Here is a 115,343-nt window from a genome sequence, read left to right on the forward strand (position 1 = left end):
GGATCGCGCTAGATTCCAGAAATTGAGCAAGCCAGTTGTTTCCCCAGGTACTGCATCAGCCTCGAGCCTCCGGGGGGGGGCTGTGGGAGCGGGCTTGTCCCGCGAAGCATCCAACACGGTGCATGGCACGGGCTTCGCCCGTGTTCGCGGGACAAGCCCACTCCCACAGGGGTCGCACTAGATTCTAGAAACTGAGCAAAACAGTTGTTTCCTCAGGTACTGCATCAGCCTCAAGCCTGCGGGGGGTACCTGTGGGAGCGGGCTTGTCCCGCGAAGAATCCAATACGGTGCATGGCACGGGCTTCGCCCGTGTTCGCGGGGCAAGCCCGCTCCCACACTGCGCAAGCCATAGGGTTGTGTCGCCAAAGGGCTGCGCAGCAGCCCCCAAGGCTCTAGCGGACCACGGCCATCCGCCCGACCAGCGGTAACCTGGCCAGCAGGTCGAACAAGGGCGCCGTCCAGCGCATCAACGCCTCGCTTCCCTTGGCCGCCAGCGGTGTGTAGTAGCTCCAGCCCAACGCCAGCACTGCCATCAGCAACCCGCCGATGTAGTCATCCTGCCCCCAATGGGCACCGGCCACCAGGCGCGGCAGCATGAACAGCAGCGCCAGCCCCCAGACCACCAGGTACTGCACCAGGCGCCGGCTGAACACGCTCATGAACAGTGCCCAGATCAAAAGCACCGAGGCGTGATCCCCCGGGAAGCTCTTGCTGGAACGGTCCTTAAGCTCCCAGGCCGCTTCCAGGTTCGGGTAGTAATCACTGAGGTGGACGACGTCGTCGAACATCATCGACGGGCTCTTGTGCTGCCAGCCGGCTGCATCCACCCACTTGGAAAACAGCGCGCGAATCACCACTAAGAGGAGTAGCGTGACCAGAAAGCCGAAAAAGGCCTGACGAACCTGGGCTGCCTTGAACACCCAGTCACCCCGGATGAGTACGGCCAGCAGGATCAGGCCGACGATAATGTCGAACGGGCGCAGGCTGCCCACAGTCCATATGTAACGCCAGATGGTGTTGTCGGCCAGCGGGGCATTCAGGCCGTGGAATAGCCACTCGTCGAAAGTCAGGCACAAGATCTGGCCAATGGGCCATAACCAGAAACACAGTAGAGCGATAGGCAGCAGCGTACAGGCTGCCAATGGCCCCAAGGACCACCTTGCTTGGAACAGTGGTCGATTGTCCATAAAATACCTCTATTGCAAACAGGAACCGGAGCGCCTCGTGAGCGCTTTTTCATTGGGTTGTCGCGTGTAGTCCGACAACCCTTGTAATCATTTTGTCATCATTTTCAGATAGCCAAAACCTATGAGCGACTTGCCTGATACCGATTTCACCCAACGTTTCATCTTCGACGAGCGCGATGTGCGCGGCGAGTGGGTGTCTCTCGATGACAGTTACGCCGCGGTGTTGGCGCGTCATGAGTACCCCCAGCCGGTCAAGGCGCTGCTTGGCGAGCTGATGGCTGCCACCGCCTTGCTGGTTGGCGCGATGAAGTTCGATGGTTTGCTGATTTTGCAGGCCCGCTCGGCTGGGCCGATTCCGTTGCTGATGGTGGAGTGTTCCGGCGACCGTGAGATCCGCGGCATGGCCCGCTACGAAGCGGACCAGATCCCTGCGGATGCCACACTCTCGCAGCTGATGCCCGACGGCCACCTGACCCTGACCATCGACCCGGTCAAGGGCCAGCGTTACCAGGGTACCGTTGACCTCGATGGCGCCAACCTCTCGGAGTGTTTCACCAACTACTTCGTCCAGTCCCAGCAGCTGAACACGCGCTTCTGGCTCAATGCCGAAGGTGGCAAGGCGCGTGGCCTGCTGCTTCAGCAACTGCCGCGCGATCGCCAGCCGGATGATGAAGAGCGCGAGGACAGCTGGCAGCACGTGGTCGCTCTGGCCAAGACCCTCAAGCCTGAAGAGTGGGCTGAAAACAACGAAACGCTACTTCACCGCCTGTACCACGAAGATGCAGTACGCCTGTTCGATATCCAGCCGCTGCGCTTCAATTGCAGCTGTTCGCGGGAACGCTCTGGCAATGCGCTGGTCAGTCTGGGCGAGCACGACGCCAAGGCGTTGGTGGAAGAATGTGGCGGGACGGTAGAAATCGATTGCCAGTTCTGCAACGAGCGCTACTTCTTCGATGCCAGCGACGTGGCACAACTGTTTGCGGGTGGCGGCACTGACGTAGCCTCAGAAACTCGTCACTGAAACGTTTAACCACAGGACAATCTCCTGTCGAATTGCGCAAAAGAGCAGTTCTGACAGGAGGGGCCTACTTTTTTTGGGCGTTTCTGGCATAATCCGGCCACTTTTTTCGCTGTAGTAGTTTTTTCAAGACAACTACAAAACGTTTGGAGCACTCGGCCTCGGGCCGGATGGGGTATCTCATGACGCAAGCCAACAACACCGTGTACACCGACCTGAGCGTCGATGAGCTGGTAAAAGAAGCGCTGCAACGCGGTGAAGGCGTATTAGCCGATACTGGCGCACTGGTCGTGGAGACCGGTCACCGTACTGGCCGTTCGCCGGCTGACCGTTTCATCGTCGAAGAACCTTCCACCCAGGACGCCATCTCCTGGGGCCCGATCAACCGCAAGTTCCCGGCCGACAAGTTCGATGCCCTGTGGGCTCGCGTCGAGGCGTTCAACAACGCCCAGGATCACTTCGTCTCCTACGTTCACGTAGGGGCTGCAGCCGAGCACTACCTGCCCGTCAAGATGACCACCCAGACTGCCTGGCAGAACCTGTTCGGCCGTTGCCTGTTCATCAACCCGGAGCAATTCAACCCGGCTGGTCGCGACCAGTGGCAGATCCTCAACGTTGCCAACTTCGTCTGCGAACCTGAGCGTGACGGCACCAATTCCGACGGTTGCGTGATCATCAACTTCGCCCAGAAGAAGGTGCTGATCGCTGGCATGCGCTACGCCGGCGAAATGAAGAAAGCCATGTTCTCGGTGCAGAACTTCCTGCTGCCGGCCGCCGACGTACTGCCAATGCACTGCGCGGCCAACATCGGCGAAGAAGGCGATGTAACCCTGTTCTTCGGCCTGTCCGGCACCGGCAAGACCACCCTGTCGGCTGACGAAAGCCGTTACCTCATCGGTGACGACGAGCACGGTTGGGGCGAAGGCGTTGTCTTCAACATGGAAGGTGGTTGCTACGCCAAGTGCATCGACCTGTCCGAGAAGAACGAGCCGGTCATCTGGAAAGCCATCAAGCACGGTGCGGTGCTGGAAAACGTCGTGCTCGACGCCAACAAGCACGCCGATTACACCGACGTCAGCCTGACCCAGAACAGCCGTGCGGCCTACCCGCTGGAGCACGTTGCCAAGCGTTCCGAAGCGAACCTGGGCGGCGAGCCTAATGCCGTAATCTTCCTGACCTGCGACCTGACCGGTGTTCTGCCTCCGGTGTCGATCCTCAACAATGAGCAGGCGGCTTACCACTTCCTGTCCGGTTACACCGCGCTGGTCGGTTCCACCGAAATGGGCTCGGGCGGCGGCATCAAGTCGACCTTCTCCACCTGCTTCGGCGCACCGTTCTTCCCGCGCCCGGCTGGCGAGTACGCCGAGCTGCTGATCAAGCGTATCAACGGCTTCAACTCCAAGGTCTACCTGGTAAACACCGGCTGGACCGGCGGTGGCTACGGTGTTGGCAAGCGCTTCAGCATCCCGACCACCCGCGCGGTGATCGCTGCAATCCAGAGCGGCGCGCTGGTCGGTGCCGAAACCGAGCACTTGGACATCATCAACCTGGATGTGCCGAAGGCCGTTCCGGGCGTTGAGACCGACCTGCTCAACCCGCGCACCAACTGGGCTGACAAAGCTGCCTACGACGAGGCCGCCAAAGGTCTGGCCAAGCTGTTCATCGAAAACTTCAAGAAGTTCGAAGTTTCCGACGCCATCAAGGCCGCTGGTCCACAGCTGTAAGCTGAACCTGGCTGCAACAAGACAGCCGCCCTCAGGGGCGGCTTTTTTGTTCCTGCAAATCGGTGCGTTCCCACAAGGGATTGCAGGCAGCGGAAATCTGCAATTTCTGTTTCACTGTCAGCATCCATTGCGAAGACAAGAGCCAGACAGATGACCGAATCCCCTCAGCGCACTGCCTTCTCCCACTTCCACCCCATTCTCACCCGCCCTTCGGACAACGACGTCAACGGCCATATCGCCGGTGCTACCGTGCACGGCTTTTTTGAAACAGCTATCCAGGCCTTCCTTGTCGAACAGGCCGAGGTCGACCTGCGTGACGGTGAACTGGCGGCATTCGTGGTCAGTTCGGCGGCGGATTTCTACGCATTACCGGGCTTTCCGGACTTGCTGGAGGTGGGGTTGGGCGTGACGCGCCTGGCGGGCAGCACGGTAGAGTACCGCCTGGCGTTGTTCCGTCCGGGCGAGCCGGAGGCGTGTGCGGCAGGCACGGTGGTGCAGGTGTTCATCGACCGTGCCAGTGGTCGTCCTGTGGTGTTGCCTGAGCCGCTGCAAGTGATCCTTTCTGGCCTCGTACTCGCCCAGCAGGCATAAAAAAGCCCCGCCGGCAGGGGCGGGGCTTTTGCTGCCGGGGCGAGGCCCTCGGCATCAGTCGCGCCAGTGGCGCTTGTGCTTGCGGTGGCCGTAGTGATGGCCACGGTCGTAGTGACGACGGTCGTCGTAGCCGCGACGGTAGCGACGGTCGTCATCGCGGTCGTCTTCGTCGGCCTTGTTGCCCATGTAGTTACCCAGTGCGCCACCGGCACCACCGCCGGCTGCCGCGCCAATGTAGCTACCGGTAGTGCCGCCCACCGAGCGACCGACCACGTTACCGCCCGCAGCACCCAGTGCGCCACCGATAGCGGCCTCACCGCGCTGGCGCTTATCGGCACCCAGGGCACCGCCTGCGGCACCGCCCAGGCCGGCACCAATGGCGCCGCCAGTGCTACCACCGATGGAGTTGCCCACCACGGAGCCCAGTACCCCACCCAATGCGCCGCCGATGCCGGCCTCGGTGGTGCCGCCTGCCATGGCAACGCCGCTGAGCAAGCTGAAAGACAACAACAAAATCGAGGAGTACTTCTTCATCAAGAGAGCCTCATAGGGATGACGAGGCGAATTTGAGGCTAAGCGGCGTGGCTGGCAACGGAAATCCGACGAGTAACACGAGTTGTACACAATTCTCTAAGTTACTGTATTTGCTGTGAAACTTTATCGATTTTCGGCTGTCTGAGACCTTTATGACAAAGCCCTGAACCGCCATGGAACAGGGCTTTTTCGTGTCTACAGGATACGCCCGTCGTCCCGAGCGCGCTCCAGTTTGATGGCAATGAACTTCGATGTCGGCGTATGGCTGCCATCGCCAATGCTCTCCAGCGGCACCAGCGGGTTCACCTCAGGGTAGTAAGCCGCGGCCTGGCCTGCCGGGATATCGAACGCCAGCAGCGTGAAGCCATGTACCCGGCGCACATGCTCATCCCCCCACAACGACACGATGTCGACCTTTTGCCCGGGTTGGAAGCCCAGGCGGATGATGTCGGCTTCGTTGGCAAAAATCACTTCGCGCTGGCCACGCACGCCGCGGTAGCGGTCGTCCAGGCCGTAGATGGTGGTGTTGTACTGATCGTGCGAGCGCATCGACTGCATGATCAGGTCCGGTAATTGGCCGCTGGCGCGCACGCGCTCGTCCAGCAGGGTGTCGGGCAGCAGGTTGGCCTTGAAGTTGGCGCGGCCCGTGCTGGTCTTCCATTCCCGGCTGGCGGCGCTGTTGCCCAGGTAGAATCCCCCTGGGTGTTGCAAGCGCTGGTTGAAGCCGCTGAAGCCGGCGATGGTGTCGCCGATCAGGTCGCGGATGCGGTCGTAATCGGCAACCAGCCAGTGCCAGTCCACCGGTTTCTTGCCCAGGGTGGCGGCGGCAATGCCGGCAATGACCGCAGGCTCCGAGCGCATCTGTGCCGACAGCGGCTTGAGCTGGCCATTGGAGGCATGCACCATGCTGAACGAGTCTTCCACCGTGACTGCTTGCGGCCCGTCAGCCTGCAGGTCGATGTCGGTGCGGCCCAGGCACGGCAGGATCAGCGCCTGCTTGCCGTGGACCAGGTGGCTGCGGTTGAGCTTGGTGCTGATGTGCACGGTCAGCTCGCAGTTGCGCAATGCTGTGGCAGTACGCTCGGTATCTGGCGTGGCCTGGGCGAAGTTGCCACCCAAGCCGATGAATACCTTCGCCCGGCCGTCGAGCATGGCGTGGATCGCTTCAACGGTATTGTGGCCGTTGTGCCGCGGCACGGGGAAGCCAAAGCGGTTCTCGATGGCGTCCAGCAGCGCCACTGGAGGGCGTTCGTTGATGCCCATGGTGCGATCGCCCTGCACATTGCTGTGGCCACGCACCGGGCAGAGGCCAGCGCCCGGCGCGCCGATGTTGCCGCGCAGCATTTGCAGGTTGACGATTTCCTGGATGGTCGGCACCGAATGGCGGTGCTGGGTGATGCCCATTGCCCAGCACATGATTACCCGTTTGCCACGGCAGTACATGCGCGCGGCCAGCTCGATGTCGGCCAGGCTCAGGCCGGACTGCATCTGGATGTGCTGCCACGGCGTGGCATCGACCACGGCCAGGTATTCGTCAACGCCATGGCCATGTTCGGCAATGAAAGCATGATCGAACACAGCCGGTTCGCCGCTGGCCTGGGCCTCACGCTCCCACTGCAGAACGAACTTGGCCATGCCGCGCAGCATCGCCATGTCGCCGCCCAGCGCTGGGCGGAAGAACGCAGTGTTGGTCGGCCGGTCGCTGTTGGTCAACATTTCCAGTGGGTTCTGCGGGTGCTGGAAGCGTTCGAGGCCGCGCTCCTTGAGCGGGTTGATGCACACCACCTGAGCGCCACGCTTCACCGCGTCACGCAGCGGGTCGAGCATGCGCGGGTGGTTCGTGCCGGGGTTCTGGCCCCACACAAAAATGGCATCGGCATGCTCGAAGTCGTCGAAGGTGACCGTGCCCTTGCCCACCCCCACACTTTGGCCCAACGCCACGCCGCTGGCCTCGTGGCACATGTTCGAGCAGTCGGGGAAGTTGTTGGTGCCATAGGCCCGCACGAACAGCTGGTAAAGATAGGCCGCTTCGTTGCTGGCGCGCCCCGAGGTATAGAATTCGGCCTGGTCAGGGCTGGCCAGCTTGTTCAGCTCGCGGGCGATCAGGGCGAAGGCGGCGTCCCAGCTGATCGGCTGGTAGCGGTCGCTGGTTGGGTCGTAGACCATTGGCTCGGTCAGGCGCCCCTGGTACTCCAGCCAGTAATCGCTCTGCTGCAGCAGGGCTGTAACGCTGTAGCGGGCGAAGAAGGACGCGTCGACGCGACGCTTGGTGGCCTCCCAGTTCACCGCCTTGGCGCCGTTCTCGCAGAACTTGACCATGCCGCTTTCCGGCGAGTCGCCCCAAGCACAGCCAGGGCAGTCGAACCCACCGTTCTGGTTGGTCTTGAGCAGGGCGCGGATGTTCTTCAGCGCGTTGTCGCTGCCGACCCACGCTTTGGCCACGCTGCGCAGTGCACCCCAGCCACCGGCGGGGCCGTGGTAGGGCTTGTAGCGAGGAGGGGAGGCTGGGGTGTTGTCCGGAAGGTGCTGGTACGAGGTCACGGCTGTTACGACTCCGCCGCTGGGCTGTAGACCCGCGGTGCGCTGTGCTTGGGCAAATGGATAAGGTTGAGGTTGTGCTTGCGCGCCCATTGCAGGGCAAGCCCGGTGGGGGCTGAAAGGCTTACCAGTGTCTGGATACCGGCACGCAGTACCTTCTGGATCAGCTCCAGGCTGCAGCGGCTGGTGACGATGGCAAGGCCGCCCTGGCTGTCGATGCCTTGGCGCAGCAGGGCGCCGATCAGCTTGTCGAGGGCGTTGTGCCGGCCAATGTCTTCACGCCCGAGCAACAGCTCGCCATGACGGTCCATGAACAGTGCCGCATGCACCGCGCCGCAGTGCTGGCCCAACGGCTGGAAAGCATCGATGCGCTCGCGCAGCCCGACCAGCCACTGCGCCGGGGGCAGGGGTGCACCCGGCAGCACGGTCAGCTCTGGCAATGCCTGTTCCAGTGCTTCGACTCCACACAGGCCACACCCACTGGTGCCGGCCAGCTGGCGACGCTGGTTTTTCAGGTTCCAGAACGCCCGGCTGGATATTTCCAGGTCGGCGTACATCGCCGATCCGCTGCCGGAGAGCTTGAGGTCGTAGATTTCCGCGGTGCCTTCGACAATGCCGCTGCCAACGCTAAACCCGACGGCGAAGTCTTCCAGGTCGGTGGGGCTGACCAGCATCACCGCCTGGTTGAGGCCGTTGTAGACAATGGCCAGCGCCACCTCTTCGGCCAGCGGCGTGCTGTCACGTTTGCTGTCGTTGAGCTGGACGTAATCGTAGGTGTTGCTGGCGGCGGGCATGGCCAAGGGCGATGAGGCCGCGCAGACCGGTGGTTTGCTGTTCATCGGGGCAGGCTGTTCATTCGGCGGCTTGGTGATAGCACAAGCCTAGGCGTGCGGGCCGGCGGCGTCTAATTGCTAGGGTCTATGCCTTGATAGAGCGCGTCGATTGGTCGCAGGGGGCGGCGGGAGGAAAGGTGGCCTAGACTGCTGAGTCCGAGGTTTCGTCAACAAGGAGAGCGCTATGAGCTTGTTCAGTTTCGTGAAGGAAGCGGGCGAGAAGTTGATCGACCTGCTGACCCCAGGCAATGCCAATGCCGAGGAGCAGCTGAAAAAACACGTGGAAAGTGTCGGCCTGGGCAATCCGAACATTACCGCCACTGTAGAGGGCGACAAGATCATCCTCAAGGGTGAGGTGGCCAGCCAGGAGGAGAAGGAAAAGATCATTCTCGCCGCCGGCAACATCAATGGTGTGGCCAGCGTGGATGACCAGATCACCGTGACGGGGCCAGTGGTGAAGGCGGCCAGGTTCGTTACAGTGAAAAAGGGTGACACGTTGTCGGCCATTTCAATCGTGGTTTATGGCAACGCCAACCAGTACAACAAGATCTTCGAGGCCAACAAGCCGATGCTCTCGCACCCGGACAAGATCTATCCGGGGCAGGTGCTGCGTATTCCTGATTGATCTCTGAAGTCTGTACCGGCCCTTCGCGGGCATGCCCGCGAAGGCGGCCTCACAGGCCTATCACTAATTCCCGGTAATCCTCGACCGCTGGAAACTCTTCGGTATCCCGCGGCCCTGCCTTGCTATCCGGCTGTCGCACCGCCAGCAGGTGGCCAACGCCAAACCGCCGCGCACTGCGCAATATCGCCAGGGTGTCATCGATGAACAGGCTACGCCCCGGCTCGAAACCAATATCCGCCTGCAAGGCATCCCAGAACTGCGGGCTCTCTTTTGGGTAACCGTAGTCATGCGAGCTGATCAGCCGCTCGAAATACGGCGCCAGTTCCACCCGCTCCAGCTTCAGCGACAGCGAATCCCGGTGTGCATTGGTGATCATCACAACCCGTTTGCCGGCCTTGCGAATCGCCGCCAAGAAGGTATCGGCATCTGGGCGCAGGGCGATGAGGTCGGCAATTTCCCGCTTCAGCTCGCGGATCGGCAGGTCTAGCTCACGGCTCCAGAAATCCAGGCAATACCAGTTGAGTGTGCCGGCATTGCGCTCGAATAGCGGTTGCAACTCCATTTCAGCCATGGCCCGGCTTACCCCGTGCAGCTCGGCATAGCGCTGGGGCAGGTGGTGCAGCCAGAAGCGGTTGTCGTAATGCAGGTCGAGCAGGGTGCCGTCCATATCCAGCAGAACGGTATCGATGGCAGACCAGGGAAGAACAGGCATGGGAAACTCTCGATCAGTCGGCAAGCCACGGTATAGTAACCCGTTCACGCCAAGGAGCCGCCCCATGCGCCAGAAACCCACCGTCCTCAGCCGCGAAATCGTCGCCAGTAGCCGCCTGTTTCGCGTCGAAGCCGTGCAATTGCGCTTCAGCAATGGCAACGAGCGTACCTACGAGCGCCTGGTAGGCCGGGGTAACGGGTACGGCGCGGTGATGATCGTGGCCATGCTCGACGCCGAGCACGCTGTGTTGGTCGAGGAATACTGCGGTGGCACCGACGAGTACGAACTGTCGTTGCCCAAGGGCCTGATCGAGCCGGGCGAAGACGTGCTGGCGGCAGCCGACCGGGAGCTCAAGGAAGAAGCCGGTTTTGGTGCGCGCCAGCTGGAGCACCTGACCGAGTTGTCGCTGTCGCCGGGCTACATGAGCCAGAAAATCCAGGTGGTACTGGCCAGCGACCTGTACGAAGCGCATCTGGAAGGCGATGAGCCGGAGCCGATGCGGGTCGACAAGGTCAACCTGCGCGAGCTGTCGGCGCTGGCCATGCACCCGCAGTTCACCGAGGGCCGCGCGCTGGCAGCGTTGTACCTGACGCGTGACCTGCTGACCCAGCGGGGGCTGCTAGAGCTATGAACGACCTGCAACTGATGCATGAGGCGGTCAAGCTGGCGCTGGCCGCAGGCGAGGCGACCCTGCCGTTCTGGCGCGCCGATGTGGCGGTGACCAACAAGGCCGATGATTCGCCGGTGACCGCTGCCGACTTGGCAGCGCACCGGGTGATTGCCGATGGGCTGTTGGCCCTGGCGCCGCAGGTTCCTGTGCTGTCCGAAGAGGACTGCAACATTCCGTTGGCCGAGCGTGAGAGCTGGAGCCGCTGGTGGCTGGTAGACCCGCTCGATGGCACCAAGGAGTTCATTGCCGGCAGCGAGGAGTTCACGGTCAACATCGCCCTGATCGAGAACGGCGAGGTGGTGTTCGGCGTAGTGTCGATGCCCACCAATGGGCGCTGCTATTTCGGTGGGCGCGGTTTGGGGGCCTGGCGTGCAGATGCCGATGAGGCAGCCCAACCGATCCAGGTCCGCAACGCACCCGCGCCAGGCGAGCGTTTTACCGTGGTTGCCAGCCGTCGACACTCCAGCCCGGAACAGGAAGCGCTGTTGGCCGGCCTGGGGGCTGCGGTGGGTGAGCTGGAACTGGCCAATATTGGCAGCTCGTTGAAGTTTTGCCTGTTGGCTGAGGGCAGTGCCGATTGTTATCCGCGCCTGGCGCCGACTTCTCAGTGGGACACTGCTGCGGCGCAGGGTGTGGTGGAGGGCGCCGGTGGCGAGGTGATCGGGCTGGATGGTTTACCGTTCCGGTATCCGCCGCGTGAGTCGCTGCTCAATCCGTATTTCCTGGCATTGCCCGCCAATGCGGCATGGCGCCAGGCCTTCCTGAACCTGATCTAACTGGCTTCCACAGGTACACCCTATTCCCTCCACCTTTCCCATACCTGTGGGATTGTGACAGCCTCCAGGCTTCAGCGGTGCAGCACGTACTGGCCGCTGAATTTCACCGCGGGTTCGTCACTATCGGCATTGCTCACCGTGGTCTGCAGCGTCAGCCGCGCCCGGCCACGCCGCTGGTACAGGTTCAGGAACCGCTCCCAGACCTTCTCGTCCGGCGCCGCACAGCGCGCCAGCGCGGCGCCGGTTACCGGCAACGGATAACTGATCTGCCCTTCCTGAATGACGATATGCCCGTCGTCTATCCCCAGTTCGCGCAGCCGCAGGTGCAGCCAGCCCCAACCTGCCAGCACTGCCGCGCAGTACAGGCTGCCGCCGAACATGGTGCTCTTGTGGTTGACGTTGGGCGCCAGTGGCAGCTGCAATTGCAGGGTGTGCTGCTGCCAACCGATTACTTCCAGGCCCATTTCACGGGTCAGGGGGATGTCGCTGTGCAGTACGGACTGCAGGTACTGGCTATCGGTGCTCATCAACGGTGGTCCTCTTGGTCGTCATGCCCGCCGCTACCGCCGTCAAAGCTCAGGCCATGCTTGCGCAGCTTGTCGTGCAGGGTCTTGCGGGGTATGCCCAGCGCCTCGGCCAGGCTGCGCATGGAGCTGTGTGGCTGGGCCAGTTCGGCCGCGATCAGCGAGCGCTCGAATTGCTCTACCTGCTCACTGAGGTTGCCGCTCGGCATTGGCTGTGTCGGTGCGGCCGCTGGCGGTGCCTGGCCGTCCAGGGCCAGTTCCAGGCCAAGGGCGAAACGCTCGGCGGCGTTCTGCAACTCGCGCACATTGCCTGGCCAGCCGTGGCGTAGCAGCAGGGCACGTTGTGCCGGTTGCAGGGTGTGCGGCGCCAGGCCATGGCGCTGGCTGGCGGCGTCGGCAAAGTGCTGGAACAACACCAGGATGTCATCGCCGCGTTCACGCAGCGGTGGGATACGCAGCGGTGCCACGTTCAGGCGGTAATACAGGTCGGCGCGAAAGCGCCCTTGGTCGGCGGACTGGCGCAGGTCTTCCTTGGTCGCGGCGATGATGCGGATATCCAGTGGGATCAGCTGGTTGCCGCCGAGTCGCTCGACCACTCGTTCCTGCAACATGCGCAGCAGTTTTACCTGTACATCCAGGCTCATGCTCTCGATTTCGTCGAGGAACAGCGTGCCGCCATTGGCGAATTCGAACTTGCCGATACGGCGTTTTTGCGCGCCAGTAAACGCACCGGGTTCATGGCCGAACAGCTCGCTTTCGACCACCGACTCGGCCAGTGCTCCGGCGTTGATCGCCACGAAGGGCCCGTCGCGGCGGCTGGACAGGTCGTGCAGGGCGCGGGCCACCACCTCTTTGCCCGCGCCGGTCTCACCAAGGATCAGCACATCGGCGCGGGTGCCGGCCAAGGCGCCGATCTGCTCGCGCAGGCGCAGCATGGATGGCGAATGACCGACCAGGCGGGTGGCCAGTTGCTGGCGGTCGCTCAGTGCCAGGCGCAGGCTGCGGTTGTCCAGCACCAGCCGCCGCAGGGCCAGGGCCCGGCGCACGCTGTCGAGCAGGGCGTCCGTAGCGAAGGGTTTTTCCAGAAAGTCATAAGCCCCGGCACGCATTGCCTGCACCGCTAGCGGCACGTCGCCATGGCCGGTTATCAACAGTACCGGCAGCTCGCTGTCACGGCCGTGCAATTGTTCCAGCAACTGCAGGCCATCGATGCCGGGCATGCGGATGTCGGTGACCACCACACCGGGCCAGTCGGCCTCGATACGGTCAGCCAAGCCTTGGGCATCGGCCAGGGCGACCACTTTGAGCCCCGCCAGGTCCAGGGTCTGGCTCAGCGCCTGGCGCAGGTGCGGGTCATCGTCCACCAGGATGACCTGGGCTTGGCTGTCTATCAGTGTCTCGGTGGTCATGCCGAGGGGTCCTCCGAATTGGGCAAGGTAGCGCCAGGCGCGGCCACACGCAGCTGCAAGGTCAGCAGGGCGCCACCTTCCGGGTGGTTGGCCAGCAGCAGTTCACCACCCAGGGCGCGCATCAGGCTTTCGCAGATGGCCAACCCCAGGCCCAGGCCCTGAGTGCGGGTCTTGGTGGTGAAGAACGGCTCCTTGGCGTGCTCCAGGGCCTGGCGGCTGAAACCGGGGCCATTGTCGCGGATGTACAGGTAGACGCAGTCATCCCGCTGCTCGGCACTCAGCCACAGGCGCCTCGGGTTGGCTTTTTCGGTCAAGGCGTCGAGTGCATTGGCCAGCAGGTTGCCCAGCACCTGGCGCAGGCGGGTTTCGCCGGCCTGTACCCACAATGTTGCTTCCGGCAGGTCGCGAATCAGCTCCACGGCCATCGCCCGGCGGCGCTTGGCCAGCAGTGCCAGGGCATCGTCCAGGGCTGGCTGCAGGGCCACGCTCTCCGGGGCATGGCGGTCGCGGCGGGCGAACGCGCGCAGGTGGGCGATGATCGAGGCCATGCGGCCGGTCAGCTCTCCGATCAGCTTGAGGTTGCCGCGGGCGTCTTCGGTGCGCTGGTGATCGAGCAGGATTTCGGCGTTCTCCGCATAGCTGCGAATAGCCGCCAGCGGCTGGTTGAGCTCATGGCTGATGCTGGCCGACATGGTGCCGAGTACCGATAGCTTGCCGGCCTGAACCAGTTCGTCCTGGGCGCGCACGGCCTCCTGCTGGGCGTTCTCGCGTTCCAGCACGGCAAGCTTGAGGCGGGTGTTGAGGCCTTCGAGGTCGGCCGTGCGTTCGGCTACGCGCTTTTCCAGTTCCTGGCGGCCACGGGCCTCGAAGTCGATGCGGTCGATGTAGTGGCGGCGCCGCTGCATCACCAGCCCGGCCAGCAGCATTACCACCAGCAAGGTACCGGCACCGATGGCCGTCACTGTCTGTACAGAACGGTCGACCAGTATGCGCGGGGCGAGGATGCTCACCTGCCAGCCGGTTTCCTTGATATCACGGGTCTGGGTGAGCCACGCGTCCGGGTTGAGTACAAGCGGTTGCGGGGCCTGGGTAGGGTAGGGCTGGATAGCGATGATCGCCTGGCGTTCGGCCTCGCTCAGCACGCGGGTGGCGCGGAAGCGCCAGTCAGGACGCGAAGTGAGGATGACCACGCCATTGTGATCGGTCAGCAACAACTGCTCGGGGGTACGGCCCCAGAGGGTTTCGGTGTGATCGAGATCGACCTTGACTACCAGCACGCCAACGATGCGCTCGCGGTCGCGCACGGCGGCGGCAAAGAAGTAGCCACGTTTGGCCGAAGTGGTGCCCTGGCCAAAAAAACGCCCCAGATGGCCGGCCATGGCTTCGTTGAAGTAAGGGCGGAAGGCGAAATTGCGGCCGACGAAGCTGTCGTGCTTGTCCCAATTGGAGGCCGCCAGCGTGTTGCCGCTGACGTCCATCAGGTACATCACCTCGGCACCGGTCTGCTGCACGATGTTCTTGAGCAGGCGGTTGGCGTTGGTCACCGCTTCCAGGCGGAAAGGGTCGGCCAGTACGCCACGCAACGCCGGCAGGTCGCCGAGGATCTGCGGCAGGGTTTCGTAGCGGTGCAGGGTGCCGAGCAGGTTGGCGACGTACAGGTCGAGGGTCTGGCGGTTCTGCGAGGCCAGCTCGTCCTGATAATAGCGTTCGGCAAGGTGGTGCAGCGGCCAGAGTAACGGGGCCAGGCACAGGGCCAACAGGGCCAGGCTGCGCCAGCGGGGACGGCGTGGGGGCGTGGGTTTTGCAATCATCACGTAAATGCGCCAGAAAAGTCTGACGCAATTATGCGCTAGTTACGGCAGCAGTTCCGCCTCCGCCAGTGGCAGGCCGACCTTGTCCTTGTCTGACAGCACCGGTGGCTGCTGCAGCCCCCAGTCGATGGCCAGTTGCGCATCGTCCCAGCGAATGCAGCGGTCTGCGCCAGGGTTGTAGTAATCGGTGGTCTTGTACAGGAACTCGGCGGATTCGCTCATGACGGCAAACCCGTGGGCGAAGCCCGGTGGTATCCATAGTTGCCGATGGTTGTCGGCCGACAGGTTCACTGCGACCCATTGGCCGAAGGTTGGCGAGCTTTTGCGCACATCCACGGCGACATCGCGGATTTCCCCCTGCACCACGCGCACCAGCTTGCCCTGGGTGTTTTCTACCTGGTAATGCAACCCACGCAGCACGCCTTGGATGGAGCGCGAGTGGTTGTCCTGGACGAACTCGAGATTCACCCCGGTCTGCCGGGCGAACTCGCGAGCGTTGAATGCCTCGAAGAAAAAACCACGGCTGTCACCGAATACTTTCGGCTCGATGATCAGTACTTCCGGGATGGCGGTAGGGATGATGTTCATAGCGGCTTACTGGCCCGTTGCTCAAGTATTGACCCTAGCCGGCTTGCACGATTTTTGCGCAAGCCGCTTTAAAAGGATGCACGTGGTGTGGTTATGGTAGACGTCAGACGGGTCTGCGCGCCAGATGAAACCAGTGAGGATCCGATTCATATCGGCTTTATAGCGAGTTTTATCCTGCAAATTCCCGATTATCGGGCTTTAAACATCGATATATATCGGTTATAAATGGGCAAACGCCCCAGCACACTCCGGCTCAGGGCCATCACAGAGGTCACCCATGAAAACCCTCAACTCCACGCCCCGTGCCGATGGTTTCCACATGCCCGCCGAGTGGGCCCCGCAAACCCAGGTGTGGATGGTCTGGCCGGAACGCCCCGACAACTGGCGTTTGGGCGGCAAGCCGGCGCAGGCAGCCCACGTAACCCTGGCCAAGGCGATCGCCCGCTTTGAACCGGTAACCGTTGCGGCGTCTGCTGGCCAGTACGAAAACGCCCGCCGCCAGCTCGACCAGCCGAACATCCGTGTGGTCGAAATCAGCAATGACGACGCTTGGGTGCGTGACACCGGCCCGACCTTCGTCATCAATGACCAGGGTGAAGTGCGCGGCGTGGACTGGGGCTTCAACGCGTGGGGCGGCTTCGACGGTGGCCTGTATGCTCCTTGGAACCGCGACGAGGAACTGGCCGCCAAGGTGCTGGAAATGGAGCGCTGCCAGCGCTACCACACCGAAGGCTTCGTGCTGGAGGGCGGCTCGATCCACGTGGACGGTGAAGGCACCGTGATCACTACCGAGGAATGCTTGCTCAACCGTAACCGCAACCCGCACCTGAAGCGTGAGCAGATTGAAGCGGTGCTGCGTGAACAGTTGTCAGTAGACACCGTGGTGTGGCTGCCCGATGGCCTGTACAACGACGAAACCGATGGCCACGTCGACAACTTCTGCTGTTACGTGCGCCCGGGCGAAGTGTTACTGGCCTGGACCGATGATTCCAACGACCCCAACTATGCGCGCTGCCACGCGGCCATGGAGGTGTTGCAGAACACCCGTGATGCCAAGGGCCGGGAGTTCATCGTGCACAAGATGCCGATTCCGGGCCCGCTGTTCGCCACCGCTGAAGAGTGTGCCGGCGTCGATCAAGTGGCCGGTAGCCAGGAGCGTGACCCATCGGTGCGCCTGGCCGGGTCGTACGTGAACTTCCTGATCGTCAACGGCGGCATTATTGCGCCTAGCTTTGACGACCCGGCAGATGCCGAAGCCAGAGCGATTCTGACGAAGATTTTCCCTGACCACGAAGTAGTGATGATCCCTGGCCGCGAGTTGTTGCTCGGTGGTGGCAACATTCACTGCCTGACTCAGCAGCAGCCGGCGCCAGTGAAGCGTTGAGCGCTGTGTGAATAACAAAGGGCCCGTCTTCTGACGGGCCTTTTTTTTGGGCGACACCCGGCCTCCAGGCTGGCATACGTTTTGTATTGTTTTTCAAGTAGATAGCCCGGCCGTGCTGGGCTCTCGGATCTGTAACATTACCTACGTAAATTAGCCGCTCACGGGCCAGGGAGTACGTGTAGACATGAACGCAGCAAGTGAGTCGGCTTTGCGCCCATTGGCAGTGGATCACCAGTCGCTCAAGGTTGTGGCGAAGTGGTTGAAACACCATGGAAGCATCAGGGTCAGGACGACCGACCCACGACGTCTGCTTGCCGGACGGTATCCCCAAGGGTTGATCAGCGAAGCAGAAATGCAGGCGCTGATAGCGGTGTGGCACTGATCGAAGAACACCCGTGACTGTGGGAGCGGGCTTGTCCCGCGAAGGGCGCCGCGCGCTGCATGGCACCGGCTTTGCCGGTGTTCGCGGGGCAAGCCCGCTCCCACAGCGTCCCTGATGGTCAGGCGCTGCTTGAGCCAGTCAATCTCAATCCCCGACTTCCTTCTGCCCATCGCCGGGAAGGCATAAGCGTCTGCACAGGAAAATTGTCCGATCGATCAAAAGGTCATTTCCTACACAAGATAAATTGCCCGCTGATTGCGCACACCAGCATGGAAATGCACCAGACACGCCGGTAATTTTGGTTATATCAACCTGCATTTCACGATTTTTTGACATTTGTAATCGCACACGGCTAGGATTCGGCCAACGCCTGCTGGCCATAACCTTGGCCATGCTGTTGCCAGAGGCCGCCGTGCACTTACCGGCAGGCCTTCAAGTGTGGATCCGCATAGCGTCGAACCTACGAAGGGGCGTTGGTTCCTGGCGTCGTATTGCAGCGCGTTCTTGATTAAGAAATAAGGAAAACAACATGTTCAAAACCAGGATCAGCCTGGTCGCCTTGGCGATGATCGCCGCGACCCAGGCACAGGCCAATGACCAGGCCGACAGCAAGGGCTTCATCGAGGACAGCCACGCCAACGTCCTTCTGCGCAACGCCTACATCAACCGCGACAAGAAGCACGGCACCGACGACCAGATCGAATGGGGCCAGGCGTTCATCGCCAACTTCTCCTCCGGCTTCACTCAGGGCACCGTAGGTGTAGGTGTCGACGCATTCGGCCTGTACGCCGTGCGTCTCGATGGTGGCAAAGGCCACAACGGTGGCGCGGGCGTCGACTTCTTCAAGCCGAGTGATACCGACCCGGCCAACTCCCCGCACAACTTGGCCCGTGGCGGTGCTGCGATCAAGTTCCGAATCTCCAACACCGTGCTCAAGTACGGTGACCAGATGCCGGCACTGCCAGTGCTGCAGTATGACGATGCGCGCCTGCTGCCAGAGAGCTTCACCGGTACCCTGATTACCTCCAAGGAAATCGAGGGCCTGGAACTGAACGCTGGTCGCTTCACGCAGGAAGCCCGCAAGAGCGCTGAAGGTCGTGACAGTGGCCACCTGAAGTCCATCAACGTGTTCGGCGGCAGCTACAAGTTCACCGACAACTTCACCGCTTCGCTGTACACGGCCGACAACGAAGATGTGATGAAGAAGCACTACCTGGGCTTGAACTACGTCTTCCCGATCGCCAGCGACCAGTCCCTGACCCTGGATTTCAACGGCTACAAGACTGATATCGACAAGAAATTCGTCGAGAAAGCCAGCCTGACCGGTGACGACAACACAATCTGGAGCCTGGCGGCCACCTACGCCTTTGGCCCGCACTCGATCACCTTGGCCCACCAGCGCAGCACCGGCAGCACCGGCTACAACTACGGTGGCTACCAGAGCCAGCCTTGGGGAACCAGCGATGGTGGATCGACCATCTACCTGGCCAACTCCTACTGGTCTGACTTCAACGCCGAAGACGAGCGCTCCTGGCAGTTGGGTTATGGTCTGGACTTTGGTGCCTTCGGTCTGCCAGGCCTGACGTACAAGGTTGCGTACGTTGTGGGTGACAACATCAATACCCACGGCTTCGGCGAAGGTAAAGAGCGCGAGATCTTCAACCAGGTTCGTTACGTCGTTCAGGACGGCCCGGCCAAGGACCTGTCGATCAAACTGCGTAGCTCGTTCCTGCGTACCAACAATGCTGTGCAGCAGAACGGTTACAACGACGACGGCAACGAAGTCCGCGTATTCGTCGAGTACCCGATCAGCATCTTCTGATCCGCAGTTGTTTGCATGAAAGCTGGGGCCGCGCTGCGCCCCTTCGCGGGCTTGCCCGCTCCCACAGGTACAGCGCCGCCTTCAAGTCTGGCGCTGCAGGTGTGGGAGCGGGCAAGCCCGCGAAGGGCTGCAGGGCAGCCCCAGTCTTGTTTTTCATGCAGGCTCAGTCTCTTCGTGGCGCAGTCTTGATGCCACACCTCGTGTTGCAGCCCCCCCAGTCTCCGGCGCAAAACTGTCGCTACGCGCCATCTGCCACATCCGCGCATAAAACTCGCTTTCTATCGAGCCACTGAGCAGTTCGCCTGGCTTGAGGAACGTGTGCAGGTCCGAAAACAACCCGATCTCGCTAGGGCTGATGCGCCGGGCCAGGTGCTTGGGCTTCAGCTCCGAAGGGTGCTCCAGGCCCGCAGCCGCCAGCATTTCAGCCAGTGCGTGCAGTGTGTTGCGATGGAAGCTGGCGACCCGCTCGGCCTTGTCTGGCACCACCAGGGCGCGCTGGCGCAGTGGGTCTTGGGTGGCCACGCCGGTCGGGCACTTGTTGGTGTGGCAGCTTTGCGACTGGATGCAGCCAATCGCGAACATGAAGCCGCGTGCCGAGTTGACCCAGTCAGCGCCGATGGCCAACACACTGGCAATGTCGAAGGCGCTGACGATCTTGCCCGCCGCGCCAATCCGAATGCTGGAGCGCAGGTTCAGGCCGACCAAGGTGTTGTGCACGAACATCAGGCCTTCGCGCATGGGTACGCCCATGTTGTCGCTGAATTCGCGTGGTGCCGCTCCGGTGCCGCCTTCCTTGCCATCGACAACGATGAAGTCCGGCGTAATGCCGGTGGCCAGCATGGCTTTGGCGATGCCCATGAACTCCCACGGGTGGCCCAGGCAGAACTTGAAGCCCACGGGTTTACCCCCCGACAGCTCGCGCAGGCTCGCCACGAACTGTAGCAACTCGACCGGTGTGCGGAAGGCACTGTGTGCGGCCGGTGAGATACAGTCCTCGCCCACGCGCACGCCACGGGTCTCGGCGATTTCAGGGCTGACCTTATGCCCCGGCAAGATGCCGCCGTGCCCCGGCTTGGCGCCTTGGCTGAGCTTGATCTCGATCATCTTCACCTGTGGCGAGCGGGCCTGTTCGGCGAAACGGTGCGGGTCGAAACGACCGTCCGCCGTACGGCAGCCGAAGTAGCCGCTGCCAATTTCCCAGATCAGGTCACCGCCGTGTTCACGGTGGTACGGGCTGATGCTGCCTTCGCCAGTGTCGTGGGCAAACCGGCCCATCCGCGCACCGCGGTTGAGGGCGGAGATAGCGTTGGCGCTGAGCGCACCAAAGCTCATGGCAGATATGTTGAAGATCGAGGCCGAGTAGGGCAGGCGGCATTGTGGCCCGCCAATGGCGATACGAAACGATGCCGGGTCTGGCGTGGCCACTGGCAGCATCGAATGGCTAATGAACTCGAACCCGGGCTTGTAGGCATCGTTGAGCGTGCCGAAAGCTTTCTCGGCGCTTTCGTTCTTGGCGCGGGCGTAGACCAGCGAGCGCTGCGAGCGGGAGAACGGCAGCTTGTCGTCGTCGCCTTCGATCAGGTACTGGCGGATTTCCGGGCGGATGGTTTCGATCAGGTAGCGGATGTTACCCAGGATCGGGTAGTTGCGGCGCACGGCGTGGTGGCTTTGGCGCAGGTCGTTGAGCCCGATCAGGCTGAGCAGGGCAGTGATCAGTGTTATTGGCCAGAGCCAGGCGTGTTGGGGTAGCAGCGGCAAGCTGGCAAACGTGAACAACAGGCAGATGGCGAGGCAGGCATAGCGGCTGGGCAGAGAGTGATTCATGGGTCCATCGCAGGCAGGATGACCGGGCATAGGATAGGCAAAGGCGGGGGAGGGAAAACCTGGGTAATCGGTAAAAGACTGTTACCTGATTGCGTAGTCCCAGCACCTCGCGACACAAGGCCGCTCCCACAGAAAATCGCGTTAGCCAGGCAGCAATATGCTGACCCGCAACCCACCGCTCTCTCGGTTCGACAGCAGCAGTTCACCCCCATGGCTGGCAGCGATCCGCTGGGCGATGCTCAACCCCAACCCATATCCGCCGTATGCCTGGTTACGCGACCCGTCACCGCGCACGAAGGGGTCGGTAATGGTCGCCAGCAGGTCCGGTGCAATGCCCGGCCCGCAGTCGTCGATATGGATCAACACCCCTTTTGTGGGCCGTTCCAGCGTGACCGAAATGTGCTGGGCATAGCGCAGCGCATTCACCAGCAAGTTTTGCAGGCAGCGCTGCAACAGCAAGGCATCTACCCGCAAACTGCCCGCCTGGCCGTGCACCGGAAGTGGTTCTTCAGCAGTGGCCAAGTCCGCACACTGGCGCGCAACCAATCGGTCCAGGTCCACCTGCTGCAAATTCTGCTGCTCCCCCGCACGCAGGTAGTCCAGAACCTGGCCGATCATATCGTCCATCTGCGTAATGTTCTGCCGCAAGCGCTGGCGGTGTTCGTCATCTGGCAGGCGCTCCAGGCGCAGGCGCATACGGGTCAGCGGGGTGCGCAGGTCGTGAGACACGGCGGCCAGGAAGTAGGCCTTGTCGTTGACCATGGCAATCAGCCGCTGCTGCATGGCATTGAAGGCCTGGGCCGCCTGGCGCACTTCCTCCGGGCCATCCAGTGCCAGCGGTGGCTGTTCAAGGTTGCTGCCCAGGCCACGTGCGGCATCGGCCAGGCGCCGCAGTGGGCGCAGGCACAGGCGCACGGCAAGCAGGCATACCAGCAGTACCGCGACGATGCGCAGCGCATACACCCGCAGCAGGTAATCGCTGATCAGCACCCAGGCTGACTCGCCGCTCCAGCCCTGCAACTCCTGGCCATCGATGGTCAGCCAGTGGCCATCGGCCAACGGCACCGCGAACTGGATATGCGCTTGCGCCGTGCGCAGGCCGAACAGGCTGCGCCAGACAATCGGCTGGCCAAGTTCGTCGGTCAGTTGCACCTTCATCAGGCGCAGGTCCTGGGCATGCCCCAGTTCGTACTTGAGGGCCTGCTGCAGCAACAGCTCGATGCGCCTGCGCCCGCGACGCTCGTCATGCTCCGCCGTGGGCAGGTGCTCGGCGCAGCGCAGCTGGTAATGGGCTGGCGCCTGCAACGTGCCACCGTGGCAGTCGGCCTGGGCAATCAGCGGTGCACTGCGTGCAGCGATCAGCCGCACCGGGGCTTCGAGCACCTGGGCAAAGCGCACATCGAACCAGATGCTGCTCGACATCAACTGGATCAACAACGTGCCGCTGACCATGATCAGCAGCAACTGGCCAAACAAGGTGCGCGGCCACAGACGGCGAAGCCAGCGCATGTCAGGCGTCGGCCGCGAGGTTGGCGATACTCAGCAGATAGCCTTCGTTGCGGATCGTGAGAATTTGCGCGGCCCCCGCCGGTGCACGGCGCAGTTGCTGGCGCAGGCGGCTGACGCACATGTCCACCGAACGGTCGTCGGGCAGGTGGTCGCGGCCAAACGCGCTACGCGTCAGCTGGTCGCGGGAGACCACGCGGTTGTTGGCATCCAGCAATTCGCGCAGCACGCGGTAGTCGGAGCGGGGCAGGGTCAGCGTCTCGCCATCGGGGCGGGTGAGCAGACGCTTGACGTGTTCAAGGCGAAAGCCTGCGAACTGCTGGGCATCCACCACGGCGGGCTCTTCGGCGGGGGTGTCCAGACGTTGCGGGCGACGCAGCACGGCCTTGATCCGGGCGATCAGCTCGCGTGGTTCGAAAGGCTTGGCCAGGTAGTCGTCGGCACCCACTTCCAGGCCGATGATGCGGTCCAGCGTGCTGCCCTTGGCCGACAGCATGATCACGGCCAGCCCCGGCGTCGCTTGCAACTGGCGGCACAGGCTAAGGCCATCTTCACCCGGCAGCATGAGGTCGAGCACCACCAGGTCCACCTTGTGCCGGGCCAGTTGTTCGCGCATCTGTTCACCGTCGGCTGCGGCTAGCACGTTGTAGCCGGCATCGGTCAGGTAGTCACAAAGAAGTTCGCGGATCTCGTCGTCATCGTCGACAACCAGCAAGGTCGTGCTCATGCGGAAAAAACCTGTTCGGTGAGGGCCGGTGGCGCTCGTTACGTTCAATTACATCCCCGTACATGTCGGGTCTGGAGCCGGGAGGGCCGATCCCTAGAATCCTAACAAAAAATCATCTGCAAATACGAAGCCTTCCCAAATGAATCCCAAGAGCATCCCGCAACTGTTCACCCCTATCAGCCAAGGCGGCCCTCGCCTCAACCCGCTGGCCTTCTTCGTGGCCGTCGCCATCAGTGGCGGGGCCGTAGCTGCCGACGGCAAACCTCTGGAACTGGACGCCACGCAGATCGAAGACAGCGCGCTGCTGCCCGCCGATGATGCCGGCCAATTGGGTTACACGGTCGAGAGCACCCGCAGCTCTACCGGCCTGGCGCTGACGCCACGGCAAACGCCGCAATCGGTCACCACCATCACCCGTCAGCAGATGGATGACCGTGGCATCCACACCATCGAGCAGGCGCTGGAAACCACGCCGGGCGTCACGGCCAACAAGTCCGAGGTGGGCGGGCGTACCGACTATCGGGCCCGTGGCTACTCGATCAGCAACTGGAAGGTCGATGGCCTGCAGACCCAGGGCGGCTCTGATTTCAGTGGCAGCGGCAATGCGTTGAACATGGACCTGTACGAACGCATCGACATCGTGCGCGGCGCCAACGGCCTGCTCGGTGGCACTGGCGACCCTTCGGCCACCGTCAACCTGATCCGCAAGGCACCGACCAAAACCTTCGGCGGCAGCGCCTACGCCACTTATGGCAGCTGGGACAAACGTCGCCTGGGTGCTGACCTGAATCTGCCGCTGTCCGAAGATGGCCGCCTGCGTTCGCGCTTCGTGATGACCCAGCAGGACGCCAACTCGTTCCGCGACAACCAGTCCGAACGCTCCCGCGCCGCGCTGGCCAATTTCGAGTTCGACCTGGACGACGCCACCACCCTGGGCGCCGGTTACCAGTATGAGTACAACAAGGTCGTGGGTGGTGGCTGGGGTGCGAACATCCCCATCTGGTACCGCGACGGCAGCAAGACCGACTTGCCGCGCAGCACCAACGTAGTGCCCAGCTGGAGCTTTGGCGAGTACACCACGCGTACTGCGTTTGGCTCGCTGGAGCATCGCTTCGACAACGACTGGACCCTGGACCTGAAAGCCGCCCAAGCCACCACCGAAGCCCTGAACCATCGCGGCCTTGCCAAGGTGAACTCGGCTGGGCGCGGCACCTATGGCGGTTACTGGGACCAGGATGGCAGCGGCGCCGTGTTGAACGGTTTGCACAGCTCCAGCGACACCACCCAGCAGTCCGCGCAGATCGACCTGTCCGGCCCGTTCCAGCTGTTTGGCCGCACCCACCAGGCCATGGTCGGCTACAACGACAGCCGCACCGTCGGCTGGTCGCCTCAGTACACCTGCACCATGGTCGGCGACGGCATGACCAGCGCGCCTGCACTGGGTTGCCAGTTCCGCGCCAACAACGGCTTCCCGGTGACCGACTGGCACAATGGCGTGGATGACGACTACGACCTCATCGCCTCGCGCACCGGCCTTCACAGCAAGACCACCACTCGCCTGCAGGGCATGTACGCCGCCACCCGCCTGAGCATCACCGACCCGCTGTCGGTAATCGTTGGCGTGCGCACCAGCAACTATTCCTCGGTCACCCGCAGCGTGGCCGGCGAGCGCAGCAGCCAGGAAGAAAATGGCATCGTCACCCCCTACCTGGGCACGGTGTATGACCTCAACGACAACTACTCGGTATACGCCAGCTACACCGACATCTTCACCCCGCAAACCTCTGAAACCAGCAGCGGCAGCAAGGTCGAGCCGATTCGTGGGCAAAGCTACGAAACAGGTATCAAGGGTGAGTGGTTCGATGGCCGCCTGAACGCCTCGGCGGCGTACTTCCGCACCAAGCAGGAAAACAAAGCCGTGCTGGACGGCGACCTGACCACCCCGACTGGCGGCAACGCGTACAAGGCCGGTTCCGGCCAGGAAACCGACGGTATCGACCTGGAAGTTGCGGGCGCCCTGACCCCCAACTGGAACGTTTACGCCGGCTACACCTACCTGCACTTCCGCCGCGTCGACAGCGACGGCCGCAGCGACCCATCGCACCTGTTCAAGGCCTCCACCACCTACCGCCTGAGCGGCCCGCTCGACCGCCTGACCTTGGGCGCCGGCGTGACTGCGCAGACCAACATCCGCGCCATTTCCAGCCCGGCTGGCCAGCCCACGAACGGTGTGAGCAATGGGGCCACTGACGTGAACTGGTCCGGTTATGCCATCTGGAATGCCATGGCCAAGTACCAGCTCACCGACAACACCAGTGTCAGCCTCAACGCCAACAACCTGTTCGACAAGCACTACTACAGCCAGTACGGGTTCTATGCCGGGGCGATCTACGGCGACCCGCGTAACCTGTCGTTGACGGTAAGCACCGCGTTCTGATCAAGCCCTTCCACAAGGCCTGGCGCTGTACCTGTAGGAGCGGGTTCACCCGCGAACACCGGCGCAGCCGGTGCCTGCACGCGCATCGCCAGCTTCGCGGGCAAGCCCGGTCCCATAGAGCCAGCGCTGGGTTCAAGGCCTGCGCTGGGCCGCCAAGCGGCCCTTTCTTACCTGGGCTCTACCGCTTGCCCTGGATCAACCGGCTTCTCCAACTGGCCCTCGAAGCTATCCCAATCCTCGCCAAACAGCTCCACCGGATGCATGGTCCGGTCTGCGCCATTGCCACAGGCTAGCGCCTTGGCAGGGCAGTACAGGTCGCAACCCCAGCAGATTCGCTCGGGGTGGCGAGGGTTTGTGGGGAATCTCTTGGCCATGCTCATCCTTCCTCAGGGCTGCCTGTTCTGAACGTAAACCCCTCGCCCAGCCCGCCGTTTGACCGCCATCAATCCATTGGCGATCCACTGAGGTGAATGTCTTACAATCTAGCGAGCTTCGCCTTGGCGGGGTATCGCAGGGTCGATGATGCACATTGCTGTATCGCAAAAGGAGTTGCTTTGGTGCCCCATTCAACCGGCAAGCGCGGCGTGAGTTACGATCCGTCGCAACGGCGACAACGCAGGGACATTCCATCCATCGTGCGCCGGGTGACGCTAGGCGTTGTGGTCGTCTGGTTGGCACTTGTGGCAAGCCTGAGCGGGTGGGTAGCGCAGCGCCTTACGGCAGAAGAACTCGACAACCTGGCGGCAGGCGCCGAATACGAAGCCCAGATCACGGGGCGAGTCGTAGACCGCCTGTTCACCGAGATGGCCAGCGTGGCCAACATGGTGGCCCGTCAAAGCGAGGTGATCCAACTCGCTGCCCGATATCGCCATGATCCGCCCGGTTTCGCGGCACTCACACGTGAGGAGCGCGCTTCGAAGTTCACCCGTGACCCGCTGGTGCGAAGCGTGGGTGATTTCATGGATAGATTGGCCAGTGATCTTCACTATGCCCGTATCTACATGAACAACCTCTCAGACGATACGGTGACGGCCAGCAACTGGGCGGAGTCATTCAGCATCGTTGGCCAGATCTATACGGGCAGGGCCTACCTCCTCGACGCATTGCGCACCGGCAGTGGTGAAATGTTCGGCATTGCCCGCCTGAACAAAACCCCCTCCTATTTCGTAGCCAGCCGCATCGACGATGCTGACGGCCAGCCACTCGGCTCTGTCACGGTCAAGTTCGATGCCCCGGACATAGCCCTCTACCTGACAGGGCGTCACATTGCCTTGATAGTGAACCGTCAGGGCCGTGTGACCACCGCGTCCAGCGAACCCTTCATGCTGCGTAACGTGGCGGCACTGCTCCCGCCCGATATTCGCAGGCCTCTGGATGGCGACGAAGAGCCGGGCGAGCCCATGGATATCCGCGCAGTGGCTGCCGCGGCTCAGGCCGATCAATGGCTGATTGGCGGGCACCCTTATCTGGTGCATCGCCAGCCCCTGAACGACGCGCAATATCAGCTGCTGACGCTGGCAAAGCTTGATCACCTGCAGCCGATGCGTCAGCAGTACTACTGGACCGGAGCCTCTGTGGCAGCGCTCGGGTTGATCTTGATCTTGCTCTCCAGCCGTGTGGCCGGGCAGATGCTATTGCGCCGCCAGGAAGAACGCTATGCGGCAAACTATGACGCGCTGACCGGGTTGAAGAATCGGCGGGCAATCCTGGCTGCCTTGCATCGGCATTTCGCATTGGCGAAGCGAACGGGGCAGGGGGTGCTGGTGGCGTTTATCGACCTCGATGAATTCAAGGCGATCAACGACACGTACGGGCACGAGGTGGGGGACAAGTTCCTGATCGAAAGCAGCCGGCGCTTGCAGGGCGGGTTGCGGGCAACGGATGAACTTGGGCGCTGGGGTGGTGACGAGTTCGTTGTGATCGGCTTGACCGCTTCGATCCATCCGGACGAAATGGCCAAAACTGCCGCAGCGATGCGCAGACGGCTGGTGCCGCTGCTGATTGGTAGCTACGAGTTTGACAACTGCCGGTTCGATTACGCGGGTGCGAGTTTTGGTATTACGAGTGTTGATCCCGCTGCGACTTCGCTGCAGGCCGCGCTTAAAGCGGCGGATCAGTTGATGTATGCCGATAAAGAGGTGCGGCGGGGGTTGCGGAGGGTTTGAGAGGGGGGAGGGCGAGGGGGCATAACGACACTGAAAACAAAAAAGGCCCACCTTTCGGTGAGCCTTTCTTGATACTGCGTATGGGGCACCAGGAGTCGAATTTATATATAGTCACTTGATAAGCATAGGCTTTTCCTGGTGCCTAATTCAACTCTATCTCAATATCTACCCTTTCACTGCCTAGAAAAGAGCTATGCAAAATTTGCTAGTCGTAAACCTATTACCATGTCGATGCATTCAGCGAGGCTTTTAAATTTTCCAACATAGTCTATTAGATCAGCTCCAGAAGGAGGTGTGTGATGACGACCTGTATGGGCACACACGTTACGCATCTCTATGAAAGACGTGAGAAATAGGTCTAGTCGGCCATGAGACTTGTTTAGGTCATCAATCGAATTCCAAGCCTTTTCGATTTCAAGACCAGACAATAGTGTTGTAACAGTCTCTGTGCCAGGATTCGATTTTGTATTGGCAAATGACTCCCAGGCGAGATAGTATTTCGGTTGATCTAAAGATCCTAATCGTCTGGCTAGGTCTTCTGATATATTTGTTGATTTGAGTTTTTTGTCTTTTTTACTAGCGTTTACTAAGGCGTCCGCACCGCCAGAGTAATGCTTGAGCCGCATAGTTACCGGAATTTGGTGTATAGGTTTGTTTAAGTTGTTGATGGCGTCTATATAGTCTTTTACTATATTCTTGAGGTAGCTTTCAAAGTACCCGCTAAGTAGTACTATAACTGAGCAGCTTATTGCATTTGTGCAGGCGAGTTGGTTAGGTTTTAGCGCTGCAGGAGTTGATAGCGATAGCGCTACTTCTTCAATAGTTTCAAGAGAGCTTAAAAAGTCATCCGTAGCTATAAAATTGTTGTCCATAACTCAAGGTTTCTTTTTGAGGTGCGAGCTAAACATATCCCTCGCTTTGTTTATCCTGGTTTTAATGGCGCCTTTTCCATTAGTGCCGCTTGATACAGACTTGAGGAAGTCTGGGTCGCTACAAAGTGTCGCGAAATCAGCCTTTATTTGTGTTGCAATTTCTTCTGTTATTAACGCTGGGTCGTACTCCGACAAGCCGATCATAATTGCTTCAGCAATTGGGAGTGACGGTGGACCCTTCATCATCTTTGAAGGGTTTCTGAAAGAATTTGTACCAAATACAGTAAGGCTATTTACTACTGCGCGCTCAAAGCGTTCTGCATCCATTTTTTCAAGATTTGGATCTGCGATATATAGCTTGTTACGCTCCTCCATGAACTCTCCGAGAAAGTCTTTGAAAGTGGTATCAATTTTTTCCGGATCAGAAAGAGCAAAAAAGCGCAAAACAATAGATAGGTCGATCATCTTCTGGTAGATCGGATTGGATTGAGCCTCAATCGGGTCTACAGGTATTTCCCATGCTTTACAAAAATCTGGGTGGCGTGACAGTTTATGCAATGCATCCGTAAAAGGCCCTCGGAAGACAGCATTGCGAACTTCCATTTCATTAGCTTTGACGCCGCCTGTGTTGAGGCGATCAAAAACATCATATTTAATGGCCGGGGAAGATTCTTTAAGTAGAGCAATTGCTGAAAGGAAACGTCTAGTTAGGTGCTTATCCAGACCTCTTTTGACAAGGTCATTGAATCTAAGACCATTCAAGTCGTCCCAAACTACTAGCCCCTTCAAGGCTAAAGTGTTATTTAGGAAGTTCTGGATTGCGGTGAGGCGTTGTCTGCCATCTAAGACAACATAAAATCCGTAATCATCCTCGCCTAAAAATACTGGTGGGACCGGGACGTTCATCAAAAGAGATTCGATTAAACGTGATTGCCTTTCTTCATCCCAGCGATCACGACGTTGAAACTCAGGATTGATTTTAATGTTATCATCGAGCATTGCAGGAAGTGTGGAGATCGGGATGTCAAGCTTCTGTGTAACAATTTGGCGCATTTGCGCCTTGTACTTCTTCTCGAAACCAGATAGTCCTTCTCCCTCTGGTTCCATTTCGACAATATCGACGTCCGCAGTATTTGAATCGTTCATCTACTTACTCCCTGTCACGATATTCGACGGATAATCTTCTTGTAAAAAATAACAGTATATTTCTAGTTTTTTTGAAAACATAGAACACTCTCAGTAGTGTTCCTGGTATTGAGATATTTCTTGGACTTAAGGTTTACATCAACCATTGATCTTGAAGCCTTAAAATCATCTCTCCGCACAATTGCTAGTCCTGAATGGCTTGCCATTTCGGTAACTATTGTGGGTACATCGTTATGGACTTCTTTATAGTGAGAGTCTTGCACCACTAAAAAGCAGGGGCTTCCAGGCTTCAAGATTCTAGAAATTTCTTCGACTGATCGAGATAATGAGGAAAAATATTGCAAATGATTTTTGAAGTAGTAGCCTTTCGAGGCATGCGACTGGTGGTTGTACAGTCTTTCTAAGAATAGAGCGCAAGTAGAACCCCATTTGCTCTCAAGGGTTGGTGCAATACGTTGCACTGTAGATGTTCCAGTAAGCCCTCTGCGGAGTGTGTCAAATTCGGACTGTTCGCATCGGATAACCGCAAGTTCTATGGCGGTAGATACTGCGTAATCTATTCGAGTGCAGTATGGCGGGGACGATATAATTGCATCGACTGATTCATTATTGAGTGCAATGTTTTCTGCGTTTCCAATTTTTAAGCATGCAGTTGAATCAGATTCGCGAGACTTAAAGCCGTTAAGTCCATCGAGCAAACTCAAGCTTCTGATTTCGTCTAAAAATACCGTATAAATAGTGCTTTGTGATGGGCGCTTGCGGTTCAACTTTGTTTTAGGTTGTTTTACCCAGGTTGGGTTTGAAGGTATAAAATCTAGAAGCAGCTTTCGCGTGGTTCGGAACAGTGCTACGTAAAAAAAAGCGGCTAGCGACGAGACTTGATCCATGGCCTTATTGTTGTTTAGCTGGATATATGTTTCGTTCGATATTAATAGATTGTTAATTCTAGTTTCTAAGTTTCGGAGCGCAACAGTGCTTCCGGTGTTAAACCATTTTAGTAGAGGCTCGTCATCGTTTATCGTGAGCGCCTCTATGCTTAGTTGCGACTGATCAATTAATGATTTAGCAATTGAAATCAGGCTGGGGCGCTCTAATGGCGATAGTAGGCGTGCCTTGGCGACTAGAACCATTGCAGGGTTTAAGTCAAAGCCAATGCAGTCGAAACCCTGCGAATACGCAGAGGTTGTAGTTGTTCCACTACCATTCCATGGGTCGAATACCAAAGCGTTTCGAGTCGGCTTCAGTGTAGACAATATATTGCTAGAGAACTCGCTGGAGTAACCGGCGTAGTAAGGAAAAACTCTAGACTCTTGCGATGCCTTAGGGGCTTTGTAAAGCTTTGGATTAGAAATCGCTATATTATCGAAAAAGGTCGAATGAGGCTTCATTGGGTACGACTCTTCATGTCATGTGCAAAGAAAGGTAAAGACCAGAGTTCGTAGCAGTAATGAGCCGTTGTCTGGGGGCCGCAAGGTTGAATTTTACGCCACGTAGTACCAGATTTCCACGTTAGGCGAGAACTGATCTGATAACGTTTTTTTCAGCAGGAGGATCGACGCTCACAGCCTGCCTAGTCTTTGGGCTACCAGAGAAGCCGCAGGGCCGGGAGAATGTGATGGGTGCCAAGAGATTTTCAAGAACAAGGTGAGATTTTTCACTCTAGGTCAAGAGGTCAGATTTCTGCCATCACTAGGAATCATTGATACTAATCCGTTCGTAGGGCTTCTCCGTTGCGCAAACGCCGGTGCCTTGCAGAACTCAATTGTCGAGGTGCCGTTTTCCTCTCGATCAATCCGCTGATCAAAACCCTCCCGAATCTCATTTTGGATCGTCCCCATGTCATCCCGCCAAGAATGTTGAGTGTTATCAGGGATCAAGGCCCCTGCGACCTGTGGGGATGTCCTCTAACGCGGGACTGGCGGCTCATTACGACCAAGAGCAAGGGCATCTCATGATCTGGCCTCCTGAGCACCGTTACCGGTGGGCGGGTGGAGGCTGCATTGGCTGACGAGACCAGTGCCGCGAGATCCTGACCCAGGTGCAAGCAGCAATGCGATGACCGGGGCATGCCTGACTGTATGTGGCCAAATTTGCAGACATGGTCGTCGTGTTGCATTCGTTCGTAAAAACGACCAACAGGCCCGACCGGCACGCGATGCAGTCGCCGAAGAGCGGATGAAGGAGTTGAAGCAAGAACTGAGAAAAATGGGATACAGGGTTTAGCTGCCAGGCGTTTGGGTGATCACGATCTGGGGAGGTGAACCGGCATCGTTCGAGGGCAGGGTCAGGCTGGTGCGAAAGCCGAGCTTGTCCAGCATGTCCATCATGGCGTCCAAGGTGAATTTCTCGATCTTGCCATTTGCAAGCTCGGATATGCGGGATTGGGTCACGTTCAACTTGGCCGCGGCATCATGCTGCTTGAGGCCCATTTTTTTGATGCAGTCAGTGATGAAAATGGACAAGTCCATTTTCAAGGCCATTTTGCTGGCGGTATCTGCGTCGTGGGTGGCGTGGAAAGGGCTTTCGTGGAATTGAAGCGCCATTGGCTTGCCTCGGCAGAAATATCTAAAATTTGCGATAAATCGTAGTGGGGATTGGTTGGCGAGTCAAAGCGTTTGTGTTGGAGGGTTTGTCTGCTTTGGAACTGTGCTGATGATCAGAGAATTGCATCAGCCTGGGGTGGGTGGGTCTGCTGCGCAGCCCATCGCAGGCAAGCCAGCTCCCACACTGATCGTGGTGGCTTCAGTGGATTTGTAAGAACAAGACGCTGGCAGGGGCAAGAGTGGAGGGCGGTACTGCGGGGGTTGAAAACAAAAAAGGCCCACCTTTCGGTGAGCCTTTCTTGATACTGCGTATGGTGCCGGCACCAGGAATCGAACCCGGGACCTACTGATTACAAGTCAGTTGCTCTACCATCTGAGCTATACCGGCAATGGGGCGTCATTATAACGATCGTTTGGCGCCTGTAAACCACTTCCTTGCGAATGTTCGCAAAAGACCTAAGTCACCGGCCCAAAAGGAGAATTTTCCTACCAGCCGCGGTGGATGGTATTGACGTTTGGCTCGCTTTTACCCGGGTTGAAGAACAGCTTGTCGTTGTCGCAGCCGCGCTTGCGGCAGGGGCTTTCGGTGCGCAGGGGCAGGCCGTTGTCGCCGCCTAGTTGCATACCGGGGTGGTTCCAGCCCAGGTTGCTGTTGGGGTGGGGCGAGGTGCCGCCGGCGCAGCCGGTAAGGGCCAGGGCGAGGGTCAACAGGGCGAGGGGTTTGGCTCGGGTCACGATGGTCAGGTCCGTTGGTCCATTGTCGGTTCTGGCGCAACGCCAGAAGGCCGCGGGGCTGGCGGGCAGCGCGCGACGTCACTTTTTAATGATTTGGGGGGCGGATGATACACCGTTACGGTGGGTGAGCATTAGCCTTGTGTTGCCTGGTGTGGCCTCTTCGCGGGTGAACCCGCTCCCACAGGGGGCCGCGTAAGCGCGGCTATCTGTGTAAGGCAATTCTGAATCATGGGGCTAAAAGCTTCAGAAGTGGGATGCTTCGGAAGTATCCTACGCGCGCTGCCGAAGTATCGCTGTTGTCGGGGAAATGGCTCACAGATACCGTTTTCGGGTCGCTTTGACGACCGGGTGTGAGAACCCGACCTGAACGTATCGGCTGCGTAATGGCGACCGTGCGCGGGCAGACCTTGGTCTGGCCGGGCTTCCTATGTTCACTCGGTTTCTCACCTCGTGCACGGTTGCCGCCTTTGTTCCGTGAGAAAGAATGAACACGGCAACTCCTTTTGAACTAGGAGTTTGAAAAGTGAAAACGATCAATTCTGATCCCAACAGCCCCCAACCTGTCACCACCGCAGGCGTGGAAACCTTCCTCGCTGCCGGTAACCCATCCCTAAATCTGCTTCGCGTTCAACCCGGCGTCCCGGTGGATGCTGCCTACGAGCATGTCTCGATCCTGATGGGCTACATCAAGCACTTGGTGCGTGAGGGGGATATGGAGGATGACCATAAATTCCTGGGGGCTGCCGATTACCTGTGCGACATGGCCAAGGCGTTGATGAACGATATCGAGATCGCCAAGGGTAAGGCGCATTGAGACTGGGAGAGGGGCTGCTTTGCAGCCCTTTCGCGGCGCAAGGCCGCTCCCACAAATAACCGCGCCAACAGCGCTTGCGCTAACCACAAGAAATGTTTATGCACAAGTGGCATCGGCGACTTGCGCGAAAGGCATGCCGCATCGCTACGCCGCTGGTCTTTGCGCAAACGCCTGTTTTTACTGGCCTGCAGCAGCAAGTGGGAATAAGCCAAGCGTTTGAAATAGCCCTTGGATCCAACAGGTAATCACAAGCTTGTTCACAGACTTATCCACAGGTTGTGCTGCGGCTAACGGTCACGTTCCGCGAGTATCAACAGGTTGCGCGGGGTCAGCGGGTAATCGCAAAACAGGCCCAGGCGCACGTCATAGCCTTGTTCTTCGAGGAACAGGGCGCGATCGAGTACCAGCCACAGCTCCAGTGGCCGACGGAACAGGTTGCGCACGCGCTCCAGGTTCCGAACCTCGGCCAGGCGTTGCCAGCCCGCAGCTTCCAGCATTGCCCAGTCCGGGTCGCCGCTCACTGGCAATTGCTTCAGTTCAGCCAAGTCGCGGCAGTATTGCTCGAAGGGCTTCTCCAGCCAGGCCACCGGCAGGGAAGGCGTCGGCATGTATTCATCGCTCTGGCGCTGCTGGCGTTGCAGCAGGTCGAAGCCCAGGCGGCGGGCCATCGAGGTGTCGCGCTGGCGCCGCACGCGGGCGCCGGCAGTGACAGTTTCGCTCAGGGGCAGGCCCAGATCGTCCAGCGACAGCTGCAGGCTGGACGCCTGCGCGGCTGTGGATAACGCCTGGTAGTGCGGCGCGGCGATGCGGTTGTAGCAGCAGGGGGCTACGGCGAGTTGCCGGCAACCTTGCTGGCTGGCCAGTTGCATCAGGCGGACATGCAGGTCGCCACAGGCATGCAGGGCAACCACGCTTTTGTCACCCGCCAGGTGGCGGGCGCTGTCGCTGGCCATCACATCCTGATGTACGTGCTGTGCGGGCAAGTGGTGGTGTGCGCTCAGGGCCTGACCGGCACCGACCAGTTCGGCGTCGTACTCCAGGCAGGTCAGGTGTTGCCCGGGTTGCAGCAGGCGACGGCCGAGGTGGCCTTTGCCAGAGCACCAGTCCAGCCAGTGGTGGGGCGGCTCGCGGAAGGCCAGGTGGCTGGCGAAGGCTTCGATCTGCTGCCATTTGCGGCCGGGCACAGCGACGTCCAGGCGGTGGGCGGCAGGTGGTAGGTCGGTTTGCGGAAGGCTGCCGAGCGTGGCGAGCTGTCGGGCTTGCTCGGCCAATTGCGGGAATGGGGCTGGCAAGCGGTCAGTGGCGCTGTCGGCTTCGGCGTCTGCCAGTGAACATTGGCGCAGGTGGGCAGCCAGCTCTGGGTGGGTGGCCTCCCAGGCCAGTTGCAGGGTGGTGAAGGGGCGGGGTTTCCACAGCGGTTGGTGCTCGATCAGGAACTGGTCGAGGGCCTTGAAGCGGGTGCTTAGGTGGTGGCTGTGGAGGTGGTTGGGCATGGGAAGAAGTGTGTTGGGTTTAAGGGCCTCTTCGCGGGTGAACCCGCTCCCACAGGATTAGCACAGGTTTCAAGGCCTGTGATTTACCTGTGGGAGCGGGTTTACCCGCGAAATGGCGAGTAAGGTCTCAGCGACCCTGGCAGGCATCCACGCGCAGCCAGCGCTCCAGCAGCTTGAAGCCCTGCACCAGCAAGAAGGAGATCACCAGGTAGAACACGCCTGCGGCAAAGAAGATTTCCACCGGCAGGTAGGTCCGGGCAATGATGGTACGGGCCATGCCGGTCAGTTCCAGCAGGGTCACGGTACTGGCCAGGGCACTGGCCTTGAGCATCAGGATCACTTCGTTGCTGTAGGCCGGCAGGCCGATGCGCGCAGCACGGGGCAGCATGATGTAGAACAGCGCCTTGCCACGCGACATGCCCAGCGCCCGCGCCGCTTCGATCTCACCTTTGGGGATCGACTGCAGTGCGCCGCGCAGGATCTCGGCAATGTATGCGGCGGTGTGCAGGGTCATGGTCAGCACCGTGCACCAGAACGGGTCGCGCAGGTACGGCCACAGCGAGCTGGAGCGCACCGCATCGAACTGCGCCAGGCCGTAATAGACCAGGAACAACTGCACCAGCAGCGGCGTGCCACGGAAGAAGAAGATGTAGCTGAACGGCACGGCGCGCACGTACCAGTGGCGCGAGGAGCGGGCGATGCCCAGCGGGATGGCCAGGATCAACCCGGCCACCACGGCAATGGCCACCAGCTCCAGGGTCAGCACCGCACCCTCGGCCAGGCGTGGCAGCCATTTGAAGATGACTTCCCAATTCATTGTTCAGCCCTCGCAAAGCCGCGAGCGGCGCGTTTTTCCATGAAGTACATGCCGGTCATGGCGATGACGGTCAGGCCCAGGTAGATGCAGGCCGCAACCATGTAGAAGGTGAACGGCTCTTTGGTCACGGTCACGCCGATTTGCGCGTGTCGCATGATTTCTTCCAGGCCGATCACCGACACCAGGGCGGTGTCCTTCATCAGGATCATGAACAGGTTGCCAAGGCCGGGCAGAGCGATGCGCCACATCTGCGGCAGGATGATCCGTGAGAGGATGCGGCCCTTGGACAGGCCCAGCGCCAGGCCAGCTTCACGGTGGCCCTTGGGGATCGCCAGGATGGCGCCACGGAACACTTCGGTGGCGTAGGCGCCAAAGCACAGGCCCAGGGCGATGACGCCCGCAGCGAAGGCGCTGAGTTCCAGGCCGGGCATGTTCAGGGCTTCGCCGAGGCTGTTCATCAGCCCGACGGTGCCGAAATAAATAAGCAGTACCCACAGCAGTTCGGGCACGCCGCGAACCAGGGTCGAGTAGAAGCCGCCAAGCCATTGCAGGGGCTTGAGCGGTGAGGTTTTGGCCAGGGCGCCGAGCAGGCCCAGCACCAGCCCCAGCAGCAAGGCGCAAAGCGCCAGTTTTACGGTCATCAGGGTGCCGGCCATCATGGCCGGACCGAATCCGTGCAGGTCGATATTCATGGGCAGGTCATTTTAGGGACTGGCGCGCCACTTGGGCGCGCCGGTCAGGGCGGGTCATTCGATACTGAACGGGAAGTACTTGTCGTTGATCTTCTTGTACGTGCCGTCGGCTTTGATTTCTGCCAGGGCTTTGTTCAGGTCGTCGCGCAGCTTGGTGTCACCTTTGCGCACGGCAATGCCGATCTTGTCGCTGTCCATCACTGGCTCGCCCTTGAACTCGAAGTTCGAGCCATCTTTGCTTTTCAGCCACTCGTACTGCACGTACTTGTCAGCCAGGATGCCGTCGATGCGGCCGGAGACCAGGTCCAGGTAGGCATTTTCCTGGGTGTCGTAAAGTTTGACGTCGACATCCGGGTAGTTGTCTTCAAGGTAGGTGCCGGCCAAGGTGGCGCGCTGGGTGCCGATGACCTTGCCTTTCAGCGACGCTTTGTCAGTCTTGAAATCGACGTTTTTCGGCGCGATGAACTGCAGCTTGTTGGAGTAGTACGGCTCGGTGAAGTCCACAGCCTGCTTGCGCTCGTCGGTGATCGACAGCGAAGACACCAGGAAGTCGAACTTCTTGGCGTTCAGGGCCGGGATGATGCCGTCCCAGTCGGAGGTAACGACCGAGCACTCGACTTTCATCTTGGCGCACAGGGCGTCGCCGATGTCTTTATCGAAGCCAACCACGTTACCGCTGGCATCCTTGTTGTTGAACGGTGGGTAGGCGGCTTCGATGCCCATGCGCAGTTTTTCTGCGGCCATGGCGTTTGCCGACATCACCAGCGTGGCAGCAGCTGCCAGGAGAAACTTCTTGTAGGTGTGCATGTATTGCTCCGTTAGCGGTGGCTTGACATGAATTGCTTGCAACGCGCCGAGGTCGGGTTCTCGAAGACCTGCTGCGGCGACCCCTGCTCTTCGACCAGCCCCTGGTGCAGGAAGACGACTTCACTGGACACATGGCGGGCAAAGCTCATCTCGTGCGTGACCAAAAGCATGGTACGGCCTTCTTCGGCCAATGCGCGGATAACGTTAAGCACTTCCTGGACCATTTCCGGATCGAGGGCCGAAGTGGGCTCGTCGAACAGAATGACTTTTGGTTTCATGGCCAGGGTACGGGCAATGGCGGCACGCTGTTGCTGGCCACCGGAAAGCTGGGCAGGGTAGCTGTGGCGTTTGTCGTAGATGCCAACCTTGTTCAGCAGCGCTTCGGCGGCTTCGATGGCCTCGGCCTTGCTCTGGCCGAGCACGCGGCGTGGCGCCTCGATAATGTTGTCGAGGATCGACATGTGTGGCCACAGGTTGAAGTTCTGGAAGACAAAGCCGATTTCGCTGCGCAGGCGATTGATCTGGCGGTTGTCGGCGGCGATCAGGTCGCCGTTTTTGGCAGCTTTGAGCTTGAGGGCTTCGCCGGCAACCAGGATTTCGCCCTGGTGCGGGTTCTCGAGCAGGTTGATGCAACGCAGCAGGGTGGACTTGCCGGAGCCGGAAGACCCCAGGATGGAGATCACGTCACCGTCGCGTGCGGTCAGCGAAATGCCCTTGAGAATTTCCTGCTCGCCGTAGCGTTTGTGCAGGTTGCGGATTTCCAGCGCGGGCGTGGCCTGAGCCATGTGCGGTCCTCATGTGTTCGGTGCGTTCCCAGCTGTTGGCGGCCTTCCTGGCGTGCGCCAAGCTAGCATAGCGGCATTAGGCGGCCAACAGGGTCGCTAGGGACTGTGGGCACTGGTGGGGCAGTTTGTCGCATCGCTACAGCGTAACGTCGCGCGGATGTCCGCGAAGGTCTCGCCCAGCACCAGAGCCTTGATGAAAAAAGGCGCGATGGTGCCAGCTTTAGCCCGCTCATGGAAGCGGTTTTGGCCCATTCGGGCGGTAAACCCGACCTTTAGGTCAAACGTGTTCGCAGAGGGCAGGTTGATCTGTGGACGCGTCAACAGGCTATAGGGTTGTACCTAAGGGTTGCACTTTTCGGCATTGCAGTGGTGCATGGGTGTTACCGAGGAGCACCTTTGGTGCGTTTGTAAGTGGGTATTTCAGTAATTAAACGATTTGGTGCCCTTTCGGTCAGGGTGTGGCCGAAAGCCCTCCAAACCGCGCCCTTAAAGGCCCGCAGATTTTTCTGACGAATGCATTCAGCAGGTGGCGCGCTTATTGCCAGTAGGAAACCGCCGATTGCAGCGATGCCTAGGTCAACCCCAGGCGCGCTCCGTACCCGCAGTCGGAGTGGTCCACTCCTTACAAAGGTAGTTTTATGAGCGGTAACAATTCCAATGACCTCGCTCAGGGGCTCAAACAACGGCATGTAACCATGCTGTCCATCGCTGGCGTCATCGGTGCCGGCTTGTTCGTAGGTTCCGGCCACGCCATCGCAGCTGCCGGCCCGGCCGTGCTGCTGGCTTATGCCGCCGCCGGTACGCTGGTGGTGCTGGTAATGCGCATGCTGGGTGAAATGGCCGTTGCGTCGCCAGACACCGGTTCTTTCTCTACCTATGCCGACCGCGCTATCGGGCGCTGGGCCGGCTTCACCATTGGTTGGCTGTACTGGTGGTTCTGGGTGCTGGTGATTCCGCTGGAGGCCAACGCCGCCGCCGCCATCCTGCATGCATGGTTCCCTGCGGTTGACCTGTGGGCCTTCTCCCTCATCATTACCCTGGCGCTGACCCTGACCAACCTGTGCAGCGTCAAGAACTACGGCGAGTTCGAGTTCTGGTTCGCCCTGCTCAAGGTACTGGCGATCATCGGTTTCATCGTTGTGGGTTGTGCGGCAATGTTCGGCTTTGTATTGGGCAGCCAGGTGAGTGGTGCCAGCCACCTGTTCGACACCCAGGGCTTCATGCCTAATGGCCTGGGCGCAGTGCTGGCCGCGATGCTGACCACCATGTTCTCGTTCATGGGTACCGAAATTGTCACCATTGCTGCTGCCGAGTCGAAGGACCCTGGCAAGCAGATCAGCCGCGCCACCAACTCGGTGATCTGGCGTATCTGCCTGTTCTATCTGGTGTCGATCTTCCTGGTCGTGGCCCTGGTGCCGTGGAACGATCCGGCTCTGGCCGAAACCGGTTCCTACCAGACGGTGCTTAGCCGTATCGGCGTGCCGAATGCCAAGCTGATCGTCGACATCGTCGTGCTGATTGCCGTGACCAGCTGCTTGAACTCGGCGCTGTACACGTCGTCGCGCATGCTGTTCTCGCTGAGCAAGCGTGGCGACGCGCCGGCCATCGCCCAGCGCACCACCAAGGCGGCGACCCCGCATGTGGCGGTACTGCTGTCTACCGCAGCGGCGTTCCTTTGCGTGTTCGCCAACTTCGTGGCCCCGGCCCAGGTGTTCGAGTTCCTGCTGGCCAGCTCCGGCGCCATTGCCCTGCTGGTGTACCTGGTGATTGCCGTATCGCAACTGCGCATGCGCGCCCAGCGTGAGGCGCGTGGCGAGAAGATCACCTTCAAGATGTGGCTGTTCCCAGGCCTGACCTGGGCGACGATTGCCTTCATCGTTGCCATTCTGGTGGTGATGGCGCTGCGTGAGGATCACCGTGCGGAGATCATCGCGACTGCGTTGCTGAGCATTGGTGTGGTAGCGGCCGGCTTGCTGGTGCACCGCAAGCGCGAAGCTGCCGGGCGGGTGGCGCTGGACAACTGATCCACGCTAGCTGAAATGAAAAGGCCGCGCCCTGTGAAGGGTGCGGCCTTTTTTGTTGCCTGTGCTGGCCCTGTGGGGCCTGCGAGAGGCCGGTACAGGTTACATGGCCCTGTTAGCCAAACTGCTTCTGTTGTTGCTGCTGCTTGGCCACCAGCTCGGAAGCGGCGATATAGGCATTTTGGAACTCATCGCTTTCCAGCCAGGCCATGGTGGCCTCTTCGTCGGCGCCGTCCAGCCATTTGCGGTAGGCGTTGAACACCAGCACGATGTAGTCGGTAGCGTGCTCTTCCTTGTGCCCCTTGAGCACCAAGGCCAGCAGCGGGTCCACCAGGAACACCGAAATCATCGGTACCAGCCCGCCGCTTTCCTGGGCTTCCTTCATTTTGTTGAACATCGCGTCGTAGCTGCCCGACTCCATGGCTTTGTTGTACACCTGGTCGACGCTGGCGCTGTCGCCGGCACTGGCCTTGACCGCTTGGCCGCTGCGTACCATGCGGTTCTGCTTGGCCTTGCTGGCGGCGCGCTTGGCGCGTTTCTGTTGCTTGGTAGGGGTGGCCATGGGGAATCCTTGGGTGTGTCTGAAAGTGCGCGTATTGAAGCGCAATTGCCCGATAAACCCAAGCAGGGCGCCTGTGCGCTGTAGCTGGGTTAGAGGTCTGTGGGATAGATATCCCGATTATGCTGACCGTAGGCCCTGCGTAGCTTGTCTCCCGCTGCCCGCCATGTTGGCAGGCAGTTTGTCACTGCGCCAATTCGGCGTTTGTGAAGGGTGCGCACGTTTGCGCTACAAAGGAGCAGCCATGAAGTACTTTTACCTGATAACCCTTTACGGCTATAGGGCCGACGGCAATGTTTACTACCCAACCGGTTTCGCCGGTTGCGACGAGCAGCGGATCACCAAGGCTGACATCGCCGCAATTATCGAAAAAAGCAAGGCGCACGGCGAGTTCCAGCTACACAGCGTTTCTTACCTGGGGCACATGACCGAGGACGCATTCGAGCATCTTCGTTCCATGTCGGACGAGTAAGGCTCGACCCGCAGTCTGCGTATGGCTGCGGGTTTCTCGATTTCGTTCTTCCAAACCGCCTCAGGTCAAAAATCACAGACAACGAAAAACCCGCACTAGGCGGGTTTCTTGTTGTCGCTTCGGGTAACTTTGCAACCACCAGAAGCTTGAAGGTGGTGCCCAGAGACGGAGTCGAACCGCCGACACGAGGATTTTCAATCCTCTGCTCTACCGACTGAGCTATCTGGGCGACGAGGTGAATTAAATAGATTTTCTGACGGTCCGTCAACGACTTTTTGAAAAAATTTTAAATTAATTCCGTCGCTTACGTTCCGTAGGGTCATTCCGACGGTGGAACGTAGCCTTCCGCCTGCGCGTACTCTTCGCCAGCGAAGAACTTGTCCATCTCGGCCTGCAGGAATTTGCGGTCCTCTGCATTCATCATGTTCAGGCGCTTTTCGTTGATCAGCATGGTCTGGTGCTTCTGCCAGTCGGCCCAGGCCTTCTGCGAGATGTGGTCGAAGATGTCCTGGCCCTTGGCGCCGGGGTAGGGCGGGCGCTCCAGGCCTGGCAGTTCTTCTTTGTATTTGCGGCACATCACGGTGCGGGTCATCGGGCGTCTCCTGCGGTCAGTTCGTCGGCCGCGCGTTTGAGCAGCTTTTTCACCGGGGCAGCAAGGCCCAGGCGCGGCGGGGTGGCGAGGTTATACCAGAGCCAGTCGGCCTCGGTCACGTGCTCGCCAAGGGGGTCGACGCGCACCAGCCAGGGCTCGATCGCCAGCTGGAAGTGGCTGAAGGTATGGGTCAGGCCGTCCATGGCGCGGCTGCCAGCCAGGCGCAGGCCGTGCTGGTAGGCCAAGTCGTCGAGCTGGGCGATGTCGTCCAGTTCCGGCAGGCTCCACAAGCCCCCCCAAAGGCCGCTGGAAGGGCGTCGATAAAGCAAGATGGCACCGTCGTGGTTGGCCAGCAGTGGCATCAATGTGCGCCGTTGCGGCAGAGCCTTGCGCGGCTTGGGCTCGGGGTAGCGGGTTTCTTCGCCGTGCAGGTGGGCCTCGCAGCCACGCTGCAATGGGCAGATCAGGCAACTGGGCTTGCTGCGGGTGCACAGCGTGGCACCCATGTCCATCATGGCCTGGGTGTAGTGGTTGGCGCGCTGTTGCGGGGTAAAACGCTCGGCCGTAGCCCACAGCTGGTTGGCCACCTTGGGCTCGCCGGGGTAGCCGGCCTGGGCCGTGTAGCGAGCCAACACGCGCTTGACGTTGCCGTCCAGGATCGGTGCGCGGATGCCCATGCTGATGCTGGCGATGGCGCCGGCGGTGGAGCGGCCAATGCCAGGCAGCTCGGTGAGCTGCTCGACACTGCGGGGGAACTCGCCGCCATGTTGTGCGACCACGATCTTGGCGGCCTTTTGCAGGTTGCGGGCGCGGGTGTAGTAGCCCAGGCCCGTCCACAGGTGCAGCACTTCGTCCTCCGGCGCTTCGGCCAGCGCCTGCACGGTCGGCAGGGCCTGCATGAAACGGTCGAAGTAATTGAGCACAGTGCTGACCTGGGTCTGCTGCAACATGATTTCCGACACCCATACCCGGTACGGGGTGATGCCCTGTTGCCAGGGCAGGTCGTGTCGGCCGTGCTCGTCATACCAATCCAGCACAGCGCTGGAGAACTGCTCGGGGCTCATCGCTTGAACAGCCCCTTGAGTGCGTCTTTTACTTCCGGGCTCACTTTGTCTCCCAGTTTTTCATCGAGCTTTTCGTCGATCTTGTCTTTCAGGCGGTTGCCGGCCAGTTTCGCTGCTACCTTGCCCATGCCGCTCTGGTCCAGGCGGCAGGCCTTGGCGCCCAGCTCCAGTGGGCCGCGGCAGCGCAGTGGCACTTCGACGCCGGCGAAGCGTTCGTTGACCTGGCAGGCCGGATCCGGCATGGCGCGCTGGTCGCCTTCGACGATTACGCCGATGTTGTAGTCCATGCCCAGCACACGCAGGTCGAGGTCGCCATGGCCGTTGACGGTCAGGCCCGGGATACGCACCTTGAGGTCCGGGTTGCTGGCGACGCCGTTGCGTACCACCAGGCTGCCGCGCAGCTCCTGGAACGGTGTGTCCTTGCCGCGTGGTTCGCCGCTCAGGGCCTTGCGGTTGAGTGTGGCAATGGCCTGGCAAAGCTGTTGCTCGAGGTTGGCGTTGACCAGCACGCCATCGTTGATGGTGAAGTTTGCGCTGCCGTTCAGGGTGTCGACCAGTGCCTTCTGGCTGTTGCCGGTGGCTGTCAGATCACTGGTCAGGGTCAGCAGGCCCTTGACCGGTGGTGTCTGCTCCTTGCCTTCGGTCTTGATGAAGTGCTCAACCGGCACGCGCTGGATGTTGGTGTTCACCCCCAGTTGCGGCACGGCAGGGCGCACGTCGACGGTGCCCTTGGCTTCGAAGGTGCCGTTGTACAGCTCGCCGCGCAGGGTTTGCAGGGTCAACAGGCCGCCCTGGCCCACGGCCTTGAGCTGGGCACCTTCGATAGGCAATTTGTCCACGGTCAACGCGCCGAAGGCCAGGTCGGCCTGCAGGTCGAGGGCGCGCAGGCGGTCGACCGGCAGCAGCTTGTCGTCGCTCCAGGCCACTTGGGTCGGGGCGTTGGGCAGCGGCGAGTTGCCGGCACCGGCCACCGCACTGGCTTCCTGTTGCTGGACCTCGGCCTGGCGCGCAGCTGTGGCGCCCTTGGCCTCTTCGCTCTTGGCCGGCAGATAGCGGTCGGCGTCGAAGGTGTCGCCTTTAAGCTGCAGGCGCAAGGCCTGCTTGGCAACGTCTTCGACCGCCACGCGACCACTGAAGGTGCTGTCGTCCAGCTTCACCGCCAGGTCCTCAAGTGCCAGGCTGTTCGGCGTACCTTGCAGGCGGGTGACCAGCTCCAATCTGGCGAAGGCCGCCGGGTCGTTGGTGGCCGGCAGTGGGCGCCCGATGCTGTCGAGGAAGGTGCGCAGGTTGAACTGGGCGATGGACAGGCCGCCGCTGAGCTGGGGCGCCTTGTCCAGGTCACGCAGGTTCAGCTCGCCGAGCGCGCGCAACTGGTTGGCCGAGACTTTCAGGCCGTTCCACGAGGCGACATTGGCGCCCAGGTCGACCAGCAACTGGCCTTGGGCAGCGAAGGTCACGGTCTTGCCGCCGGTTGGCTCACCCGAAGTTTCGCCCGACAGGCGCATGTCTTCGAAGTTGTAGCGCTTGAGCTTGCGGTCGAAGCGCAGTTCGCCGGCCAGCTCGGTGCGGGCCTTGATATTCGGCTGGCTGGCGCTGATGAAGGCGCTGGCCTTGAGCGGGATGTTGGCGCCTTCGTGAACCGGGCCGGTGCTGAGCTGGATGCTTTCGGCGCTGTAGCTCTGGCCAGTCTTGGCATCGGTGTACTGCACGCGTGCGTTGTTCACGGTCAGGCTGTCGATGTCCAGCTTGACGGCGCGGTCGCTGCCATCGGCGCTGGCTGGCTTCTGCTCGGCAGGTGCCTGGGCTGGTGCGTCGGCGGTGCCAGCGTTCTGCGCGGGCAGCGGCTTGCCGATGTCTTCCCAGTTGCCATGGCCCTGTTCGTCACGTGCCAGGGTCAGGTTCAGGCCCTCGACGCGCACGTCGCTCATCTGCACTTCGCGGCGCAGCAGCGGCAGTACGCGTACCGAAAGGCCGAGCATCTGCAGGTCGGCGAACGGCTCCTTGGGTTTGTTCAAGGTGGCGATGCTGGCTTCGTGCAGCTCCAGGCCCAGCCACGGGAACAGGCTCCAGCCGATGTCGCCGTTGAGGGTCAGCTCGACGTGTGCCTTGTCGCGCGCCAACTGGCGAATCTCGTCTTTATAGTCGTTGGGATCGAAGAGGTGGGTCAGGGCGAAGCCCAGCGCCACGATGATCAGCAGCAACCCGAGAAGCCCCAGCCCCAGGATTTTGCCGAACGCTTTCATGGGCGAGTCCTTGTAGTCCGTTAGTGAATTCAGGCGGCAGAGTATAACGCCGCAGCGGCTGTGCCTGCTTATACGACTAGAGATACAGGCCATTTCCTACGTTTGAAACAGATGCTACGGCTTTCGACAGCCATGATTTGGCTTGTTCCGAATGTTTTGGTGTATTGGCGATAGGGGCCAGTACAGGCAACAGGACCGTTTCAGCGAAGCCAAAATTAACGATATCAGATTGCTTTCACGCCACATGATGCTGCTACCCTTGCGCCGCTTTGCCTGCACCTCCCTATAAAAAGGATCACACCCATGAGCAGTACCGTCGCGACGGGCACCCTGGCCAGTGCGCCAGGCTTCCTGTCGAAGGAGCGCATCATCGCCCGTCCGGGCTTCAATCGCTGGCTGGTCCCGCCAGCCGCCCTGGCCATTCACCTGTGCATCGGCATGGCCTATGGTTTTTCGGTGTTCTGGCTACCTTTGTCGCAAGCCCTGGGCATCACCGCCCCGGTCGCATGCGCCGCAGACATGGGCTTCATGGCCCGTATGTTCAGCGCCGAGTGCGACTGGCCGATCTCCATGCTGAGCTGGATCTACACCTTGTTCTTCGTCTTCCTTGGCTGCTCGGCAGCCGTGCTGGGCGGCTGGCTGGAGCACGCCGGCCCGCGCAAGGCCGGCCTGGTGTCGGCCCTGTGCTGGTGTGGTGGCATGCTGATTTCCGCGGTTGGCGTCAAAACCCACCAGCTGTGGCTGATGTGGCTGGGCTCTGGGGTGATCGGCGGTATCGGGCTGGGCCTGGGCTATATCTCGCCAGTGTCGACCCTGATCAAGTGGTTCCCGGACAAACGTGGCATGGCCACCGGCATGGCGATCATGGGCTTCGGTGGCGGCGCCATGGTGGGTGCACCGCTGGCGACCGCGCTCATGGGGCACTTTGGCAACGCGCACGAAGTCGGCGTGTGGCAGAGCTTCGTCGTCATGGCGGCGATTTACTTCGTGTTCATGACTGCTGGCGCTCTGGCCTACCGCGTGCCGCCGACTGGTTGGAAGCCAGAAGGCTGGACTGCCCCGCTGAAAAAAGCCGGCAACACCATGGTCACCGACCGCCATGTGCACGTCAGCGTGGCGTGGAAAACCCCGCAGTTTGCGCTGATCTGGTTGGTGCTGTGCCTGAACGTGTCGGCCGGCATCGGCATTCTCGGCATGGCGTCGCCGCTGCTGCAGGAGGTGTTTGCCGGCAAGCTACTGGGCAACGAACTGACCTTCAGCCAGCTGAATGCTGCCCAGCTGGCGCAGATTGCCGCGATCGCCGCCGGCTTCACCGGCCTGCTGAGCCTGTTCAACATCGGTGGGCGGTTCTTCTGGGCGTCGTTCTCGGACTACATCGGCCGCAAGAACACCTACTTCGCCTTCTTCGCCTTGGGCGTTGGCCTTTACAGCCTGGTGCCGAACATGGGGCACCTGGGTAACGTGGCACTGTTCGTGGCGGCGTTCTGCATCATTCTGTCGATGTATGGCGGCGGTTTCGCGACCGTGCCGGCGTATCTGGCTGACCTGTTCGGCACGCAGATGGTCGGTGCCATTCACGGTCGCCTGCTGACTGCCTGGGCAGCGGCGGGGGTGCTGGGGCCGGTGTTGATCACTTACCTGCGCGAGTCTCAGTTGGCAGCAGGGGTGGAGCGGGCAGCGGCTTACGACATGACCCTGTACATCCTTGCTGGCCTGCTGGTGCTGGGCTTTATCTGCAACATGCTGGTGCGGCCGGTGGCCGACAAGCACTTCATGAGCGATGCCGAACTGGCGGCCGAGCGGGCGCTGAGCCATGACAAGGGCGCCGATGGGGCGCGCTCGCTGGAATGGAAAGCCGCGCCGGGCAGCCTGCCGCTGGTGCTGCTGGCCTGGGCGGTGGTGGTCGTGCCGTTGGCCTGGGGTGTGTGGGTGACACTGCAGAAGACTGCTGTCCTGTTCCATTGATGTAACTGCATGGGGGCGCTTTGCGCCCCTTTCGCGACGCAAGGCCGCTCCCACAGGGGCCGCGTAAGCTTCAGGGTTGCGCGGTCCCTGTGGGAGCGGCCTTATGTCGCGATGGGCTGCAAAGCAGCCCCCATTACGCAGTTGTATAGACCTGTAGCAGCATCCAGCCCGCGTAATTCCTCGCTTTGCCATATGTCATCCGCGTTTCAAGCTGGCGCGTTCTGGGCCTATAATGGAACCCTTTTCGCCCAATGATTTTGCGGAGCTGGTGATGGTCGAACGTAAGGCTTCCGTCGAGCGCAATACCCTGGAAACCCAGGTCAAGTGCTCGATCAACCTCGATGGCAGTGGCAAGGCCCGATTCGATATCGGCGTGCCTTTCCTTGAACACATGCTGGACCAGATCGCCCGCCATGGCCTGATCGATCTGGATATCGAGTGCAAGGGTGACACGCATATCGACGATCACCATACCGTCGAAGACGTCGGTATCACCCTGGGCATGGCTTTCGCCCAGGCCATCGGTGACAAGAAAGGCATCTTCCGCTACGGCCACGCCTATGTGCCGCTGGACGAAGCGCTGTCGCGCGTGGTCATCGACTTCTCCGGCCGCCCAGGCCTGCAGATGCATGTGCCGTACACCCGTGCCAGCGTCGGCGGCTTCGATGTCGACCTGTTCCAGGAGTTTTTCCAGGGCTTCGTCAACCACGCCCTGGTCACCCTGCACATCGACAACCTGCGTGGCCACAACACCCACCACCAGATCGAAACCGTGTTCAAGGCTTTCGGCCGCGCTTTGCGCATGGCGGTAACCCTCGACGAGCGTATGGCCGGCCAGATGCCGTCCACCAAAGGGTGCCTGTAAATGCAGACGGTAGCCGTAATCGACTATGGCATGGGCAACCTGCACTCGGTGGCCAAGGCGCTTGAGCACGTAGGTGCCGGCAAGGTGCTGGTCACCAGTGATGCCGCAGTCATTCGCGAGGCCGACCGTGTGGTGTTCCCGGGTGTGGGCGCGATCCGCGACTGCATGGCTGAAATCCGCCGCCTGGGCTTCGACAGCCTGGTGCGCGAAGTCAGCCAGGACCGCCCGTTCCTCGGCATCTGCGTGGGTATGCAGGCGCTGCTCGAACACAGCGAAGAAAACACCGGTGTCGACTGCATCGGCCTGTTCCCGGGCCAGGTGCGCTTCTTTGGCAAAGACCTGCAAGAAGACGGCGAGCACCTGAAGGTGCCGCACATGGGCTGGAACGAAGTCAGCCAGACCATCGACCACCCGCTGTGGCATGACATCCCTGACCGCGCACGTTTCTATTTCGTGCACAGCTACTACATCAATGCCGGCAAGCCGGGCCAGGTGGTCGGCCGCGGCCACTATGGCGTCGACTTCGCCGCGGCGCTGGCCGATGGCTCGCGCTTTGCCGTGCAGTTCCACCCGGAGAAGAGCCATACCCATGGCCTGCAGCTGCTGCAGAACTTCGTCGCCTGGGACGGGCGCTGGTAAATGAGCAGGTCGAAGACCAAGGCCCCGGTCATCACCCTGGCCCCCGAGCAGGAGCGCGAAGCGCTGCACACGCTCAAGCGCTTTCTCGAAGACCGTTTCGAGCTGGAGCTGGGGTCGTTCGAGGTCGCCGAGGTCCTTGACCTGTTCAGCAAAGAAATTGCACCCCTTTACTACAACAGGGCGATTGCCGATGTTCAGCTGCACCTCAAGGAGCGGTTCGAGAGCATCGAAAGCGATCTGTGGGCGCTCGAAAAGCCCTGAACCCCCAAGAACAGACAGGTTCCCAAGATGCTGATTATCCCCGCTATCGATCTGAAGGACGGTGCCTGCGTGCGCCTGCGCCAGGGCCGCATGGAAGACTCCACGGTATTTTCCGACGACCCGGTGAGCATGGCCGCCAAGTGGGTCGAGGGTGGCTGCCGCCGCCTGCACCTGGTCGACCTCAACGGCGCCTTCGAAGGCCAGCCGGTCAATGGTGAGGTGGTTACCGCCATCGCCAAGCGTTACCCGACCCTGCCGATCCAGATCGGCGGTGGCATCCGCTCGCTGGAAACCATCGAACACTACGTCAAGGCCGGCGTCAGCTACGTGATCATCGGCACCAAGGCAGTCAAGCAGCCAGAGTTCGTCGCCGAGGCGTGCAAGGCCTTCCCGGGCAAGGTCATCGTTGGCCTGGACGCCAAGGACGGCTTCGTCGCCACCGACGGCTGGGCCGAAGTCAGCTCGGTGCAGGTCATCGACCTGGCCAAGCGTTTCGAGGCCGATGGCGTCTCGGCGATCGTCTATACCGACATCGCCAAGGACGGCATGATGCAGGGCTGCAACGTACCGTTCACCAAGGCGCTGGCCGAAGCCACGCGCATTCCGGTGATCGCCTCGGGCGGCATCCACAACCTGGGCGACATCAAGGCCCTGCTGGACGCCAAGGCCCCGGGCATTGTCGGCGCCATCACCGGCCGTGCCATCTACGAAGGCACCCTGGATGTCGCCGAGGCCCAGGCCTTCTGCGACAACTACCAAGGCTGAGGACTGAACCATGGCACTGGCCAAGCGCATCATCCCTTGCCTGGACGTGGACAACGGCCGGGTGGTCAAGGGCGTCAAGTTCGAGAACATCCGTGATGCCGGCGACCCGGTGGAAATCGCTCGTCGCTACAACGAGCAGGGTGCCGACGAAATCACCTTCCTCGACATCACCGCCAGCGTCGATGGCCGCGACACCACCCTGCATACCGTCGAGCGCATGGCCAGCCAGGTGTTCATCCCACTGACCGTGGGCGGTGGCGTGCGCACCGTGCAGGATATTCGCAACCTGCTCAATGCCGGTGCCGACAAGGTGTCGATCAACACGGCTGCGGTGTTCAACCCGGAGTTTGTCGGCGAGGCGGCGGACCGTTTCGGCTCGCAGTGCATCGTCGTCGCCATCGATGCCAAGAAGGTGTCGGGGCCTGGTGAAGAACCGCGCTGGGAAATCTTCACCCACGGTGGGCGCAAGCCGACCGGGCTGGATGCAGTCGAGTGGGCGAAAAAGATGGAAGGACTGGGCGCTGGCGAGATCCTGCTGACCAGCATGGACCAGGACGGCATGAAGAACGGCTTCGACCTGGGCGTTACCCGCGCCATCAGTGATGCGCTGGGGATTCCGGTGATTGCCTCGGGGGGTGTTGGTAACCTGCAGCACCTGGCTGACGGCATTCTGGAAGGGCATGCCAGCGCGGTGCTGGCGGCCAGTATCTTCCACTTTGGCGAGTACACGGTGCCGGAGGCCAAGGCCTACATGGCATCGCGCGGTATCGTCGTTCGCTGATCCATTGATTGGGGCTGCTTAGCAGCCCTTCGCGGGCACGCCCGCTCCCACAGGGGGCTCTCCAAACCTGTGGGAGCGGGCGTGCCCGCGAAGGGCCGCAACGCGGCCCCAATTGCCTCAACCGTGGTTCTTGCCGAGCAACGCGTGATAAAGCTCGGTATCCCCAAGAATCCCCACCACCCTGTCGTTATCCTGCAGCACCAGCTTGTTGCCGGTCTGATAACGAATCTGCAGCGCCTCGCGCATGCCGATGTCGGCGTGCACCACGGTCGGCCTGCGCTCCAGCAGCTCCACATCCTGCCCCGGTGCCCAGTTCTGCATGTCCAGCCCGTTCTGGCCCTGGCGCGCCCGCTTGAGCGCGCCACCTTCGCCCAGGTCCAGCCACGAATCGATACCCGGGTCCAGGCACACCGAGCCATTGACCCGCTTGCAGTTGTCCAGGCTGCGCATCAGGCTGCGGCCGCACAGCACGTTCAACGGGTTGGTGTGGGCGACGAAGGTGCGCACGTACTCGTCGGCCGGGTTCAGCACGATTTCTTCTGGCTTGCTGTATTGAATGATCCGCCCGTCTTTCATGATCGCGATGCGGCTACCCAACTTCAGTGCCTCGTCGAGGTCGTGGCTGACGAACACGATGGTCTTGCTCAGCTTGGCCTGCAGGCCCAGCAACTCGTCTTGCAAGCCCTGGCGGATCAGCGGGTCGAGGGCCGAGAACGGTTCGTCCATCAGCAGGATGTCGGCATCCATCGCCAGTGCCCGAGCCAGGCCCACGCGCTGCTGCATGCCCCCCGACAGTTCGTCGGGCTTCTTGTTGCGCCACTGGGTCAGGCCCACCAGCTCAAGCTTCTCGTCCACCAGCTTGCGCCGTTCCTTTTCTGGGCGGCCCTGCATTTCCAGGCCAAAGCTGATGTTCTCGCGTACCGTCAGCCAGGGCATCAGGGCAAACTTCTGGAACACCATGGCAATGCGCTTGGTGCGCATCATCTTCAGTTCTGCCGGGGTGCAGTGGGCAATGTCGATGTGCTTGCCTTCATGCTCGACGAACAACTTGCCGCGGCTGACGGTGTTGAGGCCGTTGATGCAGCGCAGCAGGCTCGACTTGCCCGAGCCGGACAGGCCCATCAGCACGCAGATCTCGCCCTTCTGGATATCCAGGTTGGCCTTCTCGACGCCGACCACCAGGCCGGTCTGCTTGAGGATCTGCTCGCGGGTCTGGCCTTTGTCCAGCAGTGCCAGCGCCTCGCGCGGCTTGTTGGAAAAGATGACGTCGACGTCTTCGAAACGAATGATGCTCATGCTTCACCCCTTGCCGGAAGCTCCGGTTGCTTGCAGATACGGTCGAGCATGATCGCCAGCAGCACGATCGCCAGGCCCGCTTCGAAGCCCAGGGAAATATCGGCGGTGTTCAGTGCGTTGACCACAGGTTTGCCCAGGCCGTCAGCGCCAACCAGGGCGGCGATCACCACCATCGACAGCGACAGCATGATGCACTGGGTTACGCCAGCAGCGATGCTCGGCATCGCGTGCGGCAGTTCGATACGGGTCAGCAATTGGCGCCGCGAGCAGCCAAACGCTTTGCCGGCGTCCATCAGCTCTTGCGGCACGTCGCAGATACCCAGGTAGGTAAGGCGGATCGGCGCGGCGATGGCGAATACCACGGTGGAAATCAGCCCCGGTACCACACCCAGGCCAAACAAGGTCAGGGTGGGGATCAGGTAGACGAAGGTGGGGACCGTCTGCATCAGGTCGAGTACCGGGCGCATGGCGGTGTAGAACATCGGCTTGTGCGCGGCGACGATGCCCAACGGCACGCCGATGGCCACGCAGACCACGGTGGCGAAGGTCACCTGGGCCAGGGTTTCCATGGTTTCCTGCCAGTAACCCAGGTTGAGGATCAGCAGGAACGACAGGGCGACGAATGCGGTCAGGGCCCACTTGCGCTGGATGAAATGCGCCAGGGCGGCGAACAGGGCGATAAGCACGAACGGGTTGAAGAAAGTCAGGGCGCTGGTGACGCCATGGATCATGAACTCCAGGCCTTGCGCGATGGCGTCGAAGTAATTCGCGCCGTTCTGGGTCAGCCACTCGACGAACGACGCGATGTACTGGCCCAGGGGTATTTTCTGATCGATAAGCATGATAGCGAGCTTCCACCTGCATAGATTGAAATCAACCCGGGGCAGGCACGGTCCTGCCCCGAGGTAGCGCTATTACGAATTTCGTTATTGCGTGAGCTTGGCCTTGGCCGCCTCAAGGCCGGGTTTGCCATCCACGGTGGTAACGCCGGCCAGCCAGGCGTCCAGCTTGCCTGGGTTGTCCTTGAGCCATTTCTTGGCGGCGGCCTCTGGTTTCATCTTGTCGTCCAGGACATAGCCCATCATGGTGCTTTCATCCTTGAGCTCGAACGACAGGTTTTTCAGGAGCTGGCCAACGTTGCTGCACTCCTGCGCATAGCCCTTGCGGGTGTTGGTCAGTACGGTCGCCTTGCCGAAGTCGGGGCCGAAGAACTCGTCCCCGCCGGTCAGGTACTGCATCTTGAAGCGGGTGTTCATCGGGTGCGGTTCCCAGCCGAGGAACACCAGTGCTTCACCACGCTTTTGCGCGCGGTCGACCTGCGACAGCATGCCGGCCTCGCTGGACTGGACAATCTTGAAGCCGGCGTCCTTCAGGCCGAAGGCGTTCTTGTCGATCATGCTCTGGATGGTGCGGTTGCCATCGTTGCCTGGCTCGATGCCGTAGATCTTGCTGCCGAGCTCTTTCTTGAACTTGGCAATGTCGCTGAAATCCTTCAGGCCCTTGTCATACAGCGCCTGGGGCACGGCCAGGGTGTACTTGGCGTTTTCCAGGTTGGCGCGCACGGTCTCGACAGTGCCGGCGTCGCGGTACTGCTTGATGTCGTTCTCCATGGTCGGCATCCAGTTGCCGAGAAACACGTCCAGGTCCTTGCCGGTGGCCAGCGACTTGTAGGTCACCGGTACCGAGATCATGGTGGTGTGGGTTTTGTAACCCAGTGCTTCAAGCACAACGCTGGTGGTCGCTGTTGTCACGGTGATGTCGGTCCAGCCGACATCCGAGAAGCGAACCGTCTGGCATTGCTCGGGTTCAGCTGCCTGGGCCAACAAAGGCGCGGACAGTAACGCAACCAGCAACAGCGAGGGTGAACCTTTCATGGATGGACTCCTGTGATTTTTTCTTCGGGTTCGCGTGGGTCGCCGGGCTTTCTGAAGGTCCGGTCGACCAGGCCTGCAGAGGGCAGGATGCGTGGCCGTGCTTTACGAGTCGCTTTCGATAATCCTCCAGCGCCGGGCAATCGCCTACTGGTGGGGTCGTATCCAGTACGGAACGGGTCGTATCCAGTATGGGCGATGTCGCTTATGGATTTTTCCACCCCCTCGTCCGCATTTTTGCGTCACCAGGCCGCTGGAAAACGGCCTGGCGGGCCCGCTCCCTTAGGTAGCTCGCTTGGCAAAATCGCGCGGCGCTGCTGGACAAAATGGCGTCGGTTGCAGACGGCGAGGGGGCCGGCAAAAGCCCGATGATGCAGGCAATTGAAGGCGGCCCTGCTTGAGCCTAGCAGCTACCCCGCCGTGCGCATGGCGCGCACTGACAAGCCCAGCAAGAGGTGATGCGACAATGGCCATCAGCGTGTTCGACCTGTTCAAGATCGGTGTCGGGCCTTCCAGCTCCCACACCGTCGGCCCCATGCGTGCCGGCGCCCTGTTTGTTCAGGGGCTGCGCGAGCGCGGCGAACTGGAGCAGGTAACCCGGGTTGAGGTGCGCCTGTATGGCTCGCTGTCGGCCACCGGTGTCGGCCACGGCACTGACAACGCCACCATCATGGGCTTGATGGGCGATTGGCCAGACGCCATCGACCCGACCCAGATCGTGCCGCGCATCGCCGACCTGCGCGAAACCAATACCCTGAAGCTGGACGGGCGCCTGCCCATCGAGTTCGTTTGGGCCCGCGACATGCTGTTGTTGGACGAGAACCTGCCGTACCACCCCAACGCCATGACCCTGATTGCCGAAGGCGAGCAGGGCGAGCTGCACCGCGATACCTACTACTCGGTGGGTGGCGGCTTCGTGGTCGATGCTGCACAGGCGGCCAGCGGTGTGCTGGACGCTGACCAGACGGTGCTGCCGTATGACTTCAACAGCGCCGCCGAGCTGCTGCAGCTGTGCAAGCAAAACGACCTCAGCGTGTCGCAATTGATGATGGCCAACGAAAAGGTCTGGCGCAGCGAGGCAGAGATTCATGCCGGCCTGCGCAAGCTTTGGGAAGCCATGCAGGAATGCGTCAACAATGGCCTGAAGTACGAGGGCACATTGCCCGGCGGGCTGAACGTGCGCCGCCGCGCCGCTAAGCTGCACCGCAGCCTGCAAGAGATCGGCAAGCCCAATGTGATCGGTTCGACCATGAGCGCCATGGAGTGGGTCAACCTGTTCGCGCTGGCGGTCAACGAAGAGAACGCCGCTGGCGGACGCATGGTGACCGCGCCTACCAACGGCGCGGCGGGCATCATCCCGGCGGTGCTGCACTACTACATGCGTTTCAGCGATGCCGTGGACGAGTCAAGCGTGACCGACTTCTTCCTGGGGGCTGCGGCGGTCGGCATCCTGTGCAAGAAGAACGCGTCCATCTCCGGTGCTGAAGTGGGCTGCCAAGGTGAGGTGGGTTCGGCCTGTGCCATGGCCGCTGCTGGCCTTGCGCAAGTGCTGGGGGCGACCCCGCCGCAGCTGGAAAACGCTGCGGAAATTGCGCTGGAGCACAACCTTGGCCTGACCTGCGACCCGGTTGGCGGGTTGGTGCAGGTGCCGTGCATCGAGCGCAACGCGATTGCAGCGGTAAAAGCCATCAACGCGGTGCAGATGGCGTTGCGCGGTGACGGCGAACACTTCATCTCCCTGGACCAGGTGATCCGCACCATGCGTGATACCGGCGCCGACATGCACGACAAGTACAAAGAGACCTCACGCGGTGGCCTGGCGGTCAGCGCTATCGAGTGCTGATCTCTGCCATGTTTGCTGGCCTTTTCGCGGGCAAGCCCGCTCCCACAGGCATTGCGCAGTACCTGTGGGAGCGGGTTCACCCGCGAAGAGGCCTTTGAAGGTTGATGCAGGTGCAACACATCCACCAATGCCTCTTTATGGTGCGGCGCGGCGCCTACCGATCGTCGGGTGTCGTTATCAGTGTTGGCGTTGTCGGTGACACTCAAGAGTGTCGTTTCTGGGCAACCTACACTGCGCGTGTCACCAAATTGCTCAGCCGTTACTCGCAAGGCGCCTAGTACGCCTGTTTTACGACTATCCGCCAGCTCGGCCCAAGCCCCTGATTTGCCTGATGAAGGTGTCGTTTTCAGGTTTTTTTGGATAGCCGTTCAATTTCAGGCACGGCGTTTGCGTTGAGATTGGCAAACCTGCCCTCGGAAAATGACCGATGGGTCATAACAAGAAATCAGTGCCCGCCTGAGGCACACCCTGCATTTGTGTGAGGAGAAATCGCGATGACGTCGTACACCTCCGGGACCCCAACCCAGAACCGCACAGCACCCCAGTCCATCGGGTTTCTTCTTCTGGACAACTTCACCCTCATTTCCCTGGCATCGGCCGTCGAGCCGCTGCGTATGGCCAACCAGCTGTCCGGTCGCGAGCTTTACCGCTGGCACACCCTGACTGTCGATGGTGGCCAAGTGTGGGCCAGCGATGGTTTGCAGATCACCCCAGATGCGGCCATGCACAGCGCCCCGCCAATCGACACGGTGATCGTCTGCGGAGGCGTCGGCATCCAGCGCACCGTTACCCGTGAACATGTCACCTGGCTGCAGGCGCAGGCCCGCCAGTCACGCCGCCTGGGTGCAGTGTGCACCGGCAGCTGGGCCCTGGCCTGCGCAGGCCTGCTCGATGGCTTCGATTGCAGCGTGCACTGGGAATGCCTGGCAGCCATGCAGGAAGCCTACCCACGGGTGAACATGAGCACCCGGCTGTTCACCCTCGACCGTAACCGCTTCACCAGCTCCGGTGGCACCGCGCCGCTGGACATGATGCTGCACCTGATCAGCCGCGACCATGGCCGCGAGCTGTCGGCGGCGATCTCCGAGATGTTCGTCTACGAGCGTATTCGTAACGAGCAAGATCACCAGCGTGTGCCGCTCAAGCACATGCTTGGCACCAACCAGCCAAAGTTGCAGGAAATCGTTGCACTGATGGAGGCCAATCTGGAGGAACCGATCGACCTGGACGAACTGGCGGTCTACGTATCGGTTTCGCGGCGCCAGCTCGAGCGCCTGTTCCAGAAGTACCTGCACTGCTCGCCTTCGCGTTATTACCTGAAGCTGCGCCTGATCCGCGCGCGGCAGCTGCTCAAGCAGACACCGATGTCGATCATCGAAGTGGCGTCGGTGTGCGGCTTCGTTTCCACGCCGCACTTCTCCAAGTGTTACCGCGAGTACTTCGGCATTCCGCCGCGGGATGAGCGCGTAGGCTCCAATACTGCGCAGCAGGTGGCAATGATGCCGATTCCACAGGCCATGACTCTGTCGCCGCACAGTGGGCCGATGGCGGCCCTTAGCCAGGCGCGTAACGAATCGACATTTGCCAGTGTAAGGCTCTGATACCGAGTCGACTTTTTCGCGGGACAAGCCCGCTCCCACAGGCCACCCGCTGAAGCTGAGGGTGATCCTGTGGGAGCGGGCTTGTCCCGCGAAGGGGCCGGTCCTGGATAAATGAGTTACGCGCGTTTGTTGAACTGCGCCAACGCCGGCAACAGCTGCTTGTCGATGGCCTGGCGCACTGCCGGCAGGATCGTCGCACTACCGGTGTACATCTGCTCCACCATCCCCTTCAGCGCCCGCGCATTGGGCTCGGTCAGCCCACGTACCACCGCTTCACAAGCCTGTTCGGCACTGGCCCCGACAGGAATATCGAAACCGCGGGCGCGCAGGTGGCCGGCGAGGTCGTCCTGGTCAATCAAATCCGCATGCATCATGGCTGTTGTCCCTTTTATCGCTAAGAGAGTGCTGCTGTGATTTACGACCGATTCTGTGTCTGCAGCGACAGGCCCGCAAGGCCTGAATGTCGCGATGGCTGGTTTGGCTAAGAACAGGTCGTTCCCGGCTAATTGCCGCTTCCGGGAAGCCAGCAGACTGCAGTCATTCACGGTCCACGAGGGTTTGGTCACCCTCACTCATGCACAGTGGATGTTGCTCGCTCTTGGCCCCGGTAGCTCACGGCTTCCCGGGGTTATTTTTTGAGCGCTCAGTGGGGTAATTGCAGGACGCGGCCGACCCATTCCGCCGCAGGCAAGTCGCGTTGGCTATCTGCCAGGCTTTGCAGCAATGCCGCACTCTGTTCACTAAAAGCCGCTGACTTCGGCCCCGCCAGGTCCACATGCAACAGCATCTGCTCACTTGCCGCCAGCACCTCGCCGAACCCGGCCCGGTGCAGGCTGTGGTAGACGTGCAGGCGCTTGCGGTCGAAGCCGATGATCTGCGTCTGCACCCACACCTCGGTACCCAGCTTCACCTCATGCAGGTAGTTGATGTGCGCCTCCAGGGTGAACAAGGAGTGCCCGCTCTGCCCGCGGCTGTCGGCATCCAGGCCGATGCGCTCCATCAGCGCATCGGTGGCGTAGCTGAAAATCAGCAGGTAGAAGGCATCGCGCAGATGCCCGTTGTAATCGACCCAGTCTTCCTGGACCGGGGTGCGGTAGGTGATCAGTGCGGGCATCGTCAGCTCCTCAGTCGCCAAAAGCCATGCCGTGGCTGGCCTTGCTGGTCTTCACCGCTTCCAGTACCGCCAGCAGGGTGTCGTCACGGTAGCGCTCCAGTGCAGCGATACTGCGCTCGCCCTGTTGCTCAGAGGTACCGTTCACCACATCGTCGATCAGCTTGTCGGTCAGTTCCGGTGCTGGCAGATACGTCCAGGGCAGCTTCAGGGCCGGGCCGAACTGCGACATGAAGTGGCGCATGCCGGCATCGCCACCGGCCAGGGTGTAGGTAAGGAATGTGCCCATGAACGACCAGCGCAAGCCTGCGCCGAAGCGAATTGCGTCGTCGATTTCGCCCGTGGTGGCAACGCCGTCGTTGACCAGGTGCAAGGCCTCGCGCCAGAGGGCTTCTAGCAGGCGGTCGGCGATGAAGCCTGGCACTTCCTTGCGCACATGCAGCGGGCGCATGCCGAGTGCGGTGTAGATGGTTTTGGCAGCTTCAATGGCCTCGGGTGAGGTGCGGCTACCGCCAACGATCTCCACCAGCGGCAGCAGGTACACCGGATTGAACGGGTGGCCGACAACGCAGCGTTCAGGGTGAGTCGACGACTCGTAGAACTCGCTGGGCAACAGGCCCGAAGTGCTTGAGCCGATGATTGCGTCAGGCTTGGCTGCGGCGCTGATTTTGGCGTGCAGGTCGAGCTTGAGGTCCAGGCGCTCTGGTGCGCTTTCCTGGATGAAATCGGCGTTGCGCACGCATTCCTCGATGGTCGCCACGAACTTCAGGCGGTCTTGCGATGCGCCGGGTGCCAGGCCCTGTTTTTCCAGCGCCGGCCAGGCGTTGGCGATCCGTTTACGCAGTGCCTGTTCGGCGCCGGGCGCCGGATCCCAGGCCACCACGTCCAGGCCATGGGCCAGGGCGCGGGCGACCCAGCCGCTGCCGATCACGCCGCTACCCAGGGCGGCGAAGGTCTTGATCTCGGTAATGAAGGGCATATCGGTCTCCAGGAAGGATCAGCGGCGTTTGAGGTTCATTTTTTCCCGGCCTTCTGCCGGGCTGAGTACACGGCCACCCATGCGGGTGATGATCTCGCTCGCGCGTTCCACCAGTTGGCCATTGCTGGCCAGCACGCCACGGTCCAGATACAGGTTATCTTCCAGGCCCACCCGCACATTGCCGCCGAGCAGCACGGCCTGCGCGGCCATAGGCATCTGCATGCGGCCGATGCCGAAGCCGGCCCAAGTGACGTTGGCAGGCAAGTTGTCGACCATGGCCTTCATGGTGGTGGTATCGGCCGGTGCGCCCCACGGGATGCCCAGGCACAGCTGGAACAACGGGTCCTCGAGCAGGCCTTCCTTCATCATTTGCTTGGCGAACCACAGGTGGCCGGTGTCGAAGATTTCCAGCTCGGCCTTCACCCCCAGTTCGGTAATGCGCTTGGCGCCGACACGCAGTTGGGCCGGGGTGGACACGTAGATCGAGTTGCCGTCACCGAAGTTGAGGGTGCCGCAATCGAGGGTGCAGATTTCCGGCAACAGCGCTTCGACATGGGCCAGGCGCTCCAGCGGGCCGATCAGGTCGGTGCCTGGGCCGAACTCCATGGGCGATTCGCCCGGGCCGATTTCCAGGTCGCCGCCCATGCCGGCAGTGAGGTTGACGATGATGTCCACGTCGGCTTCGCGGATGCGTTCCATGACTTCGCGGTACAGCGCCACATCGCGGCTGAAGCGGCCGGTCTGCGGGTCGCGGACGTGGCAGTGGACCACGGTGGCGCCGGCTTTGGCGGCTTCAACGGCGGATTCGGCGATTTGCTTCGGGGTGACAGGGACCAGGTGGCTCTTGGCGACCGTGTCGCCGGCGCCGGTGAGGGCGCAGGTGATGATGACGTCGTGGTTCATGGCGGTTCCTTGTGGTGTCGGTGCTGGCCCTTTCGCGGGGCGAGCCCGCTCCCACAGGATCAGCGAGATCCTGAGTTTTACGCTGTACCTGTGGGAGCGGGCTTGCCCCGCGAAGAGGGCGGATCAGTTGGCTGTGAGCTTGAGGTTCTCGGCCGCAGGCTTGCCGTCGAAGGTGGTCACCCCTTCGAGCCAGCGGGCCTTGTCGTCGGGGTGGTCCTTGAGCCACTGGCGGGCCGATTCCAGCGCATCCTTGTGGTCGAGCAGCGGTTGCATCATGCGGCTCTCGTCCTCGGCGCTGAATTTCAGGTTGGCCAGCAGGCGGTGCGCGTTGGGGCAGCGGTCGGCGTAGTCCGGCGCGGTTACCGTCCACACCGTGGCGCGGCCTTCGTCCGGGCCAAGCGCGTCCTGGCTGTCGCCCAGGTAGGCCATGTCGATGTTGACGTTCATCGGGTGCGGCGCCCAACCGAAGAACACCACCGCCTCCTTGCGTCGCACGGCGCGGTCGACGGCGGCCAGCATGCCGGCCTCGCTGGACTCGACCAGCTGGAACTTGCCCAGGCCGAACTGGTTCTTGGCGATCATCGCCTTGATCTGGGTATTGGCGCCGGAGCCCGGCTCGATGCCGTAGATTTTCCCGCCCAGCTCCTTCTCGAACTTGTGGATATCGGCGAAGGTCTTCAAACCCTTGTCGGCCAGGTATTTGGGCACGGCCAAGGTCGCCCGGGCGTCTTCCAGGCTCGGCTTGTCGAGCACCTTGACCTGCTGGGCGTCAACGAACGGGGTGATGGTCTGGGTCATGATCGGGTTCCAGTAACCCAGGAACATATCCAGGCGCTTGTCGCGGATGCCGGCAAAGATGATCTGCTGCGAGGCACTTGTCTGTTTGGTCTGGTAACCCAGGCCGTCGAGCAGCACCTGGGCCATGGCGCTGGTGGCGATGACGTCGGTCCAGTTGACCACGCCAAGGCGCACATTCTTGCAGGCCGCAGGCTCGGCGGCGAAAAGCGGGGTTGCAACGATGCTGCTCAGGGCAAGGGACAACAGGCTGCGGCGGATCAAGCTGTGCATGGTGGCTCTCCATCGGCAGTGCATATTGTTATTGAGGGCGGCCTCTGCGGACCGTGTGAATACGCTACGCTGGCGGCAGGGTGGGAAATCGCACCCTGGCGACCAACACTTGCACGGAAGCGACCACCTTTGCCGTGGAGCAAGCAATGCCGCAACTGATTCATTTCCTGCTGCTGCCGGGGTTCTCGGCCATGGGCTTCATCAGCGCCCTGGAGCCGTTGCGCGTGGCCAACCGGTTCAAGGGGCCTTCGTACCGTTGGCGGGTGCTGAGCCTGGATGGCGGTGCGGTGGAGGCCAGCAATGGCATGTCGGTGAATGCCGATGGCGCGCTGGGGGAGGGTGAGCCGGGAGGGATACTGTTGATCGTCGCCGGCTTCGAGCCGCTGGCATGTTACGGCCCGGGGCTGCAGCAGGCGCTGCGCCGCCTCGATCACGAAGGGGTGATCCTTGGCGGCATCGACACGGGCCCTGTGGTGCTCGCCGAGGCGGGCCTGCTCGACGGCCATCGCGCGACCTTGCACTGGGAAGCGCTGGACGCATTCAAGGAGCGCTATCCGCGCCTGCAGGCGACCCAGGAGCTGTTCGAGATCGACCGACGGCGCATCACCTGCGCCGGTGGCACGGCGTCGATCGACCTGATGCTCGACCTGATTGCGCAAGCGCATGGCAGTGAGCTGGCGGTGCAGGTGTCGGAGCAGTTCGTGCTCGGGCGTATCCGCCCGCGACAGGACCACCAGCGCATGCAGATCGCCAGCCGTTACGGCATCAGCAACAAGAAGCTGGTGAAGGTGATTGGGGAGATGGAGCGCAATACCGAGCAGCCGCTCAATACCCAGGTGCTGGCTGATGCGGTGCAGGTGACGCGTAGGCAGCTGGAGCGGTTGTTCCGGTTGCATCTGGACGATACGCCCAGTGGTTTCTACCTGCGATTGCGGCTGGACAAGGCGCGGCAGTTGCTGCGCCAGACCGACATGAGCGTGCTGGAGGTGGGCGTGGCGTGTGGGTTTGAGTCGGCTTCGTATTTTACCCGGTGTTATCGGGCCCGATACCAGCGTTGCCCGCGGGAGGATAGATTGGCCAGGGCATGATCAGGTACCTCCTGATCATGTTTTAGCCTGTAAACCATGTCCCCGGTTTGTACACCTGTCCGGCGCGGTCCCTGTGGGAGCGGGCGTGCCCGCGAAGAGGCCAGTACAGGCTTACTGCTGACCAATGGACTGCAAGTACTCCGACCGGTCATCACTGCGCTGCGCCACGCAGGTATCCCACGCCGCCTGGAACGCCTTGCTTCCCGGCTTCTCGGCATAGGTCTCGACCTTGCAGTCGGCGTCACGCAGCTGCGTCCACAGCTTCTCGGCTGCATCCATACGCCCCACCAGCGCGGTAGCCTGGTCGCCCTCGTCGGCATACTGGTCGCGAATACGCTGGATCAAGTCATCGTAAGCCGCTTTCAGCTCGCGTTCGGCAGTCTGCTTGTTGAACGCAGCGCAGGCGTAGGTCTGTTGGTCGGTCTCGACGTTGTCGCACGGGGTGCTCTCTTCCTCGCCGGCCTGCGCGCCTGATACGACGGCCAGCAGTACCAGCCATGCCAATGATTTCATCCTTTTCTCCTTAACAGGCTGACGAATCGCAGGATTCTCGCTCAGCCGAGGGCAAGGCGGTAGCTCTCTGACGAAATGTTCATAAAGCGGCCAGAAACGTCGGTAACGAGACTGTCTCTCATCCCCAGGCAGCGTGCCAGAGGCCGTGTTGTCGCGCGTTGACGCTTTCGGCAAACCCCCTGTCGTTTTTGCATCGGGGCGCCTTTGGGCACAGGCATATGCTGGCCCCAAAGCGCCGGCACAAGGTTTGGCGCCAACCATTCGATAAAAGGGGACAGCCTGATGAGCCCAGCCGAACTTCACGCCGACAGCATCGTCATCGACGGCCTGATCATTGCCAAATGGAACCGCGAGCTGTTCGAGGACATGCGCAAAGGCGGGCTGACTGCGGCCAACTGCACGGTGTCGGTCTGGGAAGGCTTCAAGGCAACTGTCGACCAGATCGCCGCCAGCCAGAAGCTGATCCGCGACAACAGCGACCTGGTCATGCCGGTGCGTACCACTGCCGACATCCGCAAAGCCAAGGAACTGGGCAAGACCGGCATCCTGTTCGGCTTTCAGAACGCCCATGCGTTCGAAGACCAGATCGCTTACGTGGATGTGTTCAAGCAGCTGGGCGTAGGCATTGTGCAGATGTGCTACAACACCCAGAACCTGGTGGGCACCGGCTGCTACGAGCGTGACGGCGGGCTGTCGGGCTTTGGCCGCGAAATTGTCGCGGAAATGAACCGCGTCGGCATCATGTGCGACCTGTCCCACGTCGGCTCCAAGACCTCCGAAGAAGTCATCCTCGAATCGAAAAAGCCGGTGTGCTACTCGCACTGCCTGCCATCTGGCCTGAAAGAGCACCCGCGCAACAAGTCGGACGAAGAGCTGAAATTCATCGCCGACCACGGCGGCTTCGTTGGCGTGACCATGTTCGCGCCGTTCCTGGCCAAGGGCATCGACTCGACCATCGACGATTACGCCGAAGCCATCGAGTACACCATGAACATCGTCGGTGAAGACGCCATCGGGATCGGTACCGACTTCACCCAGGGCCACGGCCAGGACTTCTTCGAGTACCTGACCCACGACAAGGGCTACGCCCGCCGTCTGACCAACTTCGGCAAGATCATCAACCCGCTGGGCATCCGCACCGTGGGCGAATTCCCCAACCTCACCGAAACCTTGCTCAAGCGCGGCCATTCCGAGCGCGTGGTGCGCAAGATCATGGGCGAGAACTGGGTCAACGTCCTCAAGGACGTGTGGGGCGAATAAGCCGCTCTCCAAGCCTGAAAGCCCCTGCCAGCAACGCCGGGGCACCTAAATAAAATTTTTATGGAGTTGAGTTTCCATGGCCAAGATCGCCCCGCAATTGCCAATCGAAGTCGACAGCGAGACCGGTGTCTGGACCAGCGACGCCTTGCCGATGCTGTATGTGCCGCGCCATTTCTTCGTCAACAACCACATGGGCATCGAGGAAGTGCTGGGCGCCGATGCCTACGCCGAGATTCTCTACAAGGCCGGCTACAAGTCCGCCTGGCACTGGTGTGAAAAAGAAGCGGAGTGCCATGGCCTGGAGGGCGTGGCGGTGTTCGAGCACTACATGAAGCGCCTGAGCCAGCGTGGCTGGGGCCTGTTCGAAATCCAGGACATCGACCTGGACAAAGGTACTTGCAGCGTCAAGCTCAAGCACTCGGCGTTCGTGTACGTGTATGGCAAGTGCGGCCGCAAGGTCGACTACATGTTCACTGGCTGGTTTGCCGGCGCCATGGACCAGATTCTCGCTGCCCGCGGCAGCTCGATCCGCACCGTGGCCGAACAGGTCTACGGCGGTTCGGAAGAAGGCCACGAAGATGGCCTGTTCGTTACAAAGCCGTTGTAAGCCGGAGATAGCGTCATGGCATTCGAAGCAATGTTCCAGCCGATTCAGATCGGCAAGCTGACCATCCGCAACCGTGTGCTCAGCACCGCGCACGCCGAGGTCTACGCCACTGACGGCGGCATGACGACCGACCGCTACGTGAAGTACTACGAAGAAAAGGCCAAGGGTGGCATCGGCCTGGCGATCTGCGGCGGCTCGTCGGTGGTAGCCATCGACAGCCCGCAGGAGTGGTGGGCATCGGTCAACCTGTCGACCGACCGCATCATCCCGCACTTCCAGAACCTGGCCGACGCCATGCACAAGCATGGCGCCAAGATCATGATCCAGATTACCCACATGGGCCGTCGCTCGCGCTGGGACGGCTTCAACTGGCCGACCCTGATGTCGCCGTCGGGTATCCGTGAACCCGTGCACCGCGCCACCTGCAAAACCATCGAGGTGGAAGAGATCTGGCGGGTGATCGGCAACTACGCGCAGGCTGCGCGGCGTGCCAAAGAGGGCGGCCTGGACGGCGTGGAGCTGTCGGCAGTGCACCAGCACATGATCGACCAGTTCTGGAGCCCACGGGTCAACAAGCGTACCGACGAGTGGGGCGGCACCTTCGAGGGCCGCATGAAGTTCGGCCTGGAAGTGTTGAAAGCCGTGCGCGCCGAAGTCGGTGACGACTTCTGCGTGGGCATGCGTATCTGTGGCGACGAGTTCCACCCAGATGGCCTCAGCCACGAGGACATGAAGCAGATCGCCGCGTATTACGACGGTACCGGCATGCTCGACTTCATTGGCGTGGTGGGCTCGGGGTGTGACACCCACAACACCCTGGCCAACGTCATTCCGAACATGAGCTACCCGCCGGAGCCGTTCCTGCACCTGGCAGCCGGCATCAAGGAGGTGGTCAAGGTCCCGGTACTGCATGCGCAGAACATCAAGGACCCGAACCAGGCTACGCGCATCCTTGAAGGCGGCTACGTGGACATGGTCGGCATGACCCGTGCGCACATGGCCGACCCGCACCTGATCGCCAAGATCAAGATGGGCCAGATCGACCAGATCAAGCAGTGCGTCGGTGCCAACTACTGCATCGACCGCCAGTACCAGGGCCTGGATGTGCTGTGCATCCAGAACGCCGCGACCTCCCGTGAATACTTGGGTGTGCCGCACATCATCGAGAAGACTACCGGCGTCAAGCGCAAGGTGGTGGTGGTTGGCGCAGGCCCGGCCGGCATGGAAGCGGCCCGCGTGGCCGCCGAACGTGGCCACGACGTCACCCTGTTCGAGAAGAAAGACCAGATCGGCGGGCAGATCACCATTGCCGCCAAGGCGCCGCAGCGTGATCAGATTGCCGGTATCACCCGCTGGTACCAGCTGGAGCTGGCGCGTTTGAAGGTTGACCTGCGCCTGGGTACCGCTGCCGACGTAGCGACCATTCAGGACCTGCGCCCGGATGTGATCGTGCTGGCGGTGGGTGGGCATTCCTTCCTCGAGCAGAACGAGCATTGGGGCGCTGCGGAAGGCCTGGTGGTCAGCAGCTGGGACGTGCTCGACGGCAAGGTTGCGCCTGGCAAGAACGTGCTGGTGTACGACACCATCTGCGAATTCACCGGCATGTCGGTGGCGGACTTCATCGCCGACAAGGGCAGCCAGGTCGAGATCGTCACCGACGATATCAAGCCGGGCGTGGCCATGGGCGGCACCACCTTCCCGACCTACTACCGCAGCATGTACCCGAAAGAAGTGATCATGACCGGCGACATGATGCTGGAAAAGGTCTACCGCGAAGGCGACAAGTTGGTGGCGGTGCTGGAGAACGAGTACACCGGCGCCAAGGAAGAACGCGTGGTCGATCAGGTAGTGGTGGAGAACGGCGTGCGGCCTGACGAAGAGCTGTACTACGCGCTCAAGGAAGGTTCGCGCAACAAGGGCCAGATCGACGTGGAGGCGCTGTTCGCCATCAAGCCACAGCCGATCCTCAGCCAGCCGGGCGAAGGCTACCTGCTGTACCGCATCGGCGACTGTGTGGCCCAGCGCAACGTGCATGCGGCGATCTACGACGCCTTGCGCCTGTGCAAGGACTTCTGATCGATCCAAATTTTCGCCACAGGGCATGGTCCCTGTGGGAGCGGGTTCACCCGCGAATGCGTCAGCACAAGCAACAGAGTTGTCTGATCGGACGCATTCGCGGGTAAACCCGCTCCCACAGGGGCCAATCCCAGCTTCAGAGTGGCGCAAGAATCCAGCTGTTGTGGGAGCCTCCCATGTTGAACACCCTTCTACCCATCTTGCTGTTCGCTGCCCTTGGCCTGGCAGTGCTCGGCGCCCTGCGCCGGGTGCGCATGTGGCGGCGTGGCCGGGCCTCCAAGGTCGACCTGATCGGCGGCCTGCTGGCCATGCCGCGTCGTTACCTGGTGGACCTGCACCACGTGGTCGAGCGTGACAAGTACATGTCCAAGACCCACGTGGCCACTGCCGGCGGCTTCGTGCTGTCGGCGGCGCTGGCGATCCTGGTGCATGGCTTTGGCCTGCAGAGCAAGATTCTCGGTTATGCGCTGCTGGTGGCCACTGTGATCATGTTCACTGGGGCCATCTTCGTCTTCAAACGCCGCCTCAACCCGCCCGCGCGCCTGTCCAAGGGCCCGTGGATGCGCCTTCCGAAAAGCTTGCTGGTGTTCGCCACGAGCTTCTTCATCGCCACCCTGCCGGTTGCCGGCATCCTGCCGGCCAACGCCGGTGGTTGGGTGATGGTGGCCGTGCTTGGCCTGGGCGTGCTGTGGGGCGTGTCGGAACTGTTCTTCGGCATGACCTGGGGCGGGCCGATGAAGCATGCCTTCGCCGGTGCCTTGCACCTGGCCTGGCACCGCCGTGCCGAGCGCTTCGGCGGCGGCCGCTCCACTGGTCTCAAGCCGCTGGACCTGGAAGACCCGAATGCGCCGCTGGGCGTGGAAAAGCCGGTGGACTTCACCTGGAACCAGCTGCTCGGCTTCGACGCCTGCGTACAGTGCGGTAAATGTGAAGCCATGTGCCCGGCGTTTGCTGCCGGCCAGCCACTGAACCCGAAAAAACTCATCCAGGACATGGTCATCGGCCTGGCCGGCGGCACTGATGCCCAGTTCGCCGGCAGCCCTTACCCCGGCAAGCCAATCGGCGAGCACGGCGGCAATCCGCACCAGCCGATCGTCAATGGCCTGGTCGATGCCGAAACGCTGTGGTCGTGCACCACCTGCCGTGCCTGCGTAGAGGAATGCCCGATGATGATCGAGCATGTCGATGCCATCGTCGACATGCGCCGCCACCTCACCCTGGAAAAGGGCGCCACCCCGAACAAGGGCGCCGAGGTGCTGGACAACCTCATCGCTACCGACAACCCTGGCGGCTTCGCCCCTGGCGGGCGCATGAACTGGGCCGCCGACCTCAACCTGCAACTGCTGTCGGAGGTGAAAACCACCGAGGTGCTGTTCTGGGTCGGTGATGGTGCATTCGACATGCGTAACCAGCGCACCCTGCGCTCGTTCGTCAAGGTGCTGAAGGCCTCGGGCGTGGACTTCGCCGTGCTCGGCCTGGAAGAACGCGACAGCGGCGACGTGGCGCGCCGCCTGGGTGATGAAGCGACATTCCAGCAACTGGCCAAGCGCAACATCCAGACCCTGGCCAAGTACAAGTTCCAGCGCATCGTCACCTGCGACCCGCACAGCTTCCATGTGCTGAAGAACGAGTACGGCGCCCTGGGCGGCGACTACCAGGTGCAGCACCACAGCACCTACATCGCCGAGCTTATCGCGGCCAGGAAACTGAACCTGGGCCAGCACAAGGGCGGTAGCGTCACCTATCACGACCCGTGCTATCTGGGCCGTTACAACGGCGAGTATGAAGCACCGCGTGCAGTGCTCAAGGCGCTGGGTATCGAAGTGCGCGAGATGCAGCGTTCGGGCTTCCGTTCCCGTTGCTGCGGCGGTGGCGGCGGCGCGCCGATCACCGACATCCCAGGCAAGCAGCGTATCCCCGACATGCGCATGGACGACATCCGCGAAACCGAAGCCGAGCTGGTGGCCGTGGGTTGCCCACAGTGCACCGCCATGCTCGAAGGCGTGGTCGAACCACGCCCGCAGATCAAGGACCTGGCCGAGCTGGTGGCCGATGTGCTGATCGAAGAGGACACGCCCGCCGTCCCAAAGCCGCAAACGGCTAAACGTGAACCTGCGGAGGTGCACTGATGAGCGATATTATCCGCCGCGACCCACGCGCCGAGTGGATCGCCCGTAATCGCCTGCATCCGCTACATGCGGCCCTGCAGACGCAACAGACCCGCTGGATGGGGCCCAACGGCCTCGTCCGCAAGAATCCTCATGCGATCGCCGCAGGCTTCATCGGCCCGGCCGGCATCAAGCGCATCGACCGCAGCGGTGCCCAGCAGGGTACCGGTGTCGGCGGGCGGCGCACGGCGGCGGCCGAGGTCAAGCTGCCGCTGCACCAGGTGCCGGCCCCGGCGTTCTACATTGCCGTGGTACCAGATATGGTCGGTGGCCGCCTGAGCAGCCACGACCGCGACCTGCTCGGCCTGGCCCATAGCCTGGCTGGCAGCGACGGTGCAGTGCTGGCGGTGGTATTTGGCGAGCACAAGGAAAGTAACTTTTCCACAGCCGGCGTCGACCGCCTGCTGGTCATCGAAGGCGAGGCGTTCGACGGTTACGCACCCGAGCAGTTGGTGCAAGGCCTGCGGGCTGTGGATAACCAGTTCACGCCGCGCCACTGGCTGCTGCCCGACAGCCGCAGCGGTGGCGGCGAACTGGGCCGGCGCCTGGGCGCAGCGCTGGGCGAACGCCCGGCGACGCGGGTCTGGCAGGTCAAGGACGGCCAGTGCATTGGCCGTGCCGGTGCTGGCCAGCAGGACCTGCAGCGCGCTGTGCCGCGCTTGATCCTGGCAGCGGCGGAGTGTGCCGAACCGGTCAGCGAGACCCGCCACGAAGCGCTGCCGGTGGAGTTGTCCACAAGCGTGGCGCGCAGCCTGACACGTATCGAGGACCTGGGCTCGGTGGCCGTCGACCCAGCCACCATTGCCATGGCCGAGGCCGAATTCATCGTCTCGGGCGGCAACGGGGTCAAGGACTGGGACCTGTACCACCAGGCCACCGCAGCCCTGGGCGCTACCGAAGGTGCCTCGCGGGTGGCAGTGGACGACGGCTTCATGCCCCGCAACCGCCAAGTGGGGGCTACCGGCACCTGGGTTACCGCGCGTGTCTACGTGGCTGTGGGTATCTCGGGGGCGATCCAGCACCTGCAGGGTATCGGTGCCTGCGACAAGGTGGTGGCGATCAACATGGACCCGGGCTGCGACATGATCAAACGGGCTGACCTGTCGGTGATTGGCGACAGCTCGGCGATTCTCAAGGCGCTGATCGAGGCTGTGGACAACTACCGCAGCGGCGGCCAGCGCGACGCGGCATAAGGGCACGAGCATGAGTACGAAAGTGATCAGCCTGGTTTCCATCGGTGCCCACCCAAGCTCCGGTCGCGCCCGCCGCGCCGAGCAAGATGCCCGCGCCGTGGAACTGGGTTTGCAGCTGGCTGGGGATAACTTGCAGGTGGTGCATGCCGGTGACCCGCGCGAAGAGGCGCTGCGCGCCTACCTGGGTATGGGCCTGGACCACCTGGACGTGCTGGAGCAACCGGCCGGTGCGGATGTGCTGGGCGTGCTGGGCGATTATTTGCGCGACGCCGGGGCCCAGCTGGTGCTGACCGGCAGCCAGGCCGAGACTGGCGAGGGGTCGGGCATGTTGCCCTTCTTGCTGGCCGAAAAGCTGGGCTGGCCACTGATTGTGGGGTTGGCCGAAGTTGAGTCGATCGACAACGGCACTGCCCAGGTACTGCAGGCTTTGCCACGTGGCCAGCGACGTCGCTTGAAGGTGCGCCTGCCGTTGCTGGCGACTGTGGATAACGCGGCGCCCAAGCCGCGCCAGAGTGCCTTCGGGCCAGCGCGCCGGGGGGTACTGGCGGCGCGTAACGTGGCTATTGTCGAAGATGAACTGTTGGCCGAATCCGAGCTGCAACCGGCCCGTCCACGGCCCAAGCGCTTGAAGGTGATCAAGGCCAAGAGCGGCGCCGACCGCATGAAGGCGGCGACAGCCAAGGCCAGCGGCGGTGGGGGTAAGGTGTTGAAGGACGTGTCACCACAGGAAGGGGCCGAGGCGATCCTCAAGCTGTTGGTTGAAGAGGGCGTGCTGCGCTGAGTCTCACGCTGCCCTGCTGTGGGAGCGGACCAGGCCGTTCCCACAGCGAAGTACCAGGTAATCCAACGCTTGGCCCTCAGCGCGAATGACCCCGATCCCAATCCTTTCATCAAACCACTTCACAGTCCCTGCCTGACGGCTGTGCATAAGTAACCTCATGAGCGATGCCGAAATAGTGGCATTTACCCCATCACACCGCCGGGCGCGGCGAAACTGGTAGAAATGCCAGGGATGCGTGGTGTTACCCCCGAAATCTGTTCGTCAAGGTGTGGATAAAGTGTTTGCGCTTCGCTGCAGGCCTTGTGTTTCGGTGACTGGGAAGATTTGGTCAAAAATTGATCAGGTTATTGAAGGGAAGCCGAGCTGGTTTTGGGCCTTATCGCTTGAACTTGCCCACAATCACTGTGCGCTGCTCTGTGGATAACATGTTAGGGGTACGCCAGATCGCATAGGCTGGGCGGGCTGCAGTGGATCGATCAAAAAGTAACCGTATAGCAATGTTTCTCTCAATCGCCCTGCTAGCAAAGACATTGGGTTACTTATCAACAGGTCCTGCAGCCGCTGGCAAATAGTGCCCACATTCTCTGTTGGTGTCTTTGTGGGTAAGTTGTTTGAACTCTGCTGCAGGCCCTGAGAACCCTAGCCTCTGGCGAAATGTTCAAAAAATGAACAGCCTGGTGGAGGGGATGCCGTACACGGCATGGGCGACATCGCATCTTAGGTGACATGGAGCCTGTTGATAACTGACACAATTGCCAGTTTCTGAATGCCTCATGGACGATTAGGCTGGAGTTCGTCGCGTGCTAGCCACATCCTGGTATCAGCTATATGCCTTCCAAATTCATCACTTCCAGTCGCTACTCTGCATATGGCTATCGATCGCCCGCTCTGGGTTCTGCCCTTGCTTACAACGCTGAGCGGCTAGACCTGTTAACAGGGTGTTATCACCTAGGTAATGGCTACCGAGCCTACAACCCTGCATTGATGCGCTTCCAATCAGCAGACCGGTTGAGCCCGTTCGGAGAGGGTGGGATCAATGCTTACGCATATTGTCTGGGCGACCCGATCAACCATCGCGATCCCACGGGTCAGAAGGCCGAAGATTATCTGCTGCCAGCGCTGAGTGTCCTCACCAACCTGGTTGGGGTTTTCATCAGCTCTCTGCGCTTCAGATCATTCATAAAGCAAAGCCGGGTGGTTCAACCGAGGGGTGTGGAAGCCATTGCGCCTGACATTCCATTGCCAACTCGCAAAGATTGGCTGCTCTCCGGCGTCAGTGCCGCGTCAGGCGTTGCAGGGTTGACCGTGGGTGTGGCAAGGACGGTTGAGCCGGAAAATGGTTGGCAAACCTGGGCTTTGGTGGCACTGACTATTGTGTCGCTGGGCACCACAGCGTATGAAGCATGGGGGCTCGCTCAGGCCAAACCCTGGCGACCAAGTACTCCGCAACACCTGCTGCCGAGTATCCGGAGGGCTTCGCTTTAATCCCGGCTATCAGGGGAATTGCCCCATGCTCTGAAAACGCGGATAACGACATCAGCCGCTATCCGCTAGCACCAGAAAGTTACTGCGCCTGCACTTCCTTCAGATATGGCGCCGGCTCTGCTCCCAGGTTGTTCAGCATCCGACCGCTGTACCAGTCAATGAAGTTCACCACACCAAACTCGTAAGTCTTCGAATACGGGCCGGGCTGGTACGCGGTGGAGTTGATCCCACGCTGGTTCTCTTCCGCCAGGCGGCGGTCCTGGTCGTTGGTGGCGTCCCACACCTTACGCATGCGTTCCGGGTCGTAATCGACGCCTTCCACGGCATCCTTGTGCACCAGCCACTTGGTGGTGACCATGGTTTCCTGGGCACTGATCGGCCACACGGTGAACACGATCATGTGGTCGCCCATGCAGTGGTTCCAGGAGTGCGGCAGGTGCAGGATGCGCATCGAGCCCAGGTCCGGGTTCTTGATGCGGCCCATCAGTTTCTGGCAGGCCTGCTTGCCGTCCATGGTCATCGACACGGTGCCCTTGAGCAGCGGCATGCGCACGATGCGGTTACGCAGGCCGTGGCTCTTGTGCAGGTAAGGGATCTTTTCGGCTTCCCAGGCGGCGGCGGAGGCGGCCACGTGGTCCTTGAATTCCTGGCTGGCACGCGGGTCGTTGGTGTCGTCCCATTCCAGCAGGGTTTGCAGCAGTTCCGGGTGCGAACCGGAGCAGTGGTAGCACTCGCGGTTGTTTTCCAGCACCAGTTTCCAGTTGGCCTTTTCCATCAAGGTGGTCTGCACCGCCACCTTGGTGTTCTCCATGTCGTACGGTTCCATGTAGTGCTCGAGCGTGGCCAGGAACTCGTCGATGGCGGGCGGGTTTTCCGCCAGGCTGATGAAAATGTAGCCACCGGCCACCTTCACGTTCACTGGCTTCAGGCCATATTCCTTCATGTCGAAGTCGGCGCCCATCTCTGTGCCGGCGAACAGCAGGCGACCGTCCAGTTCGTAGGTCCACTGGTGGTAGTGGCAGACCAGCTTGGCCACCTTGCCTTTGTCGCTGACGCACAGGCGTGAACCGCGGTGACGGCAGACGTTGTGGAAGGCGTGCACCTTACCTTCGGCACCCCGGATAACGATGATCGGGTTCTTGCCGATCTGCAGGGTGATGTAGTTGCCTTTCGCCGGGATCTCGCAGGTCATGCCGGCGATCAGCCATTCCTTGTGGAAGATCTCCTGCATGTCGATCTGGAACAGACGCTCGTCGGTGTAGAAAGGCTGGGGCAGCGAGTAGGTTCGCTCGCGGGTCTGCAGCATCTCGGCGGTGGCCTTGCGTGCAGGTTCCAGTGGATCGCCCAGGCTCAGGGTTGCGGTGACGTCCATCGTGTATTCCTCGGGGCCGTGTGCGGCCGGCAAAAGGTGGCTAATCGTTGTGGTGGTGCCGCAAGGCTGCTTTTCAGAAAACAGCATGTTGTTTTGCCGTGGAGTGTGCGTCCGAAGACGCCGCGAACCGTATCCATGGACGACATGGCCGATTTGAATAACGACGCGCCAGCCCTTGTATCGCGGGGCTGGTCGCGATAAGCACGCCGATGTCGCTGGCAGGAATGTACGTCGCTCTCAGCTTGCGCATTATCCAAGCCATATAAAGCCCGATAGTCGGCTGCTGGAGATGAACATGTCCGATACCTTCCTCAATCCGGTCACTACCCAGACCTGGGCCAACGGCCGCCACATCGTGCGCTGCGTCAAGGTCATCCAGGAGACCTGGGACGTGCGCACCTTCTGCTTCATGGCCGACCAGCCAATCTTGTTCTTCTTCAAGCCAGGGCAGTTCGTCACCCTGGAGCTGGAGATCGAAGGCAAGCCGGTGATGCGTTCATACACCATTTCCAGCTCGCCATCGGTGCCGTACAGCTTCTCGATCACCGTCAAGCGTGTGCCGGGTGGCTTGGTGTCGAACTTCCTGCACGACACGATGCACGAAGGCGCCGAGCTGCCGGTGCACGGGCCGGTGGGGCTGTTCAACGCCATCGACTTTCCTGCTGGCAAGGTGCTGTACCTGTCGGGCGGCGTCGGTATTACCCCGGTAATGTCGATGGCGCGGTGGTTCTACGACACCAATGCCAACGTCGACATGGTGTTCGTCCACAGCGCCCGTTCGCCGAAAGACATCATCTACCACCGCGAGCTGGAACAGATGGCGTCGCGCATCCCCAACTTCAGCCTGCACATCATTTGCGAGAAGCACGGGCTGGGTGAGCCGTGGGCGGGTTACCGCGGTTACCTGAACCAGCGGCTGATGGAGTTGATTGCGCCTGACTACATGGAGCGCGTTGTGTTCTGCTGTGGCCCGACGCCGTACATGACGGCGGTCAAGCGCATGCTTGAAGCGGTCGGCTTCGACATGAAGAATTATCACGAGGAGTCGTTCGGTGCTACGCCGCCAGAGGCCAAGGCCGATGCGGTGGAGCACGCCGAGCAGGCCGCCGATGCGCCTGAGCTGGATGTTTCCGACCTCAACCTGGTGGAGTTCATCGGCAGCGAGAAGAGCATCCGCATCGCCCCGGGCGAGACCGTGCATGCCGCGGCGGCCAAGGTTGGCCTGATGATCCCGAAAGCCTGTGGTATGGGCATTTGCGGGACGTGCAAAGTGCTCAAGCTGGGCGGCGAAGTAGAGATGGAACACAACGGCGGCATCACCGAAGATGATGAAGCCGAGGGCTACATCCTGTCGTGCTGCAGTGTGCCGAAAGGGGATGTGCGGATCGATTACTGATCCAGTAATGCTGGGGCTGCCTTGCAGCCCATTCGCGGGACTAGCCCGCTCCCACAGGGATCGCGCTAGATTCTCGAATTAAGCAAGACAGTTGCACCCACAGGTTCACCGCCGTCTTCTGGTCTGCGCTGGGGCTGCCTTGCAGCCCATTCGCGGGACTAGCCCGCTCCCACAGGGATCGCGCTAGATTCTCGAAATTAAGCAAGACAGTTGCACCCACAGGTTCAGCGCAGTCTTCCGGCCAGCGCTGGGGCTGCCCTCAGCTGGTTTGTGGCACAAGCCGGCTCTCACAGGTTGTGACAGGTCTGAAGGCTCCGGTAAACCTGTGGGAGCGGGCTTGACCCGCGAAAGGGCCATCAGATCCAGACAGCATCCCAATGTGGGTAGTCGCCCGCACGGTCAGTCAGCCCGGCTCTTATGGGATTGGCAACGATGTACCTCGCCACTTGCAGCACACTTTCTTCCCGGCGCAAGGCCCGGTCCTGATAGCCCGGCTGCCATATTTTCTGGCGTGACATACCCCGCCGATAAAGCGCATGACTGCTTCGGGATTTGAACCTGCGCATCAAGCAGCACAACGTGCCACTTCGTAATTCGACGAGCCAATCAACATGGTCAGGCATAACCACCCAGGCCAATGATCGGCAAAGCCCATCGAGCTCCGCCTGTCTCAATTGCAGGATCACGCCACGGGCGTAGTTGAATTGGGTGAAGATCTGCTGGCGTTCATGAGTGACCGTGGTCAGCAGATAAAGCCCGCCGGGCTGAGAAAAACGGCCGCGGCGCAGCAGATGGGATTGAGCACGGTCCATGTGATGTCCCTGGAGTGAGATCTGGGATAACACTAGGTGAGATGTCAGTAGCCTGAGGTGTTGAATGGTTGCTGGATGTTGGGTATCAATGCTGGCCTCTTCACGGGGCAAACCAGCGCAGAACCTGTGGGAGCGGGCTTGACCCGCGAATGGGCCGCACCGCGGCCCCAACATTGTCAGGTACGGAAACGTGCCACCAGGCCATTCAGGTCCACGGCGAGCCGCGACAACTCCGCGCTCGCCGCGCTGGTCTGGTGCGCCCCGGTAGCGCTCTGCACCGACAGGTCATTGATGTTCACCAGGTTGCGGTCCACTTCCCGCGCCACCTGTGCCTGTTCTTCCGCCGCGCTGGCAATCACCAGGTTACGCTCATTGATCTGCGCTACCGCCCCGGCAATCGTGTCCAGCGCCATGCCCGCACCGCGGGCGATATTCAGCGTCGATTCGGCGCGTTCGGTGCTGGTGCGCATCGACTCAACCGCTTCTTCCGTACCCCCCTGAATGCTGCCGATCATCCGCTCGATTTCACTGGTCGACTGCTGGGTACGATGGGCCAGCGCGCGCACTTCATCGGCGACCACGGCAAAGCCACGGCCCGCTTCACCGGCACGCGCCGCTTCGATGGCAGCGTTCAGCGCCAACAGGTTGGTCTGGTCGGCCAGCCCTCGAATCACATCCAGCACTTTGCCGATATCACGCGATTGCTCGGCCAGGTGGGTGATCAGTTTCGCCGTAGCCTGCACATCACCGCTCATGCGCTCGATGGCGCCGACCGTTTCCATCACCAGGTCACGACCATCGCCGGTCGAGCGGCTGGCTTCGCTGGACGCTTCGGAAGTGCTCACGGCATTGCGCGCCACTTCTTCCACAGCGCTGGTCATTTCCGTAACGGCCGTGGCGGCTTGTTCGATTTCGTTGTTCTGTTGCTGCAGGCCACGGGCACTTTCGTCGGTGACCGCATTCAGCTCTTCGGCCGCCGAGGCCAATTGGGTGGCGGAGCCGGCGATCTGTTGCAGGGTGTCACGCAGCTTGTCCTGCATGCGCGCCATGGCGCGCAACAAGCGGGCCGCTTCATCAGTGCCTTCGGCGCGGATGACGTGGGTCAGGTCACCGTCGGCGACCTGCTCGGCACTCTTGAGCGCTTCTTCGATGGGCTTGACGATGCTGCGGGTCAGCAGGAACGCACAGAGGAAAGTCAGCACGGTGGCCGCGACCAGCAGGCCGATCACCAGGGCGAAGGCGACCGCGTACTGGCTGGCGGCCTTTTCGTTGGTGGCGCGGGTCTGGTCGGTGTTGATGCGCACCAAAGTGTCCATCACCTTGTTGACCTGCTCGGAGTTGGCCAGCAGGTCGCGGTTGAGCAGATCGCGCAATTCGGCAGTACGGTCGGCCTGGCTGAGGCTGCGCATGCGCGATTCCAGCTGGCGGTACTGGTTGAGCAACTGGCCGTACTGGTCGAATGCAGCCTGTTCGTCAGCGGCGCCGATCATCGGCAGGTAGGCCTGGCGTGCGCGGTCGATCTGGGCGTTACGCTGGTCCAGCAAGGCAAGGGTGTCGCGCAGGGTTTCCGGTTCGCGGTTGAGCAGCAGGCGGTAGGAGAGGGTGCGCATGCGCAGGTTAAGCGCGGTGAGCTCGTCGAGGATCTTGATACTCGGCACGCTGACCTGCTCGATAACCACGCCGGCCTGGCGGATGTTGCCCATCTGCACCAGCGAGAAGATACCAAGGCCGAGCATCAGCAGGCCGATTAGCGCGAAGCCGAGCAGCGCGCGCGGGGCAATATTCATGTTGCGTAGAGACATGGAAGAAGGGATCCAGGCAGGGAAAAGAACGTGAGTGAAGTGCGACGAAATGGGACTTACCGGGCTATCGGTCGTGACTGACCAGTCTTGAGTGCCTGCCGTCAAAATTGTGAGGTAGCTAACCATTTCCTGACCGGCGGTTGACCCAGGTCGGAACAAGGGGGTGGTTCCTCTGTCAATCTGCGGGTTAGACACGTTGTGATTCCGATATTTAATGGCGATGGGCCGCACTTTTCTTTATCGTGTGCGCCCCTCGCAACAACCTGAGATAGACCCATGCTGGAAGCTTCCCTGAATCAAATCGAGCAACTGGTCAGCGACCTGATGCAGAAGAACGCTCAACTCACCGAGCAGAACACCGCCCTCGGCCAGGAACTGGCCCAGGCCAAGGAAGAAAACGAAACCCTGCAGCTCTCGCTGATGGAGCAGGAAGAGAAGAACGGCGCTACCGCAGCGCGCATCCAGGCCTTGGTTGATCGCGCCAGCGCGGGCGTTGTCGGCGCATGAGACTGCAAGAGCAGCCGATCAATGTCGTGTCGATTCTCGGCATCGACTATTCGATCAAGGCGCCCGAAGGCCAGGAAGAAACCCTGGCCCAGGCGGTACGGATGCTCAACACTGCCCTGAACGAGACCAAGCGCCAGTACCCGACCTTGATCGGTGACAAGTTGCTGGTGCTGGCTGCCCTCAACCTTTGCTCCAAGCAAGTTGAGCTGCAGAAGGAACATCAGCAGACGCTGGCGCGCACCCAAGCGCAGATCGATGCCACGGTGGATGCCATCGTGCGGACCATTGCAGAGCAATAAGACCGCACACCGTCCCGTGTAGGAGCGGGTTTACCCGCGAAAGCGTCAGTGGCTTCAACATCGCATTCGCGGGTAAGCCCGCTCCTACAGGGTGCATCTGATTGCTTCAGATCACTGGATTAACTGGATACGCAAGTGTATACACTTCCCGCAAAACAATAATGTTGCGGGGGTAGGGCATGGGCATCTGGCGCAAGAGCATCCAGTGGCAATTGATCACCAGCATGGGCGCTGCCCTGCTGGCGAGCATTCTGGTGGTGGTCATTATCTTCACCGTGGCGCTCAATCGCCTCACCGACCGCTATCTGGTCGACACTGCCCTGCCAGCCAGCATCGAAGCCATCCGCAATGACATCGAGCGCATGCTGGGCCAACCGCTGGTCGCTGCCGCGGACATTGCCGGTAACACCCTGCTGCGCGACTGGCTTGCTGCCGGTGAAGATCCCGCGCAGGCACCCCAATTCATCGAATACCTAAACGCCGCCAAACAGCGCAACCACGCCTTTACTGCGCTGTTCGCCTCGACTGAAACCGGCCACTACTACAACGAGAACGGCCTGGACCGCACCCTCAGCCGCAGCAACCCCAAGGACAAGTGGTTTTACGGTTACATCGACAGCGGCGCTGAGCGGTTCATCAACATCGACATCGATGGAGCCACCGGCGAACTGGCACTGTTTATCGACTATCGAGTGGAAAAAGAAGGCAAGCTAGTAGGTGTGGCCGGCATGGGCTTGCGCATGACCGAGTTATCGAAGTTGATCCACGACTTCAGCTTTGGGGAGCACGGCAAGGTGTTCCTGGTGCGCAACGATGGCCTGATCCAGGTACATCCCGATGCTGCCTTCAGTGGTAAGCGCCAGCTTGCCGAGCAGCTTGGCGCGGACGCAGCCAAAGGTGTCATGGCCGGAGGCGGGAGCCTGCGTAGCAGCCGCTTCAGCCGTGACGGCGAGCGCTACCTGGCGCTGGGCCTGCCGCTGCGCGACCTCAACTGGACCCTTGTGGCCGAAGTGCCAGAGTCGGAAATTTACGCGCAAATGCATCAGGCCCTCTGGCTGACCAGCCTCATCGGTGGCGCCGTCGCGTTGGTGTCACTGCTGTTGGTGGTACTGCTGGCGCGTGGCCTGGTGCGGCCGATTCGCCGGGTTACCGCCGCGTTGGTTCAGATTGGCGGTGGAGCGGGTGATCTCAGCCACCGGCTGGACGATTCGCGTCAGGATGAACTGGGTGACCTGGCCCGTGGTTTCAACCGCTTCCTGGACAGCCAGCGTAGCCTGATCGGCGAGGTGTTGAGTACCTCCGAGCGGCTGCGGCGGGCCGTGGAGCAGGTAACCCAGGTGGTGGACAACACCGCTGAGCGCTCCGGGCGCCAGCAGGAGATGACCGAGATGGTCGCCACTGCTGTACACGAGATGGGCCTGACCGTGCAGGACATCGCCCGCAATGCCGGCGATGCGGCGCAGGCGTCGCAGTCGGCACGAGACGAGGCGTTGCAGGCCCGCGAGGTGGTGCAACGATCCATTCGTGGCATCGAGGGCATGTCAGGCGACATCGGCAAGGCGGCCGATGCCGTCAGCCAGCTGGCCGACGAAGTCGCCTCGGTCGATGAAGTGCTCGCGGTAATCCGCAGCATTTCCGAGCAGACCAACCTGCTCGCGCTGAACGCTGCCATTGAGGCAGCGCGGGCAGGGGAGATGGGGCGCGGGTTCGCTGTGGTGGCCGATGAAGTACGTACGCTGGCCCGGCGCACACAGCTGTCCACCGATGAGGTGCAGCAGATGATCCAGCGCCTGAAGCTAGGTGCAGGTTCAGCGGTGAGTTCAATGCAGGCAGGGCAGCAGGCAACCGGCAGTGGCGTGGAATCGAGCCAGCGCACCGGGGCATCGCTGAGCGCGATTACCGACCAGGTAGAGCACATCAGTGATATGAACCACCAGGTGGCCACGGCTACCGAGGAGCAGTCGGCGGTGACCGAGGAAATCAACCGGACGGTGCAGGGGATTTCCGATTTGGCGCGTGAGACGGCGGCGGAGGTGCAAGGGTGCCGGGAGGAGTGCCAGGCGTTGCGTGGGTTGGCTGATGACCTGGCGCGACAGATGGGTGGGTTCAGGCTTTAGATCGCCGGGGCCGCGAGGCGGCCCCGGTACTCGCTCAACCGCCAATGATCGCGCGGATATCCGCCGCCAGTTCACGCACCCGCGCTTCTTCGGTATCCCACGAGCACATGAAGCGCGCGCCACCGCTGCCGATGAAGGTATAGAAGCGCCAGCCCTTGCCACGCAGGGCCTCGATGGCGTGCTCCGGCATCTGCAGGAATACCCCGTTGGCCTCTACCGGGAACATCAGCTCCACCCCTGGCAAGTCACTCACCAGCGAAGCCAGCAACTGCGCGCAATGATTGGCATGGCCGCCATGGCGCAACCAGGCGCCATTCTCCAGCAGCCCGACCCATGGCGCCGACAGGAAGCGCATTTTCGACGCCAATTGCCCGGCCTGCTTGCAGCGGTAGTCGAAGTCTTCGGCCAGCTGGCGGTTGAAGAACAGGATAGCCTCCCCCACCGCCATGCCGTTCTTGGTGCCACCAAAGCACAGCACGTCGACGCCGGCCTTCCAGGTCAGCTCGGCTGGGCTGCAACCCAGGAACGAGCAGGCATTGGTGAAGCGCGCGCCGTCCATGTGCAGGTTGAGGCCCAGCTCCTTGCAGGTAGCGCTGATCGCCTTCAATTCGTCAGGGCGATAGACGGTGCCGACCTCGGTTGCCTGGGTGATGGTGACCACGCGTGGCTTGGGGTAGTGAATGTCCTGGCGCTTGAGCGCCACTTCGCGGATCGACTCAGGCGTCAACTTGCCGTTGACGCTGGGTGCGGTCAGCAGCTTGGAACCGTTGGAGAAGAACTCTGGGGCGCCGCATTCGTCGGTTTCGACGTGGGCGGTCTCGGAGCAGATCACGCTGTGGTAGCTCTGGCACAGCGAGGCCAGGGCGAGGGAGTTGGCGGCGGTGCCGTTGAACGCGAAGAACACCTCGCAGTCGGTTTCGAACAACTTGCGGAAATACTCCGAAGCACGCTCTGTCCACTGGTCGTCGCCGTAGGCGCGGTCGTGGCCGTGGTTGGCCTTTTCCATCGCCGCCCAGGCTTCGGGGCAGATGCCGGAATAGTTGTCGCTGGCGAATTGTTGGCTCTTGTCTGTCATGGCACGGTCCTGTGAACGACGCAGATCAGCACTCTAAACCATCGATTCAGCACTTGCCTATACAACCCGTGCATCGGCTGATTTCTGTGTTGCCCGGGCTGGCCCTTTCGCGGGTGAACCCGCTCCCACAGGGCGCCGCAAGCCTTCAGAGCGCCGCCGTACCGGTGGGAGCGGGTTCACCCGCGAAAGGGCCAGCACAAACAGCACAACAGCGAATGTCGTAAACGCGCCATTGCAAGGCGTGCGCAGGCATCTGACCCGACCCCGCCAGTCATAACATCGCCACAAAGGGCCACAGTGTCCCACGACAAAAAACGATCGCTGCCGGGAGATACACGATGTTCAGCAAGCAAGACCAGATCCAGGGTTACGATGATGCACTGCTGGCGGCGATGAATGCCGAAGAACAGCGCCAGGAAGACCACATCGAGCTGATCGCCTCGGAAAACTACACCTCCAAGCGCGTGATGCAGGCCCAAGGCAGCGGCCTGACCAACAAGTACGCCGAAGGCTACCCGGGCAAGCGCTACTACGGTGGCTGCGAGCACGTAGACAAGGTAGAAGCCCTGGCCATCGAGCGCGCCAAGCAGCTGTTCGGTGCCGACTACGCCAACGTCCAGCCGCACTCCGGCTCGTCGGCCAACGGGGCCGTCTACCTGGCACTGCTGCAGGCCGGTGACACCATCCTTGGTATGAGCCTGGCCCACGGCGGCCACCTGACCCACGGCGCCAAAGTGTCGTCCTCTGGCAAGCTGTACAACGCTGTGCAATACGGCATCGACACCAACACCGGCCTGATCGACTATGACGAAGTCGAGCGCCTGGCGGTCGAACACAAGCCAAAAATGATCGTTGCCGGTTTCTCGGCCTACTCCAAGACCCTCGACTTCCCACGCTTCCGCGCCATCGCCGACAAGGTCGGTGCGCTGCTGTTCGTCGACATGGCCCACGTCGCCGGCCTGGTTGCCGCTGGCCTGTACCCGAACCCGATCCCGTTCGCCGACGTGGTAACCACCACCACCCACAAGACCCTGCGCGGTCCACGTGGTGGCCTGATCCTGGCCAAATCCAACGAAGAGATCGAGAAAAAGCTCAACGCCGCAGTATTCCCAGGCGCCCAGGGCGGCCCGCTGATGCATGTGATCGCCGCCAAGGCCGTGTGCTTCAAGGAAGCGCTGGAGCCTGGCTTCAAGGCCTACCAGCAACAAGTGATCGAAAACGCCCAGGCCATGGCCCAGGTGTTCATCGACCGCGGCTACGACGTGGTGTCCGGTGGCACCGACAACCACCTGTTCCTGGTCAGCCTGATTCGCCAGGGCCTTACCGGTAAAGATGCCGACGCCGCCCTGGGCCGCGCCCACATCACCGTCAACAAGAACGCAGTGCCGAACGACCCGCAGTCGCCGTTCGTCACCTCGGGCCTGCGCATCGGTACCCCGGCCGTTACCACCCGCGGCTTCAAGGTCGCCCAGTGCGTGGCCCTGGCCGGTTGGATCTGCGACATCCTCGACAACCTCGGTGACGCCGACGTCGAAGCCGATGTGGCCAAGAACGTCGCGGCGCTGTGCGCTGATTTCCCTGTTTACCGCTGAGTGGAGTAAACGACCATGCAACGCTACTCGGGCTTCGGCCTTTTCAAGCACTCCCTCAGCCACCACGAGAACTGGCAGCGCATGTGGCGCACGCCGACCCCTAAAAAGGTCTACGACGTGGTCATCGTCGGCGGTGGCGGCCATGGCCTGGCCACGGCCTACTACCTGGCCAAGGAACACGGCATCACCAACGTTGCCGTGATCGAGAAGGGTTACCTGGGCGGCGGCAACACCGCCCGTAACACCACCATCGTGCGTTCCAACTACCTGTGGGACGAATCGGCGCACCTGTACGAGCACGCCATGAAGCTGTGGGAGGGCCTGTCCCAGGACCTCAACTACAACGTGATGTTCTCCCAGCGCGGCGTGTACAACCTGTGCCACACCTTGCAGGACATTCGTGACTCCGAGCGCCGCGTCAGCGCCAACCGCCTCAACGGTGTCGATGGCGAGCTGCTGAACACCGCCCAGGTCGCGGCCGAAATCCCGTACCTGGACTGCTCGAAGAACACCCGTTACCCGATCCTTGGCGCCACCGTTCAGCGCCGTGGTGGCGTGGCCCGCCACGACGCCGTGGCCTGGGGCTATGCCCGCGCTGCCGACGCCCTGGGCGTGGACCTGATCCAGCAGACCGAAGTGATCGGCTTCCGCAAGGAAAACGGCGCGGTCATCGGCGTGGAAACCAACAAAGGCTTCATCGGCGCCAAGCGCGTCGGTGTGGTCACCGCGGGTAACTCCGGGCACATGGCCAAGCTGGCCGGTTTCCGCCTGCCGCTGGAATCGCACCCGCTGCAAGCGCTGGTATCCGAGCCGATCAAGCCGATCATCGACAGCGTGATCATGTCCAACGCCGTACACGGCTACATCAGCCAATCCGACAAGGGCGACCTGGTGATCGGTGCCGGTATCGACGGTTGGGTCGGCTACGGTCAGCGCGGTTCCTACCCGGTGATCGAGCACACCCTGCAGGCCATCGTCGAGATGTTCCCCAACCTCTCGCGCGTGCGCATGAACCGCCAGTGGGGCGGCATTGTGGATACCTCGCCGGACGCTTGCCCGATCATCACCAAGACCCCGGTCAAGAACATGTTCTTCAACTGCGGTTGGGGTACTGGCGGCTTCAAGGCGACCCCGGGTTCGGGCAACGTCTTCGCCGCGAGCCTGGCCAAGGGCGAAATGCACCCACTGGCCGCGCCGTTCTCCATGGACCGTTTCTACAACGGCGCACTGATCGACGAACACGGCGCCGCCGCCGTCGCCCACTAACCGGAGACACCGTCATGTTGCATATTTTCTGTCCCCACTGCGGCGAGCTGCGCTCCGAAGAAGAGTTCCACGCCTCTGGCCAGGCGCATATCGCCCGCCCGCTGGACCCTGCCGCCTGCTCCGACGAGGAGTGGGGTACCTACATGTTCTACCGTGACAACCCGCGCGGTATTCACCACGAACTGTGGGACCACGTTGCCGGCTGCCGCCAGTACTTCAACGTCACCCGCGACACCGTGACCTATGAAATTCTGGAAACCTACAAGATTGGCGAAAAGCCGCAAGTGACCGCCAACGGTAAAGCTGCCAGCGCACCGTCCGCTGTCAAAGGCCAAGGGGAAAAAGTATGAGCCAGACCTATCGCCTCGCCAGCGGCGGCCGTATCGACCGCAGCAAGGTCCTGAACTTCACCTTCAACGGCAAGACCTACCAGGGTTATGCCGGTGACAGCCTGGCCGCCGCGTTGCTGGCCAACGGCGTCGACATCGTCGGCCGTAGCTTCAAGTACTCGCGCCCACGCGGCATCATCGCCGCCGGTACCGAAGAGCCGAACGCCATTCTGCAGATCGGCTCCAGCGAAGCCACCCAGATCCCTAACGTGCGTGCTACCCAGCAGGCACTGTACGCAGGCCTGGTAGCCAACAGCACCAACGGCTGGCCGAACGTCAACAACGACGTCATGGGCATCCTTGGCAAGGTCGGTGGCAGCATGATGCCGCCAGGCTTCTACTACAAAACCTTCATGTACCCGAAATCGTTCTGGATGACTTACGAGAAGTACATCCGCAAGGCAGCCGGCCTGGGCCGCGCACCGCTGCAGAACGACCCGGACAGCTACGACTACATGAACCAGCACTGCGACGTGCTGATCGTCGGCGCTGGCCCAGCTGGCCTGGCCGCGGCACTGGCCGCTGCGCGCAGCGGTGCCCGTGTGATTCTGGCTGACGAACAGGAAGAGTTCGGTGGCAGCCTGCTCGACACCCGCGAAACCCTCGACGGCAAGCCTGCCGCTGATTGGGTAAGCGCCGTGGTCAAAGAGCTGGAAGGCCTGCCGGAAGTGACCCTGCTGCCACGCGCCACGGTCAACGGCTACCACGACCATAACTTCCTGACCATTCACGAGCGCCTCACCGACCACCTTGGCGACCGCGCCCCGATCGGCCAGGTTCGCCACCGCGTGCACCGTGTTCGCGCCAAGCGCGTGGTCCTGGCTGCCGGCGCCCACGAGCGCCCGCTGGTATACGGCAACAACGACGTGCCGGGCAACATGCTGGCCGGTGCCGTGTCCACCTACGTGCGCCGTTACGGCGTGGCCCCGGGCCGCAAGCTGGTGCTGTCGACCAACAACGACCACGCCTACCGCGCTGCGCTGGACTGGCACGACGCTGGCCTGCAAGTGGTCGCCATCGCCGATGCCCGCCATAACCCACGTGGCTCACTGGTTGAAGAAGCGCGTGCCAAAGGCATTCGTATCCTCACCTCCAGCGCCGTGATCGAGGCCAAAGGCAGCAAGCACGTCACCGGCGCCCGCGTGGCGGCCATCGATGTGCAGGCGCACAAAGTCACCAGCCCAGGCGAAACCCTCGAGTGCGACCTGATCGCAACCTCCGGTGGCTACAGCCCGATCGTGCACTTGGCTTCGCACCTGGGCGGTCGCCCGGTATGGCGTGACGACATCCTCGGCTTCGTGCCAGGCGATGCCCCGCAAAAACGCGAGTGCGTGGGTGGCATCAACGGCGTTTATGCCCTGGGTGATGTGATTGCCGACGGTTTCGAAGGCGGCGTTCGCGCAGCCACCGAGGCGGGCTTCAAAGCCGCTGTCGGCACCCTGCCAAAAACCGTGGCGCGCAAGGAAGAGGCCACCGTGGCATTGTTCCAGGTGCCGCACGACAAAGGCACCAAGGGGCCGAAGCAGTTCGTCGACCAGCAGAACGACGTGACCGCCGCCGGTATCGAGCTGGCCACCCGTGAAGGCTTCGAGTCGGTAGAGCACGTAAAGCGCTACACCGCGCTGGGCTTCGGTACCGACCAGGGCAAGCTGGGCAACATCAACGGCCTGGCCATCGCCGCTCGCTCGATCGGCATCACTATCCCGGAAATGGGCACCACCATGTTCCGCCCCAACTACACGCCGGTTACCTTCGGTGCAGTAGCGGGCCGTCATTGTGGCCACCTGTTCGAGCCCGTCCGCTTCACCGCCCTGCATGCCTGGCATGTGAAGAACGGCGCCGAGTTCGAAGACGTCGGCCAGTGGAAGCGCCCTTGGTACTTCCCCAAAGCCGATGAAGACATCCATGCCGCCGTGGCCCGTGAATGCAAGGCTGTGCGCGACAGCGTGGGCCTGCTGGACGCCTCGACCCTGGGCAAGATCGACATCCAGGGCCCGGACGCGCGTGAGTTCCTCAACCGCATCTACACCAACGCCTGGACCAAGCTCGACGTGGGCAAGGCCCGCTACGGCCTGATGTGCAAGGAAGACGGCATGGTCTTCGACGACGGCGTGACCGCCTGCGTCGGTGACAACCACTTCATCATGACCACCACCACCGGCGGTGCCGCCCGCGTGCTGCAGTGGATGGAGCTGTACCACCAGACCGAATGGCCGGAGCTGAAGGTGTACTTCACCTCGGTCACCGACCACTGGGCCACCATGACCCTGTCCGGTCCTAACAGCCGCAAGCTGCTGAGCGAGCTGACCGACATCGACATGGACAAGGAAGCGTTCCCGTTCATGACCTGGAAGGAAGGCAACGTCGGTGGCGTGCCGGCCCGCGTGTTCCGTATCTCGTTCACCGGCGAGCTGTCGTACGAAGTGAACGTGCAGGCCAACTACGCGATGGGCGTGCTGGAGCAGATCATCGAGGCTGGCAAGAAGTACAACCTGACCCCGTACGGTACCGAGACCATGCACGTACTGCGTGCAGAGAAGGGCTTCATCATCGTGGGCCAGGACACCGATGGTTCGATGAACCCGGACGACCTGAACATGAGCTGGTGCGTTGGCCGCAACAAGCCGTTCTCGTGGATCGGCCTGCGTGGCATGAACCGCGAAGATTGCGTACGTGAGAACCGCAAGCAGCTGGTGGGCCTGAAGCCGGTCGACCCGACCAAGTGGCTGCCGGAAGGCGCCCAACTGGTGTTCGACCCGAAACAACCGATCCCGATGGACATGGTCGGCCACGTCACCTCCAGCTACGCGTCCAACTCCCTGGGCTACTCGTTCGCCATGGGCGTGGTCAAGGGCGGCCTCAAGCGCATGGGCGAGCGTGTCTACTCGCCGCAGGCGGATGGCAGCGTGATCGAGGCGGAGATCGTGTCTTCGGTGTTCTTCGATCCGAAGGGTGAGCGGCAGAACGTCTAAGGCCCCCGGTCCAACCGGTGCCAGGCGTGGAATGAGGTCTCTGTGGGAGCGGGCGTGCCCGCGAAGAGGGCGGTGAATTCAACATCGCATTCGCGGGCATGCCCGCTCCCACAGGATGGCCGTCTCCCGCAGGCACCGTGGTCGAATCCAGAATTCAAGGCAGGTAAGAAATGAGCGCTATCAACGTCTTCCAGCAAAACCCCGGCGCCGAGGCCAAGGCCCAGTCGCCACTGCACCATGCCGACCTGGCCAGCCTGGTTGGCAAAGGCCGCAAGAACGCAGGTGTAACCCTGCGTGAGAAGAAGTTTCTCGGTCACCTGACCATCCGTGGTGATGGCCACAACCCGGAATTCGCCGCTGGCGTGCACAAGGCCCTGGGCCTGGAGCTGCCGGTAGCCCTGACCGTGGTTGCCAACGGTGAAACCTCGCTGCAATGGGTAGGCCCCGACGAATGGCTGCTGATCGTCCCAGGCGGCCAGGAACTGGCGGTCGAGCAAAAGCTGCGCGCGGCCCTCGAAGGCCAGCACATTCAGGTAGTCAATGTCAGTGGCGGGCAAAGCCTGCTGGAGCTGCGTGGCCCGAACGTGCGCGAAGTGCTGATGAAGTCCACCAGCTATGATGTTCACCCGAACAACTTCCCGGTGGGCAAGGCCGTGGGCACCGTGTTCGCCAAGTCGCAACTGGTGATCCGCCGCACTGCTGAAGACACCTGGGAGCTGGTGATTCGCCGCAGCTTCGCCGATTACTGGTGGCTGTGGCTGCAGGACGCTTCTGCCGAATACGGCCTGAGCATCGAAGCCTAAGGAGCAAGAACATGAGTCGGGCACCGGATACCTGGATTCTCACCGCCGACTGCCCGAGCATGCTCGGCACCGTCGACGTGGTGACGCGTTACCTCTTCGAGCAGCGCTGCTACGTGACGGAGCACCACTCCTTCGATGACCGGCAGTCGGGACGCTTCTTCATTCGCGTCGAGTTCCGCCAGCCGGACGATTTTGACGAGGCAGGCTTTCGTGCCGGCCTTGCCGAGCGTAGCGATGCGTTCGGCATGGCTTTCGAGCTGACCGCGCCCAACCACCGCCCCAAGGTGGTGATCATGGTGTCCAAGGCCGACCATTGCCTGAATGACCTGCTGTATCGCCAGCGTATTGGGCAGCTGGGCATGGACGTGGTCGCGGTGGTGTCCAACCACCCTGATCTCGAACCGCTGGCGCAGTGGCACAAGATCCCTTATTACCACTTTGCGCTCGACCCCAATGACAAGCCTGGGCAAGAACGCAAGGTGCTGAAGGTGATCGAGGAAACCGGCGCGGAGCTGGTAATCCTGGCGCGCTACATGCAGGTGCTGTCGCCAGAGCTGTGCCGGCGCCTGGATGGCTGGGCGATCAACATCCACCACTCGCTGTTGCCAGGGTTCAAGGGCGCCAAACCTTACCACCAGGCATACAACAAGGGCGTGAAGATGGTGGGCGCCACGGCGCATTACATCAATAACGACCTCGACGAAGGGCCGATCATTGCCCAGGGCGTCGAGGTGGTGGACCACAGCCATTACCCGGAAGACCTGATTGCCAAAGGGCGCGATATCGAATGCCTGACCCTGGCGCGGGCTGTGGGTTATCACATCGAGCGGCGGGTGTTCCTCAACGCCAACCGGACTGTCGTTCTCTGACATCCTGTATCGGCCGATTCGCGGGACAAGCCCGCTCCCACAGCCTGTGGGAGCGGGCTTGTCCCGCGAATGGCTTCACACCTTTGTACCTGCCGCTAAATGGCATCTCCCTGTCGCTCCCAGTCAGCGCACATCTGGCCATCCGGCCCACAATTCCCTCATTCCAGAAACACATGCCGCCCACGGATGGCGGCGCGTTCAACCACCGCTGCATAAATATAAATCAAGCGAGGTAAGAGCATGTCTGGCAATCGTGGAGTGGTGTATCTCGGCGCTGGCAAGGTCGAAGTACAGAAGATCGACTACCCGAAAATGCAGGACCCGCGCGGCAAGAAAATCGAACACGGCGTCATCCTGAAGGTGGTCTCCACCAACATCTGCGGCTCCGACCAGCACATGGTCCGCGGTCGCACCACCGCCCAGGTCGGCCTGGTCCTGGGCCACGAAATTACCGGTGAAATCGTCGAGAAAGGTAGCGACGTCGAGCGCATGCAGATCGGCGACCTGGTCTCGGTACCCTTCAACGTCGCCTGCGGCCGCTGCCGCTCGTGCAAAGAGATGCACACCGGTGTCTGCCTCACCGTCAACCCGGCCCGCGCTGGCGGTGCCTACGGCTACGTCGACATGGGCGACTGGACCGGTGGCCAAGCCGAATACGTGCTGGTGCCGTACGCCGACTTCAACCTGCTGAAGCTGCCTGAGCGCGACAAGGCCATGGAAAAGATCCGTGACCTGACCTGCCTGTCCGACATCCTGCCCACCGGCTACCACGGCGCCGTAACCGCTGGCGTAGGCCCAGGCAGCACTGTCTACGTTGCCGGTGCCGGCCCGGTCGGCCTGGCCGCCGCTGCCTCGGCGCGCCTGCTGGGCGCCGCCTGCGTGATCGTCGGTGACCTGAACCCAGCTCGCCTGGCCCATGCCAAGTCGCAGGGCTTCGAAGTGGTCGACCTGTCCAAGGACACCCCGCTGCACGAGCAGATCGTCGACATCCTCGGCGAGCCGGAAGTGGACTGCGCCGTCGACGCCGTCGGCTTCGAGGCCCGTGGCCATGGCCACGAAGGTGCCAAGCACGAGGCCCCGGCCACCGTGCTGAACTCGCTGATGCAAGTGACCCGCGTAGCCGGCAACATCGGTATCCCGGGCCTGTACGTGACCGAGGACCCAGGCGCGGTCGATGCCGCTGCCAAGATCGGGGCACTGAGCATCCGCTTCGGCCTGGGCTGGGCGAAATCGCACAGCTTCCACACCGGCCAGACCCCGACCATGAAATATAACCGCCAGCTGATGCAGGCGATCATGTGGGACCGCATCAACATTGCTGAAGTGGTGGGTGTGCAGGTGATCAACCTGGATCAGGCGCCGGAAGGGTATGGCGAGTTCGATGCCGGGGTGCCGAAGAAATTCGTGATCGACCCGCACAAGATGTGGGGCGCGGCGTGATGCTGTGATGTCATGAAAAGCCCCTCATATCGAGGGGCTTTTTCATGGCTCTTGCGGGCTGCAGTGCCGCGCAATCTCACAGGCGACAAATCCCTTGGGACGAGAGCGAGTTATTGTGGGGAGGCTCGCAAACCGGCCCGCTCATCTTGGCAAGCCTAACCCCTGACTCTTGAAGATTCATGCCTGGCCGATCTTGCACTCCTGTTCTCAGGTCGAATCTTGTTCAATTGTGTAAAGCCAATTACGAGGGCGACTACAATTATGATAACAAGCAATATAACGGCGCCAAAAAGTGCCATGAAATGACCCGTAGGATCTCTATAGTTTATCGGGTCTCCCTTGCAATAGGCATAGGCATTTAGCCCACCCTTCCCAAACGGGCTCATGGAATCCGGTGAATGGAAGCGCATAAGTACCGGGTTATAAGCGCGATACCCGTTGCCCAACAGGTACAAGCCGAGCGGATCTCTGTGTTCACCATTGAAGCCCAGCGACGACGTTGCTTCAATCCCGTCAGGCAGGTGCCCGTACGGGGTATAAGAAAAAGGTGTTAGTGAGGATGGGTTATGGCTCATCAGTACCGATCGAGCAGGGTCGGAGCCAAGTAAACTCGCTTGGCTTGTCCCGCGCCGTTCCGCGAGTGGCCTGTCCTGATGACGGAACAGTAAGTTAGTCTGCGTGCTCGACTTGATACTGTGTAGATTGTTGCCCTGATAGAAATGCTGCTGAATACTCATTGGCCTATCCCATTCAATATGATTGACCTGCCGGACCACGGTTAGGATGGGTGTCAGTGTCTGCCGCTCAGGATCACATGCACAACTAGCAAAAATGCTAGGTGGAATAGTTTGCGAGCGGCCAGGCAGCCCGATATATGGTTTGGAACAAATCTTGAAATATTCAGTCGAACGCCTCGTTTCCCAGGCCATTCCGGTCGATGAGGTCCCTCTGATGAAAGCACTCACCCTGGCAACCCTGATGACCCTGGCCGCAAGCCCGGTGTTCGCCTTCAACCTCAGCGATGCCGCCAACGCCGTCTCGGCCATGCAGAACCCAAAACAAGGCCAGGTACAGGCACCCGAAGCGCAGGCCAATTTGCTCAATACCTTGGGCAGCCAGCTGAACATTACCCCTGAACAGGCGGTAGGCGGAGCAGGAGCCATGCTGGGGCTGGCGCGCAACAACCTTAGCAGCGATGACTATGGGCAACTGACCAAGGCGGTGCCGGGGCTGGACCTGCTGGCCGGGGCCAATGCCCTGGGTGGCTTGAGTGGCTTGGGGGATTTGCTCGGCAAGAACAGCGAGAGCGAGTCGGCGCTGAGCAATGCGCTGGGTGGCAATGTGGAAAACCGCAGCGATCTGGACAATGCCTTCAAGGCGTTGGGGATGGATACCGGGATGATCGGGCAGTTTGCGCCATTGTTGCTGCAGTACCTGGGGCAGCAAGGGATTGCCGGGTCGTTGCTGCAGAATCTGGGGAGCCTTTGGACTACCCCAGCGCCATTGGCCCAGCCTTCGGTCTGAGGATTCCAGCGTCGGTATCCCCGGAAGGCGCCCAAAGCCTCAAGCCATGAGCTGATCCTGTGGGAGCGGCCTTGTGCCGCGAGAGGGCCGCTCCCGCAAAGCGCAATTGCATCTGGTCAGGCAGCTTCGGTGAAATCCACCAGGCGGACGGGGCGGCGGAAGCCCGCTGTCAGAACTGCCAGGTATGCAAGGCCCAGGGCAAACCAGCACAGGCCAATCACCAATGTCAGTGCCGAGAGGCTGGTCCATAACCACAAGGTCAGCCCCAACCCCACCAGCGGCACCAGACCATAGCTCAGCAGGCATTTGAAATTGCGCTGCGAGGCATCATCCATCAGGTGCGTTTTCACCACCGCCAGGTTCACCGCCGAAAACGCCACCAGCGCCCCGAAGCTGATCAGCGAGGCCAGGGTAGACAGGTCGATTACCAGCGCCAGTAACGAGAACGCCGACACCAGCGCAATGGCGAACACTGGCGTACCAAAGCGCGGCGACAGGTAACCAAAGCTGCGCCGTGGCAGCACGTTATCCCGCCCCATGGTGAACAGGATGCGCGACACCGCGGCCTGGGAGGCCAGCGCCGAACCCAGGCTGCCCGCAACATAAGCAGCGGTGAAGAAGTTGGTGAGGAACTGCCCGCCAGCCTTGAACATCACTTCATTGGCCGCTGCGTCGGCATTGGCGAAGCTGCTGCCCGGCAGCACCAGCTGGCTGACGTAAGCCAGCACGGTGAACAGCAACCCGGCGAACAGGGTGGTGAGGATGATCGCCCGTGGCACGTCGCGGCGTGCGTCGCGGCATTCTTCGGCCAGGGTCGATACGGCATCGAAGCCCAGGAACGACAAGCACAACACCGCTGCGCCAGCCATCAGGTGGCCAAAGCCAGATTTGCTGCCGTCGCCGATTAGCGGCGACAGCAGGTCGAGCGGCTGGCCAGCCAATGTCTGGCAGGACAGCGCGACAAATACGCCAATGAACACGATCTGCGCGCCGACGATCAGATTGCTGGTCTTGGCCACCGAGTTTATGCCGACCACGTTCAGCACTGTTACCAAAGCGATGCATGCGAGCACGAAGGCCCACGCAGGCACTGCGGGGAACGCAATGTTGAGAAACAGGCCGATCAGCAGGTAGTTGATCATCGGCAGGAACAGGTAATCCAGTAACAGCGACCAGCCGGCCAGGAAGCCGACATTGGGGCCGAAGGCCATGTTGGTGTAGGAATAAGCCGAGCCCGCGACCGGGAAGCGCTTGACCATGAAGCTGTAGGACGCAGCGGTGAACAGCATCGCCACCAGGGTGACCAGGTAGGCCCCGGCGGTGCGGCCTCCGGTAAGTTCGGTGACGATGCCGTAGGTGGTGAAAATGGTCAGCGGGACCATGTACACCAGGCCGAAAAACACCAAGGCTGGCAGGCCGAGGACGCGGCGAAGCTGGGCGGGGTTTGAGCTGGTTGGGTTGGCCATTGATCGATCCAGGCATTTTTGTAGTTGTGCTTTGGTCGATTTTTATCCAGTTAGGCAGCAGAAAACAAAAAAGTAATCCTTATGCTGATTATTAGCCTGGATTCTAATGGGATTCAGGGGTTGGAGAGCTCTCAGCCCATCTCCGACCGCAGCTGCTCGATCCGCTGGTCTTTCTCCACCCACAACTGGTTGACCCAGGCCTGCACCATCTGGCGAAACTCAGGATCATTCTCGTAATCCCCCACCCACAACGCTGGGTCCAGCTCCCGCACCTGAATGTCGATAATCACCCGGCTAATGCTGCCATTGAGCAACGCCCAGAACCCTGGCGCCTTGTTGCCGGGGTACACGATGGTCACGTCCAGCAGGGCATCCAGCTGCTCGCCCAATGCCGCGAGGACAAACGCCACACCACCGGCCTTTGGCTTGAGCAGATAGCGATATGGCGACTGCTGGTGCTGGCGCTTGGCTTCAGTAAACCGGGTGCCTTCCAGGTAGTTGACCACGGTCACCGGCTGGCGCTTGAACAGCTCGCAAGCCGCCTTGGTGATTTCCAGGTCCTTGCCCTTGAGCTCCGGGTGCTTTTCCAGAAACGCCTTGCTGTAGCGCTTCATGAACGGGTAGTCCAGCCCCCACCAGGCCAGGCCAAGCAACGGCACCCAGATCAGCTCCTTTTTCAGGAAGAACTTGAAGAACGGTGTCCGGCGGTTGAGGCTTTCGATCAGCGCCGGGATGTCGACCCAGGTCTGGTGGTTGCTCACGGCCAGGTACGAGGTGTCCTTGCGCAGGTTTTCCACACCGCGGATGTCCCACTGGGTCGGGATGCACAGGGCGAAGATGGCTTTGTCGATTTCCGACCAGGTTTCGGCTACCCACATCACTGCCCACGAGGCATAGTCACGCCCACGGCCTGGCAGCACCAGCTTGAGCAGGGCGAAGACCAGCAGCGGGCAGATCAACACCACGGTGTTGAGCAGCAGCAGGGTGGTCGTAAGAATGCCGGTAAACAGGCGACGCATAAGGAAACTCTTGTTGTGGGAAGTTGGCAGGGCGCAATGATAAGCAGCGCCCAGGTCTACGCCAAATGTCCAATGCCCGACGGCGGGGACAAATGTTTCACATTATGTTGGTTAGGCTTGTGACAGCGAACCTATCTGCCCAGTGCAGTCTAAGCACTGACCCTCTCAAGGAAGCCTGCTTGTGAAATCTCTTTTAGCCATGTTGTCGCTGTTGGCGCTGCCGGTGATGGCCGCCGAACCCACTATCTACGGCCGTTACGAGAATATTGCCCTGCCTGAACTGGGCGAAACCCTTAAAGCCAAGATGGACACCGGTGCCTTTACCGCGTCGTTGTCGGCCAAGGACATCGAGTTGTTCACCCGCGATGGCGACGAGTGGGTGCGCTTCCGCCTGGCGACCAAGGACTCGGACGGCAAGGTTTACGAGCACAAGGTCTCGCGCATCAGCAAGATCAAGGGCCGGGCCGATGAAGAGGAAGAGGGCGATGCCCCGGAAATTTCCAAGCGGCCAGTGGTTGACCTGGAGCTGTGCCTGGGTGACGTGAAGCGTACCGTGGAGGTGAACCTGGTGGACCGCAGCAGCTTCAACTACCCACTGCTGGTGGGCTCCAAGGCGCTGCGTGAGTTCAAGGCGGCGGTCAACCCGGCGAAGAAGTTCACCGCTGGCAAACCAGACTGTTGATCTGAAGCGTCCGCCATACAATGTAGGAGCGGGCTTGCCCGCGAACGCACATAATGTAGTGTCAGGCACCGGCTTTGCCGGTGTTCGCGGGCAAGCCCGCTCCTACACTGAGCTGTGCCAACCTTCAAAACCGCAAGGCCGGACGCCATGCCTCATATCCTCATCGTCGAAGACGAAGCCGCCATCGCCGACACCCTGGTCTACGCCCTGCAGGCCGACGGCCACAGCACCGAATGGGTAACCCTGGGCAGCGCCGCCCTCGAGCAGCAGCGCCAGCGCCCGGCCGACCTGATCATCCTCGACATTGGCCTGCCCGACATCAGTGGCTTCGAAACCTGTCGCCAACTGCGCCGGTTCACCGACGTGCCGGTGATGTTTCTCAGCGCGCGGGACGGTGAAATCGACCGCGTAGTAGGCCTGGAAATCGGTGCCGACGACTACGTAGTAAAACCTTTCAGCCCTCGTGAAGTGGCAGCGCGCGTTCGGGCGATCCTCAAACGCATGGCCCCGAGAGCCGAGGTTGTCGGCGAAACCACCTTGTTCCAGCTTGACACCCTGCGCATGCAGATCACCTACCGCAGCCAGCCGCTCACGCTCACCCGGCATGAGTTTCGCTTGCTGCAATGCCTGCTCGAACAACCGCAGCGGGTGTTCAGCCGCGAACAACTGCTCGACGCTTTGGGCGTGGCCTCCGACGTGGGCTACGAGCGCACCATCGACAGCCATATCAAGAGCCTGCGCGCCAAACTGCGCCAGGTTGCGGGTGATGCCGAGCCGATCCAGACCCATCGCGGTCTCGGTTACAGCTACAGCCCGGACCACGCCTGATGCGCTTGGGCATTCGCATCTTCATGGTGTACTTCCTGTTCGTCGGGTTGGCCGGTTACTTTTTGCTCAATACCGTACGCGAACAGATTCGCCCGGTGGTGCGCCAATCCTCCGAAGAAACGCTGGTAGACACCGCCAACCTGCTGGCAGAAATCCTCCGGGATGAGGTCAAGGCCGGCACCCTGAACCAGGGCCGCCTGCCCGAGGTGCTCAAGGCCTACGGTTTGCGCAGCCCGGGGGCGCGGATCTGGGGCCTGGCCAAGAACCAGGTGAGCCACCGCATCTATGTCACTGACGCCAAGGGCATCGTGTTGCTGGATTCCAGTGGCGAGGCCCTGGGCAAGGATTACTCGCAGTGGAATGACGTGCTGCTGACCCTGCGAGGCCAGTATGGCGCCCGCTCCACCCGCAGTGACCCCAACGATGAAAGCACCTCGGTGATGCACGTTGGCGCGCCGATCATCGACGACGGCAAGATTATCGGCGTCGTCACTGTCGCCAAGCCCAATAGCTCATTGCAACCCTACATCGACCGCTCCGAGCGGCGCTTGCTCACTCTGGGGCTTGGGCTGATCGGCTTGGGCTTGCTGATCGGCGCGGCGCTGTCGTGGTGGCTTTCGCGCTCGCTGCGCAAGTTGGCGGGTTATGCGCAGGCGGTCAGCGAAGGTGAGCGTGCGGAGCTTCCGCATTACAAGGGCGGCGAGCTGGCGAACCTGGCACAGGCAGTGGAGCGCATGCGCACCCAGCTGGAAGGCAAGGCCTATGTCGAGCGCTATGTACACACCCTGACTCACGAGCTGAAAAGCCCGCTTGCGGCCATCCGTGGTGCTTCCGAGCTGTTGCAAGGCGAGGATATGCCCATTGATCAGCGGGCGCGCTTTGCCGGCAATATCGAACGCGAGAGCGAGCGTTTGCAGCAGATGATCGAGCGGTTGCTCAACCTGGCCAGGGTCGAGCAGATGCAGGCCCTGGAGGACGAGCAGCAGGTGGCGCTGGCGGCGTTGGTCGATGAGTTGCTGCTGGCCCATGCGGCGCGTATCGAAGGTGCCAGATTGCAGCTCCGTCAGCGGGTGCCTGCCACTTTGCGTTTGCTTTGCGATCCGTTTCTGATGCGCCAAGCGTTGGCCAACCTGCTCGATAACGCATTGGACTTCACCCCGGAAGGGGGCACGCTGCTGTTCGACCTGGAGCGCGATGGCGAACGCGTCGCGTTGAGTTTGTTCAACCAGGGGCAAGCGATACCGGCCTATGCCATCGGGCGGGTCAGCGAGCGGTTCTACTCGCTGCCGCGGCCTGGGAGCGGGCGCAAGAGCACCGGGCTGGGTTTGAACTTCGTGGCCGAGGTGATGCAACTGCATGGTGGGGCATTGGCAGTGGACAACGTCGATGGTGGGGTGCGGGTGCGGTTGTGGCTGCCGGTACGGCGCATCAGCTGAGACAGCCGGGGCTGCACACCAGCCCCAAATACACTTAAATCACACACGCTCTCCACAAAGCCTCCACGCAAGGCGCAGACACTGCGCCCACTGCCACAGGAGGCCCCATGAACAAGACCATCGGTTTCAAGCTCGGCATGATCGCCCTGCTGATGTTGCTGCTGCTCATCCCTTTACTGCTGATCAACGGCCTGATCGACGAGCGCCAGGCCCTGCGCGACAACGTGCTGCGCGATATTGCCCAGAGCGCCAGCTTCGACCAGCAGCTCAGCGGCCCACTGCTGGTGGTGCCATACCGCAAGTACCAGCGACGCTGGATCGAAAAGGACGGCCAGCGCACCCAGGAGACCAGCACCATCGCCGGCCACCTGTACTTTCTGCCGGAAACCTTCGATGCTGACCTGGGCGTTGACACCGAACTACGCGCCCGGGGCATCTACCAGGCGCGGCTGTTCCACGCCAAGGGACGTATCAGCGGCCGCTTCAAGCTCCCGGAGCGCTGGGGCATCGACAAGGATTTCGACGACTACCGCTTCGACAAGCCGTTTCTGGTCGTGGGCATCAGTGATATCCGCGGCATCGAGAATGGCCTTGAACTGAATATGGACGAGCAAAAAGTACCGTTCGAGGCCGGCACCCAGCTCGACTGGATGCGCGGCGGCGTGCACGCCAGCCTGCCGGGGCTGGACGGGTTACAGGCGCGAGCGTTCAGCTATGGCTTTGACCTGGCGCTGCAAGGTACCGGCCAGTTGCACGTGGTACCTGTGGGCCGTACCAGCAGCGTGGACATGCGCGCCAACTGGCCGCACCCAAGCTTCGTCGGCAGCTACTTGCCCAACCGACGCGAGATCGATGCCCAGGGCTTCCGTGCCCACTGGCAAACCTCGTTCTTTGCTACCAACCTTGAGGACGCCATCCGCCAGTGCGCTACCGCCGGGCAGTGTGGGGACTTGAGTGAGCGCAGCTTTGGCGTGAGTTTTGTCGACCCGGTGGACCAGTACCTGAAAAGCGAGCGGGCGATCAAATACGCGTTGCTGTTCATTGCCCTGACGTTTGCCGGCTTTTTCCTGTTCGAGGTAATGAAGAACCTTAGTGTGCACCCGGTGCAGTACATCCTGGTGGGCGTGGCGCTGGCGTTCTTCTATCTGCTGCTGTTGTCGTTGTCCGAGCACATTGGCTTTGGTTTGGCGTATGGGCTGTCGGCTTCGGGCTGTGTGCTGCTGATCGGCTTCTACCTGAGCCATGTTTTGCACAGCCGGGGGCGAGGTGTGGGTTTTGCGGCGGGGCTGGCGGCGCTGTATGCGCTGCTCTATGGGCTGCTGAGTGCCGAAGACTATGCATTGCTGATGGGATCGCTGCTGTGCTTTGGCTTGCTGGGGGTGTTCATGGTGCTGACCCGGCGGCTGGATTGGGCGCGGGTGGGGAGGGCGGCATGAGGGAGGACAGAGAGATCGGGCGGTGGCTGGCCTTCAGGATTGGGCAGCTGTTTCCTGTGATACCCAGGTGAAGCTTTCGCGTGCCTGGCCGCTCCCCCAGGTTTGGGAGCGAGCGGGCACGCGAAGAGGCCCTGTCAGGCCACTGGAGATGTGGCGACCATCGACGGCCGCTTGGCCACCTCGGCATACCACGCCGCCAACCCAGGCTGGCGTTCACGCCAGCCAAACTCCGGCTGACGCAAATCCAGGTACCCCAGCGCACAGGCCACGCCAATCGCTGCCAGGTCGAAGCCGGACATCAGCTCAGGCAGGTGCTCCTGCTCCAGGTTGGCCAGGCTCCGGCGGATCTTGTCGCCCTGCGCCTGCAGCCAGCCATCCCAGCGCTTGTCTTCTGGCCGCAGGAAGCTCTCATACCGGCTCGACACCGCCGCGTCCATGATCGCATCGGCCTGTGATACCAAGGTCATGCGCCGCCAGCGCGCCGAGCCTTCACGCGGCAGCAGCGGCAGGCCGACGTGCTGCAGGTCGAGGTACTCGCAGATGACCCGGCTGTCGTGCAGCACGGTGCCGTCTTCCAGGCGCAGGGCCGGGATTTTGCCGATGGGGTTGTCCTGGTTGAGCTGCGGGTCGCCGCTCACCGGGCTGATGTTAACCGGCTGCAGTTGCACTCGATCAAGCTGGCCGGTTTCGTGCAACACCACCATGACCTTGCGCACGAAAGGCGACAACGGCGAGTGGAACAGGGTCATCGTGCTCATGCTTCAGTTACCTTGCAGGCTTGGTGGCAGGCACACGCCGGTGCCGCCGATGCCGCAGTAGCCGTCAGGGTTCTTGGCCAGGTACTGTTGGTGGTAGGCCTCGGCGAAGTAAACGGTCGGCGCTTGGTCGATCTCGGTGGTGATTTCACCGAAGCCGGCCTTGCTCAGCTCGGCCTGGAAAGCGTCGCGGCTAGCCTTGGCCTGTTCCAGTTGTTCTGGGCTGGTGCAGTAGATGGCCGAGCGATATTGGGTACCAATGTCGTTGCCTTGGCGCATGCCTTGGGTGGGGTTGTGCAGCTCCCAGAACATTGCCAGCAGTTCGCGGTAGCTGACTTTGTCCTTGTCGAACACCACCAGCACCACTTCGGTGTGGCCGGTCAGGCCCGAGCAAACTTCTTCGTAGGTGGGGTTGGGGGTGAAGCCGCCGGCATAGCCGACCACGGTGCTGACCACCCCTTCACGCTGCCAGAAGCGGCGTTCTGCGCCCCAGAAGCAACCCAGGCCGAAGATGGCGAAGTCGATGGCGCCTTCGAAGAACGGACCGAGCAGTGGGGTGTCTTTGAAGACGTAGTGGAACTCGGGCAGGTTCATTGGCGTTTCGCGGCCAGGCAGGGCCTGCTCCGCGGTTGGCATGACGTTTTTGTTCACCAGGATTTCCGAACGCAGGACCATAGCCGTTCCTCTGTTTTTCAGTTGGATAGGTGTTGAGCCCTTCGCGGGGCAAGCCCGCTCCCACAGGATTGGTGTTCAGACGCGAACTTGTGGGAGCGGGCTTGCCCCGCGAAGGGGCCCGAATGGCTTCTATAGTGCCCGAGGATTACGCCGCTGTCAGGCCACTGGTCCACGCGGGTAGCGCTTCAGCCGCTCGGCCAGCTCGCGGCCAGGGATCGGCCGGTCGAACAGGTACCCTTGGCCCACATCACAGCGATGCCGACGCAGGAACGCCAGCTGCGCCGGCGTCTCGATACCCTCGGCCACCACCTTCAGCTTCAGGTTGTGCGCCATGGCCACCACCGCCGAGGTGATTTCCATGTCGTCCTGGTTATCGGGGATCTCGTTGATGAAGCTACGGTCGATCTTGAGGATGTCGATCGGAAACTTCTTCAGGTAGCTCAGCGACGAATAACCGGTGCCGAAGTCGTCCATGGCCAGGGTCAGCCCCAGGGCCTTGAGCTCGTCCAGCTGGCGGTGGGTATCTTCGCTGGCTTCCAGCAGCAGGCCTTCGGTCAGCTCGAGCTCTAGCAGGTGCGGGGGCAGGGCTTCTTCCTTGAGGATGCTGCTGATCGACGCCACCAGGTCAGGGTCGGAAAACTGCTTGGGCGACAGGTTGATGGCTACGTGCAGGTTGCCCATGCCAGCCTCGCGCAGTTGCTGGCTCATGCGGCACGACTGGCGCACCACCCATTTGCCGATGGGGATGATCAGGCCAGTTTCCTCGGCCACGCTGATGAACTGGTCCGGGCGGATCATGCCCCGCTCGGGGTGGTTCCAGCGCAGTAGCGCCTCCAGGCCCAGCAGGCGGCCGCTACGCAGGCACAACTTGGGCTGGTAGAACACCTCCAGCTCGTTCTGCGTCAACGCGCGGCGCAGATTGTTCTCGACGAACAGTTTATAGCTGGCTTCGGCATTGAGTACTTCGGTGAACACTTGCACTTGATGCTTGCCGTTGGCCTTGGCCTTGTGCAATGCCAGGCCGGCATTTTTCATCAGGCTGGCCGGGTCGGTGCCGTGCAGCGGCGCACAGGCCAGGCCTACCGAAGCGGTGACGTTGATCAGCTGGTTGTCGACGAACATCGGTTTGTCGAGGGTGCTCAGCAATTGCATGGCAACGCCATGGCCATCTTCCAGGCTGGTGTCGTCGAGCAGCACGGCGAACTCGTTACTGGCAAACCGGGCCAGGATGCCGCCGGCATGCAGGCTGTTGCGCAGGCGCCGGGCCAGGCTGACCAGCAGCTTGTCGCCAGTCTGGTGGCCAAGGCTGTCGTTGATTCGCTTGAAGTTGTCGATGTCCACCAGCAGCAGGCACATCGAGGTCTCACCGTCGCGGGCGAAGCGCTCGTCGAGGCTGCGGATGAACGCCGGGCGGTTGCCCAGGTTGGTCAGGTTGTCGGTGTAGGCCAGCCGCTCGATGCGCTGCTGCGCCAGCTTGGTCTGGGTGACGTCTTCGTAGATGCCGATGTAGTGGGTCAGCTCACGGTTGTCGCCATAGACTTTGGAAATCGACAACTGGCCCCAGTACGGCTCGAGGTTCTTGCGTCGGCTCTTGAATTCGCCCTGCCAGCTGTTGCCCATGGCCAGGCTCGACGGCGAGTCGAACAGCAGCTCGCTGAGGTTTTCCAGCGCCGGTAGCTCGGCCAGGTGGCGGCCTTGTACTTCCTCTGTGCTGTACTGGGTGATGGCGGTGAAGCTTGGGTTGACGTACTCCACCCGGCCATCGCGGTTGACCAGCAGGAACGCGCTGGCACTTTGCTCGACCGCTCGCTGGAACAGGTGCAGGGCGCTGGCTGCCGCACGCCGGTTATGGTTGGTAATGACCTGGGCGAACTGGTCGGCCAGTTCGCCGGCAAAAGCGATTTCGTCCGACTGCCAGGCCCGCGGCTGGCCAGTCTGCTCCAGGCACAGCACGCCGACCACCTGGCCATCGACGCGGATACTGGCGTCGAGCATGGCCTTGTTTTCCGGGCGCAGGCTTTGTGCCAGGTCACGGGTACGCGGGTCGTGGCCGGCGTTGTGGGCGTCGATGGCGCGGCTGGTGTGCAGCGCGTCGAGGTAGTCGGGGAAGCAGCTTGCATCGATAGCCTCGGGCTGGCGATGCTCCTGCGCATCGCGGTACCAGGCGATGATCGGCTCCAGGCGCTGGTCTTCCAGGTGCCAGATGCTGGCACTGTCGACCTTGTAGATTTCGCAGGCGCTCTGGGTGATCAGCTGGGCGGCTTCCAGCAACGAGTTGCCGGCACTGTAGCGCTGGCGGGCCAAGCGCAGTATCAGGTCCTGCTGGCCGCGTACCCGCTCCAGGTGTTCCAGCTGTTCCTGCTGGGCGCGCTGGTTCAATTGCAGGGCCAGTTGCAGGCGATTGTTGCGTGATTCCAGGTCACTTGCGCCCGGTTCGCCGGCATCTTCCTGCTGGTCATCGAGCACGCTCAAGTAGCCGCGCAACAGCTGGCGGTTGTGCTGCTTGTAGGCTTCACCGGCTTCCAGCAGGCGCAGCGAGGTGCTGGGGGTGTGCAGGGTGTAGCGTACGCGGTAGTAACCGCGCCGGGCCAGTTGCAGCTGGATCTCGTCGTGCAGGCGGTAGCGTGCTTCGGGTTCCATCAGGCTGGCGTATGGCGCGTCGACCAGGGCGCACAGCTCGCCAGCGTGCAGGCCGAACTGGCGTTCGCAGGCCGGGTCCAGGTACAGCATGCCCCAGGTGGCTTCGTTGAGCCTTTCGAAACGCAGCATGCCGAGCCGCGAGGGCACGGGTAACTGCGTGACGACCTCGGCCGCCACACGGCTGGCGGCATCGGGTTGGCTTTTCATCGAAGGCTCGCTTGAAGAGGGAACGCTGAGTAGGACCGTAGCGGGTCTGGCAAGGTTGCATCATGTACTGAAGGCTGGCAAGCGGCCATGTGCGATGCTGTGGATAGGTTATCGGCTCGTGGGGCTGAAATCTTAGATCGCCTTCAGATTTTCGGCGCCTGGGAGACCGAATACTTTCGCCGGACAAAAAAAAGCCCCGCCAATCGACGGGGTTGAGGTACGAGCGTGGCAGCTCGAAAAGGGTACTGCCCCTCGCAAGGAGGGGCAGTGTGCTGGCTTACAGCAGCATGGTGCGGATGTCGCCCAGCACGTCGCCCAGGCGCTTGGTGAAGCGCGCGGCGGCAGCGCCGTTGATCACACGGTGATCGTAGGACAGCGACAGCGGCAGCATCAGCTTAGGCTGGAAGGCCTTGCCATCCCAGACCGGCTGCATGGTCGCCTTGGAGACGCCCAGGATAGCCACTTCCGGCGCGTTGACGATCGGCGTGAAGCCGGTGCCGCCAATGTGGCCGAGGCTGGAGATGGTGAAGCAGGCACCTTGCATGTCGTCTGCCGACAGCTTTTTGGTGCGCGCCTTCTCGGCCAGTGCAGCGGCTTCGGCAGCCAGTTGCAGCAGGCTCTTCTGGTCGACGTTCTTGATCACAGGGACCAGCAGGCCGTCCGGGGTGTCCACGGCAAAGCCGATGTGCACGTACTTCTTGCGGATCACAGCCTTGCCGCTTGGCGCCAGCGAGCTGTTGAAGTCCGGCAGTTCCTTCAGCAGGAAGGCGCAGGCCTTGAGCAGCAGAGGCAGCACGGTCAGCTTCACGCCAGCTTTCTCGGCCACGGCTTTCTGCGCAACGCGGAAGGCTTCCAGCTCGGTGATGTCGGCGGAGTCGAACTGGGTCACGTGCGGCACGTTGAGCCAGCTGCGGTGCAGGTTGGCAGCACCGACCTGCATCAGGCGGGTCAGGGCCACTTCTTCCACTTCACCGAACTTGCTGAAGTCCACGGCAGGGATCGGCGGGATGCCGGCGCCGCCGGTTGCGCCAGCGGCTGCCGGGGCTTCCTTGGCCTTCTGCATCATCGCCTTGACGTACACCTGCACGTCTTCTTTCAGGATGCGGCCGTGCGGACCGGTGGCGGCAACAGCGCCCAGGTCGACACCAAATTCACGGGCCAGCTGGCGAACCGCCGGGCCGGCGTGAACCTTGGCATTGCTGCCGGCAGCCGGTGCGGTAGCAACCGGTGCAGTGGCAGCGGCCGGGGCAGCAGCAGGAGCAGGTGCGGCAGCCGGAGCAGCCTCAGCCTTGGCCGGGGCAGCAGCTGCTGGAGCCGCTGCAGCAGGCGCAGCGCCAGCAACCTTGAGCTTGAAGATCAGGTCGCCAGTGCCGACTTCGTCTTCCAGCTTGCACAGGACTTCTTCGACCACGCCGGCAGCCGGCGACGGGATTTCCATGGAGGCCTTGTCGGACTCCAGGGTAATCAGCGACTGGTCGGCTTCGACGGTGTCGCCGACCTTGACCAGTACTTCGATGATCTTGGCCTTGCCCGACGAGCCGATGTCCGGCACGTGGATGTCCTGCACGCTGGCAGCAGCCGGGGCGGCGGCCGGAGCAGCAGGAGCGGCTTCAGCGGCTGGCGCTGGAGCAGCAGCCGGAGCAGCGGCAGCGGCCGGAGCCTCAGGGGCCGCAGCAGCGGCGCCCTCGGCTTCCAGGACCAGCAGCTCGTCGCCTTCTTTCAGGCGGTCGCCCAGCTTGACCTTCAGTTCCTTGATGACGCCGGCCTTGGGGGCCGGGATCTCCATGGAGGCCTTGTCGGACTCCAGGGTCAACAGGCTCTGGTCAGCCTCGATACGATCACCGACCTTGACGAACAGCTCGATGATTTCACCTTCACCGCTGCCGATGTCAGGTACGCGAATGAGTTCGCTCACTTAAAAATACTCCTCAGCAGTCCAGTGGGTTGCGCTTGTCCGGGTCGATACCGAACTTGACGATAGCGTCTGCAACAACCTTGGGTTCGATCTCGCCACGGTCAGCCAGGGCTTCCAGGGCAGCCAGCACCACGAAGTGGCGGTCGACTTCGAAGAAGTGACGCAGCTTCTTGCGGCTGTCGCTGCGACCGTAACCGTCGGTACCCAGGACCTTGAACTCTTTGCTCGGTACCCACTGGCGAATCTGCTCGGCGAACAGCTTCATGTAGTCGGTCGAGGCGATGACCGGACCTTTGCGACCGTTCAGGCACTGCTCGACGTAAGTCTGCTGTGGCTTCTGGCCAGGCTTCAGGCGGTTGGCGCGCTCTACGGCCAGGCCGTCGCGACGCAGTTCGTTGAAGCTGGTAACGCTCCACACGTCGGCACCGACGTTGAACTCTTCACGCAGGATCTTCGCCGCTTCGCGGACTTCGCGCAGGATGGTGCCGGAGCCCATCAGCTGTACGTGGTGCGCGGCTTCGCGGGTGTCTTCTTCCAGCAGGTACATGCCCTTGATGATGCCTTCCTCGACACCGGCCGGCATGGCTGGCTGCTGGTAGGATTCGTTCATCACGGTGATGTAGTAGAAGATGTCCTGTTGCTCTTCGGTCATCTTCTTCATGCCGTCCTGGATGATCACCGCCAGCTCGTAGCCGTAGGTAGGATCATAGGTGCGGCAGTTCGGGATGGTGCCCGCCATCATGTGGCTGTGACCGTCTTCGTGCTGCAGGCCTTCACCGTTGAGGGTGGTACGGCCGGCGGTACCGCCGATCAGGAAGCCACGGGTGCGGCTGTCGCCAGCGGCCCAGGCCAGGTCGCCAATACGCTGGAAACCGAACATCGAGTAGAAGATGTAGAACGGCAGCATCGGCTGGTTGTGGCAGCTGTACGAGGTACCGGCAGCGATGAACGACGACATGGCGCCGGCTTCGTTGATGCCTTCCTCGAGGATCTGGCCCTTCTTGTCTTCGCGGTAGAACATCACCTGGTCTTTATCGACTGGCTCGTAGAGCTGGCCGACCGACGAGTAGATGCCCAGCTGACGGAACATGCCTTCCATACCGAAGGTACGGGCTTCGTCCGGGATGATCGGGACGATGCGCTGGCCGATGTCCTTGTCCTTGACCAGCTGCGCCAGGATACGCACGAAGGCCATGGTGGTGGAGATTTCGCGGTCGCCCGAGCCGTCCAGGATCGCCTTCAGCGTTTCCAGTGGCGGGGTCGGCACGCTGAAGCTCTTGGCGCGGCGCTGAGGCACGAAACCGCCCAGGGCAGCACGGCGCTCGGCCAGGTACTTGGCTTCGGCAGAACCTTCTTCCGGCTTGAAGAACGGCAGGTTTTCCAGGTCGGCATCCTTGACCGGGATGTCGAAACGGTCACGGAAGTGACGCAGGCTGTCGACGTCGACCTTCTTGGTGTTGTGCGCGGTGTTCTTGGCTTCGCCGGCACCGGTACCGTAACCCTTGATGGTCTTGGCCAGGATGACGGTCGGCTGCTCTTTGTGGTTCACAGCCTGGTGGTAAGCCGCGTAGACCTTGTATGGGTCGTGGCCGCCACGGTTGAGCTTCCAGATCTCTTCGTCGGACAGGTCTTCGACCATGGCCTTGAGCTCTGGAGTATTGAAGAAGTTCTCACGAACGTACGCGCCGTCTTTGGCTTTGTAGTTCTGGTACTCGCCGTCGATGACTTCGTCCATGCGGCGCTGCAGGGCACCGTTGGTGTCCTTGGCCAGCAGTGGGTCCCAGAAACGGCCCCAGACAACCTTGTTGACGTTCCAGCCACCGCCACGGAACACGCCTTCGAGTTCCTGGATGATCTTGCCGTTGCCGCGCACCGGGCCGTCGAGGCGCTGCAGGTTGCAGTTGATGACGAAGATCAGGTTGTCCAGCTTCTCGCGGCCGGCCAGGGCGATTGCGCCCAGGGATTCCGGCTCGTCGCACTCGCCGTCGCCCATGAAGCACCAGACCTTCTGCTTGCCGGCCGGGATGAAGCCGCGCGCTTCCAGGTACTTCATGAAGCGGGCCTGGTAGATGGCCTGGATCGGGCCCAGACCCATCGAAACGGTCGGGAACTGCCAGAAATCAGGCATCAGCCATGGGTGCGGGTACGAAGACAGGCCGTTGCCGTCCACTTCCTGACGGAAGTTGTTCATCTGGTCTTCGTTGATGCGGCCTTCCATGAAAGCACGGGCGTAGACGCCTGGCGAAGCGTGGCCCTGGAAGAAGATCAGGTCGCCGCCGTGTTCTTCGGTCGGGGCCTGGAAGAAGTAGTTGAAGCCGATGTCGTACAGGGTGGCGCTGGAGGCGAAGCTGGAGATGTGTCCGCCCAGGTCCGAGTCTTTCAGGTTGGTGCGCATGACCATGGCCAGGGCGTTCCAACGCACCATCGAGCGAATGCGGCGTTCCATGAACAGGTCGCCAGGCATGCGTGCTTCGTGGGTGACAGGGATGGTGTTGCGGTATGGCGTGGTGATCGCATACGGCAGCTGGGAGCCACTGCGGGTGGCCAGCTCGCCCATACGGGTCATCAGGTAATGAGCGCGGTCTTCGCCTTCTTTGTCGAGGACCGACTCCAGGGCATCCAGCCATTCCTGGGTTTCGATTGGATCGAGGTCTTGCATGGCTTGCTCCAGGGCGGAAAGGCAACCAGAATCGATTGCCTGAAGTTGCGACTGGCCTTATGGGCAGACGTCGTGAATTCTTGGATTACCGGGGTGTCTTCCGGCGCGTTGTAGTTTTACTACATTTGCTTTCGCATTTCATGCTTTTACACGACATGAGTAGTAGTAAAACTACATTTGTGCGACGTTTGGTCGCACCTTCGCTTGTGAGGAAAAACGTTCATGTTGGTTGGCATTGTGTCGCGAACAGGTGCTTCTTGATGTTTGTTGCCAATTTTTCGTTTTTTTCAGCTATTTCCAACTTTTGTACGACAGTCCAACCGTGGTCCGGCTTCCCCTTGGCCGCTTTTTCCCCTCTATTTCACGCCGATCAAGGATAGACCATGCGCCTACCTTTGCCCTCAGATCTGCCTGCCAGCTTGCAGCCGCTGGTCACTCGCAACCGTCAGTTCATCAGCGATGCCGTGGCCGTCCACCCTGATCTCGACCTGAATGGTTGGAGCCCGGCCCATTGGCAACAGTTCGATCAGGTCGCCGCCGCCAGCGATTTCGTTCTGGGGGTGGCACAGCGCGACCCGGCCATGCTGTTTGCCCTGCTGGCCAGTGGCGAGCTGGAGCGGCGTTACGCCCCGGGTGAGCTGCGCGGGCAAATTGCCGAGGCTGCCCAGGCGGCGCAGAGCGAGGACGAACTGGCGCGCAACCTACGACGCGCGCGCAACCGCCAGCAGGTGCGCATCATCTGGCGCGACATCACCCGCCAGGCCGAGCTGGGCGAAACCTGCCGCGATCTGTCGGACCTTGCCGATGCTGCCATCGACGAAGCCTACCAATGGCTGTACCCGCGCCATTGCCAGCAGTTCGGCACGCCCATCGGCAACCGCAGCGGCAAACCGCAGCACATGGTGGTGCTGGGCATGGGCAAGTTGGGGGCGGTTGAGCTCAACCTGTCCTCGGACATCGACCTGATCTTCGGCTTCCCCGAAGGCGGTGAAACCGAAGGCGTGAAGCGCTCGCTGGAAAACCAGGAGTTCTTCACCCGCCTGGGCCAGCGGCTGATCAAGGCACTGGACCCGGTGACTGTCGACGGCTTCGTGTTCCGTGTCGACATGCGCTTGCGCCCGTATGGCTCGGCCGGTGCACTGGTGCTGAGCTTCAATGCCCTGGAGCAGTATTACCAGGACCAGGGCCGCGACTGGGAACGCTACGCCATGATCAAGGCACGGGTGGTGGCTGGCGACCAGGCGGCCGGTGCGCAGTTGCAGGAGATGTTGCGGCCGTTCGTGTACCGCCGTTACCTGGACTTTTCCGCGATCGAAGCGCTGCGCACCATGAAGCAGCTGATCCAGCAGGAAGTGCGGCGCAAGGGCATGGCCGACAACATCAAGCTGGGTGCCGGTGGGATTCGTGAGGTCGAGTTCATCGCCCAGGCCTTCCAGCTGATCCACGGCGGGCGTGACCTCAGTCTGCAGCAGCGGCCGTTGCTCAAGGTGCTGGCCACCCTGGAAGGCCAAGGCTACCTGCCGCCAGCGGTGGTGGCCGAGTTGCGCGAGGGCTATGAGTTTTTGCGGTATACCGAGCACGCCATCCAGGCCATTGCCGACCGCCAGACGCAGATGCTGCCTGAGGGCGAGACCGACCAGGCGCGGGTGGCGTACATCCTGGGCTTTGCCGACTGGCAGAGTTTCCACGATCAATTGATGTACTGGCGTGGTCGGATCGACTGGCACTTCCGCCAGGTAATCGCCGACCCGGATGATGAAGACGGCGACAGCGAACTGGTGGTGGGCGGCGAATGGTCGCCGCTGTGGGAGCAGGCCCAAGACGAGGAGGCCGCCGGCCGCCAACTGCAGGAGGCCGGTTTCCAGGAGCCTGTCGAAGCGCTGCGGCGCCTGGCTGCGCTGCGCTCCAGCCCGCAGTTGCGCTCGATGCAGCGTATCGGCCGTGAGCGCCTGGACGCCTTTATCCCGCGCTTGCTGGCGCAGGCGGTGGAGCATGAAAACCCTGACCTGGTGCTTGAGCGAGTATTGCCGCTGGTCGAGGCAGTGGCGCGGCGTTCGGCCTATCTGGTACTGCTGACCGAAAACCCGGGAGCACTGCGCCGTCTGCTCACCCTGTGCGCCGCCAGCCCCTGGATTGCCGAGCAGATGGCCCGCTACCCGCTGCTGCTCGACGAACTGCTCAATGAAGGCCGCCTGTTCAGCCCGCCGCTGGCGCCAGAGCTGGCCAGCGAGCTGCGCGAACGCCTGACGCGCATTCCCGAGGACGACCTGGAGCAGCAGATGGAGGCGCTACGCCACTTCAAGCTGGCCCACAGCCTGCGCGTGGCGGCCTCGGAAATCAGCGGCAACCTGCCATTGATGAAGGTGAGCGACTACCTGACCTGGCTGGCTGAAGCGATCCTCGACCAAGTGCTGGCGCTGGCCTGGCGCCAGACCGTGGCCCGCCACGGTCAGCCAAAGCGCAGCGACGGCAGCCTGTGCGACCCGGGTTTCATCATCATTGGCTACGGCAAGGTGGGTGGCCTGGAGCTGGGCCACGGCTCGGACCTGGACCTGGTGTTCATCCACGACGGCGATCCGCAGGCAGAAACCGACGGTGCCAAGCCGATCGACAGCGCGCAATTCTTCACGCGCCTTGGCCAGCGAATCATCCACCTGCTGACCACCCAGACCAACTCGGGTCAGCTGTATGACGTGGACATGCGCCTGCGCCCGTCCGGCGCTTCGGGCTTGCTGGTCAGCTCGCTGGGCGCGTTCGAGCGCTACCAGCAGAACGAAGCCTGGACCTGGGAGCACCAGGCGCTGGTACGGGCACGGGTGCTGGTGGGTTGCAAGCAGGTAGGCGCAGCGTTCGAAGGCGTGCGTGCGAAGGTACTGGGCCAGGCCCGCGACCTGGAAAAGCTGCGCAGCGAAGTGAGCGAGATGCGCGCCAAGATGCGCGATAACCTCGGCACCAAGGCCACTATGGCCGGCACTGCCGCCAATGCCTTTGAAGCCGGTGCGCCGTTCGATATCAAGCAGGATGCCGGCGGTATCGTCGATATCGAATTTATGGTGCAATACGCCGCTTTGGCCTGGTCCCATGACCACCCGGCCATACTGCGATGGACCGATAACATCCGCATTCTGGAAGAGCTGGAGCAGGCAGGTTTGATGCCGGCCAGTGACGCGGTGCTGTTGCGTGAAGTGTACAAGGCGTTCCGCTCGGCCTCGCACCGCCAGGCCCTGCAGAAGCAGGCCGGGGTGATCGATGCGACGCAGTTTGCCGATGAACGCCGTGAAGTGCGGCGGATATGGGGTGAACTGGGGTTGACCTGAAGGCGCCGCAGGCCCTGTGGGAGCGGGTTTACCCGCGAAGCAGGCACCGCGGTGTCTGGCACGGGCTTCGCCCGTGTTCGCGGGTGAACCCGCTCCCACAGGGGCTGCGATCAGCCATGGATCTGCCTGAGTGGTACACTGTCCGCCACATAGCCTGAATATAAAGAGGGGAGGCCAGGCTGTACCGCAGTCTGTAGCCTCCCCGAGCGTTTCTGGACTAAGCATGAGAATACTGATCATTGGCCCCAGCTGGGTCGGCGACATGGTGATGGCGCAGACCCTGTTCCAGTGCCTGAAACAGCAGCACCCCGACTGCGTGATCGACGTGCTGGCCCCTGAGTGGAGCCGGCCGATCCTCGAACGCATGCCCGAAGTGCGCCAGGCCTTGAGCTTCCCGCTCGGCCACGGCGCGCTGGAACTGGCCACGCGGCGGCGCATCGGCAAATCCCTGGCCGGCCAGTACGACCAGGCCATCCTGCTGCCCAATTCGCTGAAGTCGGCACTGGTTCCGTTCTTCGCCGGCATCCCCAAACGCACCGGTTGGCGCGGGGAAATGCGCTTCGGCCTGCTCAATGACGTGCGCAAGCTGGACAAGGCCCGTTACCCGTTGATGATCGAGCGTTTCATGGCTTTGGCCTACGCGCCGGGCGCCGAGCTGCCGCAGCCGTATCCGCGCCCCAGCTTGCAGATCGAAGCACAAAGCCGCGAGGCCGCCCTGGCCAAGTTCGGCCTGGAGCTGGATCGCCCGGTGCTGGCGCTGTGCCCCGGTGCCGAGTTCGGCGAAGCCAAGCGCTGGCCCGCCGAACACTATGCCGCCGTGGCCGACGCGATGATCCGCCAGGGCTGGCAGGTTTGGCTGTTCGGCTCCAAGAACGACCACCCGGTCGGTGAGCAGATCCGCGACCGGCTTATTCCGGGTTTCCGTGAGGAATCGTCCAATCTGGCAGGGGAAACCTCGCTGGCCGAGGCCATCGACCTGATGTCCTGCGCGCATGCCGTGGTGTCCAACGACTCCGGGCTGATGCACGTGGCGGCCGCGCTGAACCGACCGTTGGTGGCGGTGTACGGCTCGACTTCGCCCGGCTTCACCCCGCCGCTGGCCGAGCAGGTGGAGGTGGTGCGCACCGGTATCGAGTGCAGCCCTTGCTTCGACCGCACCTGCCGCTTCGGCCACTACAACTGCCTGCGCCTGCTGGACCCGGGCAAGGTCATCGCCGCCCTGCACAGCCTGAGCGGGCCGGACCTTATCGACACCGTGGCCGAGGTCGACTAAGTGCGGGTTCTGATCATCAAGACTTCGTCGCTGGGGGATGTGATCCACACCCTGCCGGCACTGACCGATGCCGCACACGCCATCCCGGGCATTCGCTTCGATTGGGTTGTGGAAGAAGGCTTTGCCGAAATCCCCAGCTGGCACCCGGCGGTCGACCAGGTTATTCCGGTGGCCATTCGCCGCTGGCGCAAGAACCTTTGGCAAACCATCAAGAGTGGCGAGTGGAAGGCGTTCAAGCAGCGTGTGCGCGAGTGCAAGTACGACCTGGTGATCGACGCCCAGGGCCTGGTCAAGTCGGCTTGGCTGACCCGCTACGTGAAGGCTCCGGTAGCCGGCCTGGACCGCTATTCCGCCCGTGAAGGCTGGGCCAGCCGCTTCTACGACCGGCGCCTGTCGGTTGCCACCGGCCAGCATGCGGTCGAGCGCGTGCGCCAGCTGTTCGCCATGGCCCTGGCCTATGACCTGCCAGAAGGCATCGGCAACTACGGCCTCGACCTGGAACGCCTGCAACTGCCGCCGGCTGCGCCTTACGTGGTGTTCCTGCATGGCACCACGTGGGCGACCAAGCACTGGCCGGAAGCCTACTGGCGCGAACTGGCCGAGCGCATGGGCCGGCGCAAGCTGGAAGTGCGCCTGCCGTGGGGCAACCCTGCCGAGAAGGCACGGGCCGAGCGCATTGCTCAGGGCTTGAACAACTGCCAGGTACTCCCCAAATTGAACCTTGCCGGCGTCGCGCGCGTACTGGCGGCGGCAAAGGCCTGCGTGGCGGTCGATACCGGCCTTGGCCACCTGGCCGCGGCACTCGATGTGCCGACCATTTCGCTGTTTGGCCCGACCAATCCCGGCCTGACTGGCGCCTACGGACGGACCCAGATTCACCAGGCCAGTGACTGGCCTTGCGCTCCCTGCCTGCAGAAGAAGTGCACCTACAAACCGAGCGCCGATGACCTGGCCCGGTTCGATCTGAAACGCGAGTGGCCGCTGTGCTTCACTCGCCTGAATCCCGAGCATGTGGCGAGCCGCTTGAGCGCGTTGCTGCTGGCTGAGGATGTCCGTTGATGCAACTGGCTTTCGTACTTTACAAATATTTCCCCTTCGGCGGGTTGCAGCGTGATTTCATGCGCATTGCCCTGGAATGCCAGAAGCGGGGCCACCAGATCCGTGTGTATACGCTGATCTGGGAGGGTGACATTCCGCCGGGCTTCGAAGTGCTGGTGGCGCCGGTGAAGGCGATCTTCAACCACCGCCGCAACGAGAAGCTCAGTGCCTGGATGGCCGCCGACCTGGCCAAGCGCCCGGTCGACCGCCTGATCGGCTTCAACAAGATGCCGGGGCTGGACGTGTACTACGCCGCCGACGGCTGCTTCGAGGACAAGGCACAGACCCTGCGTGGTGGCCTGTACCGCCGCTGGGGCCGCTACCGGCATTTTGCCGAATACGAGCGCGCGGTGTTCGCCAAGGACTCGCATACCGAAGTCCTGATGATTTCCGAAGTGCAGCAGCCGCTGTTCGTCAAGCACTACGGAACCCCGGCAGAACGCTTCCACTTGCTGCCGCCTGGCATTTCCCAGGACCGTCGTGCACCCGCCAATGCTGCCGAAATCCGTGCCGAGTTCCGCAAGGAATTCAACCTGGACGATGACGACCTGTTGCTGGTGCAGATTGGCTCGGGCTTCAAGACCAAAGGTGTGGACCGCAGCCTCAAGGCGCTGGCCGCGCTGCCGTCGACCCTGCGCAAGCGTACCCGACTGATGGTGATCGGCCAGGACGACCCCAAGGTGTTCCAGTTGCAAAGCGCCACCCTGGGCCTGGGCGACCAGGTGCAGTTCCTCAAGGGCCGCAGTGATATTCCGCGCTTCCTGCTGGGCGCCGACCTGCTGATTCACCCGGCGTACAACGAGAACACCGGCACGGTGCTTCTGGAGGCGCTGGTGGCCGGCCTGCCGGTGCTGGTATCCAAGGTGTGCGGCTACGCCCATTACATCGCCGAGGCCGACAGTGGCCTGGTGCTGGATGAACCGTTCGAGCAGGACCAGCTCAACGGCTACCTGCAGCGTATGCTTGAAGACCCGCAGGCCCGCGCCAACTGGTCGCGCAACGGCCTGGCATTTGCTGAAACCGCCGATCTGTACAGCATGCCGCAGCATGCTGCCGACGTGATCCTGGGGCAGAAAACCGCATGAAGCTGATCCTGGCCGAACCCTTCAAACGCCTGTGGGCCGGGCGTGATGCCTTCGAC

At 61.6% G+C, this 115,343-nt stretch carries 99 protein-coding genes and 2 tRNA genes (1 of these 101 running past the window's edge); 51 read left to right on the forward strand and 50 right to left on the reverse strand.

The window, feature by feature from the left end; genetic code table 11:
• Positions 1-392: 392 nt before the first annotated feature.
• A complete protein-coding gene (locus tag E8E68_RS01760; RefSeq protein WP_280339382.1) occupies positions 393-1,187 on the reverse strand; it encodes a phosphatase PAP2 family protein in 795 nt (264 codons plus the stop codon).
• Positions 1,188-1,308: 121 nt separating this feature from the next.
• Here E8E68_RS01760 and hslO point away from each other — a divergent pair, with 121 nt between their 5' ends.
• From hslO to E8E68_RS01775, 3 genes are all read left to right on the forward strand, one after another.
• Entirely contained in the window at positions 1,309-2,208 is a 900-nt protein-coding gene (gene hslO, locus E8E68_RS01765; protein WP_110744810.1) for an Hsp33 family molecular chaperone HslO, read from the forward strand.
• 179 nt (positions 2,209-2,387) lie between these two features.
• Positions 2,388-3,929 (forward strand): phosphoenolpyruvate carboxykinase, encoded by a 1,542-nt coding sequence (locus E8E68_RS01770; RefSeq protein WP_110744809.1) that lies wholly within the window; start codon positions 2,388-2,390, stop codon positions 3,927-3,929.
• A 150-nt stretch (positions 3,930-4,079) separates the two neighbouring features.
• Positions 4,080-4,520, forward strand: coding sequence for a thioesterase family protein (locus tag E8E68_RS01775; RefSeq protein WP_280339385.1), 441 nt, complete (start codon positions 4,080-4,082; stop codon positions 4,518-4,520).
• A gap of 54 nt (positions 4,521-4,574) precedes the next feature.
• Here E8E68_RS01775 and E8E68_RS01780 read toward each other — a convergent pair whose 3' ends face one another.
• From E8E68_RS01780 to fdhD, 3 genes are all read right to left on the reverse strand, one after another.
• Positions 4,575-5,054 carry a glycine zipper domain-containing protein gene (locus E8E68_RS01780; protein ID WP_110744807.1) on the reverse strand — a complete coding sequence of 160 codons (480 nt, stop codon included), beginning with the start codon at positions 5,052-5,054 and terminating at the stop codon, positions 4,575-4,577.
• 195 nt (positions 5,055-5,249) lie between these two features.
• Complete coding sequence (locus E8E68_RS01785) at positions 5,250-7,595, reverse strand: FdhF/YdeP family oxidoreductase (protein ID WP_280339387.1); 2,346 nt, start codon at positions 7,593-7,595, stop codon at positions 5,250-5,252.
• A 5-nt stretch (positions 7,596-7,600) separates the two neighbouring features.
• Complete coding sequence (fdhD, locus tag E8E68_RS01790) at positions 7,601-8,431, reverse strand: formate dehydrogenase accessory sulfurtransferase FdhD (protein WP_110744805.1); 831 nt, start codon at positions 8,429-8,431, stop codon at positions 7,601-7,603.
• A gap of 178 nt (positions 8,432-8,609) precedes the next feature.
• Here fdhD and lysM point away from each other — a divergent pair, with 178 nt between their 5' ends.
• Positions 8,610-9,050: a peptidoglycan-binding protein LysM gene (gene lysM / locus E8E68_RS01795; RefSeq protein WP_110744804.1), complete on the forward strand. Its 441-nt coding sequence runs from the start codon at positions 8,610-8,612 to the stop codon at positions 9,048-9,050.
• A gap of 49 nt (positions 9,051-9,099) precedes the next feature.
• On the opposite strand, the gene yrfG is transcribed toward lysM, so the two are convergent.
• Entirely contained in the window at positions 9,100-9,762 is a 663-nt protein-coding gene (gene yrfG / locus E8E68_RS01800) for a GMP/IMP nucleotidase (protein ID WP_266030497.1), read from the reverse strand.
• A 64-nt stretch (positions 9,763-9,826) separates the two neighbouring features.
• Here yrfG and nudE point away from each other — a divergent pair, with 64 nt between their 5' ends.
• Positions 9,827-10,393, forward strand: coding sequence for an ADP compounds hydrolase NudE (gene nudE / locus E8E68_RS01805; protein WP_266030499.1), 567 nt, complete (start codon positions 9,827-9,829; stop codon positions 10,391-10,393).
• Complete coding sequence (gene cysQ / locus E8E68_RS01810; protein ID WP_280339392.1) at positions 10,390-11,208, forward strand: 3'(2'),5'-bisphosphate nucleotidase CysQ; 819 nt, start codon at positions 10,390-10,392, stop codon at positions 11,206-11,208. Before nudE ends, cysQ begins: the two co-directional genes overlap by 4 nt.
• Before the next feature lie 71 nt (positions 11,209-11,279).
• On the opposite strand, the gene E8E68_RS01815 is transcribed toward cysQ, so the two are convergent.
• Genes E8E68_RS01815 through rfbC form a run of 4 tightly spaced genes read right to left on the reverse strand, consistent with a single transcriptional unit; the run spans position 11,280 to position 15,540 of the window.
• Complete coding sequence (locus E8E68_RS01815; protein WP_266030502.1) at positions 11,280-11,735, reverse strand: YiiD C-terminal domain-containing protein; 456 nt, start codon at positions 11,733-11,735, stop codon at positions 11,280-11,282.
• Positions 11,735-13,141, reverse strand: a complete 1,407-nt coding sequence (locus E8E68_RS01820; RefSeq protein ID WP_280339395.1) for a sigma-54 dependent transcriptional regulator — start codon at positions 13,139-13,141, stop codon at positions 11,735-11,737. Before E8E68_RS01820 ends, E8E68_RS01815 begins: the two co-directional genes overlap by 1 nt.
• Positions 13,138-14,952, reverse strand: coding sequence for an ATP-binding protein (locus tag E8E68_RS01825; RefSeq protein ID WP_266030504.1), 1,815 nt, complete (start codon positions 14,950-14,952; stop codon positions 13,138-13,140). The genes E8E68_RS01820 and E8E68_RS01825 overlap by 4 nt, the downstream gene beginning before the upstream one ends.
• A 42-nt stretch (positions 14,953-14,994) precedes the next feature.
• On the reverse strand, positions 14,995-15,540 hold the full coding sequence (rfbC, locus tag E8E68_RS01830) for a dTDP-4-dehydrorhamnose 3,5-epimerase (RefSeq protein ID WP_110744797.1): 546 nt from the start codon (positions 15,538-15,540) through the stop codon (positions 14,995-14,997).
• Positions 15,541-15,817: 277 nt separating this feature from the next.
• On the opposite strand from rfbC, the gene aguA reads away from it, so the two are divergent.
• The 3 genes from aguA (at position 15,818) to E8E68_RS01845 (ending at position 19,128) form a co-directional block, all read left to right on the forward strand.
• Entirely contained in the window at positions 15,818-16,924 is a 1,107-nt protein-coding gene (gene aguA, locus E8E68_RS01835) for an agmatine deiminase (RefSeq protein WP_266030507.1), read from the forward strand.
• Between the two features lie 184 nt (positions 16,925-17,108).
• Complete coding sequence (locus E8E68_RS01840; RefSeq protein WP_110744795.1) at positions 17,109-17,306, forward strand: hypothetical protein; 198 nt, start codon at positions 17,109-17,111, stop codon at positions 17,304-17,306.
• A 529-nt stretch (positions 17,307-17,835) separates the two neighbouring features.
• The gene (locus E8E68_RS01845; RefSeq protein WP_110744794.1) at positions 17,836-19,128 is read left to right on the forward strand and encodes an OprD family porin; all 1,293 of its coding nucleotides are present in this window, start codon (positions 17,836-17,838) and stop codon (positions 19,126-19,128) included.
• Positions 19,129-19,281: 153 nt separating this feature from the next.
• Here E8E68_RS01845 and E8E68_RS01850 read toward each other — a convergent pair whose 3' ends face one another.
• The 3 genes from E8E68_RS01850 to E8E68_RS01860 all read right to left on the reverse strand — a co-directional run bounded on the left by E8E68_RS01850 (position 19,282) and on the right by E8E68_RS01860 (position 23,185).
• The gene (locus E8E68_RS01850; protein ID WP_266030509.1) at positions 19,282-20,952 is read right to left on the reverse strand and encodes an FMN-binding glutamate synthase family protein; all 1,671 of its coding nucleotides are present in this window, start codon (positions 20,950-20,952) and stop codon (positions 19,282-19,284) included.
• 141 nt (positions 20,953-21,093) lie between these two features.
• Entirely contained in the window at positions 21,094-22,461 is a 1,368-nt protein-coding gene (locus tag E8E68_RS01855) for an ATP-binding protein (protein WP_266030511.1), read from the reverse strand.
• Between the two features lies 1 nt (position 22,462).
• A complete protein-coding gene (locus E8E68_RS01860; RefSeq protein ID WP_266030513.1) occupies positions 22,463-23,185 on the reverse strand; it encodes a response regulator in 723 nt (240 codons plus the stop codon).
• A 139-nt stretch (positions 23,186-23,324) separates the two neighbouring features.
• On the opposite strand from E8E68_RS01860, the gene E8E68_RS01865 reads away from it, so the two are divergent.
• Positions 23,325-25,622 (forward strand): TonB-dependent siderophore receptor, encoded by a 2,298-nt coding sequence (locus E8E68_RS01865; protein WP_280339401.1) that lies wholly within the window; start codon positions 23,325-23,327, stop codon positions 25,620-25,622.
• 167 nt (positions 25,623-25,789) lie between these two features.
• On the opposite strand, the gene E8E68_RS01870 is transcribed toward E8E68_RS01865, so the two are convergent.
• Complete coding sequence (locus tag E8E68_RS01870) at positions 25,790-25,996, reverse strand: DUF3079 domain-containing protein (RefSeq protein WP_014860378.1); 207 nt, start codon at positions 25,994-25,996, stop codon at positions 25,790-25,792.
• A gap of 180 nt (positions 25,997-26,176) precedes the next feature.
• Here E8E68_RS01870 and E8E68_RS01875 point away from each other — a divergent pair, with 180 nt between their 5' ends.
• Positions 26,177-27,787, forward strand: a complete 1,611-nt coding sequence (locus E8E68_RS01875; RefSeq protein WP_280339566.1) for a sensor domain-containing diguanylate cyclase — start codon at positions 26,177-26,179, stop codon at positions 27,785-27,787.
• A 191-nt stretch (positions 27,788-27,978) separates the two neighbouring features.
• Here E8E68_RS01875 and E8E68_RS01880 read toward each other — a convergent pair whose 3' ends face one another.
• The 6 genes from E8E68_RS01880 to E8E68_RS01905 all read right to left on the reverse strand — a co-directional run bounded on the left by E8E68_RS01880 (position 27,979) and on the right by E8E68_RS01905 (position 33,083).
• Positions 27,979-28,659, reverse strand: a complete 681-nt coding sequence (locus tag E8E68_RS01880) for an MAE_28990/MAE_18760 family HEPN-like nuclease (RefSeq protein ID WP_280339404.1) — start codon at positions 28,657-28,659, stop codon at positions 27,979-27,981.
• Between the two features lie 3 nt (positions 28,660-28,662).
• Positions 28,663-29,805, reverse strand: coding sequence for a DUF262 domain-containing protein (locus tag E8E68_RS01885; protein WP_280339406.1), 1,143 nt, complete (start codon positions 29,803-29,805; stop codon positions 28,663-28,665).
• A 62-nt stretch (positions 29,806-29,867) separates the two neighbouring features.
• Positions 29,868-31,193: a DNA methylase gene (locus tag E8E68_RS01890; RefSeq protein WP_280339408.1), complete on the reverse strand. Its 1,326-nt coding sequence runs from the start codon at positions 31,191-31,193 to the stop codon at positions 29,868-29,870.
• 831 nt (positions 31,194-32,024) lie between these two features.
• Complete coding sequence (locus E8E68_RS01895) at positions 32,025-32,348, reverse strand: helix-turn-helix transcriptional regulator (RefSeq protein ID WP_102886248.1); 324 nt, start codon at positions 32,346-32,348, stop codon at positions 32,025-32,027.
• 312 nt (positions 32,349-32,660) lie between these two features.
• Positions 32,661-32,736, reverse strand: a tRNA-Thr gene (locus E8E68_RS01900).
• 98 nt (positions 32,737-32,834) lie between these two features.
• Positions 32,835-33,083, reverse strand: a complete 249-nt coding sequence (locus tag E8E68_RS01905; RefSeq protein WP_280339412.1) for a hypothetical protein — start codon at positions 33,081-33,083, stop codon at positions 32,835-32,837.
• 523 nt (positions 33,084-33,606) lie between these two features.
• Here E8E68_RS01905 and E8E68_RS01910 point away from each other — a divergent pair.
• Entirely contained in the window at positions 33,607-33,897 is a 291-nt protein-coding gene (locus E8E68_RS01910) for a DUF3077 domain-containing protein (RefSeq protein WP_280339414.1), read from the forward strand.
• Between the two features lie 287 nt (positions 33,898-34,184).
• Here E8E68_RS01910 and E8E68_RS01915 read toward each other — a convergent pair whose 3' ends face one another.
• The 5 genes from E8E68_RS01915 to E8E68_RS01935 form a co-directional block, all read right to left on the reverse strand.
• Positions 34,185-35,390 carry a methyltransferase gene (locus tag E8E68_RS01915; protein WP_280339416.1) on the reverse strand — a complete coding sequence of 402 codons (1,206 nt, stop codon included), beginning with the start codon at positions 35,388-35,390 and terminating at the stop codon, positions 34,185-34,187.
• A gap of 127 nt (positions 35,391-35,517) precedes the next feature.
• Complete coding sequence (locus E8E68_RS01920; RefSeq protein WP_016497592.1) at positions 35,518-36,207, reverse strand: ABC transporter permease; 690 nt, start codon at positions 36,205-36,207, stop codon at positions 35,518-35,520.
• Positions 36,204-36,899 carry an ABC transporter permease gene (locus tag E8E68_RS01925; RefSeq protein WP_110744781.1) on the reverse strand — a complete coding sequence of 232 codons (696 nt, stop codon included), beginning with the start codon at positions 36,897-36,899 and terminating at the stop codon, positions 36,204-36,206. Before E8E68_RS01925 ends, E8E68_RS01920 begins: the two co-directional genes overlap by 4 nt.
• A 54-nt stretch (positions 36,900-36,953) precedes the next feature.
• On the reverse strand, positions 36,954-37,706 hold the full coding sequence (locus E8E68_RS01930) for an ABC transporter substrate-binding protein (protein ID WP_019439074.1): 753 nt from the start codon (positions 37,704-37,706) through the stop codon (positions 36,954-36,956).
• 11 nt (positions 37,707-37,717) lie between these two features.
• Positions 37,718-38,491 (reverse strand): ABC transporter ATP-binding protein, encoded by a 774-nt coding sequence (locus E8E68_RS01935; protein WP_003255746.1) that lies wholly within the window; start codon positions 38,489-38,491, stop codon positions 37,718-37,720.
• 638 nt (positions 38,492-39,129) lie between these two features.
• Between E8E68_RS01935 and gabP the strand changes: the two genes are divergently transcribed.
• Positions 39,130-40,515, forward strand: a complete 1,386-nt coding sequence (gene gabP / locus E8E68_RS01940; RefSeq protein WP_280339419.1) for a GABA permease — start codon at positions 39,130-39,132, stop codon at positions 40,513-40,515.
• A gap of 112 nt (positions 40,516-40,627) precedes the next feature.
• On the opposite strand, the gene E8E68_RS01945 is transcribed toward gabP, so the two are convergent.
• Complete coding sequence (locus E8E68_RS01945) at positions 40,628-41,074, reverse strand: hypothetical protein (RefSeq protein ID WP_280339421.1); 447 nt, start codon at positions 41,072-41,074, stop codon at positions 40,628-40,630.
• 241 nt (positions 41,075-41,315) lie between these two features.
• On the opposite strand from E8E68_RS01945, the gene E8E68_RS01950 reads away from it, so the two are divergent.
• Positions 41,316-41,543: a hypothetical protein gene (locus E8E68_RS01950; RefSeq protein WP_110744778.1), complete on the forward strand. Its 228-nt coding sequence runs from the start codon at positions 41,316-41,318 to the stop codon at positions 41,541-41,543.
• Between the two features lie 153 nt (positions 41,544-41,696).
• Here the strand turns inward: E8E68_RS01950 and E8E68_RS01955 are convergent.
• From E8E68_RS01955 to E8E68_RS01970, 4 genes are all read right to left on the reverse strand, one after another.
• Positions 41,697-41,772 (reverse strand) — tRNA-Phe (locus tag E8E68_RS01955).
• Between the two features lie 90 nt (positions 41,773-41,862).
• Positions 41,863-42,135 carry an oxidative damage protection protein gene (locus E8E68_RS01960; protein WP_110744777.1) on the reverse strand — a complete coding sequence of 91 codons (273 nt, stop codon included), beginning with the start codon at positions 42,133-42,135 and terminating at the stop codon, positions 41,863-41,865.
• Positions 42,132-43,199 carry an A/G-specific adenine glycosylase gene (mutY, locus tag E8E68_RS01965; RefSeq protein ID WP_110744776.1) on the reverse strand — a complete coding sequence of 356 codons (1,068 nt, stop codon included), beginning with the start codon at positions 43,197-43,199 and terminating at the stop codon, positions 42,132-42,134. The genes E8E68_RS01960 and mutY overlap by 4 nt, the downstream gene beginning before the upstream one ends.
• The gene (locus tag E8E68_RS01970) at positions 43,196-45,442 is read right to left on the reverse strand and encodes an AsmA family protein (protein WP_266030531.1); all 2,247 of its coding nucleotides are present in this window, start codon (positions 45,440-45,442) and stop codon (positions 43,196-43,198) included. Before E8E68_RS01970 ends, mutY begins: the two co-directional genes overlap by 4 nt.
• Positions 45,443-45,745: 303 nt before the next feature.
• On the opposite strand from E8E68_RS01970, the gene E8E68_RS01975 reads away from it, so the two are divergent.
• The 6 genes from E8E68_RS01975 to hisF all read left to right on the forward strand — a co-directional run bounded on the left by E8E68_RS01975 (position 45,746) and on the right by hisF (position 50,718).
• Complete coding sequence (locus E8E68_RS01975) at positions 45,746-47,407, forward strand: OFA family MFS transporter (protein WP_266030533.1); 1,662 nt, start codon at positions 45,746-45,748, stop codon at positions 47,405-47,407.
• Positions 47,408-47,678: 271 nt separating this feature from the next.
• Positions 47,679-48,272 (forward strand): imidazoleglycerol-phosphate dehydratase HisB, encoded by a 594-nt coding sequence (hisB, locus tag E8E68_RS01980; protein WP_009682881.1) that lies wholly within the window; start codon positions 47,679-47,681, stop codon positions 48,270-48,272.
• On the forward strand, positions 48,273-48,911 hold the full coding sequence (hisH, locus tag E8E68_RS01985) for an imidazole glycerol phosphate synthase subunit HisH (RefSeq protein WP_016484506.1): 639 nt from the start codon (positions 48,273-48,275) through the stop codon (positions 48,909-48,911). It begins immediately after the preceding gene.
• Positions 48,912-49,172, forward strand: coding sequence for a DUF2164 domain-containing protein (locus tag E8E68_RS01990; RefSeq protein WP_110744773.1), 261 nt, complete (start codon positions 48,912-48,914; stop codon positions 49,170-49,172).
• Between the two features lie 27 nt (positions 49,173-49,199).
• Positions 49,200-49,937, forward strand: coding sequence for a 1-(5-phosphoribosyl)-5-[(5-phosphoribosylamino)methylideneamino]imidazole-4-carboxamide isomerase (hisA, locus tag E8E68_RS01995; protein ID WP_060494680.1), 738 nt, complete (start codon positions 49,200-49,202; stop codon positions 49,935-49,937).
• Between the two features lie 10 nt (positions 49,938-49,947).
• Complete coding sequence (hisF, locus tag E8E68_RS02000) at positions 49,948-50,718, forward strand: imidazole glycerol phosphate synthase subunit HisF (RefSeq protein WP_079226229.1); 771 nt, start codon at positions 49,948-49,950, stop codon at positions 50,716-50,718.
• Positions 50,719-50,835: 117 nt separating this feature from the next.
• Here hisF and choV read toward each other — a convergent pair whose 3' ends face one another.
• From choV to E8E68_RS02015, 3 genes are all read right to left on the reverse strand, one after another.
• The gene (choV, locus tag E8E68_RS02005; RefSeq protein WP_110744772.1) at positions 50,836-52,014 is read right to left on the reverse strand and encodes a choline ABC transporter ATP-binding protein; all 1,179 of its coding nucleotides are present in this window, start codon (positions 52,012-52,014) and stop codon (positions 50,836-50,838) included.
• Positions 52,011-52,859, reverse strand: a complete 849-nt coding sequence (choW, locus tag E8E68_RS02010; RefSeq protein ID WP_177410741.1) for a choline ABC transporter permease subunit — start codon at positions 52,857-52,859, stop codon at positions 52,011-52,013. The genes choV and choW overlap by 4 nt, the downstream gene beginning before the upstream one ends.
• A gap of 81 nt (positions 52,860-52,940) precedes the next feature.
• Positions 52,941-53,888 (reverse strand): choline ABC transporter substrate-binding protein, encoded by a 948-nt coding sequence (locus E8E68_RS02015; RefSeq protein ID WP_110744770.1) that lies wholly within the window; start codon positions 53,886-53,888, stop codon positions 52,941-52,943.
• 463 nt (positions 53,889-54,351) lie between these two features.
• Between E8E68_RS02015 and E8E68_RS02020 the strand changes: the two genes are divergently transcribed.
• Entirely contained in the window at positions 54,352-55,728 is a 1,377-nt protein-coding gene (locus E8E68_RS02020; protein WP_266030536.1) for an L-serine ammonia-lyase, read from the forward strand.
• Between the two features lie 494 nt (positions 55,729-56,222).
• On the forward strand, positions 56,223-57,329 hold the full coding sequence (locus E8E68_RS02025; RefSeq protein ID WP_016484513.1) for a GlxA family transcriptional regulator: 1,107 nt from the start codon (positions 56,223-56,225) through the stop codon (positions 57,327-57,329).
• Between the two features lie 116 nt (positions 57,330-57,445).
• Here the strand turns inward: E8E68_RS02025 and E8E68_RS02030 are convergent, their stop codons facing one another.
• The 5 genes from E8E68_RS02030 to choX form a co-directional block, all read right to left on the reverse strand.
• Positions 57,446-57,703 (reverse strand): hypothetical protein, encoded by a 258-nt coding sequence (locus tag E8E68_RS02030; RefSeq protein ID WP_266030539.1) that lies wholly within the window; start codon positions 57,701-57,703, stop codon positions 57,446-57,448.
• A gap of 269 nt (positions 57,704-57,972) precedes the next feature.
• On the reverse strand, positions 57,973-58,443 hold the full coding sequence (locus E8E68_RS02035; protein ID WP_266030540.1) for a thioesterase family protein: 471 nt from the start codon (positions 58,441-58,443) through the stop codon (positions 57,973-57,975).
• A 10-nt stretch (positions 58,444-58,453) separates the two neighbouring features.
• Positions 58,454-59,419: an L-carnitine dehydrogenase gene (locus E8E68_RS02040; RefSeq protein ID WP_210669102.1), complete on the reverse strand. Its 966-nt coding sequence runs from the start codon at positions 59,417-59,419 to the stop codon at positions 58,454-58,456.
• 18 nt (positions 59,420-59,437) lie between these two features.
• The gene (locus E8E68_RS02045; protein ID WP_266030544.1) at positions 59,438-60,322 is read right to left on the reverse strand and encodes a 3-keto-5-aminohexanoate cleavage protein; all 885 of its coding nucleotides are present in this window, start codon (positions 60,320-60,322) and stop codon (positions 59,438-59,440) included.
• A 123-nt stretch (positions 60,323-60,445) separates the two neighbouring features.
• Complete coding sequence (gene choX / locus E8E68_RS02050) at positions 60,446-61,390, reverse strand: choline ABC transporter substrate-binding protein (RefSeq protein WP_266030546.1); 945 nt, start codon at positions 61,388-61,390, stop codon at positions 60,446-60,448.
• Between the two features lie 146 nt (positions 61,391-61,536).
• Here choX and E8E68_RS02055 point away from each other — a divergent pair, with 146 nt between their 5' ends.
• Positions 61,537-62,478: a GlxA family transcriptional regulator gene (locus E8E68_RS02055; protein WP_280339439.1), complete on the forward strand. Its 942-nt coding sequence runs from the start codon at positions 61,537-61,539 to the stop codon at positions 62,476-62,478.
• A gap of 111 nt (positions 62,479-62,589) precedes the next feature.
• Here E8E68_RS02055 and E8E68_RS02060 read toward each other — a convergent pair whose 3' ends face one another.
• Entirely contained in the window at positions 62,590-62,991 is a 402-nt protein-coding gene (locus E8E68_RS02060) for a lysozyme inhibitor LprI family protein (protein WP_104833586.1), read from the reverse strand.
• A 282-nt stretch (positions 62,992-63,273) separates the two neighbouring features.
• On the opposite strand from E8E68_RS02060, the gene E8E68_RS02065 reads away from it, so the two are divergent.
• From E8E68_RS02065 to E8E68_RS02095, 7 genes are all read left to right on the forward strand, one after another.
• Positions 63,274-64,251 carry a dipeptidase gene (locus tag E8E68_RS02065; RefSeq protein WP_016497618.1) on the forward strand — a complete coding sequence of 326 codons (978 nt, stop codon included), beginning with the start codon at positions 63,274-63,276 and terminating at the stop codon, positions 64,249-64,251.
• 76 nt (positions 64,252-64,327) lie between these two features.
• Positions 64,328-64,858: a DUF5943 domain-containing protein gene (locus E8E68_RS02070; RefSeq protein ID WP_012316656.1), complete on the forward strand. Its 531-nt coding sequence runs from the start codon at positions 64,328-64,330 to the stop codon at positions 64,856-64,858.
• 15 nt (positions 64,859-64,873) lie between these two features.
• Positions 64,874-66,934, forward strand: a complete 2,061-nt coding sequence (gene dgcA / locus E8E68_RS02075; RefSeq protein ID WP_266030558.1) for a dimethylglycine demethylation protein DgcA — start codon at positions 64,874-64,876, stop codon at positions 66,932-66,934.
• Positions 66,935-67,110: 176 nt separating this feature from the next.
• Complete coding sequence (gene dgcB / locus E8E68_RS02080) at positions 67,111-69,063, forward strand: dimethylglycine demethylation protein DgcB (protein ID WP_266030560.1); 1,953 nt, start codon at positions 67,111-67,113, stop codon at positions 69,061-69,063.
• Positions 69,063-70,295, forward strand: coding sequence for an electron transfer flavoprotein subunit alpha/FixB family protein (locus tag E8E68_RS02085; RefSeq protein WP_266030562.1), 1,233 nt, complete (start codon positions 69,063-69,065; stop codon positions 70,293-70,295). Before dgcB ends, E8E68_RS02085 begins: the two co-directional genes overlap by 1 nt.
• Positions 70,296-70,305: 10 nt before the next feature.
• Positions 70,306-71,076, forward strand: coding sequence for an electron transfer flavoprotein subunit beta (locus tag E8E68_RS02090; protein ID WP_085664131.1), 771 nt, complete (start codon positions 70,306-70,308; stop codon positions 71,074-71,076).
• An 828-nt stretch (positions 71,077-71,904) separates the two neighbouring features.
• Positions 71,905-72,561 (forward strand): RHS repeat-associated core domain-containing protein, encoded by a 657-nt coding sequence (locus E8E68_RS02095; RefSeq protein WP_266030566.1) that lies wholly within the window; start codon positions 71,905-71,907, stop codon positions 72,559-72,561.
• Positions 72,562-72,640: 79 nt separating this feature from the next.
• Here E8E68_RS02095 and gbcA read toward each other — a convergent pair whose 3' ends face one another.
• Entirely contained in the window at positions 72,641-73,933 is a 1,293-nt protein-coding gene (gene gbcA, locus E8E68_RS02100) for a glycine-betaine demethylase subunit GbcA (RefSeq protein ID WP_266030567.1), read from the reverse strand.
• 295 nt (positions 73,934-74,228) lie between these two features.
• Between gbcA and gbcB the strand changes: the two genes are divergently transcribed.
• A complete protein-coding gene (gbcB, locus tag E8E68_RS02105) occupies positions 74,229-75,329 on the forward strand; it encodes a glycine-betaine demethylase subunit GbcB (RefSeq protein ID WP_266030569.1) in 1,101 nt (366 codons plus the stop codon).
• A gap of 356 nt (positions 75,330-75,685) precedes the next feature.
• Here gbcB and E8E68_RS02110 read toward each other — a convergent pair whose 3' ends face one another.
• On the reverse strand, positions 75,686-76,141 hold the full coding sequence (locus E8E68_RS02110; protein WP_266030571.1) for a transposase: 456 nt from the start codon (positions 76,139-76,141) through the stop codon (positions 75,686-75,688).
• A 176-nt stretch (positions 76,142-76,317) separates the two neighbouring features.
• Positions 76,318-77,943 (reverse strand): methyl-accepting chemotaxis protein, encoded by a 1,626-nt coding sequence (locus E8E68_RS02115; protein ID WP_280339453.1) that lies wholly within the window; start codon positions 77,941-77,943, stop codon positions 76,318-76,320.
• 276 nt (positions 77,944-78,219) lie between these two features.
• Here E8E68_RS02115 and E8E68_RS02120 point away from each other — a divergent pair, with 276 nt between their 5' ends.
• The 3 genes from E8E68_RS02120 to mcpH all read left to right on the forward strand — a co-directional run bounded on the left by E8E68_RS02120 (position 78,220) and on the right by mcpH (position 80,866).
• Entirely contained in the window at positions 78,220-78,450 is a 231-nt protein-coding gene (locus E8E68_RS02120) for a hypothetical protein (protein ID WP_110744750.1), read from the forward strand.
• Positions 78,447-78,749, forward strand: coding sequence for a cell division protein ZapA (locus E8E68_RS02125; protein ID WP_110744749.1), 303 nt, complete (start codon positions 78,447-78,449; stop codon positions 78,747-78,749). The genes E8E68_RS02120 and E8E68_RS02125 overlap by 4 nt, the downstream gene beginning before the upstream one ends.
• A gap of 179 nt (positions 78,750-78,928) precedes the next feature.
• Entirely contained in the window at positions 78,929-80,866 is a 1,938-nt protein-coding gene (mcpH, locus tag E8E68_RS02130) for a methyl-accepting chemotaxis protein McpH (RefSeq protein WP_266030576.1), read from the forward strand.
• Between the two features lie 34 nt (positions 80,867-80,900).
• Here the strand turns inward: mcpH and E8E68_RS02135 are convergent, their stop codons facing one another.
• Positions 80,901-81,941 (reverse strand): low specificity L-threonine aldolase, encoded by a 1,041-nt coding sequence (locus E8E68_RS02135; RefSeq protein ID WP_266030579.1) that lies wholly within the window; start codon positions 81,939-81,941, stop codon positions 80,901-80,903.
• 338 nt (positions 81,942-82,279) lie between these two features.
• On the opposite strand from E8E68_RS02135, the gene E8E68_RS02140 reads away from it, so the two are divergent.
• From E8E68_RS02140 to fdhA, 7 genes are all read left to right on the forward strand, one after another.
• On the forward strand, positions 82,280-83,533 hold the full coding sequence (locus E8E68_RS02140; protein WP_003255681.1) for a serine hydroxymethyltransferase: 1,254 nt from the start codon (positions 82,280-82,282) through the stop codon (positions 83,531-83,533).
• Positions 83,534-83,548: 15 nt separating this feature from the next.
• Entirely contained in the window at positions 83,549-84,799 is a 1,251-nt protein-coding gene (locus E8E68_RS02145; RefSeq protein ID WP_266030582.1) for a sarcosine oxidase subunit beta family protein, read from the forward strand.
• A 14-nt stretch (positions 84,800-84,813) separates the two neighbouring features.
• A complete protein-coding gene (locus E8E68_RS02150; protein ID WP_009683373.1) occupies positions 84,814-85,149 on the forward strand; it encodes a sarcosine oxidase subunit delta in 336 nt (111 codons plus the stop codon).
• Positions 85,146-88,160, forward strand: coding sequence for a sarcosine oxidase subunit alpha (locus E8E68_RS02155; RefSeq protein ID WP_266030585.1), 3,015 nt, complete (start codon positions 85,146-85,148; stop codon positions 88,158-88,160). The genes E8E68_RS02150 and E8E68_RS02155 overlap by 4 nt, the downstream gene beginning before the upstream one ends.
• 170 nt (positions 88,161-88,330) lie before the next feature.
• Positions 88,331-88,963 carry a sarcosine oxidase subunit gamma family protein gene (gene soxG, locus E8E68_RS02160; protein ID WP_110744745.1) on the forward strand — a complete coding sequence of 211 codons (633 nt, stop codon included), beginning with the start codon at positions 88,331-88,333 and terminating at the stop codon, positions 88,961-88,963.
• 11 nt (positions 88,964-88,974) lie between these two features.
• Entirely contained in the window at positions 88,975-89,832 is an 858-nt protein-coding gene (gene purU / locus E8E68_RS02165) for a formyltetrahydrofolate deformylase (RefSeq protein WP_110744744.1), read from the forward strand.
• 240 nt (positions 89,833-90,072) lie between these two features.
• Positions 90,073-91,272, forward strand: coding sequence for a formaldehyde dehydrogenase, glutathione-independent (fdhA, locus tag E8E68_RS02170; protein WP_009683378.1), 1,200 nt, complete (start codon positions 90,073-90,075; stop codon positions 91,270-91,272).
• A gap of 155 nt (positions 91,273-91,427) precedes the next feature.
• On the opposite strand, the gene E8E68_RS26865 is transcribed toward fdhA, so the two are convergent.
• Positions 91,428-92,318 carry an RHS repeat-associated core domain-containing protein gene (locus E8E68_RS26865; protein WP_323054381.1) on the reverse strand — a complete coding sequence of 297 codons (891 nt, stop codon included), beginning with the start codon at positions 92,316-92,318 and terminating at the stop codon, positions 91,428-91,430.
• Between E8E68_RS26865 and E8E68_RS02180 the strand changes: the two genes are divergently transcribed.
• Positions 92,224-92,796: a DUF2780 domain-containing protein gene (locus E8E68_RS02180; RefSeq protein WP_280339459.1), complete on the forward strand. Its 573-nt coding sequence runs from the start codon at positions 92,224-92,226 to the stop codon at positions 92,794-92,796. The genes E8E68_RS26865 and E8E68_RS02180 overlap by 95 nt on opposite strands.
• A 116-nt stretch (positions 92,797-92,912) precedes the next feature.
• Here E8E68_RS02180 and E8E68_RS02185 read toward each other — a convergent pair whose 3' ends face one another.
• A complete protein-coding gene (locus E8E68_RS02185; RefSeq protein ID WP_280339461.1) occupies positions 92,913-94,262 on the reverse strand; it encodes an APC family permease in 1,350 nt (449 codons plus the stop codon).
• Between the two features lie 131 nt (positions 94,263-94,393).
• Positions 94,394-95,281: an acyltransferase gene (locus E8E68_RS02190; protein ID WP_280339463.1), complete on the reverse strand. Its 888-nt coding sequence runs from the start codon at positions 95,279-95,281 to the stop codon at positions 94,394-94,396.
• A 181-nt stretch (positions 95,282-95,462) separates the two neighbouring features.
• On the opposite strand from E8E68_RS02190, the gene E8E68_RS02195 reads away from it, so the two are divergent.
• The 4 genes from E8E68_RS02195 to creD all read left to right on the forward strand — a co-directional run bounded on the left by E8E68_RS02195 (position 95,463) and on the right by creD (position 99,663).
• A complete protein-coding gene (locus E8E68_RS02195) occupies positions 95,463-95,963 on the forward strand; it encodes an ATP-dependent zinc protease (RefSeq protein ID WP_110745917.1) in 501 nt (166 codons plus the stop codon).
• A gap of 147 nt (positions 95,964-96,110) precedes the next feature.
• Positions 96,111-96,791 (forward strand): two-component system response regulator CreB, encoded by a 681-nt coding sequence (gene creB, locus E8E68_RS02200; protein ID WP_266030593.1) that lies wholly within the window; start codon positions 96,111-96,113, stop codon positions 96,789-96,791.
• Positions 96,791-98,227: a two-component system sensor histidine kinase CreC gene (gene creC / locus E8E68_RS02205; protein WP_266030595.1), complete on the forward strand. Its 1,437-nt coding sequence runs from the start codon at positions 96,791-96,793 to the stop codon at positions 98,225-98,227. Before creB ends, creC begins: the two co-directional genes overlap by 1 nt.
• 107 nt (positions 98,228-98,334) lie before the next feature.
• A complete protein-coding gene (gene creD / locus E8E68_RS02210; protein WP_266030596.1) occupies positions 98,335-99,663 on the forward strand; it encodes a cell envelope integrity protein CreD in 1,329 nt (442 codons plus the stop codon).
• A 134-nt stretch (positions 99,664-99,797) separates the two neighbouring features.
• Here creD and E8E68_RS02215 read toward each other — a convergent pair whose 3' ends face one another.
• The 5 genes from E8E68_RS02215 to aceE all read right to left on the reverse strand — a co-directional run bounded on the left by E8E68_RS02215 (position 99,798) and on the right by aceE (position 108,514).
• Positions 99,798-100,421, reverse strand: coding sequence for a glutathione S-transferase (locus E8E68_RS02215; protein WP_266030614.1), 624 nt, complete (start codon positions 100,419-100,421; stop codon positions 99,798-99,800).
• A gap of 3 nt (positions 100,422-100,424) precedes the next feature.
• On the reverse strand, positions 100,425-101,093 hold the full coding sequence (gene msrA, locus E8E68_RS02220) for a peptide-methionine (S)-S-oxide reductase MsrA (RefSeq protein ID WP_110745912.1): 669 nt from the start codon (positions 101,091-101,093) through the stop codon (positions 100,425-100,427).
• A 156-nt stretch (positions 101,094-101,249) separates the two neighbouring features.
• The gene (locus E8E68_RS02225; protein WP_266030617.1) at positions 101,250-103,940 is read right to left on the reverse strand and encodes an EAL domain-containing protein; all 2,691 of its coding nucleotides are present in this window, start codon (positions 103,938-103,940) and stop codon (positions 101,250-101,252) included.
• A gap of 277 nt (positions 103,941-104,217) precedes the next feature.
• Positions 104,218-105,855, reverse strand: coding sequence for a dihydrolipoyllysine-residue acetyltransferase (aceF, locus tag E8E68_RS02230; RefSeq protein ID WP_280339469.1), 1,638 nt, complete (start codon positions 105,853-105,855; stop codon positions 104,218-104,220).
• A 13-nt stretch (positions 105,856-105,868) separates the two neighbouring features.
• Entirely contained in the window at positions 105,869-108,514 is a 2,646-nt protein-coding gene (gene aceE, locus E8E68_RS02235; RefSeq protein ID WP_110745909.1) for a pyruvate dehydrogenase (acetyl-transferring), homodimeric type, read from the reverse strand.
• A gap of 383 nt (positions 108,515-108,897) precedes the next feature.
• On the opposite strand from aceE, the gene glnE reads away from it, so the two are divergent.
• The 5 genes from glnE to rfaP all read left to right on the forward strand — a co-directional run.
• Complete coding sequence (glnE, locus tag E8E68_RS02240; protein ID WP_266030621.1) at positions 108,898-111,831, forward strand: bifunctional [glutamate--ammonia ligase]-adenylyl-L-tyrosine phosphorylase/[glutamate--ammonia-ligase] adenylyltransferase; 2,934 nt, start codon at positions 108,898-108,900, stop codon at positions 111,829-111,831.
• Between the two features lie 223 nt (positions 111,832-112,054).
• Positions 112,055-113,104, forward strand: coding sequence for a lipopolysaccharide heptosyltransferase II (gene waaF / locus E8E68_RS02245; RefSeq protein ID WP_110745907.1), 1,050 nt, complete (start codon positions 112,055-112,057; stop codon positions 113,102-113,104).
• A complete protein-coding gene (waaC, locus tag E8E68_RS02250) occupies positions 113,105-114,163 on the forward strand; it encodes a lipopolysaccharide heptosyltransferase I (protein WP_280339472.1) in 1,059 nt (352 codons plus the stop codon). It abuts the gene before it with no gap.
• Positions 114,163-115,287: a glycosyltransferase family 4 protein gene (locus tag E8E68_RS02255; protein WP_266030626.1), complete on the forward strand. Its 1,125-nt coding sequence runs from the start codon at positions 114,163-114,165 to the stop codon at positions 115,285-115,287. The genes waaC and E8E68_RS02255 overlap by 1 nt, the downstream gene beginning before the upstream one ends.
• Positions 115,284-115,343 carry the beginning of a lipopolysaccharide core heptose(I) kinase RfaP gene (gene rfaP / locus E8E68_RS02260; RefSeq protein WP_110745904.1) on the forward strand. 747 nt of this gene lie beyond the right edge of the window, so 60 of the gene's 807 nt are visible here — the first part of the coding sequence; the start codon lies at positions 115,284-115,286; its stop codon lies beyond the right edge, outside the window. The genes E8E68_RS02255 and rfaP overlap by 4 nt, the downstream gene beginning before the upstream one ends.

The sequence above is a fragment of the Pseudomonas sp. BN607 genome (assembly GCF_029871175.1).
In the GTDB taxonomy this organism is placed as follows: Bacteria; Pseudomonadota; Gammaproteobacteria; order Pseudomonadales; family Pseudomonadaceae; genus Aquipseudomonas.

Bases quoted from the DNA above. Each gene is read 5' to 3' on its own strand.
- E8E68_RS01760 (WP_280339382.1), bottom strand. From the start codon at position 1,187: ATGGACAATCGACCACTGTTCCAAGCAAGGTGGTCCTTGGGGCCATTG.
- hslO (WP_110744810.1), top strand. From the start codon at position 1,309: ATGAGCGACTTGCCTGATACCGATTTCACCCAACGTTTCATCTTCGAC.
- E8E68_RS01770 (WP_110744809.1), top strand. From the start codon at position 2,388: ATGACGCAAGCCAACAACACCGTGTACACCGACCTGAGCGTCGATGAG.
- E8E68_RS01775 (WP_280339385.1), top strand. From the start codon at position 4,080: ATGACCGAATCCCCTCAGCGCACTGCCTTCTCCCACTTCCACCCCATT.
- E8E68_RS01780 (WP_110744807.1), bottom strand. From the start codon at position 5,054: ATGAAGAAGTACTCCTCGATTTTGTTGTTGTCTTTCAGCTTGCTCAGC.
- fdhD (WP_110744805.1), bottom strand. From the start codon at position 8,431: ATGAACAGCAAACCACCGGTCTGCGCGGCCTCATCGCCCTTGGCCATG.
- lysM (WP_110744804.1), top strand. From the start codon at position 8,610: ATGAGCTTGTTCAGTTTCGTGAAGGAAGCGGGCGAGAAGTTGATCGAC.
- yrfG (WP_266030497.1), bottom strand. From the start codon at position 9,762: ATGCCTGTTCTTCCCTGGTCTGCCATCGATACCGTTCTGCTGGATATG.
- nudE (WP_266030499.1), top strand. From the start codon at position 9,827: ATGCGCCAGAAACCCACCGTCCTCAGCCGCGAAATCGTCGCCAGTAGC.
- cysQ (WP_280339392.1), top strand. From the start codon at position 10,390: ATGAACGACCTGCAACTGATGCATGAGGCGGTCAAGCTGGCGCTGGCC.
- E8E68_RS01815 (WP_266030502.1), bottom strand. From the start codon at position 11,735: ATGAGCACCGATAGCCAGTACCTGCAGTCCGTACTGCACAGCGACATC.
- E8E68_RS01820 (WP_280339395.1), bottom strand. From the start codon at position 13,141: ATGACCACCGAGACACTGATAGACAGCCAAGCCCAGGTCATCCTGGTG.
- E8E68_RS01825 (WP_266030504.1), bottom strand. From the start codon at position 14,952: ATGATTGCAAAACCCACGCCCCCACGCCGTCCCCGCTGGCGCAGCCTG.
- rfbC (WP_110744797.1), bottom strand. From the start codon at position 15,540: ATGAACATCATCCCTACCGCCATCCCGGAAGTACTGATCATCGAGCCG.
- aguA (WP_266030507.1), top strand. From the start codon at position 15,818: ATGAAAACCCTCAACTCCACGCCCCGTGCCGATGGTTTCCACATGCCC.
- E8E68_RS01840 (WP_110744795.1), top strand. From the start codon at position 17,109: ATGAACGCAGCAAGTGAGTCGGCTTTGCGCCCATTGGCAGTGGATCAC.
- E8E68_RS01845 (WP_110744794.1), top strand. From the start codon at position 17,836: ATGTTCAAAACCAGGATCAGCCTGGTCGCCTTGGCGATGATCGCCGCG.
- E8E68_RS01850 (WP_266030509.1), bottom strand. From the start codon at position 20,952: ATGAATCACTCTCTGCCCAGCCGCTATGCCTGCCTCGCCATCTGCCTG.
- E8E68_RS01855 (WP_266030511.1), bottom strand. From the start codon at position 22,461: ATGCGCTGGCTTCGCCGTCTGTGGCCGCGCACCTTGTTTGGCCAGTTG.
- E8E68_RS01860 (WP_266030513.1), bottom strand. From the start codon at position 23,185: ATGAGCACGACCTTGCTGGTTGTCGACGATGACGACGAGATCCGCGAA.
- E8E68_RS01865 (WP_280339401.1), top strand. From the start codon at position 23,325: ATGAATCCCAAGAGCATCCCGCAACTGTTCACCCCTATCAGCCAAGGC.
- E8E68_RS01870 (WP_014860378.1), bottom strand. From the start codon at position 25,996: ATGGCCAAGAGATTCCCCACAAACCCTCGCCACCCCGAGCGAATCTGC.
- E8E68_RS01880 (WP_280339404.1), bottom strand. From the start codon at position 28,659: ATGGACAACAATTTTATAGCTACGGATGACTTTTTAAGCTCTCTTGAA.
- E8E68_RS01885 (WP_280339406.1), bottom strand. From the start codon at position 29,805: ATGAACGATTCAAATACTGCGGACGTCGATATTGTCGAAATGGAACCA.
- E8E68_RS01890 (WP_280339408.1), bottom strand. From the start codon at position 31,193: ATGAAGCCTCATTCGACCTTTTTCGATAATATAGCGATTTCTAATCCA.
- E8E68_RS01895 (WP_102886248.1), bottom strand. From the start codon at position 32,348: ATGGCGCTTCAATTCCACGAAAGCCCTTTCCACGCCACCCACGACGCA.
- E8E68_RS01915 (WP_280339416.1), bottom strand. From the start codon at position 35,390: ATGCCCAACCACCTCCACAGCCACCACCTAAGCACCCGCTTCAAGGCC.
- E8E68_RS01920 (WP_016497592.1), bottom strand. From the start codon at position 36,207: ATGAATTGGGAAGTCATCTTCAAATGGCTGCCACGCCTGGCCGAGGGT.
- E8E68_RS01925 (WP_110744781.1), bottom strand. From the start codon at position 36,899: ATGAATATCGACCTGCACGGATTCGGTCCGGCCATGATGGCCGGCACC.
- E8E68_RS01930 (WP_019439074.1), bottom strand. From the start codon at position 37,706: ATGCACACCTACAAGAAGTTTCTCCTGGCAGCTGCTGCCACGCTGGTG.
- E8E68_RS01935 (WP_003255746.1), bottom strand. From the start codon at position 38,491: ATGGCTCAGGCCACGCCCGCGCTGGAAATCCGCAACCTGCACAAACGC.
- gabP (WP_280339419.1), top strand. From the start codon at position 39,130: ATGAGCGGTAACAATTCCAATGACCTCGCTCAGGGGCTCAAACAACGG.
- E8E68_RS01945 (WP_280339421.1), bottom strand. From the start codon at position 41,074: ATGGCCACCCCTACCAAGCAACAGAAACGCGCCAAGCGCGCCGCCAGC.
- E8E68_RS01950 (WP_110744778.1), top strand. From the start codon at position 41,316: ATGAAGTACTTTTACCTGATAACCCTTTACGGCTATAGGGCCGACGGC.
- E8E68_RS01960 (WP_110744777.1), bottom strand. From the start codon at position 42,135: ATGACCCGCACCGTGATGTGCCGCAAATACAAAGAAGAACTGCCAGGC.
- mutY (WP_110744776.1), bottom strand. From the start codon at position 43,199: ATGAGCCCCGAGCAGTTCTCCAGCGCTGTGCTGGATTGGTATGACGAG.
- E8E68_RS01970 (WP_266030531.1), bottom strand. From the start codon at position 45,442: ATGAAAGCGTTCGGCAAAATCCTGGGGCTGGGGCTTCTCGGGTTGCTG.
- E8E68_RS01975 (WP_266030533.1), top strand. From the start codon at position 45,746: ATGAGCAGTACCGTCGCGACGGGCACCCTGGCCAGTGCGCCAGGCTTC.
- hisB (WP_009682881.1), top strand. From the start codon at position 47,679: ATGGTCGAACGTAAGGCTTCCGTCGAGCGCAATACCCTGGAAACCCAG.
- hisH (WP_016484506.1), top strand. From the start codon at position 48,273: ATGCAGACGGTAGCCGTAATCGACTATGGCATGGGCAACCTGCACTCG.
- E8E68_RS01990 (WP_110744773.1), top strand. From the start codon at position 48,912: ATGAGCAGGTCGAAGACCAAGGCCCCGGTCATCACCCTGGCCCCCGAG.
- hisA (WP_060494680.1), top strand. From the start codon at position 49,200: ATGCTGATTATCCCCGCTATCGATCTGAAGGACGGTGCCTGCGTGCGC.
- hisF (WP_079226229.1), top strand. From the start codon at position 49,948: ATGGCACTGGCCAAGCGCATCATCCCTTGCCTGGACGTGGACAACGGC.
- choV (WP_110744772.1), bottom strand. From the start codon at position 52,014: ATGAGCATCATTCGTTTCGAAGACGTCGACGTCATCTTTTCCAACAAG.
- E8E68_RS02015 (WP_110744770.1), bottom strand. From the start codon at position 53,888: ATGAAAGGTTCACCCTCGCTGTTGCTGGTTGCGTTACTGTCCGCGCCT.
- E8E68_RS02020 (WP_266030536.1), top strand. From the start codon at position 54,352: ATGGCCATCAGCGTGTTCGACCTGTTCAAGATCGGTGTCGGGCCTTCC.
- E8E68_RS02025 (WP_016484513.1), top strand. From the start codon at position 56,223: ATGACGTCGTACACCTCCGGGACCCCAACCCAGAACCGCACAGCACCC.
- E8E68_RS02030 (WP_266030539.1), bottom strand. From the start codon at position 57,703: ATGATGCATGCGGATTTGATTGACCAGGACGACCTCGCCGGCCACCTG.
- E8E68_RS02035 (WP_266030540.1), bottom strand. From the start codon at position 58,443: ATGCCCGCACTGATCACCTACCGCACCCCGGTCCAGGAAGACTGGGTC.
- E8E68_RS02040 (WP_210669102.1), bottom strand. From the start codon at position 59,419: ATGCCCTTCATTACCGAGATCAAGACCTTCGCCGCCCTGGGTAGCGGC.
- E8E68_RS02045 (WP_266030544.1), bottom strand. From the start codon at position 60,322: ATGAACCACGACGTCATCATCACCTGCGCCCTCACCGGCGCCGGCGAC.
- choX (WP_266030546.1), bottom strand. From the start codon at position 61,390: ATGCACAGCTTGATCCGCCGCAGCCTGTTGTCCCTTGCCCTGAGCAGC.
- E8E68_RS02055 (WP_280339439.1), top strand. From the start codon at position 61,537: ATGCCGCAACTGATTCATTTCCTGCTGCTGCCGGGGTTCTCGGCCATG.
- E8E68_RS02060 (WP_104833586.1), bottom strand. From the start codon at position 62,991: ATGAAATCATTGGCATGGCTGGTACTGCTGGCCGTCGTATCAGGCGCG.
- E8E68_RS02065 (WP_016497618.1), top strand. From the start codon at position 63,274: ATGAGCCCAGCCGAACTTCACGCCGACAGCATCGTCATCGACGGCCTG.
- E8E68_RS02070 (WP_012316656.1), top strand. From the start codon at position 64,328: ATGGCCAAGATCGCCCCGCAATTGCCAATCGAAGTCGACAGCGAGACC.
- dgcA (WP_266030558.1), top strand. From the start codon at position 64,874: ATGGCATTCGAAGCAATGTTCCAGCCGATTCAGATCGGCAAGCTGACC.
- dgcB (WP_266030560.1), top strand. From the start codon at position 67,111: ATGTTGAACACCCTTCTACCCATCTTGCTGTTCGCTGCCCTTGGCCTG.
- E8E68_RS02085 (WP_266030562.1), top strand. From the start codon at position 69,063: ATGAGCGATATTATCCGCCGCGACCCACGCGCCGAGTGGATCGCCCGT.
- E8E68_RS02090 (WP_085664131.1), top strand. From the start codon at position 70,306: ATGAGTACGAAAGTGATCAGCCTGGTTTCCATCGGTGCCCACCCAAGC.
- E8E68_RS02095 (WP_266030566.1), top strand. From the start codon at position 71,905: ATGCCTTCCAAATTCATCACTTCCAGTCGCTACTCTGCATATGGCTAT.
- gbcA (WP_266030567.1), bottom strand. From the start codon at position 73,933: ATGGACGTCACCGCAACCCTGAGCCTGGGCGATCCACTGGAACCTGCA.
- gbcB (WP_266030569.1), top strand. From the start codon at position 74,229: ATGTCCGATACCTTCCTCAATCCGGTCACTACCCAGACCTGGGCCAAC.
- E8E68_RS02110 (WP_266030571.1), bottom strand. From the start codon at position 76,141: ATGGACCGTGCTCAATCCCATCTGCTGCGCCGCGGCCGTTTTTCTCAG.
- E8E68_RS02115 (WP_280339453.1), bottom strand. From the start codon at position 77,943: ATGTCTCTACGCAACATGAATATTGCCCCGCGCGCGCTGCTCGGCTTC.
- E8E68_RS02120 (WP_110744750.1), top strand. From the start codon at position 78,220: ATGCTGGAAGCTTCCCTGAATCAAATCGAGCAACTGGTCAGCGACCTG.
- E8E68_RS02125 (WP_110744749.1), top strand. From the start codon at position 78,447: ATGAGACTGCAAGAGCAGCCGATCAATGTCGTGTCGATTCTCGGCATC.
- mcpH (WP_266030576.1), top strand. From the start codon at position 78,929: ATGGGCATCTGGCGCAAGAGCATCCAGTGGCAATTGATCACCAGCATG.
- E8E68_RS02135 (WP_266030579.1), bottom strand. From the start codon at position 81,941: ATGACAGACAAGAGCCAACAATTCGCCAGCGACAACTATTCCGGCATC.
- E8E68_RS02140 (WP_003255681.1), top strand. From the start codon at position 82,280: ATGTTCAGCAAGCAAGACCAGATCCAGGGTTACGATGATGCACTGCTG.
- E8E68_RS02145 (WP_266030582.1), top strand. From the start codon at position 83,549: ATGCAACGCTACTCGGGCTTCGGCCTTTTCAAGCACTCCCTCAGCCAC.
- E8E68_RS02150 (WP_009683373.1), top strand. From the start codon at position 84,814: ATGTTGCATATTTTCTGTCCCCACTGCGGCGAGCTGCGCTCCGAAGAA.
- E8E68_RS02155 (WP_266030585.1), top strand. From the start codon at position 85,146: ATGAGCCAGACCTATCGCCTCGCCAGCGGCGGCCGTATCGACCGCAGC.
- soxG (WP_110744745.1), top strand. From the start codon at position 88,331: ATGAGCGCTATCAACGTCTTCCAGCAAAACCCCGGCGCCGAGGCCAAG.
- purU (WP_110744744.1), top strand. From the start codon at position 88,975: ATGAGTCGGGCACCGGATACCTGGATTCTCACCGCCGACTGCCCGAGC.
- fdhA (WP_009683378.1), top strand. From the start codon at position 90,073: ATGTCTGGCAATCGTGGAGTGGTGTATCTCGGCGCTGGCAAGGTCGAA.
- E8E68_RS02180 (WP_280339459.1), top strand. From the start codon at position 92,224: ATGAAAGCACTCACCCTGGCAACCCTGATGACCCTGGCCGCAAGCCCG.
- E8E68_RS26865 (WP_323054381.1), bottom strand. From the start codon at position 92,318: ATGGCCGAGACGGCGTTGGCGGCATCGCTGAGGTTGAAGGCGAACACC.
- E8E68_RS02185 (WP_280339461.1), bottom strand. From the start codon at position 94,262: ATGGCCAACCCAACCAGCTCAAACCCCGCCCAGCTTCGCCGCGTCCTC.
- E8E68_RS02190 (WP_280339463.1), bottom strand. From the start codon at position 95,281: ATGCGTCGCCTGTTTACCGGCATTCTTACGACCACCCTGCTGCTGCTC.
- creB (WP_266030593.1), top strand. From the start codon at position 96,111: ATGCCTCATATCCTCATCGTCGAAGACGAAGCCGCCATCGCCGACACC.
- creC (WP_266030595.1), top strand. From the start codon at position 96,791: ATGCGCTTGGGCATTCGCATCTTCATGGTGTACTTCCTGTTCGTCGGG.
- creD (WP_266030596.1), top strand. From the start codon at position 98,335: ATGAACAAGACCATCGGTTTCAAGCTCGGCATGATCGCCCTGCTGATG.
- E8E68_RS02215 (WP_266030614.1), bottom strand. From the start codon at position 100,421: ATGAGCACGATGACCCTGTTCCACTCGCCGTTGTCGCCTTTCGTGCGC.
- msrA (WP_110745912.1), bottom strand. From the start codon at position 101,093: ATGGTCCTGCGTTCGGAAATCCTGGTGAACAAAAACGTCATGCCAACC.
- E8E68_RS02225 (WP_266030617.1), bottom strand. From the start codon at position 103,940: ATGAAAAGCCAACCCGATGCCGCCAGCCGTGTGGCGGCCGAGGTCGTC.
- aceE (WP_110745909.1), bottom strand. From the start codon at position 108,514: ATGCAAGACCTCGATCCAATCGAAACCCAGGAATGGCTGGATGCCCTG.
- glnE (WP_266030621.1), top strand. From the start codon at position 108,898: ATGCGCCTACCTTTGCCCTCAGATCTGCCTGCCAGCTTGCAGCCGCTG.
- waaF (WP_110745907.1), top strand. From the start codon at position 112,055: ATGAGAATACTGATCATTGGCCCCAGCTGGGTCGGCGACATGGTGATG.
- E8E68_RS02255 (WP_266030626.1), top strand. From the start codon at position 114,163: ATGCAACTGGCTTTCGTACTTTACAAATATTTCCCCTTCGGCGGGTTG.